Source organism: Acinetobacter zhairuonensis (assembly GCF_022601715.1).
Lineage (GTDB): Bacteria > Pseudomonadota > Gammaproteobacteria > Pseudomonadales > Moraxellaceae > Acinetobacter.
This window is the reverse complement of sequence record NZ_JAKVIM010000003.1, coordinates 57672-173014: the sequence shown is the minus strand read 5'-3', so window position 1 is coordinate 173014 and position 115343 is coordinate 57672. Positions and strand designations below refer to the sequence as shown.

The following is a 115343-nucleotide window of genomic DNA, read 5'->3' as shown; positions in this document are numbered from 1 at the left end:
CGGGTATTTTCTTCATAATGCTTAATATTGCCTAAAAACTCGACTAACCATGCATATTTGTGCACATCAAATGAAGGATTCAAGAGTAGCGGAGCATCTTTCCGTGTCATCCATTTAATGCCTTTCAATACAGTCGATTTTTGATTCCATACTTCTGCATTACATGCTGAGAGCTGACCACCATTGGCGAAAGAGGTTTCCATTGCAGGATAAAGATGTTTATCAATAACAGTTACATCATAGCCCAACTGAGAGAGTTCATAGGCTGAAGTTACCCCAGTAATTCCAGAACCAATAACAATAATATGTGGCATAAAGCACTCCTTGGAAATGCATGCATTCCTTGTGTTATGCCCCATCTGTCATTGGTACCTGAGAGCTTCGGTCGCATTGCTTATACAACCATCCCCTTCGGTGAGTGCCTATTTTTTGTTTATGCACTTCTCTCCAGATTTTGAAATTATTACAGTCCTTCTGCCTGAGAGTTTCCGGGGTCGTTGCTCCTTCGGCGAACACATTTAATGTGCTTCTCTCCTGCAATAATTGCTTCTTATAATATGAGCAATATATATACCATTTGCGAGTGCAAAATACACTAATTACATGCTGTATTATGCTAAAGCAGTATAATTACAGTTATTTAGCCTATAATTCAATCGCTTATCGAATTATTATCTTGTTTAAATTTTGATATAGTAAATGAAAAAAATTATTTCAAAATAGAAAAAAAGCCCCTTTCGGGGCCAATGTATCTTATCGGTGCGTATGAACTGACATCACAATGCCCATACCAGCAAGCAGTGCAATGACCGCAGTACCACCATAACTCATTAAAGGCAATGGATCACCTGTTACTGGTAAAATCCCACTAATCATGCCTGAATTTAAAAATACAAAGAAAAAGAAGGTTAGACCAATTGCACTTGCCAATAAACGACCGTAGTTATGGAACGAATTCAGACCAATCATCATACAGCGGAAAATAATCGCTGCATAAAGCGCAAATAGAAACATGACCCCTAAAAATCCAAACTCTTCAGAATAGGTCGATAAAATAAAGTCGGTATGATGTTCAGGCAAATAACCTAAATGCGATTGCGTCCCTTCCAAATATCCTTTACCCATTAATCCACCAGAACCAATCGCAATTTTCGACTGAATAATATTCCAACCCGCACCTAGCGCATCAGACTCTGGGTCAAATAACGTCAAGATACGTTTCTTTTGATAGGTTTGAAGCACATACATCCATAACACAGGTGCAGCAACAGCCAGTGCAACAAAAGCGCCCAGAATCAGCCGCCAAGACATACCACTTAAAAATAAGACAAAAATTCCCGGGATAATTAAGCCAATGGACAAATCGGGCTGCAAAGCCACCAACACAAACGGCACAAACATGATGACCAGTGCCCCCAAAATATGAATCAGTTTGGGTGGAAATGGCTTTCTGGCAAAATACCATGCCATCATGAGCGGCATAGCAAACTTCATGAATTCACTGGGTTGTACACTGCCAATACCAGGCACCGTCAACCAGCGTTTCGCCCCTAAGCGTGTGTCACCAATCACCAGTACCAAAACCAACAGCACAATCGAAATCAAATAGAAATATGGACTGGTGGCTTGATAAACCTTGGGTGGAATCTGTGCACAGATAAACAATAGAATAAAACCCACACCAAAACTGGTTGCTTGACGCAGCACCATACTCATATCTTCAGCCGTGGCACTATAAACCGCCATCAGACCAATAATCGAGTTAATGATCAACAATCCTAATAACCAAGGATCTAAATGTAAACGGTGCCATTTGGAGGAATCGTCCTTAATACTTCGACCATCACGCAGGGATTGGCGTAAGAAACGATACTGTTGAGAAGGTATCATCTTGAGAGGCAATACAGCTAAAAGAGCAGAGTATAAATTTAAAGTGCAGCAGAGTGAATGCTTAATTCCATGTTCAGAGCAATTATTTCGTAAACACGCTCTACTGCAGTATTAAAACCTAAACATCAAGCTTGCGAGCGTGTGATTAAACGCGCCAACTGCAAATCATCGGGATAGGTAATTTTGATATTATCTGAACGACCTTGCACGACAATTACAGGATGCCCGACATATTCAAGCGCACTGGCTTCATCTGTAATGACTTGATTGTCTTGTAGTGCCTGTTCAATTGCTTGCTTTAAAACACCGAGTTTCGCCATCTGTGGCGTTTGTGCTTGCCACAAAGATTCACGACTGACCGTATTACTGATCAGGTCTTCAGTTTGCACCAGCTTTAAGGTATCTCGCACAGGAATCGCAAGAATAGCAGCTTGATCTGTTTCAATCGCTTTATCCACCAACGCATGCAAGGCAGCTAAGGTGACACATGGACGCGCAGCATCATGCACCAATACCCAGTCATTTTCATCCGCGATTTGTGTGAGGTAATTTAAAGCATTGAGAACAGAGTCAACTCGCTCTTTACCACCAGCACAAAAATGGGCTTTTTCAGCGGCAGCTAAAGCTAAAGTTGAAACCACATCATCATCTGGCGCTACAGCAAGCACATAACCTGCCAAAGCCAGACCATTTAAGCGCTCCACCGTATGTTCAAGCACTGTTTTATGATCTAGCAATTGATATTGTTTTAATTCAGACTGAGAAAAACGACGTCCAGAACCTGCTGCAGGAATCACCACCCAAAGCTTATTGTGCATTGGCTGGCTCTTGTGGGATGACATCGTCATCTTCATTGGTACGTAAATCTGTTTTGGCGTTTGGATCAATATAAATCGGTTTGTATTGTGTACTGATGGTGCTCATTTGCACAAAGGTTTCACGCGGTTTAATTAAACCCAAATCTAAACGTGCATGTTCTTCTATGGCTTCAACACCATTTTTTAAATCATAAACTTCTGCGGCTAAAACACGATTGCGTTCTTTTAGCTCATCATTAATTTCTGTTTGTTGTTGGATTTTTTGGGTCAGTTGCTGATGATCGTGATAACCACCTTCACCAAACCAGAATAAATACTGAAACCCTGCGATCAGTATGATCGCAAGGCCCAATAGTAATTTACTCGCAACGGAGTCAAATACATTTAACATAGATAGCATTCAATCGCTTAGTTCAAACCTTTGAACTCAGCTTTACCGCGATAGATCGCGTTAGTCAACTCTTCAATACGAAGCAATTGGTTATATTTTGCAACACGGTCAGAACGGCAAAGTGAACCCGTCTTGATTTGACCAGCCGCTGTACCTACTGCAAGATCCGCAATTGTAGAATCTTCAGTTTCACCAGAACGGTGCGAGATTACAGTTGAGTAACCATTTGCTTTCGCAAGGTAGATTGCATCTAAAGTTTCAGTCAAAGTACCAATTTGGTTGTACTTGATCAGAATAGAGTTACCTACTTTCTGGTCAATACCACGTTGTAAAATCTTAGGATTCGTTACAAATAAATCGTCACCTACCAATTGGATTTTGTCACCAAGAATAGACGTCAAGTAAGACCAGCCTTCCCAGTCAGACTCATCTAAACCATCTTCAATTGAGATAATTGGATATTGGTTTACAAGACCTGCTAAATAGTCAGAGAACTGGTTGCTTGTGAATGCTTTATTGCCTTCACCTGCAAGGATATATTGACCATTTTTGTAGAATTCTGAAGATGCACAGTCAAGCGCAAGCATAATATCAGAACCAGCTTTGTAACCAGTTTGACCAATAGCTTCAAGAATAACCGTGATTGCTTCTTCGTTTGAACGCAAGTTCGGTGCAAAACCCCCTTCATCACCAACAGCAGTGTTTAAACCTTTTTTGTTTAAAACTGATTTTAGAGAATGGAAGATTTCAGCACCCGCACGTAATGCTTCAGAGAATGAAGTGAAACCAACTGGCTCAATCATGAACTCTTGAATATCAACATTGTTGTCTGCATGTGAACCACCATTGATGATGTTCATCATTGGTACAGGCATACTCAAAGTTGTTTGACCACGTAAGTCTGCGATGTATTGGAAAAGAGGAATTTTCTTTTCAGTAGCAGCCGCACGTGCAGCAGCCAAAGAAACAGCTAGAGTTGCGTTAGCACCTAGTTTTTCTTTATTTTCAGTACCATCAAGTGCGATCATCGTGTTATCGATGTCTTTTTGTTCAAATACTGATTTACCCACTAAAGCATCACGGATTAAAGTGTTTACGTTGTTAACCGCATTTTTAACACCTTTACCTAAATAGCGTGCTTTGTCGCCATCACGAAGTTCTAAAGCTTCACGAGAACCAGTTGAAGCACCAGAAGGTGCACATGCACGACCTACAACACCAGATTCTAGGATAACGTCTGCTTCGATGGTTGGGTTACCACGAGAGTCCAAAATTTCACGTGCACGAATGTCAACGATTTGGCTCATGAATAATTCCTCAGTTGATTAATAACGAGATGCTTTAGACAGCATCAATGAGTATCTAATTTTGCGAAACCTTTTACCAAGGTATCTAATTCTTTTAGCTGTGCTAAGAATGGCTCAAGCTGTGACATGCGCAATGCACAAGGACCATCACATTTGGCTTTTTCAGGATCTGGATGTGCTTCCAAGAACAAACCTGCTAAACCAGTTGCCATACCTGCACGTGCCAATGTCGTGATTTGCGCACGGCGACCACCCGCAGAGTCTGCACGACCACCTGGGGTTTGTAGTGCATGGGTCACATCAAAGAACACAGGAACATTCATTTCTTTCATGATGTCGAAGCCCAACATGTCTACAACTAGGTTGTTATAGCCAAATGCAGAACCACGTTCACATAGAATGAGTTTGTCATTTCCAGCTTCTAAGCACTTATGCAAAATATGACGCATTTCGTGCGGAGCAAGGAATTGTGCTTTTTTAATGTTGATAATGGCATCGGTTTTTGCCATTGCTTCAACCAAGTCAGTTTGACGGCTTAAAAATGCAGGTAACTGAATGATGTCCGCTACTTCAGCAACTGGAGCAGCTTGATACGGCTCATGTACATCGGTAATGATTGGCACATTAAAGTGCTTTTTAATGTCTGCCAACCATTCAATTCCCTTTTCCAAACCAGGACCACGGAATGAAGTTAAGCTCGAACGATTCGCTTTATCGAAACTTGCCTTAAACACATAAGGAATATCTAAGCGCTTGCAAATATCAACATAGGTTTCTGCAATTTCAAAAGCTAAATCTTTTGACTCTAATACGTTCATGCCGCCGAATAGTACAAATGGCAAGTGGTTTGCCATTTGTATATCGCCTAAACGTACAATTTCTTGTGGTTTTAATTGTGACATTTAAACTTTCCTAGTTTAGTCCTAGACATACTTTATTTAAGCTTTTTGATGTTTTGCTTTCGCTGCACCAATAAAACCTGCAAATAATGGATGTCCATCACGTGGAGAACTTGTAAATTCTGGGTGGAATTGTACAGCAATAAACCAAGGATGTTGAGGAATTTCAACAGTTTCAACTAAATGTTGCACTGGAGAATAACCTGAAACCTTCATACCCGCAGCTTCAATTGCAGGAATGAAACGGTTGTTCATTTCGTAACGGTGACGATGACGCTCTACAATTTCAGCCTTACCATACACTTCACGTGTTTTGGTGCCTTCAACCAATTCAGATTTTTGAGCACCTAAACGCATTGTACCGCCAAGGTCAGATTCTAGGCTACGCTGTTGTACTTCTCCACGCTCATCTAACCATTCTGTAATCAAACCAATTAATGGTGATTTAGTCGAACGGTTGAATTCTGTAGAAGTTGCGTCTGCAATACCTGCAACATTACGTGCAAATTCGATTACAGCCAACTGCATGCCTAAACAAATACCAAGGAATGGCACATTGTTTTCACGCGCATACTGAATTGCTTTCATTTTGCCTTCAGTACCACGCTCACCAAAACCACCTGGTACAAGAATCGCATCAGCATCTTTCAATGCAGTTGCTACATCTTGGCTTTCAAGGTCTTCAGCGTTCACATAGTCGATTTGAACTTTAACGCGGTTTTGAATACCTGCATGTAACAATGCTTCGTTTACAGATTTATACGCATCTGGAAGTTCAACATATTTACCCACCATCGCAACACGAACCGTGTATTCAGGATTTAACAATGCTTCTACTACATTGTCCCAATCTGTAAGATCCGCTTCTGGCAAATCATTAAAGCCAAAACGTTCACAGATTAAATCATCAACATCTTGTTCATAGAATGTGCGAGGAATTTGATAAATTGTTTTCGCATCTTTACATACCACAACTGCACGCGCTTCTACGTTCGTGAACAAGGCGATTTTACGTGTGGTATCTGCATCAACATCGTATTCAGTACGGCAGATTAGGATATCTGGTTGAATACCGATTGAAAGCAGCTCTTTTACAGAGTGTTGCGTTGGTTTGGTTTTTAACTCAGCCGCAGACTTGATATAAGGTAACAACGTCAAATGCATAAGCATGGTACGTTTATGACCTAATTCAACCATAAGCTGACGTACAGATTCCATGAATGGGAGAGATTCAATGTCACCTACTGTTCCACCGATTTCTACGATGGCAACGTCATAACCTTCGCCTGCGCGAAGAACACGTTCTTTAATATTATCTGTAATATGGGGAATTACTTGAACAGTACCGCCTAAGTAATCACCACGACGTTCTTTATTAAGTACGTCTTGATAAACACGACCAGAAGTAAAGTTGTTTAGCTTGGTCATTTTTGCACGACGCAAGAAACGTTCGTAATAACCCAAATCCAAGTCAGTCTCAGCACCATCTTCTGTGACAAAAACTTCACCGTGCTGGAATGGGCTCATCGTCCCTGGATCGACATTAATGTATGGATCCATTTTGACCATGGTCACTTTTAAACCACGGGCTTCTAAAAGTGCAGCAACTGAAGCAGCTGAAATACCTTTACCTAGTGATGAAACTACACCACCAGTAACGAAAATAAAATGGGTCATTAAGTTTCTCGTACAATGGAGCCTAAATCGGCCTACAATGTTGTGCGATTTTACTTTACTCTGTACCTAGAAAGCAAAGTCAATTAGCAGCAATTCATAGATCAATAAACAATTGGCTATTCTATCAGCATTTCCGATAAAAATTTAGTAGGGAATCTCAGGATTTTTCATCTGCTATTTTACTGCTATACTATGCGCACTCTATTTATGCTTTATTTTGTGCAATTATGAATAAGAAATTTTTAATTTGTGGCGCCCTTGCAATGGGTTTATTACTTACGGCATGTGTGAAAAAAGAAGAGCCGAAGGATGAGCAAACTGAAACTGCTCAAGCTGCATCTGAACCAACTGAACAAGTACAGTTCCAACCATTAGAAGCATCACAACCTGAAGCAGAAGTTGTTATTCCTGCTCAAGTTGAAGTAGAGCGTCAAGAAACCCCGAATACCACGACTGAAATCCGTCGTGAAGTGCGTGAAGAAGCACCTAAACCAGCTGCAACTGAAGTAACAGAAGCACCTAAAAAAGTCGAAGATAAACCAGCACAACAGCCGAAGCCAAATTATTCGACTCAGTCTGAGGATGATGCTGTTGCCGCTGCAATTGCTGCTGCTACACCTGCATTAGATAACAAATAATGTCAAGATGATGTGAAAAAACCAGTTCCAATGAACTGGTTTTTTTGTGAAATTAAAACATCAACATCTTAATCTATATGTAACTTCAGATAATCTGCCATTAATTTTGCCGCCCAAGAGCGGGTGTGGGTAACACCTTCATAAAAACCACAATGACTGCCCTTTTTGGTGGTCACAACAATAATATTGTCCATACGCTGGATCAGTGATTTATAGGGCTCAAAATTTTTGATATGACACACGGGATCATCTTCCGAATTTAAAACCATCAATGGAATTTTGATATTTTCAAATACGTGAATTGGGTTAATCGCTTGGGTATAACTGGCATAATCTTGAAATCCAGCCAATTCAAAATAACTTTTCTCAAATTCAGCAAGTGTTTTAACTGCCAACACCTTCGGCAGCGATGCCACAGGCTGCCACGTTTGCACATAGGGATGAATAAAAGTCTTAAACAACTTTTTGGTCATGACCTTACTATAAAACGGATGAATGTTATCAAAGCCAAGTTCGGTGTTATAGCCCGGACATAAGGCAAAAGCCGCTTTAAAAGGTGTATCAAGTCCTTGCTCACCCAAATAGCGCACCAATAAACCTGTACCCGCAGATGAGCCCACTGCATATAAAGATGTGTCTGAAAATTGTTGCTGGATATAAGCCACTTGTTCACGTAAATCTGAGGTTGAACCAAACAAACTCATTTTAGGTACAGGTAACGGCAAATCCGCATGACCACGGCGTAAACACAAGGCTATGCGCCAACCTGTATGTTGATGTAAATCTCTCACCAACTCGCGCATGCTGGCCAAATTCCCAGTGATGGTATGTAAAACCACAATGGTTGGAGTCTCTGCGGGTAAATCTAAGCCATACCAAGCGACTGCCGTAATTCCCCCATCTTGCATGGTCAGCTGATCAATACGGTCATATTCAAGCTGAATACGACGCTTTTTAACCACATCAAAATACAGCAAATGGGCATGGGTATTCGATAACCACGGCGTCGGACGATATTTCTGCTGGAGTTGCGGTAACCTCTCTAAAATGGTTTTACTTGTCCCTTGCGGGTCATAATACATTTTAGGTTGTTCCGCGCCCAAGAGTGTATCTAACCACTCTGAACTGATTTCTTTGATTTTTTTAAAAGTTGATCTGCTCATATTCATATATGACCTCTGACTATGAGTATAAAGATTGCCGTATCAATGCTGCGATTTGTTGCCCCCAAATAGTATAAATCTCTTTACTTGGGTGAAAACCATCACTTGCCATTGGCAAATTCATGGCTTGATAAGACTGGATATCAAATTGTAGAAACTCAAACTGTGCCTGAGGCGCTAACCAATGCTGTAACTGTTGATTCATCTGAGTGGCATACTGCCCAAACAGCCACGCCAATGGATGTGGCAATGCTTCAAAGTGCTGCATAGGTGGTACACCCGATACAATAATCAGCCGAGGATGAAACCGTTTTTGGATGTCCTGAAACAATATTTGCTGCTGTTTCAGCCATTTTTTAGCAGACATGAGTTTGGTGACATCATTGACGCCAATGGAAGTCACCACCACATCATACTGTTGATGTGCCAAAAGCTGCGTCGCAGCAATCACCTGTTGCGTGGTATCTCCAGTTTTCGCATGCAATTTCCAGCGTACCCGATATTCATCTTGCAAACAGGACAAGATCGAACCCGAAAGTGCCTCTTGCTGTGATTCAACACCCACACCTGCTGCCGCTGAATCACCTAAAATCAGCAAGGATAACGGTTGTCCCTGCCCACAAATCCCGTCACGATCACCACTGGCTTCTGCAAGCCGCGGTGTATTCTTCCTCACCCTGAGACCTTGAAATACAACCACAGGTAATAACGCCAAGGTTGAAAGTTTTAACCACATTTTCATAACCTCTAATGATCGCGTGATTACTAGACAAACTTAGCCAGGTTGAAACTGTTTGATCCGCTGCCCCATTTGAGCTGCCAAAGCTTCCAAACCACTTTTCGGGCGAATCATCACTTCAAAATCGACAATTTGACCTTGCGCATTGAATTGAATCATATCAATCCCCTTAAGTGTCTTATCACCGACATTGGCTGAAAACTCGAGTACCGCAGATTGTGCATTATCCGTCAAAAATTCACGATGATACGTAAAGTTCTCAAAGACTTGAATTACATTGGTCAAAATAAAGGTGACAACTGCTTTGCCTTCATAAGGATGAAAGGCAACAGGTGAGCGAAATACAACATTATCCGCTAAAAGTTCATTTAACAAACTCATGTCACGAGTCGCTAACATTTGATGCCATTGGTGTAATGCTTGTTGAGTTTGTTTTAATTGCATTGTTTTATTCTCTATCTAATCATGATCAAAATAGAAAAGAGGACCCGAAGGTCCCCCTGACTTTAAATGACTGCTGCAAGTTCAGCACCTTGACGAATCGCACGTTTCGCGTCCAACTCACCAGCTTCTTTTGCACCACCAATCAAGTGTACTGCTTTACCATCTGCTTTGAGTTGATCAAACATAGCTGTGAACGGCTCTTGTCCTGCACACACCACCACGTTATCCACTTCCAACAGCATTGGTTTTTCGTTCACAATAATGTGTAGACCTTGGTCATCCACTTTTTCATAGCTTGCACCTGCAATCATTTGCACATCACGGTTTTTCAAACCAGCACGGTGAATCCAGCCTGTGGTCTTACCTAAACCGGCACCTACAGTGGTAGGTTTACGTTGTAGCAAGAAGATTTCACGCTCTGAAACTTCAACTTCTGGCTGTTTTAAACCACCTACATTGCTATAGTCGGTATCAATACCCCATTCTGCATAGAATTTTTGCGGGTTTAAGCTACCACTTTCACCTTCATGGCTTAAGTATTCAGACGTATCGAAACCAATACCGCCCGCACCAATCACCGCAACACGCTTACCGACTGGCTTACGCTCTTTTAATACTTCGATGTAGCTCAATACTTTTGGATGATCAACCCCTTCAAAGCTCAATTCACGCGGTGTTACACCTGTCGCCACCACGATGTCATCAAAGTTGGCTTGGCTCAATTCTTCATAAGTCGCCTTATGATTCAATTGCAACTTAATTTTCGGTTGTAACAATTCAATTTTACGTTTGAAGTAACGTAAAGTTTCATAGAACTCTTCTTTACCCGGCACAGTTTTCGCAATATTGAACTGACCACCAATTTGGTTCGCTGCCTCAAAGATAGTCACGTTGTGGCCGCGCTCTGCTGCATACGTTGCAAAGCTTAAACCTGCTGGACCCGCACCAATCACCGCAATATTTTTCGCTTGACCAACTTCTTTGAAGATTAGTTCAGTTTCATAACATGCACGTGGATTGACTAAGCAAGTTGCAATCTTCATCGAGAAGATGTGATCTAAACATGCTTGGTTACAGCCGATACACGTGTTGATTTCATCGCTACGACCTTGTTCAGCTTTAAGCACAAACTCTGGATCTGCCAACATTGGACGCGCCATAGACACGATATCTGCATCACCAGAAGCCAATACATGCTCAGCCATTTCCGGCGTGTTAATACGGTTAGAAGTCACCAATGGAACTTTAACGCTGCCTTTTAACTTTTTGGTCACCCAAGTAAATGCAGCACGCGGTACTTTGGTTGCAATGGTCGGAATACGCGCTTCATGCCAACCAATACCGGTATTGATGATGGTCGCTCCCGCTTTTTCGATTTCTTTCGCAAGATGGATAACTTCGTCTAAGTTTGAACCACCTTCGACCAAGTCCAACATCGACAAACGGTAAATGATAATGAAGTTTTCACCCACTGCTTCACGAGTACGTTTAACAATTTCAATCGGAAAACGGATACGCTTTTCATAGCTACCACCCCACTCATCATCACGATGGTTGGTACGCGCAGCAATAAATTCATTGATCAAGTAACCTTCTGAACCCATGATTTCTACGCCATCATAACCTGCATATTGCGAGAGTTTGGCACAGTTCACGAAATCATCGATGGTTTGCTGAACTTCAGCAGAGGTTAATTCTTTAGGACGGCTTGGGTTAATCGGTGCTTGAATTGCCGATGGTGCCACGATCTCTTTTTGATATGAGTAGCGACCTGTATGCAAAATTTGCAAAGCAATTTTACCACCAGCATCATGTACCGCTTGAGTAATCACTTTATGGTGTTCAGCTTCTTCACGTGTATCGAGCTTAGAACCGCCTTTAAAGGTTAAGCCATGATCATTCGGTGAAATACCACCTGTCACAATCAGTCCCACACCGCCTTTGGCACGTTCAGCATAAAAAGCTGCCATACGGTCGTAACCACCGGGTGCTTCTTCAAGACCAACGTGCATAGAACCCATCAAGACACGGTTTTTAAGCGTGGTGAATCCCAAATCTAATGGGGCGAGTAAATGTGGAAAATTGGACATGAGACCTCCATGGCTTGCAATGTGCTGGCTAAATTTGCTTTTATGCAACTTGTTGCACTAATTTATAATCTAATTTTGAAATCTATGCAACATGTTGCATAATGCTTTTAACTTAAATCTGTTGAAAACCATTATGTCCTTAGCGCATGTTCTTCTGACCAGTCTGATTGAAAAACCAAGTACGGGGATTGAGCTGGCACGACGCTTTGACCGTTCTATGGGCTTCTTCTGGAATGCCACGCATCAGCAAATTTATCGTGAACTCAGTGCGATGCAGCAAAAAGGTTGGATTTCAACGATTGAAGATGAAAGTGCAACCAGTCGAAAAAAGACCTATCAAGTTGAACAAATGGGGCGTACCGAACTGGCTGACTGGATGGTCAAACAAAGCCCTCCCGCCCAACTGCGTGAAGAGCTGATGGTACGCTTAAGAGCTGAAGCACAAATTGGTGAAGCAACCGTGTTACCCGAATTAGAACGGCACCTTGTCTTGCATCAAGAAAAACTGAAAACCTACCAACTTATCTACAATAAAGATTTCTCTTCATCTGAAACTGAAAATCGGACTTTATATATTCATAAAATGATTCTACAGTTAGGAATAGATTCAGAAGTAGTCTGGATTCAATGGCTTGAAACCATGATTACCAGTTTAAAAAATTTCGATTCACATTAAAAAAGAGAAAATAAATATGCCTTACTACCGCATGCCTGATCAGGAACAATTGTATGTTCGTGAATTTGGTCAGGGTAAACCTGTACTAGTGTTATCAGGTTTAGGCATGCAAAGTTGGCAATGGATGCCCTTTTTACTTCAGAACAGTAAACAATTTAAGTTTATTATCCCCGATTGGCGTGGCTTTGGTCGCTCAAAAAACTGTCGTATACCCGAAATAGACGCGATTCCTAGTCATTGGCGTGATTTAGAAGCTTTAATCCAACAATTAAAGTATCAAGAATTTGCGGTGATTGCTTTTTCTATGGGAGCAACTACAGCCATGCATGGCATGAAATATGGCAATCTAAAACAGTACCTCAATCGTTATTTACATATCGATCAAGCGCCCAAAATTGGTGTCGATACACATTGGCCATATGGGCTACTGAGTCAACAGCATCTGGATTTTAAAAAGCTCTTGGCTGAAATTTCATTGTTCTTCTCAGCCCTACCTCCTGTTCGCAGTCTTGAGGACCTTGAACCAGCTTCACGTCAGGAATTTATTAAGATTTGGAGTAAATTCATTCTTTTACAGAACAACCATACTTTTAGCCCCGTGCTTTGGAACACGGCGCTAAAATACGACAAATTGCAAAAGCACTTGTTGCCGTTGCATCGCCTGGATTATCTGGCGTGGTATATCAATAACTACTTGTATCACGATGAAGATTATCGTGAAGCGATTGCCGAACTGAGCTGTCCAACCACCTTTTTTATTGGTGAAAAGTCGACGCTTTATCCAGCTCAAGGGCAAAAAATTATAGCCAACAGCGTAAAAAATGCCAATCAGGTCGTTTTTGAGCGTTCAGGCCATGCCATTCTGATTAATGAACCCTTCAAATTTAAGCGAGAAATCTCCCGCTTTCTTTCCAGTTACCATTAAAGACCAGACTCTTAAGGTATTAAAGCACCGCCCGATCATATTTAATCGCTTCAAGGTCATAGACCTGATAAATACAGTCAAATAAAGAGCGAATATCTTCACTTTCATCCATACTTCGGATGGCAAGAAAGATCGGGCTGACTGCGGCATCATCCAACAAAGGAATATAGTTCAAGTGCGGAAACTGAATACTACACGCACTTTCAGGCACAACGCAGATCCCTTCACCCGCAGCCACCAAGCCCAGTGCCAACTGAATTTCACGCACTTCACGCAAGCTTCTAGGCTCTAAGCCATATTCAGAAAATAAGCCCCGAACCTGTGTGGAAAAATTTGGTTTCGGATGGCTTGGATAGAGAAATAAACTCTCTTCCACCAAATCTGCAAGATATACCCCTTGTTTTTGCGATGCCAAAGGATGACTACTATGTGCTGCCACCATGAGCGGTTCTTCACGCAATAGCACACGGCGAATCGCTGGGTCAGAAATACGTAATCGCCCAAAACCAACATCAATTCGCCCTTCTTTCAGCGCCTGTATCTGGTCTTTGGTACTCATTTCGATCAATTCGATTTTAAGCTGCGGCTGTTGCTGACGAAATAAATACACAATTCGCGGCAATAAACCATATAACAAAGACCCGACAAAGCCCATGGTGACCGTCCGCTCCACCATACCCACCCGCTTGGTCATAGACTTCACTTCTTCGGCATTAGACAAAAGTTTAACCGCATGTTGGTAAAAAAATTGACCTGCTGGCGTAGTCTGTAAAGGTCGACTACCCCGCTCAAACAATTGAATTCCGAGCTCACCTTCAAGATTTTGAATCTGCCGACTTAAAGGCGGCTGGGCAATAAAAAGTTTTTCTGCCGCCTTGGTAAAGCTTTGTTCCTCTACAACCGCTACAAAATAGCGTAGGTGTCTAAGTTCCATAAGACTTCATACCTTTTAAATATAATAAAATGCCAAAATGATCTTCGACAGGTTTAATTCATTCTTTTAAGGTATACCACATGAATTAGACAAATCAAGATAGCGAAGCTGAAAGATGTATAAATCGATTGAAACGTTGCTTGTAGAAATACCAACGATCCGCCCTCACAAAATCCCTACATGAAGATTGAAGTGATGGCACTAAAAGGGCATCCCTCTTCTATTCGTGAAGATGACCGTTAAGTAAAAAGGATAAAGGGAAACCCGCTTCCTGAATTGTAAAAATTAATTGTTAAAAACACCTGTATTCACAAGGAATGTGGCCCGCCAAATGTATTGATGCAATCAAACATGCGCTAGCCACGCAAAGCATACTTAAGGAGCTATAGTATGAACCGTCAACAAATTGATGCCCTCGTAAAAGAAATGAACGTCGACACAGCGACTGGTCCTGTTGATGCTCGTGTACAACAAATCGTTGTTCGTTTACTGGGTGATTTTTTCCAAGCTATTGAAGATCTTGATATTTCACAATCAGAATTGTGGAAAGGTCTGGAATACTTTACTGACGCTGGTCAAGCCAATGAATTAGGGCTTCTTGCAGCAGGTTTAGGTTTGGAACACTATCTTGATTTACGTGCTGATGAAGCTGATGCTAAAGCTGGTATTTCGGGTGGCACACCACGTACCATCGAAGGTCCACTTTATGTTGCTGGCGCACCAGAATCTGTTGGTTTTGCCCGTATGGATGATGGTAGCGAAACAGACAAAATCCCAACTTTGTTTATTGAAGGTACAGTCACAGATACTGATGGCAACATCATTGAAGGTGCCAAAGTTGAAGTATGGCATGCCAACAGATTGGGGAACTATTCATTCTTTGACAAGTCACAATCTGATTTCAATTTACGTCGCACCATTTTGACTGACGCTAATGGTAAATACCTAGCACAAACCACGATGCCTGTTGGCTATGGCTGCCCACCAGAAGGTACAACTCAGTTTGTACTCGACAAACTTGGTCGTCATGGTAACCGCCCTTCTCACGTGCATTATTTCGTCTCTGCTCCTGGTTATCGCAAGCTGACAACACAGTTCAACATCGAAGGTGACAAATACCTTTGGGATGACTTCGCATTCGCAACACGTGATGGTCTAGTGGCAACCGCTGTCGATGTCACAGATGAAGCTGAAATTGCTCGTCGTGGTCTGAATCAGCCATTCAAACACATCACATTCAATATTGAGTTAGTGAAAGAACAGCAAGGCTCTCCTTCTACTGAAGTTGAACGTCGCCGCGCTAGCGCTTAACCCCACATTTTAGGAGCCGAAATGACAAGAAGATTGTCATTTCGGATAGTTCCCCTCATTTGGAACCTCGGAGAACGGACATGCCTCGTATTCCTGTAATTAACACCAGTCATCTTGACCGTATTGATGAATTGCTTGTCGATGACTTTGAAACTGGCGAATTTAAACTGCATCGCTCAGTCTTTACTGATCAAGCCTTATTTGACCTTGAAATGAAGTACATCTTTGAAGGCAATTGGGTGTACTTGGCACATGAAAGCCAAATTCCAAACAACAACGATTTCTACACCACCTATATGGGACGCCAGCCGATCATCATCGCGCGTAACCGTAATGGTGAATTGAATGCAATGATTAATGCCTGTTCACATCGCGGTGCACAGCTCTGCCGTCATAAACGTGGTAACAAGGCAACGTACACTTGCCCATTCCATGGTTGGACGTTTAACAACTCAGGTAAATTGCTAAAAGTAAAAGATCCAAGTGAAGCTGGTTATTCAGATTGCTTTAATCAAGAAGGTTCACATGACCTGAAAAAAGTAGCACGTTTTGAAAACTACAAAGGCTTCTTGTTTGGTAGCTTGAATCCTGATGTTCCTTCACTGGAAGAATTTTTAGGTGAAACCACCAAAATCATCGACATGATTGTGGATCAGTCGGAACAAGGTCTCGAAGTTTTACGTGGTGCATCAACTTACACTTACGAAGGCAACTGGAAATTGACCGCTGAAAATGGTGCCGATGGTTACCATGTCTCTGCGGTGCACTGGAACTATGCTGCAACTACTCAACATCGTAAAGAAAAGCAAGCGGGTGACAACATTCGTGCCATGAGCGCAGGTTCATGGGGCAAACAAGGCGGTGGTTCATATGGCTTTGACAATGGTCACATGTTGCTTTGGACACAATGGGCAAACCCAGAAGACCGTCCAAACTTCCCGAAAGCAAAAGAGTATACCGAGAAATTCGGTGCACCAATGTCGAAATGGATGATCGAGCGTTCACGTAACCTTTGCTTGTATCCAAATGTCTATTTGATGGATCAGTTCGGCTCACAAATTCGTGTCTTGCGTCCACTTGCAGTCAATAAAACTGAAGTGACGATTTACTGTATCGCACCAAAAGGTGAAGCGCCAGAAGCACGTTCACGCCGTATTCGCCAATATGAAGATTTCTTTAATGCTTCAGGTATGGCAACACCAGATGACTTAGAAGAATTCCGTGCATGCCAAGCGGGTTATGCAGGTATTGAACTGGAATGGAATGACATGTGTCGTGGTTCAAAACACTGGATTCAAGGACCTGATGATGCCGCGAATGAAATTGGTTTAAAACCAAAACTCAGTGGTATTAAAACCGAAGATGAAGGTCTGTATCTTGCCCAACATCAATATTGGTTAGAAAGCATGAAACACGCTATTGCCTCAGAAAAAGCACTTGTGAATGAACAAGGAGAGATCGCATGAATGCCACTGCAACATTAGACCACATCTCTCTGGAGCAAATTTCGCAGTTCCTCTATCAAGAAGCACGTTTTCTAGACGATGAGCAATGGGATGACTGGTTGAACTGTTATGCCCCAGCAGCATCATTCTGGATGCCCGCTTGGGATGATGATGATCGTTTAACTGAAGATCCACAATCCGAAATTTCGCTGATTTATTACCCAGACCGCCAAGGTTTAGAAGATCGCGTGTTCCGTATTAAAACTGAACGCTCTTCAGCAACCATGCCAGATACCCGCACCAGCCATAACATCAGCAATATTGAAGTCTTGGCACGTGAAGGCAGCAAAGTGACTGTGCGTTTTAACTGGAATACCTTAAGTTTCCGTTACAAAACCAACTATAGCTATTTCGGCATGTCACGTTATGAAATCGATTTTTCAGGCGCTCAACCACAAATTTTAAGCAAATACGTGGTTCTGAAAAACGACTATATCAATCAAGTGATTGACATTTATCACCTCTGATTCAAGCGTTATCCCTTCAGTCAAATGGAATGTTGACTGAAGGTCAAGTTTCAAAGTTTTTAGTAGGATTCTAGCCATGTCAAACCACAATATTGCACTTCAATTTGAAGATGGTGTTACCCGTTTTATTCGCGTCGCTCAGGGTGAAACTTTATCTGATGCCGCTTACCGTCAAAAAATTAATATTCCACTAGATTGCCGTGATGGTGCTTGTGGAACGTGCCGTGCTTTCTGTGAATCAGGAAGTTATGACATGCCTGAAGAAACCTATATTGAAGATGCGTTAACCCCTGAAGAAGCAGAACAAGGCTACATTCTGGCTTGCCAATGCCGCCCAACTTCTGATGCAGTGTTCCAAATTCAAGCATCTTCGGATGTGTGTAAAACTGAAATTCATCAGTTTGAAGGAACTTTATCTCGTGTCGACAACTTATCTGACTCCACCATCACTTTTGATATTCAACTAGATGAAGGTCAACCAGATATTCACTTTCTTGCTGGGCAATATGTCAACGTGGCGATTCCTGGCACGAGCGAAACCCGTTCATATTCTTTTAGCTCTAAACCAGGCAACCGCTTAACGGGTTTTGTGGTACGTAACGTGCCGAACGGCAAAATGAGTGGCTTTTTAAGTGCGACTGCCAAAGCAGGCGACAAAATGACTTTCACAGGTCCATTTGGCAGTTTCTACTTACGTAATGTGGTGCGCCCTGTGCTAATGCTTGCTGGTGGTACCGGTATCGCTCCTTTCATGTCAATGTTGCAAGTACTCGAAGAAAAAGGCTCGGAGCAACCTGTTCGCTTGGTCTTCGGTGTGACCAATGATTTTGATTTGGTTGCCCTAGAAAAACTGGATGAATTGGCACAAAAGTTCCCGTGGTTTGAATATCGTACTGTTGTTGCAAACCCTGAATCTCAACATGAACGTAAAGGTTATGTGACAGGTCATATTGAAAATGACTGGCTCAATGGTGGTGATGTCGATGTCTACCTATGTGGTCCTGTTCCTATGGTTGAAGCGGTTCGCAGTTGGTTAGATAGTGAAGGTATTAAACCTGCAAACTTCCTATTTGAAAAATTCTCTGCAAACTGATTGGGGGCTCTTATCATGTCGGATCGTCAAAGATTTTTAAACAAAGTCGTCATTGTGACTGGTGCCGCTCAAGGCATTGGTCGCGGTGTTGCACTCCAAGTCGCTGCCGAAGGCGCACAAGTTGTCTTAGCTGATTTATCTGACTATGTCGATGAAACATTAGCAGAAATTGAAGAACATCAAGGTGATGCTATAACAGTCAAAGCTAATCTTGAAACCTTCGTAGGTGCACAAACTATTGTAGTAAAAGCACTTGAAGTCTATGGACGTGTAGATGTACTGATCAATAATGTCGGTGGTGCAATTTGGATGAAACCCTTTGAGGAATTTTCTGAAGAAGAAATTATCAAAGAAGTGAATCGCTCCTTATTTCCAACGCTTTGGTGCTGCCGAGCAGTTTTACCTGAAATGATCAAAAATCAAAAAGGTACCATTGTGAATGTGTCGTCAATTGCGACACGTGGTATTAACCGTGTGCCTTACTCCGCCTCTAAAGGCGGAGTCAATGCACTGACTGCTTCGCTTGCCTTTGAACATGCGCATGATGGGATTCGAGTCAATGCCGTGGCCACGGGTGGCACTGAAGCTCCGCCACGCAAAGTTCCTCGTAATGCCAACCCGCTAACCGAAAATGAAAAAGCGTGGATGCAACAAGTGGTCGATCAAACCCTTGAGCGTAGCTTCTTCAACCGATACGGCACGATTCAAGAACAAGTGAATGCTATCTTGTTCCTCGCATCAGATGAATCTTCTTATATGACCGGTACTGTAGTACCTGTTGGCGGTGGTGATCAGGGCTAATCTGATCACTTTTATTTTTTGCAGGATCATTGAACACATCAGCATGGAGGCAATGCAATGAGATCCCTGTTACAGACTTTAAAACAAGATTGGTCCATATCAGCCACCGTTGCTGGTTTTTTAGCTGTCCTGATTTCATACGCAGGTCCATTGATTATTTTTTTTCAGGCGGCTCAACAAGCCAATGTACCCAATGACATGATGGCATCATGGATTTGGGGTGTATCCATTGGTGCAGCGCTGGCAGGCACCTTCCTATCGATTAAGTTCAAAGTTCCTGTAATTACGGCGTGGTCTGCGCCTGGTACAGCACTATTGGTGACGCTGTTTCCACATATTTCTTTGAATGAAGCTGTAGCAGCCTATATCACCTCAGCCGTTGTGATCTTTGCGATTGGTGCTTCAGGATATTTTGACAAATTACTGGCTTGGATTCCGCAAGATATTGCCGCTGCCATGATGGCAGGTATTCTATTCCAGTTTGGTTTAGGACTCTTTGTCGCCACCAATAGCATGCCAATGATTGTGTTTGGTATGCTGACTGTTTTTTTATTGGCGAAACGCTTGAGCCCTCGATATGCCATGCTTTGGGTACTCTGTACGGGCGTCGCTTTAAGTCTGCTTCTGGGTAAAATGAATCCTGTCAGCATGAACTTTTCACTCGCGATTCCTCACTTCATACAACCCGAATGGACATGGAATTCAACGTTAAATTTGGCACTTCCCCTGATTCTGGTCAGCCTGACAGGACAGTTTTTACCTGGCATGGCGATTATGAAACTCAGTGGGTATGACACCCCTGCCAAACCCATCATTATTACCACCAGTATTGCTTCTTTGGCAGTCGCTTGTGTAGGCGGAATCACGATTGTTCTTGCATCAATTACAGCGGCACTGTGCATGGGTAAAGATGCGCATGAACTGAAAGAAAAACGCTATATCGCAGGCATTGCCAACGGTATTTTCTACATTTTAGGTGGGCTGTTTGCTGGCAGTATTGTGATGCTGTTTAGTCTACTTCCTAAAGAGCTGGTTGCTGCTTTGGCAGGTTTAGCACTCTTGGGGGCGATCGCAACCAATATCACCGCTGCAATGAAAAATGAAGCGCAGCGTGATGCCGCACTGATTACCTTTCTCGCGACCTCATCTGGTATGCATTTTTTAGGACTCAGTTCTGTTTTTTGGGGCATTTGTATTGGTTTATTCGCGCATGTGATCTTAACCAAGCGCTCAACAGCAACTACAACCATTCGCTCAACCGAATCAAGTAGAAGTTAGTATGACCTTAAAAGATCTAGGAAATAATATTTAATAAAAGTAAAGCATCTCTGACCGAAGTGCTCCCCCAAATCACCGACGGCTCAACCATCATGATTGGTGGTTTTGGCACAGTAGGACAACCTGCTGAACTGATCGATGACTTAACTCGGCATTAAAGACCTCACTATCGTCAGCTACAACGGAGGTAATGGTGGCTATGGTTTGGCGAAACTGTTGAAAGCCAGTGCAGTCAAAAAAGTCATCCGTTCTTTCCCTCGTCAGTCGGACTCTTGGGGCGTCAATGAACTCTATCGTGCAGGAAAAATCGAATTGGAATTGCTACCACAAGGCAACCTCGCTTGCCGTATTCAAGTGGCAGGCGAGGCTATTGAGTAATGCGACAGAAGATGAGCTTTTGAAATCAATAGCCCCCCTAATCCCACCGTGGACAGGATAAAATTCGTTGATATGATCTACGGCTGTGCCAACCAAGCCAGTGAAAATAACCATAATATCTGGTGTATGTCTGCATTGTTAGCAAGCTTACCGGTTGAAGTTCCAGCGACCACCATCAAACCGTTTATGTGGTTCATCTGCGGGGCAACTAACCCTGTGAAGACGATAGCGGATGCGCAGTTTATGCAAGCACAGATTCCGAACAGTCGGCTAGTTCAAATTGATACTTTACATATTTCGAATGTAGAACAGCCAACAGCATTTAATCAAACCTTACTGCCATTCCCTGCATAAGATTTATCTATGCAAAATGTCTCACATTCCTTGAGGATTTTTTGAGTAATCCGCTTTAAATTGACTAGACCACTCGCAAAATTACGATATGAAGAAAAGTGAGTGAATCTTATCTCTTTTCTATTCGTGCTAAAGCTTTTAGCTTGAGAAAAATAGCCATTCAGCTTAGGCTATTTCCCCATCAATCACACCCATACTTTTTAACAGCTTTAATTCATGTTCCGCTTTAAATTGAGACAATACAGACATGGTATGTTCTCCCAATTGTGGCGGAGCATGATGGTATTCAACAGGTGTTTCCGACATTTTTATGGGAGACCCAATCACTTGAAACTCTGGATTCAATGCATGTGGAAGCTTAACCACCATCTCTCGATGCTGAATCTGAGGTTCTTGTAAAGCTTCAGCAACAGAATTGATTAAACCGACAGGTACTTTAAATGCATGAATCGCACTCACCCATGACTCTGCATTTTGCTGTAAAAAATGCGTGGATAATAATTCAATCAACGCTTCACGATGTCGCACACGATCCTGATTCCGATTAAACCGTCCATCCTCTAACAAAGAGGTATAACCAATAGCAATACAAAAATCTTTAAACTGCTTATCGTTACCACAAGCCACAATAAATTCTTTATCTTTTGCTTTAAACGTTTGATACGGCACGATATTTGGGTGGCTATTCCCCATACGTTGTGGAGATACGCCTGTCGTCAGATAATTCATGCCTTGATTGGCTAAACCTGCTACCTGAACATCTAGTAATGACAAATCAATATGTTGTCCTCGTCCAATTTGCTGTCGTGCCAATAGCGCAGCCTGAATCGCAATCGTGGCATATAATCCGGTTTGTATATCAACCACTGCGACACCGACTTTTTGTGCACCACGACCTAAGCTTTCATCTTCACCCGTAATACTCATCAATCCAGACATGCCTTGAATAATAAAATCATAGCCGGGTTCAGCCGCACGTGGTCCCGTTTGACCAAATCCTGTGATCGAGCAATACACTAGATTTGGGTTAAGCGCACTTAAAGTCTCATAATCCAGTCCATATTTTTGCAAAGACCCAGCTTTGTAGTTTTCAATGACCACATCTGCGGTCTTGACCATTTCATGCAGTAATTGCTGTCCTTCTTGACGTGTAATATTGATTGCGACCGAAAATTTATTTCTGTTCGCAGTCTGAAAATAACCCGACTCACGCGTGGCTACCCCTTGTACATTCAGCATCCACGGCGGTCCCCACATGCGCGTATCATCACCACATTGCGGACGTTCGATTTTAATCACTTCAGCACCCAAGTCTGCCAGCGTCTGTCCGCACCAAGGACCCGCCAAGACACGGCTCAGATCTAAAACACGAATTCCTTTTAATGCCCCCATCTTTAACTCCTGAGTATTTTTTGTCAATTTTGCTTTTTCTAAGACAGATGCTCCCGCAAGATGCTCTTTCGAGCATCCCGATGTTAAATAAATGCATACTTAATTTAGAATTAGAATGCAGCAATCCCAGTCTGTGCGCGACCAAGAATCAGTGCATGGACGTCATGAGTACCTTCATATGTATTCACGACTTCCAAATTGACCAAATGACGAGCAACACCAAACTCATCACTAATTCCATTACCACCCATCATGTCACGGGCTAAACGCGCAATATCGAGTGCCTTACCACAGTTATTACGCTTAATCAGCGAAGTTCCTTCAACCGAAGCAATCCCTTCATCTTTCATACGTCCAAAACGCAGTGCAACCTGCAAACCTAAGGCAATTTCAGTTTGCATATCGGCAAGTTTCTTTTGAATCAATTGATTCGCAGCCAAAGGACGCCCAAACTGTTTACGGTCCATCGTATATTGATGCGCAGTATGCCAGCAGAATTCGGCTGCCCCCATTGCTCCCCATGCAATCCCGTAACGGGCACTGTTCAAGCAGGTAAATGGACCTTTTAAACCGCGCACTTCTGGAAAAGCATTCTCTTCTGGCACAAATACGTTATCCATCACAATTTCACCTGTAATAGAAGCACGTAAACCAACTTTGCCATGGATCGCTGGTGCTGAAAGTCCTTCCCAGCCTTTTTCTAAAATAAAGCCACGAATGTCGCCAACATTGCCTTCTTCAGAGACTTCTTTTGCCCACACCACAAATACATCGGCAATTGGGCTATTGGTAATCCACATTTTGGCACCCGACAAGCGATAACCACCTGCAACTTTTTTAGCACGTGTGATCATACTGCCTGGGTCAGAACCATGATCGGGTTCCGTTAGACCAAAGCACCCAATGTATTCTCCAGATGCAAGCTTAGGTAGGTATTGCTGTTTTTGCTGCTCTGTACCAAATTCTTCAATGGGCACCATCACCAATGAACTTTGCACGCTCGCCATAGAGCGATAACCCGAGTCCACACGTTCAATTTCACGCGCAATTAAGCCATAACTGACATAATTTAAACCCGCACCACCATATTGTTCTGAAATGGTTGGACCCAATAAGCCAAGCTCACCCATCTCACGGAAAATATGAGGATCTGTGCGTTCATGACGAAACTGTTCCAACACTCGCGGCATCAATTTATCTTGACAATAGGCATGTGCAGCATCACGAATCATGCGTTCTTCTTCTGTCAATTGTTGCTCAATTAAAAAAGGATCTTTCCAATCGAATTGCACACGCGCCGCTTTTGTTTTCACCATCTGATTCATCGCATCCTCTGCTTTATGTATTTATCTAATGTAATGCTATGTGTGAACAGGAAATAATTCAAACGATGAATTTGCATGCAGATATGCTAAAAACGCATATCTTATTTCATGTTCACATCTTTATCAGCTCATAAAGTGGTAAAAAATATATTCCTGCGCTATTTTAAGATTATCTGAATGGCGTGTTTTATGCTGTTTTATAATATCCTAATGATCTAGTCATGAGCATGAGAAGAAAAATTCCATCCATGCAGAGTCTGCTCTGCTTCGAATCTGCGGCTAAACATGCCAGTTACACACATGCATCACAAGAACTGTCGATGACTCAAAGTGCTGTATCGCGTCAAATCCAGCAACTTGAAGAATTTTTAGATATTCAACTGTTTACCCGTACCCGACATGGTATGGAACTGACTGTCGCGGGTACGCAATACTATGAGTCGATAAAGCCCTATTTAATTGGCTTAGAAAAAATCACACAGGAAGTCATGTCACATAAAGGTTTGGGCGGTACGCTCAAGCTTGGTGTCGTACCGACCTTTGCCACACGTTGGTTACTCCCGAAATTACATACCTTTAATGCACGCTATCCCGAAATTACCATTCATTTAGAGACCAGTACCAAACCCTTTCTTTTTAATGAGCAGATGTTTGATGCAGCCATTTATGCAGGTACACAGCAACAAATTGAACACTGGCCAAGCATCCAAGCCCACTTTTTAATGCATGAAGATGTGGTTGCGGTATGTTCTCCTCACCTTATTTTTAAACATTTCCCCAATGCCAAAAAACTAAGTCCGCACAGTTATGATTTAACTCCAGAGCAAATTGCAGAACTGCCTTTATTACAGCAAACGACTCGCCCGACAATCTGGCAAGAATGGTTTGAGGCACATCAAATCCAGCATACTAATGCCGATGAGGGACAGCGCCATGAATTGTTTTCAATGCTTGCTGTTGCAGCATCACACTCCATGGGGGTTGCTTTAATTCCACAGATGTTGATTGAACAGGAACTCAATAACCAAGCGCTCGTTATTGCCAGCAATAGTCCATTACAGAGCAATCGTGCTTACTATTTGGTACATTCCATTCAGGAACCATCACCGATTTTGAATAAATTTGTCGATTGGATACAACATGAAGTAAAGTCAATCTGAGTCATGAATACTGTTGCTGCTCAAGCAACACAATAAGGGGATGCTATGCAAAACTTAGTGGTGTTTTCAGGTGCGGGGATGAGTGCAGAAAGTGGTATTCAAACCTTCCGTGATCATGATGGACTGTGGGAAAATTACAATATTGAAGATGTTGCCACACCTGAAGCATGGGCTAGAAACCCTCAATTGGTTCAAGACTTTTATAATCAACGTCGCAAGCATATTTTAGATGCCCAACCGAATCTGGCACATCAATTGATTGCTCAATTACAACAGTACTATCATGTCAATGTCATTACACAAAATATTGATGACTTACATGAACGTGCAGGTAATGACAACGTATTGCATTTACATGGCAATATTCTCCTTGCCAAAAGTTCTGGACCGAATGCTGAATATTCGACAGAATTTTATCCAATACAGGGCTGGGAACTCAATCTAGAAAAGGATCATTGCCCTGCGGGCTACCCATTGCGACCACATGTGGTGTGGTTTGGTGAAGCTGTACCCACTTATGTAGAAGCACAAGACACTGTGCAACACACCGATATTTTCATTGTGATCGGATCAAGCTTGGAGGTTTATCCCGTAGCAGGATTAATTCATGAAATTCCACAACACTGTCAGGCGTACTATATTGATCCTAAGGCGCATCAACAAAGCATGCCTGCACAGTATCAGTTAATCGCTAAAACGGCGACAGAAGGCATGCAGCAAGTCTTCAGCATGCTAACAACTTAAACAGTACCTTAGGCATACATCTAGATGATTCCAAGGCTATCGAGCTTAAAGGCTATGCACCGTATTGCTGTTTGAGATACTTCACAATTTTTGCCGACTCAAACATTTTTACTTGCGTATTTGGATCTACTAAATATGGCACTTGAATGTCACGCCCCATCAATTCGACCACTTTTTCACGCTTACCTTCTTTAATTGGAACATATTTGCCCGGTTTGAGTCGTAGTACTGCAGGTCCCATATCCTGCCAACGTTCTTTCGCAACATTATGAAAGACGAACGGCAGTTCGAGTTCAGTCAGTACACCACGCACCACACGTGTAAATGGGCTGGCTTCAAAGCCCCATAATTCAAGCAATTGTTCTGGCGCTGCGCGATGAATAATTCTTTTATCGACCCAAACACCTCTTGCCCCATTAATGACTGTTCCTGCAAAAGCAACCACAGGCAGCTTTGGATATTTCGCAAATTTTTTCGGGGTCTTTCCTGTACGACCATAATGTTTAAACAGATGATGGATAATCTGTTGTGACTCATACATGTGAGTGGATGTATTTTCATCTATCAAGAACGGAAACTGAGTTTTTCCACCATGTTGTTTTACGATTTGACGGTACTTGGTTCCACCTTTAGGACAAGGATAAACCTCATAATCCAAATTGAGTAAAGTTAAAACTTCACGCACACGGCGACAAAATGGGGAACCTTCAAATTCATAGAGTTTCAACGGTTTATCGGGCTGCTTTGGAAATGCTGTCCCTGAAATTCCTCTACCACCTTCAGCCAAAGAGGAAGCCAAGGCTTGAATGACTTTAATTTGATGGTTCGCCATAATTTGTCCTTATTTCTTAAAGTCTTATAATTCGACCAGTTGTTCTTTAGCCACCACAATACCATTATTGTCGGCATAAATATAATCACCAGATTGGATGGTCACGCCACCAAAATAGAGTGGAATATCGGTTTCGCCTATGCCTTTACGATTACTTTTTTGTGGAATTGCAGCCAATGCATGCACGCCTAAATCCAATTCCGCAATTGCATCCACGTCACGCACACATCCGTAAATAATTACGCCATTCCAATGATACTTCACGGCTGATTCAGCAATCAAATCCCCCATGAGTGCGCAGCGCATTGACGCTCCACCATCGACCACAAGCACCTTACCTGTACCATCAGTCGCCAATAACTCTTTCACACGTGAGTTATCTTCAAAACACTTGACCGTTACGACTTGACCGCCAAAGCTTTTACGTGCGCCATAGCTTTTAAAGAATTTACCATCCATTGATGGCGTCACCACCTGAAGTTCTTTTTCAGGGTTATCATCAAGCAAATCACAAGTTACAAAAGGAACAGTTGCCACTTCTCTCTCCATTATTTGGCTTTTTGTATGCGTAAATTATCATAAATTTCAAACTTTCCGGTTTGAGATTGGGCTGCCACGACCATAGTATGAGCCACTTGTTCTGCAGTCACTGGCTTATATTTGAAAGAATCGGGAACCAAATGCGACATTTTCTGATATAGACGTTGCGTTGCACCTTCTAACACCCGTTGTTCAGATCGCTCTCCCAGCAATAATGAAGGTTGCAAAATGGATGTCTTGTACAAAGCCAACTCCCGAATATGCTGTTCAAGCTCACCTTTCACCCGATTATAGAAAATTGGGGATTTCGGATTGGCTCCCAGCGCACTCACCAACAGATAATGTATTTCTTTTTCTTCCAATAAATCGGCAAAATGTGCATTAATTTCGTAATCAATATTATAAAACTGTGCTTTCGAACCTGCTTTTTTCAAAGTTGAACCTAAACAACTAAAAGCATGACTATGACCATGAATATCCTCATCATTGAGCATTAAAAAATCTTCCAGCACAAATTGATGAACTTTTTCCATCTGACTGAGTTGCACATCATAATGTCGCACTATTGCGGTAATTTGCTCGCAACTGGCTAATTCATTTAATTGTTTTATTAAGGTTCTACCAACTAAACCTGTTGCACCAATCACTATTGCCTTTTGAATCGGATTTATCATTTTTTGATCATTCTCCATGGTTTAGTAGTAATCTAACGTTTTCTTTAACATTTTTCTGCATCTAAAATGTTGTCAGAGTAAGTCAAGACTTGACTTCGTAGCCATGTTTAATCAAAATATGGCACTTGTTTACGGGCTGGTGATAGTTCTGCTGATGTTGGTTTTCAGTTTGAATTTCAGCCCGCCCAGACCAATCTAATTCAAGGAGTGCACGAGTGGCAAACTCTGCTCAAGCAAAAAAACGTGCTCGTCAAAACGTTAAAGCACGTAAACACAACGCAAGCTTGCGTTCTATGGTTCGTACTTACATCAAACGCACAGTAGCTGCTATTGCTGCTGGTGACTATGCTGTCGCTACAGAAGCTTACAAAAAAGCTGTTCCTGTAATCGACCGTATGGCTGATAAAGGTATCATCCATAAAAACAAAGCTGCTCGTCATAAGAGCCGTTTAAATACTCAAGTTAAAGCGTTAGCTAACTAATTTGATGTATTAAAAAAAGCCCATCCGGGCTTTTTTTACGTCCACTATATTTATAATTTCAACCATCTTTAATATTACAAAAGATAAAATAAGACCATTCTAGAACTACTAGATAGTATTAATACTACGTACCATCAAAAAAATCGTGTTAATGATGCTGTTTAAACTGTCGAATATTGAGTTCATGTAACTCACCGCGCCAAATCCATTTGAGTTTAGAGTCTAAAAATTCATCACCTTCAAACCAGACAAATAAACCTTCCATCATCTGCGGCCAGTCTTCTTGCGTAATCACATTTCTACCCGAAATCACTGCTAGAATCGCCGCAATAATTGTATCGTGACTCACAGCCAAACTTAGACCATTATGCTGCTGTGGATGGGTGTTATAAATTAGCTCCAGCACATCCACCACACCATGAATCGGATGCTTCATTCCAGGCAGTGCATTATTGACAAAGCTATTAATAAAGCCCAATGCGCCTTGCTCACGAAAATAAGGACCTGCCTGCTTAATATCCAAGACAAAACTACCAGGCTCAACCAATAAGCCTTGTTGCACAATCTCAATATGATGGGTATTACTTTGCTGACTCATAGAATCTGCACCCTGAATCATCAGCGCTGCGGTATCTACACAGCGTTGAATGGGACTGGAAATACAATGCTGAATAATACGATCCGTTTGACCAATTAGATGTGCTCCCCACGCCTGAGCCAAATCTCTGCCTTGAGATGTCAATTGCAAATCATAACCTGCTAAGCCCTGCCCACTGACAATCTCGCGTAAAGAGTGTCGCGTAAACAACGTGACAGGCGTACTGGTATCAGGCAATAAATCAATTGCTTTGAGCATACTGCGTGGAAGTCTTTCTAATGCCATGATATCTTCATATTTTTTTGGTATTTACACTGAACCATTTTAACCTGTTTGCTTAATGCTTGCTCAACATTCTTGCAAGTACATCTAAGGCTAATACTTGCATTTCTGCAGTTCGGTAGGCAATAAAACCCTTATTCAGCAAACTATCGCGCTGATTATATAAAAATGGGCGTCCTTTAAAGTCAACAAGTCCACCACCAATACGTTCGAGTAGACATTGCCCCGCACTGGTATCCCATTCACTGGTGGGGTGAAAACGCGGATAAATATCAATCTTATGTTCCAGCATCATACAGAACTTATAGGCACTTCCTGCCTTAAACACACTGTATTCTGTGATGCTTTCTAAAACTTGCAAATACTCATGGTAGTGACCTTTTTGCTGCGAACTTGGGCTAAGACCAACTTTTACTGTATCCGCTTGCTGCTGTTCAGGAGTATAGATAAACCATTGTTGAGTCTTAAAATCCAATTTCAACGGCATTCCTTCAAATGGGCAGATATACATAGACTGCTCACCTGGGATTGCTAAAATCGCAAATATCGTTTGCGCACCATCCACCAAGCTTAAATTAATGGTGAATTCAGGTCGCTGATGTAAAAACTCTTTAGTCCCATCCAGCGGATCAAGCAACCAGAAACGCTGCCACTGTTGACGTAGACTATAATCGCCTTCTTCCGACAACAGCGGAATATCAGGGCTGATGTTTGCCAAAGCCTGTGTAATAAATTGATTGGCTCTAAAGTCTGCTTGCGTAACCGGTGAATCATCATGCTTATGTTCAATATTAAAATGTTCACCCGAACAGTATTGCTGAAATTCCTGATTAAGGATTTCACATGCCTGAGTCATCATCGGAACAAGTTTCAAGATCATTTCATCTTGCGGTACATCAGTTTTTATAAACATAAATTGCCTTTAATAAGCATTATTGAACGATGCCGATTCATTGCAAGCCATAATGCGTATTCTTTACTGTGCTTTGTAAAATTATTGCATTCCTATATTCATCATACGCTTAGTAGCATTAAATTGCACAACAGGAAGGCTTCGTAGAATTTCGTCGGAGTTAAAAACTCTACCAGTCTAATTAAATATAGTATTCCCATGCATTCTGTTGCGCCAGAAGCTTGATGAAAGGTCCAATAGTTCTTGCCGTCAACAAAGTCGGATTAAATTCTTGAGCATACTGCAGTTGAAAGAATGCCCTGATACTCGGATTAATCGGTGCAAACTTCATTGCCCATTCAGAAAATATACGCTCGATCTGTTCTTCAAAATATAAAATCTGACACCCCTTATGGCGTGAATCTTTTAAAATACGATCAAAGTACAAATTACTGACTTTAGTTTTTTCACCCTCTAAACACTGAACAAAATATCCATTGCCATAACTCAACACCCCTGTAATCTCATGCAAAGCATTATGATCAACGGAGGTCATTAAAATGTTCATTAATTCAGTTTTAAAAACATCATCATTCTGAGTGAATTTACTGACATAAAGCAGCCGCACACATTCAACCATTATCAATATTGCCTAAATTTTTGATTTAAATTTATTTAATTACAAAATAATTAGATTTTTGTTTTTTGCACAAAGGTACGTCATTACTATGAAGTATTTCAGCGAGCAAGGCAATTCACCCCATCAACAGACATCATTTACTTATAAATCTCGACGCACTCAGCAACCCTTATTCTATTCATTACTTTGCTGCTATAGTAAAGCCTGATTCATTCAGCCTGACAGATTATAATGGGCTGCCACTTTTATTACTCCCAAACATAGCTAGGACTGTTCAATGGTTAAACCAATTGTGATATTCGACATGGATGGCACATTACTCGATCTCGCCTATGACGATCTAATCTGGAACCAATTACTGCCTATTCGTTATGCCGAAACTCATCAATGCACACTCGAACACAGTCAGGCAACTTTATTTCAGTTTTATCAGGAACATAGTCATACTTTGAACTGGTATTCATCCCGTTTCTGGTCGTCAAAAGTTGGAGTGGATGTCTTAGCTTTACAACAAGAGCATCAACATAAAGTCAGCCTTCATCATGGTTGCATCGAGCTACTCGAATATTTAAAAAGCAACCAGTATCCATGCTGGCTTGCCACCAATGCAGACTGCGCCAGTTTACAGTTTAAATTAGAACAAACGGGAATAGCTGCGTATTTCGATGTGATTGTCAGCAGTGAAACCATCGGTCATGCCAAAGAATTTCCTGCCTTTTGGGAAAAATTGCATCAACAACACCCATTTGATATTTCTCACGCCTATTTTATTGATGACACAGAGAAAGTTTTATTAGGTGCACAAAAATTCGGCTTACAGCATTTAATTAGTATTCAACAACCCTCATCTATAGGATTAGTCCGTGACGAATCCCCATTTCCAATGTTAAAACATTTAACAGATTTCATCCCTTTATTGGAACAAGCTGAGGAACAAAAGCAATATGCCTAAAGCAGAGCAACATTTACCTGCTGAAACCATGCGTATCGACAAATGGCTGTGGGCTGCACGTTTTTTTAAAACACGTAGCATCGCCAAATCTGCAATTGAAGGTGGCAAAGTCCATTTTGACGGTGAACGTGTCAAAGTATCGAAAGAAGTGCGTGTCGGAATGGAACTCACCATTCAACAAGGCTTTGAAAAGAAAACCGTGGTTATCAAAGCCATTTCAGGTGTGCGTGGTCCTGCACCTGTAGCACAACTCCTTTATGAAGAAACTGAAGTCAGTTTAGCAAAAAGAGAATTGCTTGCATCGCAAAGAAAATTGCATAATCTTGCTCGACCTGATCATCGCCCGTCTAAAAAAGATCGTCGGCAAATCAGTAAGTTTAAACAAGAAAATGATCAACAATTTGACCAACACTGGTCTTATAATGATGATTAAATTAGTCGCGTCATGTTGTGTCGCACCAGATACAACAGACATAGAATAACAGGAATAATTCTGTCACTATACTGAAGTGGAAAACGTTTGTAATGCAATACATCCACTTTAGTTAGAAATGAAGTGACATAGTTTTGAGGTTGAGAGATGGATGAGAATAAAAGCAAGGCACTAAATGCTGCCCTAAGCCAAATTGAAAAACAATTTGGTAAGAATACAGTCATGCGCCTTGGCGATAATACCGTGCAAGCCGTTGAAGCGGTTTCAACAGGTTCATTAACACTGGATATCGCACTCGGTATTGGTGGCTTACCTAAAGGTCGTATCGTTGAAATTTACGGTCCTGAATCTTCTGGTAAAACAACCATGACATTACAAGCAATTGCACAATGTCAAAAAGCTGGTGGTACTTGTGCCTTCATCGATGCTGAACATGCACTTGATCCACAATATGCACGTAAGCTTGGCGTCGACATTGACAATCTACTCGTCTCTCAACCAGACAATGGTGAACAAGCACTCGAAATTGCAGACATGCTGGTTCGCTCTGGTGCAATCGACCTTATCGTTGTCGACTCCGTGGCTGCTCTTACCCCTCGCGCCGAAATCGAAGGTGAAATGGGTGACTCACACATGGGCTTACAAGCTCGCCTAATGAGTCAGGCGCTGCGTAAAATTACAGGTAATGCGAAACGTTCGAACTGTATGGTAATCTTCATTAACCAAATCCGTATGAAGATTGGTGTAATGTTCGGTAGCCCAGAAACTACCACTGGTGGTAATGCCTTAAAATTCTATGCGTCAGTACGCTTAGATATTCGTCGTGTTGGTCAAGTGAAAGAAGGCGATGAAATTATTGGTTCAGAAACCAAAGTTAAAGTCGTTAAAAACAAAATGGCACCTCCTTTCAAAGAAGCGCTTTTCCAAATTCTTTACGGCAAAGGTGTGAATCAGTTAGGCGAATTAGTTGACCTTGCGGTACAACAAGACATCGTTCAAAAGGCTGGTGCTTGGTATTCGTATCAAGGCAACAAAATTGGTCAAGGCAAGAATAATGTAATTCGCCACCTTGAAGAGAATCCACAATTGGCGCAAGAAGTTGAACGTATTATCCGTGACCAGTTATTAACAACAGGTAATGTAACCGTAGAGGATAAAGAGGAAGAAGAACCTGATCTACTCCTTGATGCTTAAGCCATTAGGTACTCTACAAAATATGCCCGTTATACCAAAACGCCCTTCGGGGCGTTTTTCAATCCAAGATTCGAACTAATATGAGCCCATCTAAATTTCCTAAACTATTGAACTACGAGAGTCTTAAGCAAGAATTTGGCACATCAGATGCCAAACAGACACCACCTCAAGAATCACAAACAACTCAGTACAATCATGAAGAGATAGAAACTGAAGTTGTACAAAATACAGGACTCACTGGCTCACGTCTGCGCTCTTATGCGTTTGCCGTACTGACACGCAAGGAATACTCCAAAGCAGAGCTAATTGAGAAGCTAGCGACCTATGCAGTAAATCGAGAGGAAGTGGTCAATCTGGTTGAAGAACTATCAAACAATAATTATCAAAGTGACCAACGTGTAGCTGAAATTGTACTGTCGAGCCAAAAACGCAAAGGAAAAGGTCCTCAGCGCATTAAACTGGCATTAAAAAACAAAAAAATAAACAGTGAATTAATTCAAGAAGAATTAAAGGAAATTGATTGGGCAGAACAGGCTTATCAACTCAAACTCAAGAAATTCGGCTCGACCGTAGAAAAAGACCCAAAACTAAAAGCAAAGCAAATTCGTTTTTTACAGTACAGAGGATTTGATATGGATGCAATTATGAAAGCAATTAACAGAAAGGAATTTGAAGAATAAATAAAAGAGAAAAATTAAATATTATAAGAATAAAATGGTGGCAACCCTACCAGCAAAACTTCGGCACATCACAATTCTACTACCGTTGCTACCTTCCGGTCCTGGCGGGGTTCGCAGAGTGCAATTGCGAAGTAACCGGCAGGGCTACCATTGCAAGAACAGAGTATAGAGATTTTTACCCAAGTTGCAAGCACTTATTCTTGGTTTATTCACCTAAGCTATTCATTTGTCTATTTAAAATACAAATATATGCATTTATTGCAATTTCTATCCATATTCCATTTTGAGTTTACCTTAAACATACGACAAGATTGAAAACACTTATTGCATTTCAGTGCTTGAGCATTTTAAATGTGTTCAATATGAAATGAATAAAGCCATACAAACTCAAGGCTTTAAGCAAGTAATACAAAATGGATATGTTTTATGATGCAATTTAAGCATGCAATTTATGCACTCACCTTACTCAGCACCACTTCTATTTTCGCCAATATCCCTATTGAAAATCGCGGATTAAGCCAAACTGATTCTGGTTCAAATTCAAGCTCAAATTATAATACAACAACAAACACACCCGTTGCTGAAGCCAATGTACCCACCAATATAAACTGGCAAATCATGCAAAAAAATCAACAACTTGAGAATGACATTCGAAGCTTACGTGGTCGAATTGAAGAACAAGAAAATACGATTGAACAGCTTAAAAATGAACTCAACAATCGCTATACTGACTTAGATCAACGCTTAGAACTCTTACAACAAAAGGTTGATCCTGAGAGTGTGACTCAAACGGAGGATAAACAACAGGATAGTTCACCCAGCATCAGCGCAACCGCCACAGCAGCCGTAAATTCAGCCAATAGTCCAGCTGCTGCAACTCCTGAAACACCTAGCACGTCAAGCACCAATGTGCCTGTTACGACAAATCAGCAAGCAACGGAGCTAGAGAAAGCCGCCTATACCGTTGCATTAGACGCTTACAAACAAGGTGGTGCTAAAAAAGCCATTGCACCGATGCAAAACTTTATTAAAAATCACCCCAACAGTATCTACATCAGCAATGCGTATTTTTGGCTCGCAGAATTCAATCTAGCAATTGAACCAACCAACTACACCGAAGCTAAAAAGAATTACAACATTGTTGTCAATCAATATCCACAATCATCCAAAGCTTCTCGTGCCCTATATCAACTCTATAGCATCGCAAAAGATGTTGACCGCAATACAGCATTAGCTAATCAATATAAAGCTAAACTATTAAAACAATATCCTAAAAGCGAAGAAGCTAGCTATTTCAAGAAATAAAAAAAGACACCATATGGTGTCTTTTTTATAATGCGAAACTTAACGAACGATGCCGCGTTCAGACTGCTCTAGAGAGTCAATTAACAATTGAGCTTCAGCAACCGTCGGTAAAATTTCCTGACGGATTCGCTCAACTGCCTCAACCGTCGTCAAACCTTCTTTATAAATGAGTTTGAATGCTGTACGTAGACCTTGAATTACTTCTTTAGACCAACCTTTGCGACGCATACCCTCAACATTCATAGCAAATGCATGTGCAGGATTACCAGAAGCCATGACATATGCTGGAACATCTTTCACGATTAAAGACGCCCCACCCACCATACTGTATGAAGCAAGCTTACAGAACTGATGAATACCAGAGTTTCCACCAACAATAACGTAATCACCAATATGAACGTGTCCAGCAACACCTACATTATTGGCAAAAATATTATGATCACCCACCATACAGTCATGCGCAATATGCGTGTTCACCATTAATAGATTATGACTACCAATTTTGGTTAAAGACTGATCTTGCACAGTGCCGCGATGTAAGCTGCAATGCTCACGAATCGTATTGTGATCGCCAATTTCCAACCAAGTTTCTTCACCTCGGTATTTCAAATCTTGGCATACTTCACCAATACTTGCGAACTGGAAAATTTCATTATTTTTTCCAATACGCGTGTACCCCCCAACCACAACATGTGAATGAAGTTTTGTGCCTGCTCCAATTGTGACCTGAGGACCAATAATACAATACGGTCCAATTTGCACATCTGGAGCAATTACTGCTGATGAGTCAATAATAGCGGTTGGATGAATTAATTCGTTATTGCTCATGCCTACTCTATACTTTCTGATGATAAACCATGATTTCTGCGGTTGTTGCAACAACACCATCAACAGTAGCAATACAGTTATATTTGTAAATACCACGTTTTTGCATAATCAATTCTGATTTTAATACAAGTTGGTCGCCTGCAACCACCTGTTTTTTAAATCTTACCTTCTCTGCACCCGCAAAAAGGAACAAAGAACCTTCACTCGGCTTCTCATTGTTCATAATAAAGCCAAGAATACCAGACACTTGAGCCAAAGCTTCCACAATTAGCACACCTGGCATAATTGGGTAGTTTGGGAAATGTCCTTGTAGGAACTCTTCGTTGATTGAAACGTTTTTATAACCAACAATACCATTATCAGTTACATCTACAATGCGATCAACCAACAAGAATGGATAACGGTGTGGTAAATATTCACGAATTTGTTGAATATGCATTGGCAATTCTGGTTTCGTAAATGGTAGTAAAGTAGACTCAGTCATCATAATTCTATTTACGCAATTTAAAAGTTGATTCAAGGGACTCAATTTGAGTCTGCATATGATCAAGTCGTTTGACTAATTGGGTCAATGGCACATCTGCTAATTGTCTGAACCGTACAACTGTCCGCTTCCACTGTGGTGTTGCAAATAATCCTGTCCCACCAGAATAACTTCCAGCTTCGTAAATATTATTTGTGACCATTGACATTGCCGTAATCGTTACATTATCAGCAATGCTAATGTGCCCTACGACACCACAAGCACCTGCAAGGATACAGTTTTTGCCAATTGTTGTACTGCCCGCAATACCACACTTAGCCGCAATCGCAGTGTTTTCACCAATCTTAACGTTATGGGCGATTTGCACAAGGTTATCAATCTTAACACCATGTTCCAAAATAGTATCGTCTAAAGCACCACGATCAATACTACAATTTGAGCCAATTCGCACATCATGACCAATGATCACTGATCCCAATTGCGCAATACGGTGCCATTTTCCTTGATATGGCGCAAAACCAAATCCTTCGCTACCAATCACAGTATTGGCATGAATACGCACTCGATCACCAATTTTACATGCACCCGTTAAAGTGACATGCGAATCAATGAAACCATCTTTACCAATCTCGACATCATCATCAATACGAACATGTGCTTGAATTATAGTGTTATCACCAACCACACAATTTTCACCGATGACAGCATAATGACCAATATAAGCAGTATCAGACACAATTGCAGAGGGATGAATTTTTGCTGTGCTTTCAATCCCGAATTCAGTATGCTTTTTCTCAAACACATGAGTCAAAATTGCAAAAGCAAGATAAGGGTTAGGAACCAAAATGAAATTTTGATGGCTATGCAGTTTTTCTTGTAGAGCTTTAGTGACAATCAGAGCACCAGCTCGGGACGCTAACGCCTTATCCAGATATTTCTCATCTGAGACAAAGGAGATATGTTGTTGAGAGGCAGTATCCAGACTCGCTAAGCCTTGAATAACAAGGTCGGATTGACCGAGACACTCACCTTGAACAAGGTGAGCGAGGTCTTTTAAACATTTTTTGTTAAGATTCATTGATTACTTAATTGCATTAACCTTTTGAATCATTTTATCAGTTAAATCGTACTTAGCGTCATAGGCAAGCGCAGAGTTTTTATTCAAAACTACATCTAAGCTATTTTCTTTACGCAATTGTTCAGCAACTTGCTTGATTCGAGCATCTAACGTCTTATTCATCACTTGCAAAGAGGCTTGTACTTTAGTTTGCAAACCTTGTTGAATGCCATTTAATTCATTCAACTTAGTTTGGTATTCAGCGCTCATTTTCTTCATTTCTGCTTCAGACAATTTGGAAGCTTGTGCCTTTTGCTTCATGGCATCCAACTCTTTGCCCAATTGCTCTAAGCGAGTCGTCTGCGGCTTAATGGACTGTTGCAGCGTTGTATTCTGAGCTTTGAGGTAAGTACTGTTTTCTACCACTTGCTCTAAATCGACCACACCATAGCCCGCAGCATGAACCATTGAACTGAGTGAAATACTAGCAAATGCTAATACCTTGATTATTTTACGCATTTTTAGACCTTATTCTATATTCTGTTCTATTAGAAAAGATCGTACTTAGAAAGTACGACCAATTTCAAATTGAAGCTCTTTAGTTTCATCACCAGGCTTATCATTTAATGGGAATGCATAACTTAATGATAATGGACCAATCATGGTAATCCAGGTAAAGCCTACACCCACGCTATAACGCATGTTACCTAAATCGAAACCATATTTATCTTTACATGTCTGTTTCGCAGCATCAGTCGCAAATACATCACATTGTGTATCAAAGACCTGAGCACCTTCTGCAAACAATACTGGACGAACTTGACGAGTCCAATCCCCTTTAAATGGTAAAGGTAGTGCCAGCTCAGTACCAAATTGAACTAAAGCATTACCACCCACTTCTTCTGGTGAAGGGTCCGTTTGACCAGTTTCACTATAATAAACACCATCATATCTTGGACCTAGGGTACTGTTGTCATAACCACGTACCGACCCATAACCACCTGCATAGAAGTTTTTATAGAATGGTAAATCGTTACCATAACCTAACTTACCATAGCCACGTAATACAAAGTCCTTACCTAGAGGTAAAAAGGCTTGCGCATCGTAGGTAATTTTTTGATATTCCACATCACTACCAGGTAGTGCAATTTCAGCATTCACACGATGCGATTGACCTGAAGTTGGGAATTGCGGGCGGTTTAAAGTGTTATACGACCAACCTAAAGTAAAGTTGTAGGTTAAGAAGTCACCAGAAAATTCAGAATTATACGGATTTGAGACACTATCCTCTGGACAGGTATAATTGTTAGCTTCTGTTAGATCTACTAAGCAATATGTTGATGTGTCTTTAACTTTACCACCATGTGCCATTAAATAATCACGCACATAGGTCGACACATAAGGACCTGTTGTCACTTCAGTTTGGTCAATATTTAAGCCCGCACTGATACTTTGGTTTTCATCAATTGGATAACCAAAGTTAATACCACCACCCAAACTATCCGTTACATAGTTATTGACGTTATAGTCATCATCTAGCTTGGTCTTACGGTAGTACATATTGTAACCACGACGCACACCATCAATTGTGAAGTACGGATCGGTTACACTCAAGTTGTAGTAATCTTGGGTTTCAGAGCGTGACAGGTCAATTGCAACACTATTACCCGTACCCATAAAGTTGGTTTGACTGAGTCCCGCTTGGAATGTCACACCACCACTTTGCGAGTAACCGACAGCCAAAGTACTTGTACCTGAATGCTGTTCTTCAACATTTACATTCAAATCGACCTGATCTGGCGTATTTGGAATACGTGTCGGTTTAATATCTACCGTTTTAAAGTATCCCGTACGCTCTAAACGTACTTTAGACAAGTCAATTTTTTCATTACTTGCTAAAGCACCTTCCATTTGGCGCATTTCACGACGTAATACTTCATCTGAAGTTTTAGTATTACCCGTAAAGTTAATCCGTCGTACTGTAACTTGCTGACCTGGATTAATATAGTAATTTAGGTCAACCACACGCGTTTCATTATTAATTTGCGGAACCACATTCACTTCCGCATAGTAATAACCCGCATTACCATATTTACGTAATAATAACTGCTTAACCGCATTTACTTTTTCTTGAGAATACGTCGATCCATCTTTATAAATTTGCATCGCCTTAAGTTCTTCAGGCTTATACAATGCATCGCCTAAAAACTTGGTTTCACCAAATTTAAATTGCTGACCCTCATTCACAGAAACTTCAATGAAAATACGTTTTTTATCTTCACTTAAATTCAGACTTGAGTTCGTGATATCGAAGTTGATATAACCTGCATTCAAATACAAAGCGCGTAATGCTTCCAAGCTTGCCGCCATTTTTTCACGTGCATAACGGTCATTACGTGAAACAATTGAACTCCAGCTACTTTCTTTAACAGCAAAAGCCTGTTGAATATCGCTATCGCTAAATACAGTATTACCAATAACATTAATATCAACAACTTTAGCAGCTTGACCTTCGTTAAATTCAAGCAATAAATCTACACGGTTATTCGGCTTAGCTGTGGTTGTAACTTTGACATCTGCATCGTAACGACCTTGTTGAACATACTGTTGTTCAAGTTCGGACTCAACGGTTTGAAGTGTCGATTTTTTTAACACCTCACCTTCAGCTAAGCCCATTTTTTTCAAACCTTCTTCCAACGCTTCTTTAGGAATGAGTTTGTTGCCTTTTAGCTCAATTTTAGAAATTAGTGGACGCTCAACCACTTTGAAAACAAGTGTATCACCCTCTTGAGATGCCTTGATGTCATCAAACATACCCGATGCATACAATGCACGAATTGAATTTGAAATAGCTTGATCATCAACACGATCACCACTACGCACTGGCAACATGGTGTACACATTGGCAGGAGTTAAACGAACGAGTCCATCAATTTTTATATCACGAACAATAAATTCATCCGCTGCATATACTTGTTGTACTGCTGCCATAGCACTAACCAGTGCCAAAGGCATAAATAAATGTGTGTGCTGCATGCCAGTCTTTTCCGATGTTAATTTCAAAGCAACGTTGTTATAAACGCATAAAGTCATTAAATAATGCAAGGAGCATCATGCTACCCAGCAGTACCATACCAATTTTTAAACCAACCAATTGTATTTGTTCAGAAACAGGTTTACCACGAATCAATTCTATAAAGTAGTAAACCAAATGCCCACCATCCAACATAGGAATCGGCAACAAGTTCAATATCCCCAAACTCACACTCATGAGTGCCATGAATGAAATGAAAGTTTGCCACCCCATTTCAGCACTTTGTCCAGCGACTTTAGCAATCGTGATCGGACCTGATAAGTTTTCCAACCCAATTAAACCTCGTACCATTTTCACTATAGAATTCAGGATCATGGTACTGATTTGTCCAGTCTTGTCGAAGGCTTTGCCAAAAGCCTCAACAGGACCATATTGAATGGTTTGCTTGTATTCTTGAGGAATAACCACCTTGCCTGGGTTATTTTGCACACCAAGCACGCCAGACACATTACCCATGTTATCTCGCTTGCCTTGTGGCATAACTTCCAAATGCACCAACTGATTTTGACGCAAGACATCAATCTTGAGCAGTTTCTCAGGCGATGCTTGCACCACCTCAACCACATCAAACCAGTCCTTCATCTTGACCCCATCAATTGCAACAATGCGGTCACCCTCCTTCATCCCTTGACGAATTGCCGCACCATCTTCACTCAATTTCATCACAGTTGCAGGAATATGTGGACGATAAGGGATAAATCCAAGACTATCTAAAGGCGATTGATTTTGATCTTTCAAGAAGTTTTGAATTGGCAATTCAAAGGATTTGAGTTGTCCATTTCGATCAGCATCGATATGAATCACACCTGTTTCACCCGCACGATCAACCAGAGCAAAATTAAGTTGCTCCCACGTCGTAGTCTTTGCACCATCAACAGCGGTGATCTTATCACCAACTTGCATTTGTACTGTTGCCGCAGGCGAATTTATTAAAACCTTACCAACACGCGTGTTTAATTGTTCTTGAGCGGGTAAAAACAACACCCAAAATAATAAAACTGCAAAAATAAGATTAATTAAAGGTCCAGCAGCGACAATGGCAATACGTTTCCACGGATGCTGACGATTGAAGGCATACGGCAAATCAGCTTCTGCAACATTGCCTTCACGCTCATCCAGCATTTTGACATAACCACCCAAAGGTAAAGCTGACAATTGATATTGAATGCCTGACTTTTTAGATGTCCACTTCAGAACAGTTGGACCAAAGCCAATCGAATAAACTAAAACTTTAACGCCGAGTTTACGTGCAACAAAATAATGTCCGAACTCATGAATTGCAATGAGCGGCCCGAGCAATAAAATTGCCGCAACAATAATAAACAAGGCATTCATGTTAGCTTCCTTTACCGCTTACAAACTGCTGAGCAATTGATCTGGCAGTTGAATCGACTTGTAAGATTAAATCAATCGAATCAGCAGAACCATTTTCAACCTGATTCAATGTATGTTCTACCACAACAGGTATATCTGTAAAACGAATCTGATTTTGCAAGAAAGATGCCACCGCAACTTCATTTGCCGCATTTAAAATCGCAGGTGCCAAACCACCCGCTTGCATCGATTGGCGAGCCAAACTTAATGCAGGAAAACGAGTCGTATCTGGTTCCTGAAAATCAAGACGATGATTTACAAATAAATCCAAAGCTGGAACATGAGTATCAATACGCTTCGGCCAAGCTAAAGCATGTGCAATAGGAGTACACATATCTGGATTCCCCATTTGCGCCAATGTTGAACCATCAACATATTGCACCATGGAGTGAATAATACTCTGCGGATGAACTACAATTGTTACAAAATGTTCTGAAATTGCAAATAGATGGCACGCTTCAATTAACTCAAGCCCTTTATTCATTAAAGTTGCTGAATCCACCGAGATTTTTTGCCCCATAGACCAATTCGGGTGCTTACAAGCTTGGGCTGGCGTAACACCATGCAGCTGATCTAATGAATGGTTTAAAAATGGACCTCCCGATGCAGTCAACAGAATACGCGACACACCTAATTTCGGCTGCCCATTACGCTCTGCATTTAAATATTGTTCTGGAAGGCATTGGAAAATAGCATTGTGTTCGGAGTCTACAGGCAATAATAAAGCTTGATGATCGCGTGCAGCTTGCATCATCAAGTCGCCCGACATCACAAGTGCCTCTTTATTGGCAAGCAACACCCTTTTACCTGACTTAACTGCTGCCAAGGTCGGCAATAGTCCTGCAGCTCCAACAATCGCAGCCATAACCACATCCACTTCTGGATGACTGGCCACAGCCTCTAAGCCCACCTCATCAAACAAAACTTCAATATCTTGAAGATCTTCCTGTAAAAAAAGTTGTCGTAATTCCTGTTCTTTCACCGAGGGAATCACCACAACTTTAGGTCGGAACTGCTTACAAATTTGTACCAGCTCCTGAATTCGACTAAATGCCGTAATCGCAAAGACAGAATAGTCTTCAGGATGCTGTTGCAGTATTTTTAAGGTACTTTGACCAATAGAACCCGTTACACCTAAGATACAAACAGCTTGTGACATTTACAAATCTACGCCAATAAGTTTTAACACATACATACCCGCAGCAAAGATTGGCGCTGCGGCTAATAATGAATCGATACGATCTAAAACCCCACCATGCCCAGGTAAGATGCGACCAGAATCTTTAATTCCAGCGCGACGCTTGATCATTGACTCAAACAAGTCACCCAATACCGAACTAAACACTGTGACTATAGAGAGAATCAAAAATAAAATATGTTGTGCTAAAGTTAAATCCAGATACAGAATCTCAACCGCAATCACAATAATCATTGAAGTTAAAATTCCACCGTACAAACCCTCTACAGATTTATTCGGACTAACATCAGGTGCAAGCTTCTTGTTACCAAACTTTCGTCCGACAAAATAAGCTCCACTGTCTGCGCCCCAAACCAGCAAGAACAAATACATTAACCACCATGGAGAACTAAACCATAGCGCGAAAATAGCGGTAACGGCTGCAGCAATCAGCACAAAACCCAAGAAATAGAGGCTATTGTTATACCAACCATCATATTCTGGGTAATTTTTCACCCAATAAACACTGACTAACCAAGATAAAATAGAAGCACACCACAATAAAAGTGCAATGTCTTTAAAATATAACGCCAAAGTTGCTAATGCTGCAGTGACAAGCCCGTAGCACCAGGCAAAAGGCTTGATGATTTGATTTGTTTTTCTAGGCATGAGCTTATACCACTCATAGCCAGCAACCCCAGCGGCAACAATCATCAGAATCAACATCGGATACTGTGATTGAGTAGCAAACATACAACTTAGTACAACTGCCACCAATACCAATGCGGTAATAATCCGCTCTAACATTTATTAATTCTCAAATTTATCTTGTTGAATTTGCTCAGACGTTTTACCAAAACGACGCTCACGCCCTGCAAAGACTTCAAGTGCATAATCAAACTCTTGCACACCAAATTCAGGCCATAAAGTTTCAGTAAAATACAACTCTGCATAGGCTGCTTGCCAAAGCAAGAAATTCGACAGTCGATAATCTCCACCTGTACGAATCAGCAAATCTACAGCAGGCAAATCAGACAAACTAATATACTGCCCCATAAGTTCAGCATTAATCTGTTCAACCTCAAGCTTTCCAGCTTTTACTTCTTGAGCAATTTGCTGAGCTGCTTGCGCCATGTCCCACATACCACCATAACTGACTGCTATGGTTAAAGTCATTTGAGTGAACTTAGCAGTCCTTTGCTCGGCATGCAACATTAACTCGCGTAAATGCGGAGACAAGCGAGAACGATCACCAATAAATCGCAAAGCAATTTCAAATCTTTCCATGCGCGGGATTTGCTCATGAATTGTTTCTTCCAACAAATTCATCAGCAAATCCACCTCAAACTGAGGTCTATTCCAGTTCTCACTTGAAAATGCGAAAACAGTTAAGGCTTGAATATTTCTTTTTCGACAATGCTCAACAATCGGATCAAGGACATTTTTACCTTCACGGTGTCCCGCCCCCTTTTGCATTTGCATTTTTTTGGCAAAACGGTTGTTGCCATCCATAATGATGGCAACATGTTTTGGAAGATGTGTAGCGTCTTCAGATGAGGTCATTAATTTAGACCTTCATCAATTCAGCTTCTTTAGCAGCCAAACGTTTTTCAACTTCAGCAACGTATTTATCAGTGATTTTTTGGATATCATCACCTGCACGGCGCTCATCATCTTCAGAAATTTCCTTTTCTTTCAACAATGCCTTGAGATCACCCAATACATCACGACGAATGTTACGAATCGCAACTTTCGCATTTTCAGCTTCGTTACGCGCAACTTTCTGCATGTCACGACGCGTTTCTTCAGTCAGTGCAGCCATTGGTACACGAATCGCATCCGCAGTAATTGGATTGAGACCCAAATCTGATTCACGAATCGCTTTATCAATTGCAGCAACCATTGTGCGTTCAAATGGTTGAATGATTAAAGTGCGTGAATCTTCAACGCCGACGTTTGCCACCTGATTTAAAGGAACATCAGAGCCATAGTAAGGAACCATTACACCGTTCAGAATGGATGGATGCGCTCGTCCAGTACGAACCTTTGCAAAACCATGTTCCAACGAGTCAAGCGACTTGTTCATACGGTCTTCTGCGTCTTTTTTAAGATCGTTAATCATATGATCTTCCTTACTTAATTCTTAAAGATGTAATTACTAAAATAGCGAGTAGTATAAAGAGCTTTCGGGCTCACGTACATTAATTCGTAACGTGAGTCCCTTCTTTTTCACCCATAACCACAGAAAGCAATGCGCCAGACTTGTTCATATCAAACACTTGAAGTGGAACATTATGGTCACGGCACAAGCAAATTGCAGTTAAATCCATCACACCCAATTTCTCATCCAACACTTGATCGAATGTTAAGTGATCATATTTAACCGCATCATCAAATTTGCTTGGGTCTTTATTATAAACACCATCAACTTTTGTTGCTTTTAAGATGAGGCTCGCTTCAATTTCAATACCACGTAAACAAGCAGCAGTATCGGTGGTAAAGAATGGATTACCTGTACCTGCAACGAATACGCACACCTCACCTTGTGTAAGGTGACGAATGGCATCACGGCTAGAATATGATTCCACCACAGTACCAATTGGTAAGGCTGACATTAAACGCGTTTTAATGTTACGACGCACCAATGCATCACGCATTGCTAAACCGTTCATCACCGTTGCCAACATACCCATTTGATCACCCGTTACACGACCAACCAAACCATCTTTTTGCAACTGGCTACCACGGTATAAGTTACCACCACCAACAACAATACCAACCTGTACACCTAAACCAACCAAATGCGCAATTGATAGTGACATTTGATCGAGCACTTGTGCATCGATACCCATGTCTTTATTGCCCGCAAGCGCTTCACCCGAAAGTTTTAGCAAGATGCGTGAATAGCGTGGATTCTTTGAATCTGACATTCCAAACTCCAAATTAACTTAATTTCTATTTTTCTATATATGGATTTACTTAAGCCGATTTCACTCGAATCAACTTCGCAAACAAGTCGTATTCATCTGCATCGGTAATTTCAACTTCAAGCAAATCACCAGCTTTAATCAGATTCTTGTCGATATCTTCGACAAAGACATTTCCATCAATTTCTGGCGCATCCGCATAAGAACGCGCAACTGCAACAGGAAACTCTTCTTCAAGATCATCTACCAATACTGTCATGACTTGACCGATACGCTTTTGGAGTTTTGCAGCAGAAATTTCTTGCTGAACCTCCATAAAACGCTCATAACGCTGTTGTTTAATTTCTTCAGGCACATGATCAGGTAAATCATTCGCTGTAGCACCTTCAACTGGTGAATAGGTAAAGCAGCCTACGCGATCCAGCTGTGCTTCTTTCAACCAATCCAACAACAATTGAAAATCTTCTTCAGTTTCGCCGGGGAAACCGACCACAAATGTTGAACGAATTACCAATTCAGGGCACTTTTCACGCCATAATTTAAGACGCTCTAAAGTATTTTCACTATGGGCTGGTCGCTTCATCAATTTCAAGATGCGCGGACTGGCGTGCTGAAAAGGAATATCTAAATATGGCAAGATTTTACCTTGCGCCATTAAATCAATAACAGCATCAACGTGCGGGTACGGATAGACATAGTGCAGTCGAACCCAGATCCCTAATTGACCCAAGGCTTCACACATGTCGTAAAATTTGGTTTTGACTGGCTGACCATTCCAGAAATCCAGTTTATATTTGGTATCTACACCATAAGCCGAAGTATCTTGAGAAATCACCAAGACTTCTTTAACACCTGCACGTTTTAATGCAGCTGCCTCATCAAGTACTAAACCTACAGGACGTGAGACCAAATCGCCACGCATACTCGGAATAATGCAGAAGGTACAACGATGGTTACATCCTTCCGATATTTTTAAATATGCATAGTGTTTTGGTGTCAGACGAATGCCTTGCTCAGGGACCAAATCAATAAATGGATTGTGCTTTGGTGGCGCAGGTACATATTCATGCACTGCTTCCATGACATCCTGATAAGCTGCCGCACCTGTGACTTTAAGGACATTAGGGTGCATTTCACGAATTTTATCTTCGTCTTTACCCAAACAACCTGTCACAATAACTTTACCATTGGCGCTCATTGCTTCGCCAATCGCATCTAATGATTCTTGTACTGCAGATTCAATAAAACCACAGGTATTAACAACAACCAAATCAGCACCATCATAATCTGATGCCACATCATAACCTTCAGTCTTTAACTGAGTTAAAATTCGTTCTGAATCTACCAATGCCTTAGGACAACCTAAAGAAACAAAACCGACTTTGGGGGACTTCATGAATCTGCACTCCACTAGAATCCGCGTATTGTAAGACTTTTCGATTCATAAAAATAGGTGGTAACTCTACTCTTTCTGTAATGCACCAAAATTAATCCACCGTTTGATTCATATATTTACAATTGCACCAATTTAATGCATTTTAAAAGTTATCTACCCACTATCTTCAGCTTATAATTTTAATAAAGTCCAATTTCAGCGCATTTTTTTAATAAAGGTTCAACTTTGACACGCCAGACTCAAAGTTGGCGTACATTTTGCTTAAATTGCATCAATTACGTTCCAAGATTGGACTATTAATTGTTTTTTGAAGATGCCATTGCGCCATTTTAATACAGGATACCTTCGCTAATGGATCAGCCACATGCTATCGACTATCGTGTTTTGGTGGATAATCTAACTACCGCCATTATGCTTGTCGACAGTAAACTTAATATTTTTTATTTAAACTCATCATGCGAGTCATTGTTTGATATGAGTTTATTACGAGCAAATGGACAGCCTGCCTTAAATTTGCTGCATATGCCAAATGATGAATTTAATACAGAAGAAGCATTATTTAATACTTTAGCTACTGGTCAGCCTTATACTCGTCGTGAAGCTACAATTAATGTCAACTTTAAAGACATTCATGTTGACTACACCGTATCTCAACTCAATGCTGGCAAACCTTATCACCCTTTACTGTTAATTGAGCTAAATCCAATTGATCGGATGCTAAAAATATCCAAAGAAGAAAACCTGATTCAGCAACATCAAGTCGCACGACAACTAATTCGCGGAGTTGCCCATGAAATTAAAAACCCTTTAGGGGGAATTCGAGGTGCAACGCAACTGTTAGCTCGCAGTTTAAACAACCCAGAATATTCAGAATTCACCGACATTATTATCAGTGAAGTTGATCGCCTACGTAATCTTGCCGACACCATGCTCGGCTCACGTCAATTACCAAGCTATGAACCAGTCAATGTGCACGAACCTCTAGAACGTGTGCGCTCACTGATTGCCAATCAAACCAAGAAAAAAATCAAGATCACACGCGATTACGACTTATCTTTACCAGAAGTCAAAGCCGATCGAGATCAACTGATTCAGGTAATGCTCAACATCAGTGTTAATGCCGTTCAAGCCATGATGGAAAACAAAGATTTCTTTACAGAACATCAACCTGAACTGGTTTTAAGAACACGCATTCAACGCTTGGTCACTATTAATGGTGTGTTAAACCGCTCCGCGGTTCGCGTTGACATTGAGGATAACGGACCTGGGGTTCCTGAGGAAATCTTGGAATCCGTGTTCTATCCACTTGTGACTGGCCGTGCCAAAGGCACAGGACTCGGTCTGAGTATTGCACAAAACATTATGCATCAACACAACGGAATGATTGAATGCCAATCCATTCCGGGAAAAACAGTATTTAGCTTATATTTACCTTGGGAGTCTAACCATGTCGCGAAATAAAATATGGGTAATTGATGACGATCGCGCCATGCGATGGGTGCTTGAAAAAACGTTTAAAGAAGAAGGTTTTGATGTCACCAGCTTTGAAGAAGCACAATCTGCTTTAGATCAGCTTGCGGCTGATGCGCCTGATGTCATTCTGACTGACATCCGCATGCCGGGTATTGATGGTCTCACTTTTTTAGCCAAAGTCAAAAGCAATTACCCAGATCTTCCTGTCATTATTATGACAGCGCACTCTGATTTAGAATCAGCAGTGTCAAGCTACCAAACTGGTGCTTTTGAATATCTACCAAAGCCATTCGATATTGATGAAGCCTTAGCACTGGTAAATCGTGCAATATTGCACATTACCAAGCTACAACAACAAGAGTCTGCAAAAACTGCCTCACCAATTCAATCTACAGAAATTATTGGGGAATCTCCTGCCATGCAGGAAGTCTTCCGTGCGATCGGTCGTCTCTCTCAATCTCACATTACTGTGCTGATTAATGGTGAATCTGGCACTGGTAAAGAATTGGTTGCACATGCTCTGCATCGCCATTCACCACGTAGCAGCAAGCCGTTTATTGCCTTGAACATGGCAGCCATTCCTAAAGATTTGATCGAAACCGAATTATTTGGTCATGAAAAAGGTGCATTTACGGGTGCAAATACGCAGCGCCAAGGTCGTTTTGAACAAGCCAACGGCGGTACGCTATTCCTCGATGAAATTGGGGATATGCCGTTTGAAACGCAAACACGGTTATTACGCGTCTTGGCAGATGGCGAGTTCTATCGCGTTGGTGGTCACATTCCAGTTAAGGTTGATGTACGTATTGTGGCAGCAACCCATCAGGATCTTGAGAAACTGGTCAATGAAGGACGTTTCCGTGAAGACTTGTATCACCGTCTTAACGTCATTCGTATTCACATTCCAAAACTTGCGCATCGAAGCGAAGATATTCCAATGCTCGCTCAGCATTTCTTAGCGCGTGCAGGTAAGGAGCTTGGTGTAAGCCCAAAAATCTTGCGCCATGAAACACAAGAATACATGCAACAACTTCCTTGGCCCGGCAACGTGCGTCAACTGGAAAATACGTGCCGCTGGCTTACTGTCATGATTACTGGTCGTGAAGTATATCCAGAAGATCTTCCATCCGAACTCAAACAAATTCCGATTGAGAAATCATCCGAACAAAGCGCAACTTCAAGTTTTGATCGTATCTCTCTACATCATTGGGACGAGTTACTGGGTCAATGGGCAATTCAAAAGCTCAAAAATGGCGAAATGAAAATTCTTGATATTGCGACACCAATGTTTGAACGTACACTGATTAATGCCGCACTCCAACAGACTCGTGGTCGTAAACGTCATGCTGCGGAACTGTTAGGTTGGGGGCGTAACACGCTAACTCGCAAACTCAAAGAACTTGGCATGGATACAGCCGACGACGATATTGAAGAAGAAATCGAAGGCTAAGCCTTAATGCAAAAACAGCTCCTTTTATGGAGCTGTTTTGTATGACTAGACAGCAAAACCTGTATAGCGATACATATTTTCCACACCTAATTCTGAACGAACCAAAATAGCTTGATCAAAATCAACCTTCTGAATTTCATCATAGACACTGGCAGATTCATCATCATGAATTTCATCGACTGAACGCCACATTTTCTGTTCAAAGCGGTCTGATACAAACTCAAAGCCCAAATCCATTGCAATAAATAAAGTATGCTCACAAGGCTGAATATATTGTTCTTCCGACCAATCCACAACGGCGTGCTGGCAAATTGGACAACAGATATTGCTTTCGGCTGAATCAATTTCAATGATTTGTTGGTACATCTTTTTTCAACTGTAATCTCTTAATTGTAGTCTAAAGGATAGCATCAAGAAATTACATGAAATACATACGTTTTTAAAATTGACAATATGCAACATTAGCACTAAATTTTAAAAATCGTTGCATAAATGGAATTATAGATGCTCTCTGACTTAGATGATTTTTATTGCTTTGCTTTAGTCGTAGAACATGGTGGCTTTAGCGCTGCAGAACGGGCGACCGACATCCCCAAATCCAAACTGAGCCGTCGCGTTTATAATTTAGAAGAACGTCTTGGCGTGCGACTCATTCAACGCAGCTCACGACATTTTGCAGTCACTGAAGTTGGCATGAATGTTTATCGCCATGCTCAAGTCATGATGAATGCCGCACAGGCTGCTCATGATTTAGTCGATCATTTAAGTGTTGAACCACGAGGCGTCATTAAAGTCAGCTTGCCCGTTTCTATTGCACAAAATGAAATGACAAAAATTCTGCCTAGCTTCTTAAAAAAATATCCAGAAATTAAAGTACAGCTCTTGGTTAGCAATCGTCGTGTGGATGTCATCAATGAAGGCATAGATTTAGCCTTGCGCGTTCGGTCCAATCTAGATGATGATCCAAGCTTAATCTTAAGAAAATTTGGACTCATTGAGCAGCATCTATTCGCCAGCCAAGCCTATCTAAATGAATTTGGCGAGTTGAAACAACCTGAAGACTTAGCACAGCACCATATACTCAGTATGGTTGATGAACACCTTGATCAGCAAATTATTGTGCACGACAATCAAAATCATCAAAAGAAAATTAAAGTAAATCCTGTGGTCATGGGTTCTGATTTAATGATGTTGGCGCAACTGGCGAGACAGAATTGCGGTATTGCCCTATTACCTGATTCTATTGCGCAAGACTATATTAAAACAGGTGAATTAGTTCGTGTCTTGCCCGACTGGAAAGCACCGCACGGTATATTCCATGCTGTCTATCCATCACGTCGAGGGCAACTTCCTGCAGTACGGGTATTTATCGACTATTTGATAGAACACCTGAGTCATAAGTAAAATATATTCAAAAAAAAAGCTTATCCGAGAAGGATAAGCTTGAAACTTAAAATAAGAAACTACAGCTAGAATCTTGGAGTGCATTATATAGATCGCACAAAATTTCATCAAATATAAAAAAACGATTAGTTCAACTGACTAATATTCACTCAAGCTAGAGAATAGTAACTTCAACCCTAAATATTATAGAAATTAGCTATTAATCCCCGCAATAAGACAGAAGTTAAGACTTAAGTCTAAATTCAACCTTCATTCAGTTGTCACTTGATTTCAGGATAATCACCTGTTCCTTCTGGCCACGGGGTCAACAATTCAAATCCTGTATCCGTAACTGCAACCATATGCTCCCATTGCGCAGAAAGCGACTTATCCACGGTCACTACAGTCCAACCGTCTTTTAACTCTTTCACCGTTCCGCGACCTATATTCACCATCGGCTCAATGGTGAACACCATGCCTTTCTTGAGTTTTAAACCTTGCCCTGGCTGACCATAATGCAAAACACTTGGTTGTTCATGATAAACCTTACCAATCCCATGCCCACAGTAGTCCTTGACAATACTAAAGCCCTCACGTTGCGCCACAGACTGTATCGCAAAACCAATATCACCCAAAGTTGCATCAGGTTTAACAGCTTGAATTCCTGCTAGCATGGCTTCATAGGTTGTATCCACCAGTTTTTTGGCTTCCGGTTTCACACTTCCCACATAGTACATTCGGCTGGTATCACCAAAATACCCATCTTTAATGATCGCAACATCAATATTAATAATGTCTCCATCTTCTAAAATACGGGTTGCAGATGGAATTCCGTGACAAACCACTTCATTCGGAGAAATACAGGTGGTTTTGGTATAGCCATAATAACCAATATTTGCAGGAGTCACGTTTAAGGTATTCACAATATAATCATGGCAAATATCATCAAGATATTCTGTACTTACACCAGGTTTAACATGCTCGCCAATCATTGCCAAAACTTGTGCAGCCAGACGTCCAGACACACGCAGTTTTTCAATATCTTGCTCAGTTTTAATCACTACTGAAGAAGCCAGCATATCCTCACCCTCTTAAATGATGCAGGCATTATAATCCTTTTCATTTAAAAATGTTGCTTAACACACTCACTCTGCCTAATCACTAGAGTTCGCAGCCAACCCCAAAATGCAAAACAACAGCAAGATTAACCCCATACACGATGATTTTTTTAACAAATTTCTAAACATATTGTTTAGCATTTTTTCATCCATTTTCAGCAATATAATTCGACCATTGAATAAATCACAGAAAAGACTGTATAAAAAAAATTCATATTACATATAAAAAATTTTCCCAAGTCCTTATTTTTCTACTAGAATCGCCTGTTTTTAGTCAATGCATCTCCTGATATGACGAATCTTCGTACTCGAGATATTATTGCCTTGGGTTTTATGACCTTTGCTCTGTTCATTGGAGCAGGCAATATTATCTTTCCACCTATTGTTGCCCAACAAGCAGGTGAACACGTTTGGCTTGCAGCTGCAGGCTTCCTTGTCACTGCCGTGGGTTTACCTGTAATCACGATTATTGCCCTTTCACGTGTAGAAGGCTCAATTCAACTATTGAGTTCCCCACTTGGTAAAGTAGCAAGTTTAATCTTGACCGTTGTCTGTTATTTGGCTGTAGGACCGCTCTTTGCTACGCCACGTACAGCAACAGTTTCTTATGAGATTGGTTTTTCATCTTATTTTGGCACTTCAGCAAATAGCTTATTTATTTATAGCGTTATTTATTTTGCTATTGTGACACTTGTTTCACTCTATCCAAACAAACTCTTGGATACGGTTGGACATTTCCTTGCACCAATTAAGATCATTTCTCTTGCTGTGCTCGGTATTGCTGCATTTTTAATCCCAGCAGGTTACATCCCGCCTGCAATTAATAATTATGTCGCCAGCCCTGTCTCTGAAGGTTTTGTGAATGGCTATCTCACCATGGATACGCTAGGCGCACTGGTTTTTGGTATTGTGATTATTCATGCGATCCATTCACGTGGTGTAACGGATAAGAAGTTAGTTACCAAGTATGCTGTAATTGCTGGCTTAATTTCAGGTGTAGGTTTAACGCTGGTTTATCTCAGCCTATTTAAACTCGGTCTTGGAAGCCACGAAGTTGCTCCAAATGCAGCCAATGGCGCAATCATTTTACATGCTTACGTACAACATGCATTCGGCGACCTAGGTTCAATCTTCCTAACTGGTATGATTTTCCTTGCCTGTATGGTCACTGCAATTGGTCTGACTTGCGCTTGTGCAGAATACTTCTCAGAATTAACTAAAATCCCATATAAAATTTTAGTCTTTGTTTTAATTGGATTTTCTCTACTCATCTCCAACTTAGGTTTAACTAAACTGATTGCAGTTTCAGTACCTGTATTGTGTGCGATCTATCCGCCTGCAATTGTTGTGATTATGCTGAGCTTCTTTGCAAAATTCTGTAAAAATCCACCAGCAGTTATTGCACCAGTCACAGCAGTATCTTTTCTCTTTGGTATATTAGAAGGTCTTAAAGCAGCAGAACTGAATGCTTTTTTACCTGAATTTGTTCAACATTTACCTCTGAATGAACAAAATCTTGCATGGCTAATCCCATCTTTGCTGGTCTTAGTTATTGCAATCATCTGCGACAAATTTAGAAAATAATCTTTCGATTTGTTATTAAAATCCAATTTTACCCAAATTAGATTTTATATGTGACCAATAAAAGTCGGTTTTACCCAAATCTACCTTTATTGTTTACTTTTCGCAGAAATGCAATAACATGCCCTGCATGTATCACACCAGCGATACGTCTCGTTTTATATTCCCTCAATCTGGTCTGTTTCTTGCTTTATTCGACTTAAGCACTATTAAGTTTTTTCGTATATCGAATTAGGCTAAGTGTCAGGCGATGAAGCTCATATTGATGACATTTGCCCCCATACAAATGTACAAGGTAGCATTACCTAATAAAATATGAACTATTCATAAAATAAACAATTTCCCATATAAATTTTTATATTAGTAATAGTTTTTCGACAAAATAAAGGTATTAACTATTGAAATACCCCTAAATTCGAAGTACAACATTACTAACCAATCCGACTAAAACACTTAGGTTTCAGTCAAATTCATAGGAGGGATGGAGATGTTATCATTACATTTCAATAAGCAAGTCTTCATTAACGCTCTGAAGGCAAATAAAAACATGGTCACCTATTTAAGCACTACCGTGGCCCTGATGCTTACTTTGCTATTTCATGGATTAATTCAAGGGCACCTTAAAGCGGAATATTTTGCCTACGCGCTTTTTGTCTCTGCCGCCTTTTATGGTTGGGCCGCCATTGACCAGAGGTTCCGTGCTCAAAAGAAATCCAAGTCCACCGATTAAACAGATGGATGATTATTCATCCATCTTTAAAACCAAATTATAATTATTAAAAAAGATATAGCCCTGCTCCCAAGATCAACATTCCTGTCGCAAATAACTCACTCAACACCAATAAGCACATACAAAAGGTCATCACACTTTTTGGCAGAATTCGTTTTCCTAGCCGATGTGGTTGTTTAAATTGATTATACGTATCTTTTAAAAAGCCATGCAAAACATAACTTAAAATCGAAGCACTAAAAAAGAATACATTCAGTAAAACAAAGACCAAATTCCACAACTCTGACCAGACTGAAAATGCAGCCAAGACTGCTAAAATTAAACTTGCAGGTGCATATAACAAGCTACTTCGGTGCGCAATATCCACATAATAATGCGCTCGTGCTTGTGACGATTTCCTGATCTGCCAGTATTTCCAAACCCCTGTGAACATGCCCACCCATAAAAATAACCCACTAAAAATAATCGCCAGCTTCACAGCAACAGAAAAATATACAACCATTTAACAACCCTATTTAAGAATTTCATACGCTTATCAGACTTATAAGTCATACTTTTTACAAGTTTCTTTTTGGAACTTAGCTAAAGTATTGAGAGACAGCTCTTGAAACTTTACTCATGGACACTCAAGTTAAATCCTTATACATACATTGTGCGGATGGCTATAAATTAAGTGCAAAGCTTTACCCAAGCCAAGTGAATTCCGACAAAGCCCTACCCATCTTAATCTGCCCTGCTACAGGTATTGTTAAGGAATTCTATCACTCCTACGCCGAGTGGCTGAGTAGCATGGGCTATAGCGTCATGAGCTTTGACTTTAGAGGCATTGGTGCCTCGTTACATGGTCCATTACACCTATCTGAAGCCAGTATTGTCGATTGGGGACAACTCGATATCACTGCTGCAATAGATTGCCTATTGGAACAAACTCAAGCTTCTCAAGTCATTTTACTGGGTCATAGTGCAGGTGGTCAGCTACTTGGCATCTCCCCCAATTACCCGAAGGTTGCCAAAGTGATTGCAGTATCAGGTTCTACAGGGCATATACATGGCTTGAAAGGCAAGACCAAATTACTCGCCCCAATCATGTTCAATTTACTTTTCCCAATCTCCAGCAAGCTAAAAGGATTTGGTGCTACCAAAATAATTGGTATGGGGGAAAACCTGCCTAAAAAAGTTGCCAAACAATGGGCTGAGTTTTGTGGGACACAAGGTTATGTCATGCATGCTGTTAAAAAGGAACAACTACCGAACTATCACGATCAAATCACTTGCCCAATTACAGCAATTTGGGCCTCTGATGATGAAATTGCCACCCAATCCAATGTACAAGCGCTACTCAAACTTTACCCGAATGCTGAAACATCCATGATTGAGCTAATACCTCAACAGTTTCAATATAAAAGTATTGGACACATGCAGATGTTCCGAAAATCACATTGCAACCTTTGGGATGTGATTGAACAACAGCTACGCAACTAGTTTTTCCATCAAGCTGCACAACACTCCAATCTGACTTGATGGACTTTTTATTCAATAAAAAAGCCCGAACTTTCGGGCTTTTTTTAACAAACTTAATTAATGGCGATACATAATCGTGACATATTTAATGCGATTATCTTCCAGTTCCGTCACTTCGAAGTGAACACCTTGATAATCCAACTTCGTTCCGACTTGAACATCGCCTTGGGTTTTATCTAAAAGTAAACCCGCAACACTCATATAACCTGCATCATCTTCAACTAAATCCAGCATACCCAGTTCTAGTTCCAACTGATACAAATCTAGCATTCCAGAAGCTTTCCAAGTTTCATCGTTAATTTTAACCAGATCTAACTGTTCATCTGCGTCCGGGAATTCACCCGCAATCGCTTCAAAAACATCGAGTGGTGAAATTAAGCCTTTCACATTGGCAAATTCATCTGTTACAAGAACCAATGAACCCTTAGACGTTCTTAAGGTATTAATCGCATCAATCACTTTCATCTTCTCAAAAATGAAAATTGGACGTTGACGCTTAATTAATGCCTTGAGTTCTTCTTCACCATCATCTAGCACATCTAATAATTCTTTAGCACGCACTACACTAATGACTTTATCCAAGCTGCCACGGCAAACTGGAAATAAACTGTGCGGCACTGCAAGCACCTGCTCACGGATTTTTTCAGGCGTATCGTTTAAATCAATCCAAGAAATTAGATTACGCGGTGTCATAATCGATGCAACTGAACGCTCTGCCAAAGTCAAAACACCACCAATCATGTAGCGCTCTTCTGCCGCAAATGCCTCATGTGCTTCAATTTGCTGAGCACCCAATTGCGATGACTCAACTTTGCCACCCATGAGCTTTAAAATAGAGTCTGCAGTACGATGGCGCAAAGGAATCTTAGATTCATGTTTAGCTACATTACGTTTTGAGTACTGATTAAAAGCTTCAATCAGAATTGCTACACCAATACCCGAATAGATATAACCCTTCGGAATATGGAATCCGAAACCTTCAGCTATCAGGCTAATCCCGATTAATAATAGGAAGCTTAAACACAGAATGACCACCGTTGGATGACGGTTTACAAAGCTGGTTAATGGCTTGGATGCAAATAGCATCACAATAACTGCAATGGTCACCGCAGCCATCATCACATAAATATTATCAACCATACCAATTGCGGTAATGACTGAATCTAGTGAGAAAACTGCATCCAGAACAATAATCTGCGCAACAACAGCCCAAAAGCCCGCATATACAACAGATGAAGTGGATTTAATTTCTGGCTTACCTTCCATTTTTTCGTGCAATTCGGTAACAGCCTTATACACAAGGAACAGTCCACCAAAGAGCAGAATCAAATCACGCCCCGAAAAGGATAAATCGGCAATTTGGATAAGCGGTTTGGTCAAAGTAACCAACCAAGAGATCACGGACAATAGTCCTAAGCGCATAATTAATGCGAGAGAAAGACCAATAACACGTGCTTTATCACGTTGTTCTGGTGGAAGTTTATCTGCCAAAATGGCAATAAATACTAGGTTATCAATACCTAAAACAATTTCTAATACAATTAAGGTAAGTAATCCTACCCAAATTCCAGGATCTAATAAGAATTCCATTATTTACCCACCTCAAATAACTCAAGGCGTAATTTCAATAAGCTAGACCTGCACGGCGACGGATCCATGTAAAACCTCTTTTCGACAATAGATTGTTTTATTATGCATACTCTCTCCATTTTGTAATTACTTTTTTTAATTTTTTTACAAATCATAAATTTACATTTGATTTTAAGAAGAGATTAAAATATCATCAATGGATACAATTCAAGTACATTGACCAAATTGATTGTAACAAAACTAAAAAACCGAGCAGTCACAATTTTTTTTGATTATTTTAAATAGGAACTACATCACAATAAAGCTTTGTTATACATAAATATTTAAATGATTAATGTGTCAATTTTTATTTCTGATGGTAGTCGCATCAGTTAAGTTTAGTTAACAAAGAGAGTTTTCAAATGATTTTTTTTCACTAAAATGAACACTCAAATGGATTTGCAGATCATTTTTTAAACATATTTAAATTAATTGAATTGCTTATCCTAACTAATTTCACGTGTAGGATTTGATGCTGCGAGCAATATAACCCCATTAAACTTCAGCTCAATCCACACAAAACAATGACCTAAATCATAGCAGTGCTTATTGAAATTAACATCTTTAAATCAGCACTTTAAGGAACACGATTTAGTCATATTTAAATAGAAATACACATCTTGTTGATTTCTAATTGACTATTTCATCACAGTTATATTGCCTATTGCGAGATATTTCTCATAAAATTAAGCAATATAAAAATAAATGACGGGAATCACATATGACTAAAAAGTATGCGAAATTTTTACCTACAACTGATGACTTCAGCCTAGACAACTTTCCTTTTTTCTGGGTAACACAGGTTTATTCGCAGCATGTACAAAAGGTCGATCAGGTCCTCAAAAAGTATGGCTTGGATAATTCTCGTCGTCGCATCTTAATTGCATTAAAATCTAAACCAAATGCTAGCGTCTCTGATCTTTCAGACATGGTTGTGTCCAAAATGTCTACAACCACCAAAATTGTTTATCGCCTAAAAGATGAAGGCTTAGTCAACACCTACTCATGTGAAGATGATGCACGTATCACGCGCGTGGTACTTACAGATAAAGGACATGAGATGGCGCATAAGATTAATGACTTAACCAGTGCTGTGTTGGAGCAATCCTTTGAAGGCTTAACTCCACTTCAAATTGAAAAAATGATGGATAGCCTAAAACATATTTTCAATAACTTAAATCGATAAAATTTAAGTTTTCTTAAAAACAGGTCTTTTATATCAAAAGTCCTGTTTTTTTATTTCCATACCCACCAATTTTTTCATTTAAATTTCAACTTTTAATTTCTATCTTTAAAAACTTTCTCAAAACTCTCATACAAATTCACAAATAAAAAAGCCCCCAAAAGGAGGCTTTTTTATTAACAAAGACGGCTAACTTAGTCGCCTGTATAACCTTTTAATTTTAAACGCGCAGCGTGCAATAATGGCTCTGTATAACCAGAAGGCTGTACACCCCCTTTAAAAATAAGGTCAGATGCAGCTTGGAAAGCAATATTGTTATCAAAGTCTGTTGCCATTGGTGTATACAATGGATCATCAGCATTTTGACCATCAACAATCTTCGCCATACGCTTCAACACTTCTTCTACCTGTTCACGCGATACGATACCGTGACGCAACCAGTTCGCCACGTGTTGAGAAGAAATACGTAATGTTGCACGGTCTTCCATTAAACCAACATTGTTGATATCTGGAACTTTAGAACAACCAACACCTAAATCAACCCAACGAACCACATAACCCAGGATCCCTTGACAGTTATTTTCAAGCTCATTGTTAATTTCTTCAGCTGACCAGTTAGTATTTGGTGCAAAAGGAGGCGTTAACAAGTCATCCAATGAAAGCATTTCTTCAGTTTTCAACTGATCTTGACGTGTTTTCACATTTACTTGATGGTAATGCATTGCATGAAGTGCAGCACCTGTTGGAGATGGTACCCAAGCACATGAAGCACCAGCATTTGGATGTGCAGCTTTAGTCGCCAACATATCTTTCATGCTGTCTGGCTTCGGCCACATGCCTTTACCAATTTGTGCCTTGCCCTGCAAACCACACTCTAAACCAATTGCGACGTTACGGTTTTCGTATGCTGCAATCCATTTCTGTGTTTTAACAGCTTCTTTACGAACAACTGGTGCAGCTTCCATAGAAGTATGGATTTCATCACCAGTACGGTCCATAAAGCCCGTGTTAATAAAGATAGTACGGTCTTTAGCAGCTGCAATACAGTTTTTCAAGTTCACTGATGTGCGACGCTCTTCGTCCATAATACCAATTTTTACAGACTTCGCTGGCAGACCAAGCGCTTGTTCTGCACGCTCAAAAAGTTCAACAGCAAATGCAACTTCTTCTGGACCATGCATCTTCGGCTTAACGATATACATCGAGCCTTTACGAGAGTTTTTGTTCTCGTTTTGACCACGAATATCAGCAATTGTAAGCAATGGTGTTACCAGTGCATCCATGATGCCTTCAAAAATTTCTTCACCATCTACAAGTACCGCAGGGTTCGTCATTAAATGACCAACGTTACGAAGAAGCATGAGTGAACGACCATGTAATGTCGTAGTACCACCAATTAAGTTCTTAATGGTACGGTCTTTATTCAATGTACGCGTAACGGTTTTACCATTTTTCTCGATAGACTCTTGCAAATCACCCTTCATTAAGCCTAACCAGTTACGGTAGCCTTCAACTTTCTCTTCTGCATCAACCGCTGCAACAGAGTCTTCTAAATCCTGAATGGTTGTGATTGCAGCCTCAAGCACTAAGTCTTTAACACCAGCAGCATCAGTTTTACCCACTGGGCTGGTTGCATCAACTTCAATAATGGCATGCAAACCATTGTTCAAGAGAACAACTTCTGATGGATTAGTTTCTTCACCATTGAAGCCAACAAATTGTGCTTCATGAGCCAAACCAGTTGTAGAACCATCTTTAAGGGTTACAACCAATTTGTTATTTTCCACTGCATAACGTGTTGCATCAGCATGCGAACCTTGTGCAAGCGGGAAAGTTTCATTTAAGAAATTCTTAGCAAATGCAATAACTTTGTCGCCACGTACTGGGTTGTAGCCTTTACCTTTTTCTGCGCCACCTTCTTCAGAGATCACATCAAAACCGTAAAGTGCATCGTAGAGTGAACCCCAACGTGCGTTTGCCGCATTTAAGCAATAACGTGCATTACGTACAGGTACAACCAATTGTGGTCCTGCCAATAATGCAATTTCTTCATCAACATTTTCTGTGCTGATCTGGAAATCTTCTACTTCTGGTACCAAGTAGCCAATTTCTTTTAGGAAAGCTTTGTAAGCTTCTAATTCAAATGTGTTGTTGCGGTGCCATTCATCAATTTTAGCCTGAAGATCGTCACGCTTTGCCAAAAGCGCTTTATTTTTTGGGCTAAGATCGACAACAACTTGCTCAAAGTTTTTCCAGTATGTTTCGCTGTCCAAACCAGAACCTGGTAAAGCTTCATTCTCGATGAAATCGTAAAGTTCTTTAGCAATCGCTAACTTACCTTTTTGAATACGTACAGTCATTGTCTTTCCTGATATTGCTACTTTTTATAACAAGAGATTCTAGTATACCGATTTATACTTTGCTGAATAGTAATATCACATTCCTAAATAGTAAGCATTTTCTTGAAAATAAATATTGACATCATCAAATAAAATGCTGATTAGTGTGTATTATTACTTCCATGAATACTCTATTTACAGTGTATTAAGTTTTTAAAATGTCGAAATTAGACTTAAGTTCAGAACATTTATCAAACTCATCCCAATTACTTATTTTCATTTCTTGTTTGAACTGACGCATTTTCCATATACAAGCAAAAATGTTGATTTAACATACAATACTTTCGCCCATAAAAAAACGCCATTTGATGGCGTTTCTTTGCTTATTCGTTAAAATCTTTGGCAGATTTCTCAATCAGTCGGTGTTCAGAATGCAAATAATCATCAGATTGCATTTCCAGTAAGCGTGAACGCGTCCGTTCAATTTCAAATGCCAACTTTTCACCTTGATAAATATCAATGATCGTATCTTCCGAAGTCAGCAATAATTTGACTCCGCGGTCATAAAACTCATCCACCAAATAGATAAATCGACGTGTTCCTTCAGAAAGGTAATCAGTCAAATGCGGAACATTACTCACCAATACTGTATTATAGATATTTGCGATTTCAATAAAATCCGCAGGACTTCGTGGCTTCAAGCACAACTCAGAGAATTCACACCACAATACATCTTCAGTATGACCAATAGTTTCAACGAGACGACTGTTGATTACTATCGGCTCTTGTGACTGATGCTGTGTTTGTGTCAATGCAGTAAAACGCTGTGCAATCCAAACTTTATGGTCATGCGTCAAAGGATGTTTAAACAATTGTGCCTGCTTTAATACACGCAACCGGTAATCTACACCTGCATCCACATTCAAAATGACACAGTTTTTCTTCACCATCTCAATGGTCGGGATAAAACGGTCACGGTGAATACCATTCTTATATAAACCATCTGGAGCAATGTTTGAAGTCGCCACTAGCGTTACACCACGACTAAACAATTTCTGGAATAAATCACTCAGAATCATTGCATCGGTAACATTGGTCACAAAGAACTCATCGAAACAGATAATCACTGACTCTTTATAAATTTGGTCCGCAACCGCATCCAAAGGATTACGCTGACCAGACAATTTATTCAGTTCACGATGCACATATTGCATAAAGTGATGAAAATGCATACGCGTTTTACGACGAAATGGAATCGAATCATAAAACTGGTCCATCAACCAAGTTTTACCGCGACCAACACCACCCCACATATACACACCTTGCGGAGAAGTCTGACGACGAAAACGACGAAAGGCTTTTTTCGACGCCTTATAACGCTGAATCAGTTCCTGCCAGACCCGATCTAATTCATGCACAGCTTGTGCTTGCGCTTCATCAGGCATAAATTGCCCAGAAGCCAAGGCTTGCGCATAACGTTCAGCTGGTGATAAAGGTGCAAAGGCAGTGCTGTGAAGATTTAAATCCGACATATCTTGATTACTATTTTGGTCTGACGAAAGTATAACGAAAATTAGGGAACAATAAATAAAACTTTGGCATGAGTATCCGCACTACTTGGAATATTGCCGAGGACTACGTCCAAACCAGCGTTTAAAAGCATGATTAAATGCTGCTGGTTCAGAATAACCCAATAATTCAGCAATCATTTCAATGGTATACTCCTGATATTCAATCAACCTCAACGCCTTTTCTTTAATCAACTGCTCTCTAATCTGCTTATAACTGCTATTTAACTGTTGCAACTGATGCCTCAATGTACGCTCAGGAATATGCAAGGCTTGTGCTGTTTCTGCCATGGTCGGTATTGCACCCTGTTGTAAATCTAGATAATCATGAACACGTTCAACCAAATCGGGTACGCTAGACTGCTGCGCCAAACGTTTCATTTCAGCCTGACACTTATAATCATAAATCCGAAACGTCATTTGATCCGCCGATGGGATATGAATATCCAGCACAGACTCATCAAACCAAAACGCTGCATAAGGCTGTGAAAACACAATATCCGAACCATAGTACGCCTGATACATTGCCAGAATGCCAGAATCTTCAGGTAGATCAAATGGTAGCTCTACCTTAAGCTGAGGCACACTCAACCCCATCTTTTTATACAGCTCTTGAATAAATTTATAAGTCCCTGCCAATTCCGATTGTGCACGAAACATATTCAATTCATCTACCAGATCATCTGCGTGATAACACAACGCGACTTGATAATTTTGAAACTTAAGACTGAGTTTTGCTGTCAAATGGGTTAAGGGCTGATATGCAATCACTCGCTCTAAAGCAATTCGTATCGTGTCACTCGTGACCAGCAACATCAACAATGGACCATATCCCGCTAAAGCATAATGCTGCCCAATATATAAACCTTGCTCAGCAGAAACTTGCTCGGACAATACTTTTAAAACATCACGCTCTAATCGCGGATGAATAATTGCAGCAGGGTCCAACGCATCCACACTCAAGCCAATTCCTTGTAACTGCTGATCAACATCAATCCCAGCTTTACGCATCGCTTGTATTAAATACATAAGGCTGAGAATAGATCTTTTCATATTTGTGACAATATTGGTGTGAATCCATTTTTTAACCCAATTTGGTGCATTTGAAAATTGCCGAATCTATCAAACTACAATCGTATAAAAATATGCATCTAACCCCGTTAATCTTCCCGCAACAAAAATGCAATCTAACACACAAGTCGCTGCAACGATTACACAGTTAAGTTATGATGCTGCAACAGCAAATTAATATTCTTACCATGCAAGCCCTGATCCTGATTTCACAACTCCTGCTCTGCCTCGCTGCAGGATATCTATTCGCAAAAAAACTACCCATTCGCTTAGTTCAATTTTGCTTTAAAGTTTTACCTTATTTTTCCTACTTACTTTTGATCGGCATTAGCATGGAGTTCACCCATGCATTACAAGATATTCATGGCTCTTCTCAGATTTTAACCAGCGCAACCACGCTGGCTTTTCTGACCACCATGGGTTCATTTTTATGCTGTTTCGCACTGTATAAATTTATTGGGATTCAACCCACTTCAGGTAAAATTTCACTCGAGCTTTTACTTAGATCTTTCATCAGTATTTCCTATGCATGCTTAGCCTTAGCAGTCGGTTTCGTACTTGCCAAATTATTCGAAAACTATGGCTTACCCATCCAAGTTAACACATGGTATCTGTTACTGGCTTTTATGTTCTTAATTGGGCTTGATCTTGCCTTTAGCCCCTTAGATCACTCTTGGTTAAACTTGAAAATCCTGCTCGTCCCGATTGGTTGTATTATCGGTTCGATTATCGGTGCTTTAATTGCTAGCATGTTCCTTCAACATCTTCAACTCAAAGACCTGATTATGCTCTCGCAAGGGTACGGGTTCTATTCCATGAGTGGCATTGTAGTTTCAGAGCTAAAAAGCCCTGCGCTAGGTAGCATTGCGTTAATTAATGATTTATTCCGCGAGATTATTGCGATTATTCTGATGTATTGTATTGGCTGGCGTTACCCCCGCTCTGCGATCGCCTCAGCCGCAGCAACAGCTATGGATGTATCATTACCTATGGTTAAACAGGCTTGTGGCAATGACTTCATTCCACATGCAATGGTGAGTGGTTTTATTCTCTCTATTCTAGCACCCATCGCTGTAAGTGTACTTGCTGCACTTTAAGTACAAGACAACCTCCCTTGGTATTGATGTTAATAAGTTAACACCAAGGGAAATAAATGAAATTGAGCCAGACATACTAAAAATCTATATCAATATGGCCAACAAGATCTACTACTGCATCAATGACAACTGATCCAATATCCAACAAATCAATTCCAGATGACCAATCAGCAGAAGACTCCTCTTTCTTTTCTTCAATTAACTGCGTTTCCCCTAAAGTGTTCTGCAACCCAGCAACCTGCTCTTCATCACTAGCCCCATCAAGCTCAAATAATTTTTTATTTATCATCTATCCACCTTCTTAATATTCAATTCATAAAAAAGCCCTTCATTCGAAAGGCTTTCAATCAATTATTCATCATCCTAAAGCGTAGCCAAAATATCTTTTAACGTTTGGCGTGGATTGTCAGATTTCGTGATTGGGCGCCCAATAACCAAGTGTGTAGAGCCATCTAACATCGCCTGTTTTGGTGTCACAATACGTTTTTGATCATCTGCATTTGCACCTTCTGGACGTATGCCAGGGGTTACCAATGCAAAATCTTGCCCTAATAACTCACGCAACATCTTGGCTTCTTGTGCAGAACACACTACACCATCCAAACCTGACTCTTGCGTTAATTGTGCCAAACGTTTTACTTGCTCAAATGGCTCGATATCCAAACCAATATCACGCAAGTCTTCACGACCCATTGAGGTTAAAACTGTAACAGCGATCAGTTGAGTTGCATAATTGCCTGCTTTTAAACGCTCTACACAGGTTTCCATCATTTTACGACCACCCGATGCATGCACGTTAACCATCCACACACCTAAATCAGCGGCTGCGCAAACTGCTTGGGCTGTAGTATTTGGAATGTCATGAAATTTTAAATCCAAGAAAACTTCAAACCCCTCCGCATGCAAAGCTTTAACAACAGATGGACCCTCATGGGTAAATAACTCTTTACCAACTTTTACTCGACATAATGCAGGATCTAACTGCTCTGCAATGTGCAACGCATCAATTTGGCTTTTAGCATCTAATGCAACAATGATACTCAAGAGAATTTACCTTTAATCAGACAAAAAGAAAGCCCATTATAATGGGCTTTTATCATCGTTTGTTACATCAAATACAGTTTTTTCATGCCTTACATTCGCAGCTGCCTCAGCTGCAGCCAATTGTGCAGCTTGAATTTGTTCTTTGCGCAGGTGATCAATATCTTTACGTAAACGCTTAATCTCCCAACTTGTTTGAAACACACGGAATACTTGCACGCCAAGTAATAATCCAACCACCACACCCAATGCCAAAGTCAACAATAAAACTAAACCTAAGCGCATTGCAGGGACTTGTGTAAACAACAAATCGACCGTGACTTCAGTACCGTTCTGCAAAACCAAAGCCAACGAGTAACCAAATAGAATGATTAATATGGCGACCAATACATAACGCATATACACCCCACTTTTATTATTATTGATTTATAGCTTCATTCACTGCATCACGTAAAGCTTTACCAGGTTTGAAATGTGGAACTGCCTTTGCAGCAACTTCAACAGATTTTCCTGTTTTTGGGTTGCGACCAATGCGTGGTTCACGATGATGCAAGGCAAAACTTCCAAACCCGCGAATTTCTATACGACTATCAGACGAGAGCGCTGCAATCATTTGATCAATCATAATCTTAACGGCCTCTTCAACTAAAGGTTCCGCTAAGTGCGGGTTTTTTAGAGAAATACGCTCAATTAAGTCAGACTTATTAAGTGCTTCAGTAGTCATCTGCGACCTCTTTAATTATCAAGCTACTTGTACCTAAACTGATAATAACCTGTTTAAATACAAAACGGTAGCGCAATAATTAAATACTACGCTACCGTTTACAGTATTTGTGTAAAAAGTATTAGTTAAATTACATTAACAATACAATTTATACGACCTACTTAGTGGTTCATTTGAGCTTTGATCAAGTCACCAATAGTCTTAGGACCATTGTCTTGAGAAGTAGCTGCAGTCTTCAAGTTAGCAACTGCTTCTTTCTCTTCAGCTTCGTCTTTCGCTTTGATAGACAAGTTGATAGAGCGAGATTTACGATCTACGTTGATGATTTTCGCTTCAACTTCTTGACCAACTTCTAAGAATTTAGTTGCATCTTCAACGCGATCACGGTTGATTTCAGAAGCTTTTAATTGAGCTTCTACTTCGTCAGCCAACTTAACAGTAGCGCCTTTAGCGTCAACTGCAGTTACAGTACCTTTAACCAAAGCACCACGTTCGTTAGCAGCTAAGAAATCGTTGAACGGATCGCTGTTCATTTGCTTGATGCCAAGGCTGATACGGTTGCCTTCAGCGTCTACAGACAAGATAACCGCTTCAACAGTGTCACCTTTCTTGTAACGACGGATAGCTTCTTCGCCTTGTTCGTTCCAAGAAATATCAGACAAGTGAACTAGACCGTCGATACCACCTGGTAAACCGATGAAGATACCGAAGTCAGTGATAGATTTGATCGTACCAGAAACTTTCTCGCCTTTGTCATGGTTCTTAGCAAACTCTTCCCATGGGTTAGCACGAGTTTGTTTGATACCAAGAGAAATACGACGACGTTCTTCGTCAACTTCAAGAACCATAACGTCAACTTCGTCACCAATCTGAACAACTTTAGATGGGTGGATGTTTTTGTTAGTGTGGTCCATTTCTGAAACGTGTACTAAACCTTCAACGCCTTCAGCGATTTCAGCAAAGCAACCGTAGTCAGTTAAGTTAGTAACGCGAGCTTTAACGATAGAACCTTTAGGGTAACGGCTCATGATCGCTAACCATGGATCTTCGCCTAATTGCTTAAGACCTAAAGATACGCGGTTACGCTCTTTGTCAAATTTAAGTACTTTAACAGTAACTTCTTGACCAACTTCAACAACTTCTGATGGGTGCTTGATACGCTTCCAAGCCATGTCAGTGATGTGAAGAAGACCATCGATACCGCCAAGGTCAACGAACGCGCCGTAGTCAGTAAGATTCTTAATAGTACCTGTAACTGTTTGACCTTCTTCAAGCTGAGCAAGAAGAGCTTCACGGTCAGCTGAAGATTCAGCTTCCATAACAGCACGACGAGATACAACAACGTTGTTACGTTTTGCATCAAGTTTGATTACTTTGAATTCTAACTCTTTACCTTCAAGGTGAGTCGTGTCACGGATAGGACGAGTATCTACCAAAGAACCTGGTAAGAACGCACGAACTGGACCGATGTCAACAGTGAAACCGCCTTTAACCTTACCAGAAATAACACCAGTAACGATTTCGCCATCTTCAAAGATTTTTTCGAGTTTAGTCCAAGTTTCAGCACGCTTCGCTTTTTCACGTGATAAAACAGTTTGGCCCATACCGTTGTCAAGAGCTTCAACAACAACATCAACTGTATCGCCAACTTGAACTTCAAGTTCACGTTGTTCGTTTAAGAATTCAGCACGGTCAACAACACCTTCAGATTTAAGGCCAGTGTCAACAGTTACCCAATCAGAGTCGATGCTTACTACAACGCCTTGGATGACAGCACCCTTTTCAACGTTGAGGTTTAATTCGCTTTCTTCAAAGAGGGCTGCAAAAGATTCGGTCATGATATACCCGATAAAGTATGCGGTCTTGGATCAGACAAGGCCGGTTTAGTTATACGTCCACATAGTCCATAATAGACTGATCAAGCTATGCTTTCGCTATAAAATTCTTTACTTCGCTAATTGCTTATCGATATATTGAGTCATCAAATTAAACACTTCATCAATGTTTAATTCCGAGCTATCAATAATAAAAGCATCTGCTGCGGGTTTGAGCGGAGCGACTTCGCGCTCCATATCTCGTTTGTCGCGAGCTTCAATATTAGCTAAAATGTCGTTTATTTTAACATCCAGCCCCATACCCTGCAACTGTTTTACCCGACGCTCTGCTCGGGATTGTGCTGAAGCAGTTAAATAAATCTTCGCTTGCGCTTCTGGAAAGATCGCCGTTGCCATATCTCGACCATCAGCAACTAGACCCGGTGCCTGTGCAAATGCACGTTGGCGCTCAAACAATGCTGTTCTAAGCACAGGAATTGCTGCAACTTTAGATGCAAACTCTCCTACACGCTCTGTTCGAATGGTTTGAGTGACATCCTCACCCTCTAAAAAAATTTGCGTTTCATTTGGAGTTGTCACAAATTTTATGTCTAAATTTGTAGCAATTTCAGCACAACGATCTAATTGCTGATCCAGTACTTCTAATAAGTTCTGCTTATGCAACGACAAACCCAATAAACGATATAAAGCACCTGAGTCCAATAAATGGAACTGGTAATGTCCTGCCAGCTTTGCAGCTAGAGTGCCCTTACCTGAACCACTAGGCCCATCAATGGTAATAATATTTACTGTCATTGCTATTCCGTTTTTACCTTATACAGATTTTGCGAGTTTAGAAAAGCCTAGTTTAATCGCTGATTTAAGCTGTGCAAGGATTAATTTATTGACAAAAGGAACACGCGCCTGCAATTCAATTGTATAAGTCACCAATGTTGACTCAGGATTTAATGCCTCAAATTCAATTATGCCAAGATGGTGTTTAATCAATGGATTTTGAATAATTTTATATTCAATTCTTTGATTTTCCTGCATTAGCGTAATTTGTTCCTTTAATGGCTTTACAGGTCCTAAGCCTAATCGTCTAACTGAACCTAAACCATCTGGACGCTGCGGATCTGCTGAATCAACAACTCTCTCCACCTGAATGGGTGCAAAAGCCACATTATAGGTTGCATGCTTTGCTAATAAATCAAAGACTTGCTGCACAGGTGCATTAAATTTCTTTTGTACTTGAATCGAATTCATATATTCATCTCAATTTGACAATTATTATTGTCATCAAATTCTACATGAAATTTGATCAATTTTATGAACCATCCAGTTTTTGTTGCATTTTCTGTTCTTTCTTTTGCTGGCGTCGCATTCTAAAGAAATCACTCAATTGCTGAGAACACTGTACTTCTAGACACCCACCAAGCACTTCAAATTGATGATTGTAGTAACCTGTTTCTAATAGCTTTCGAGCACTGACCAACGAACCCGCCTTAGGCTCAGTCGCTGCAAAAACCACACGTGCAATACGTGCATGAATTAAAGCACCCACACACATAGTGCAAGGTTCTAATGTGACATATAAAACAGCATCAGCAGGAAGCCGATAATTTTGAAGGTTTTGACAGGCTTGACGGATCGCTTGAATTTCAGCATGTGCTGTCGGATCCATCAATGAAATGGGCGCATTATGCCCAACACCCAAAATTTGATTTTGACTCACCAATACCGCACCGACAGGAATTTCCTGTTCAGCGGCAGCCAATGCAGCCTGCTCAAAAGCAAGCTGCATCCAATATTCATCTGAATAAATTTCAAATTCGGACATTGCTTTAGGCAATCACACCATACTGCTTAAGAAGCTGATTCCAACTTTCAATGGTTGTTACAGGTGGGTTAGCGGATAAAATACCTTTTAAAGACATATCCGTTCCTGTACTCCATTCTGGTGCCAAATCTTTATCTACCAGACGTGCACGCACACCTTCAACAAAATCAGCATGGCGAATTTTCCAGTCAGAAATTTGTGTTTCCAACTCAAACACTTCATTCCAAGAATGGATTTGCTTGCCCCATTGCCACAACAGCCAAGTTAATGCAGCAGTTGCTGGAGAGCCTTTTTGCAAGTTTTCGCTGGCTTGACGTAACCAATCACTACGCGCATCACGTAAGCCAATAATCGACTCATAGTCATGCTCGAAATTCACACCACGGCAAACACTTTGAATGACATCCAACGAGTTTTGTAATGGGCCAGGTCCCACAGGACGATGCAGACTATTCAAAGTATCATCAATCGCGCGGAAATCCCCTGCTGGGTAATGCCCCCAATCAATATTAATGAGTTTATCCAACACTTTATCACGATGTGCATCACAGATATGCGTTGCCCAACCAATACTATAAGCACCCGCTGCAGTCATGATTGAACCAGTTAAACCTGTAAACAAACCAATCGCACCACGATCCGCTAAGAAACGGGTCGCACCTACATCTGGATATAAACCGATATTGATTTCTGGCATTGCCAAACGTGAATACGGTGTCACCATACGGAATGGTGCCGCCATAAACAAACCTAAACCACCACCCATCACATAACCTTCCCCCCAAACCAATACTGGTTTAGCGTAGTTATGTAAAAGCAGGTCTAATGCATACTCTTGCTCAAAGAATTTATTTGCTGCATCAACCTCAGAATTAATCACCAACTGACGTAATTTACGAACATCACCACCCGCACAAAATGCTTTCGGTGTGGTTGAATCCAGCCAAATTGCCTTGACGCGATCATCATGGTGAAAGTCCTGAAATACTTCCAATAATGCTGTAACAATTGATTCATCTAAAGCGTGCAACGACTTAGGGCGATTTAAACGGACAATACGCCAGCCATTAATCGCTTCTTCTACAAGAACGTCTGGATGATAATTTTTTAATACGGGAGAGTTTGTCATGCGTCCAGCTGCCAATCTATCGGCTCAATGCCATTATGTTTGAGATAATTATTTGTTTTAGAAAAAACCTTACATCCAAAAAAACCACCACGATTCGCAGCCAAAGGAGATGGATGTGCTGCTTTTAAGATGAGGTGTTTGTTTGGATCTATTCTTTGTCCTTTACGTTGAGCATAGGCGCCCCAAAGAATAAATACAATGTGTTCTCGCTGTTCATTCAATACATCAATCACATGATCGGTAAAATTTTCCCAACCACGTTTTTGATGCGAAGTCGGTTGCCCCGCTTCTACAGTCAACACACTGTTTAATAACAACACACCTTGTTCAGCCCAATGGGTCAAGTCACCATGTCGAGGAATTTCTACACCTACATCCGCATGTAATTCATGAAAAATATTACGTAACGATGGGGGTAAAGCTATCCCTTTTTGCACAGAGAAACTCAAACCATGCGCCTGATTGGGTCCGTGATACGGGTCTTGACCCAAAATCACAACCTTTACTTGCTCTAAAGGTGTCGTATTAAACGCATTAAAAATCAGACTGCTCGGTGGATAGATTTCTTTCTGCGCTTGTTTTTCCGACACCAAAAAATCTCTTAACTCATCCATTTGCGGGCTGAGCAAGAAATCACTGAGTCCATATTTCCAACTGGCATCAAGCTGAACTTTATCCAACTTGTGTAGTTGTTGATCGGTATAAGACATGCTTATTTCCTAATCCCTTAAAATTCTTTCTTAATTTGCAAATTAAATTTTTACTTGTAAATCCACACTTGGATTTTGGAATTTAAAACCTTGTTTCAGCTTTAGATACATCTGAGGATCTGTCCATTCCGACTGTACTTGCTCTGAAAATACAATCTCATCCAAAGACAAAATACCCATCTGCTCATTTTCAATATCTTCTAAAAAGCTTTGTGCATAACCTGTGTCTGTTTCATGCACGATCACAGAATAGACCTCTACATCACCTTCACCATTTTGTGTTTCGGTCGATGCAAGAATTTGCTGAGCCAAGAAGAAAAAGATTCGCGAGAATTGTTCTGCAGAAGGTGAAACAGGTAATGCCACCCAACGTGCACTGAATTTTTGACACGCTTGAATATATTCAGGATCATCATGCTGCCAAAAACAAATGGCATGATCAAAACTGTCAAAAATATCTTTGATAAGCCCTTTAAGCAAACCAAAGTCATATACCATTTGACCATGATCCAACTTCGAAGCTTTAAGTAATAATTCAACTTTATAACTATGCCCATGAATCGAACGCTTACAGCGATCCGATGTGCAGTTTCGCACAATATGCGCATTTTCGAACTTAAACAACTTACGAATTAACATGTGTCTGAATGGTATGAATCATCAATAAAATAATGCTAATTATAGAACAAAAGTGAACTAAAGCGCATTAATTTTACCATTTATCACGATCGGTCTTTTCTGATTGCATTATTCAGGTGCAAGCGAACGATAAAGCACATGTACTTTTTTATCTTCTCTGAGCAAATAAGTCTGAAATTGACGCTTTCTTTCACTTAACATGACCTCAATTTTGGCCTGAAAGTAACTAGATTTCACACCAAGCAATGCATTTAAAGCGGCTTGATTCTCATTTTTAGCTTGGGAGAATGGCTCTAGACTCCACAATTCATCGACATTGGAAAAATGTTCCATATTCCGCTGTCTTTGTTCCAATACAGCCTCTACTGTTTTGACATCCAAACTTTCAACCAAGCTCGCCAATACAATTGCAGGTGCTGTGTTGATATTCGCTTTAGCATCTTGAACTGCAATCGCACTCACATAAGGCGCGATCTGCAAATACTTTTCACCTTCAAAGCCGCGTACCATTTTAAGCTCTTCAACCGCATGAAATTTGCTATTTGCAGGCAAATAAGCATTCCTCAAGCCTCGATAATAACTCTCTTCTGCACCCATTGGACCTATGGTTTCGTTGTCTGCATCCTGCCAATCAATCACTGCTTCACTCAGCTGTGCATTTAATCCGACATTCGTCAGTAATCGTTCAAACCACTCCTTTGCAGCGACATTTACTTGCCCTGAGTCATCCACAAGACTATATAGATTGAACTTACCTGACTCATCATAGAGTTGCCCAGTAACATAACCATCTTCAACAGGGAATGCAGGCATGGGCTTCGCCCAGTTTTCCTGTAGATAATCGACATCGCCTGCATTATCTGCATCTTCAACCAATAACTCGGAAAAAAAAGTTTCAGCACTTTTGGCATACCATAACGACTGGTTCTGGCGCATCAAATATGCAGTATTTTCTGCAGTAAACTTTTGTCGCTGTGCAATCGTCGCAGCAAGAATGGTTGCCAAAGCCACCATCACCAAAATTGTAATGAGTGCGATACCCTTTTGTTTATTCATTTAGCATCTCATCATGAACTGCAACCTACACCCTAAATGCTTAACTATTTTGTTTTTTATCTAAATAATCTGTATTCAGCAAGCTAAAAATCCACTCATACGCTACACCATTCACCGTTAAATTGATTTTTATCCCCCGAGGTAAGCGCTTCTTGATCAAAGCATCATCAGATTGTCCTGATATTTCAGGCCAAGCGGAAACTTCGTTTGGATTCAACACGACCACCTGAAATTGTTCAACATTTTCCAGTAGAACACTGGATTCCGGCTGCGTCTGTGATTGAGCATTTAAACCACGAGTACGTAAACGATTTAAGGTTTGAGTATCCGCTTGATATTGATATTCAACGCGCTCTTCAGGAGGAATACCTTGTAATAAAGGATCCGTCACCCCCACCTTACTAAAAGTAAAACGACCATTTTGTAAGATTAAAGCAGGCTGAATTTCACTATTCAGATTTGAGGTTAATGGGGCAATCTGAATGGTATCTTTTAATATCTGTTGATAGGCTTGCTGCAAACTTGCCAATTTCTGTTCATGTTGTGCATTTCGCTCTTTAACTTTGATCAGGTAATCGAAAACTTTCCAGCCTAAAGCAGACAATACTGCAAAAATTGCAATTGCCACCAAAAGCTCAACCAAAGTAAAACCTGCACGTTTAGGCATAATCATGTTCTATTATTAAAAAAGACCAAATGTGTAACACCTGATTCAGCCTTACCCGTTTCTGTATTAAATAAACGTACCTGTATTTCGACCCGTTGTACATTTGGACTAATGGTCGATTGCGCACTTTTTTCTACCTGCCAGTGCTCACCTTGTTGCGACAACTGTTCAGATTGCGTTCCTTCCAGCCATTCACCTTTAATTTGCATTTTGGCGATTTCATTTTGTGCCAGAAATTGTGCTTTGGTTCGTAAAATTGCCTGTGCAGTTGCCTGTGTATATTGCATCGCCACTTTGGTTAAAGCCATTGCAGCAGTTGCAAATATTGCCAGCGCAACCATGACTTCCAATAATGTAAACCCTTTAGATTTCATTTATTTTACCTAAATGGTCAATTTGGATTTCAGGTCCAAGCTGCTGCTGGGAGAAATAAAACTGAACTCGTACTGGCTTTACTTCACCATTGCCCAACCAAATTAATTGCGGAGCTTGACTATTCAATAAAGCTGAATTTTGGGCATTATCATATTGATAATCGGTCGACTGAATTTGAAAACTCACATCATCGGGTAAAGGCTGGACTTTAAAGGCTGGATACTCAGCCCATGTAGATTGATTCGTTGAAGGAGTTCGCTCGGTACCAATCTGTTGATTTGAATGATTTTGTTGATATTCTACAACTGCATATCGAAAAGGACTTACATCGGTTGCCGGCTGTACATTTAAAGCCAAAACACGCGATTGATCGTTTGCTTCATGAGCGATGCGCTGTAGATTCATTAAAAATATTTCACGAGCTTGCATTGCTTTACGCTGATCAATCCCACCAAAGTTCATCATAATTAATGAGGTCACAATCGCAATGACCACAATGACTACCATGACTTCAATCAGTGTAAAACCGCGAATTGAAGCTTGATGATGAACAGTCATAACTTGTTCTTTATTTTAAGCGGTTACTTGCTTAGGCAAAGCAAGTGCTTGGTCAATATACGCCACACGCAAGGTGTCACGCGAACCTAAATAACGCTGATAGAAACTTGAATTTAAGATTGCCGCTGCACCATGGGTTAGCGACCAAATCGAAGCCAAATAATCACGTACCGACATTGAGCTATGAATTGAAGCCAGATAATTTTCAGTCATATTAATAATAAGTCGTAAGCGGTGACGTCTGACTTTATACAACTCACTAAATAAATGCTGAATGCCCTGACCAGTAATGGACAGACGCTCCTCAATTTGATGGAACAATACTGTACGCTCAGGATGATGCAGATGATGCAACATAAAGAAAGCCAAATGTTCAGGAAAAGCCTTCTCTGAATCCATAATCATTTCAAGCAACATACGCTCATTACGAATTATCAGCAGCATGTAGAGTTCATCTTTACTTTGAAAGTGCTTATAGAGCGTACCCTTCGCCAAATCCAGCTCTGCCGCCAGAGCATCGAGTGTCATACCTGATTCGCCATTTTCCAGCAACAATTGCTCAGCCACTTGAAAAATTAGGGTTTCTCTTGCTCGAAACTGAGCTTGACGATCCATCTTCACTCTATACTCTCTTCAATTCTTATATTCAGTCTAAAACTACACAGGCGATTACTTTAATTGCAGCAAATTTTCAAAATTCTGTGTCGTGATTAATGCCATTTCTTCCAGCGACTTATCATATACATCGGCCAAGGCTTTGGCTACATACGGCACATATTTTGGCTCATTTGTTTTACCACGATATGGCACCGGGGCAAGATATGGACTATCAGTTTCAATTAATACCCGATCGAGTGGCACTTGCTTGGCCACATCTCTTAAATCTTGTGCATTTTTAAACGACACGATCCCTGAGAACGATACATAGTAACCACAATCTAATACTGCTTTGGCTGTTTCCCAGTCTTCAGTAAAACAATGCAAAATCCCATGCGTCGATTTCTCTGCACGAATGATATCCACCGTGTCATGCTTGGCGGAACGAGTATGCACCACAACAGGCTTTTTCACCATTTGCGAGGCGTGAATGTGACGGGCAAAACATTCTTTTTGCTCCTGAATAAAATCAGTGCTGTGAAAGTAATCCAGACCAGTTTCACCAAGTGCCCAAACCTTATCTGCCTGAGCCAGTTCAACCAAATACTCGGTTGTTGCTCTTGCCATGGTAGCGGCATCTTCACAAGGATGCACTCCGACGGTATACCCCACATCAGCATGGCGCGCAGCAATCTCCGCCAAAGCGATATGATCATCCAGATCGACCGAGATACTCATGAATTTTGTAACGCCAGCCTCTCGCGCTTGCGCCAAAGCCTGATCTAAATCTCCACCATAAGGAGTTAGATCCAGCATGGTTAAATGACAATGAGTATCTACAAACACAATTTTTTCCTATTTCCAACCAAATTACATGGTGTAACTATAACGACCTTCGGCTTTAAAGCCTGCGAGAAGTTTTTCTGCCTCAGATTTAAAGTAAAGCCCTTTTTCACCCGACAACTGCATACCAAAACCTTGTGGCTTAATGCCATTCTGCTTTTGTGAAATCCAGATCACTTTACCAGTTAAGGGAATTTTTTGAGACTGATCAGGCAATGTGGTCAATACGAAAACCTCATCACCTAACTTAACTGCTTGCTTTGAAGGAATAAATAAACCACCACCTGCAACATAAGGCATGTACGATTTGTACAGTGTTTCCTTATCTGAGATATTTGCATGAATAATACCGCCCATACGTGGTTGCATTGTATTTCCCCTTTAAACATTCATTAGTTTTATACAAAGTTGATCGAGTACTAGATTTGTTTGTACGTTTTGCTCGATAAACTGTTTGGACTGTTGTAAATCTGAATATAAATTAAAAAGCGTTTCTAAAGAATATTGCTCCGCCAGCTGAGCCAACTGTAAATCAATATTTTTGATTGGCTGATTTAGCTTGACACAAATCAGATCAGCCAACAAGTACTCATACATACGACTAAAAGCGTCGAATGGCAAAGCCTTCTGCCATTTGGTCGCAATTGCGATCGGCATATTTTTATCTGCGACTAATTTTTGCCAATCATTTAAAAAGTCCTGACGTAAATTCAGCCATTCACTCTGAGCTAGTTCAAGTGCTTGAAGGGGCATATCATTGGATAGATTCAACAACAATTGAAGTTGTGTTTGATTAAGTTCCGAAGCTAGATGTTCTGATAAATAATTCTGTGTTTGCTCAGTACTGATTCGATCTAACGCAAAATGTTGTAATCGACTGCGTATGGTGGCTGGCAATTTAAGATAGTGCTCTGCCAATAAAATAATGACTACACGATCACCAGGCTCTTCCAGCGTCTTCAACAGCGCATTTGCTGAAGCCGTATTCAATGCTTCTGCGGGCTCAATCACAATCACTCGCCAACCATCTACGGTTTGCTGTACAAAAGGCAATAAATCACGAATTTTTTCAATTTTGATTTTGGCATTTTGCTTTTTATTGTCTTCATCCGTCGAGATATAGACATAATTCGGATGCGTATCAGATTTTAACCACTGACAGCTACCACATTCGCCACAAGGTGCATTACGTAAATGGCGTTGTTGGCACAGAATCCACGCCAAAAAATACTGGGTAAAGGCTTCTTTGCCACAACCTTGCTTGCCATAAAACAATAAGCCGTGCCCTAACTGTGGGAAACGCCCTGTTAAGGTGTCCCATACATTTTGCTGCCATGGAAAAATTTGCGGTTGTAGTTCTGTCTGCATCATCAATCTGTCTTATTCAAAATGCGCAACTTCCATGGCATTTAAGCGATCAAGATCTTCTTGTGTGTCTACCCCAGGTGGTAGATTGGCTTCAGCAACTGCAATCGCAATACGATGTCCATTTTCTAGCACACGCAATTGCTCTAGACTTTCGAGCTTTTCCAATACACCCATTTCCCAAGTCACATATTCTTGCAATAAGCTAACACGATAAGCATATAGACCTAAATGACGAAAGGCTTGATTGTGTGGTGCTGGATTGACTAGTTTTGCACCATCACGATCATAAGGAATGGTTGCACGGCTAAAATAAAGCGCTTGGTTAAACTTCGACTTCACCACCTTTACGATGCTGTCACGTTGGAATTCTTCCATGCTATGAATCGGTTCGCACAGTGTCGACATTGAACAATCAGGCTGCGCGACCAAAAGCTCAGCGACCTGTTTCACCAAAGTTGCTGGCAATAAAGGCTCATCACCCTGCACATTAACAATAATATCGTCTTTATCCCAACCTTTTAAGCGAGCAACCTCACTTAAGCGGTCCGTACCTGATGGATGATCTGCACTGGTGAGCACCACGTCCACACCTTCTGCACGACAAACTTCAGCAATGCGCGCATCATCAGTCGCCACACATAAGTCATCAAACCCTTGCACTTTTTTTGCCTGATCTACTACACGTAAAATCATTGGACGACCATGAATTTCCAATAATGGCTTACCTGGTAATCTTGAGCTGGCAAAACGCGCAGGAATGACGATATGTTTCATAATTCACTCTTATTCAATATGAATGCCTAAATCAGCCAACTGCTGATTGAGCACTCGATAACATGCACTTGAAAGTACAGCTTCAACTGGGACCACCCAAATTTCACGATTAAAATCTGGATGCTGTTTTAAAATTGGCAGAAGTTTGACGGCATCTTTTTCCGTGGTAATTATTGAATTACTGTCTTCAAACTGCAAATCTGTTAATTCATAATCATGATGATCTGGAAATTCATGACACTGAAATTGCTTAACCCCTAAAGATTCAAGCGTACGGTAAAATCGTTGTGGAAATCCAATCCCGACGACTGCATAAAAGTCCTGATCAGGATTAAAAGGACTCGCCTCTAAAACATTGAGTAAATACGGTTCAGCCACTTCTAAATGCATATTTAGTTCTGATTCAGGTTGAGCCGCATGTTCAATAACCGTGCCAGAGTTTAAACGGCTTTTTGGTTCACGCAGATAGCCTTCTGGTAATAGTTTCTCATTCCCCAATCCACGATTACGGTCTAATACAATCCACTCCAGTTGTCTTGCAAGCGCATGATGTTGCAAACCATCATCACTAATAATGAGATCTAACTCATGCTTTGCTAAAAGCAATTCAATGCTGTGTTGTCGATTAGAGCCAACAACCATTGGAGCACCTGTAGACTGTACGATCAAACATGGTTCATCACCAACTTGGACAGGCGTTGCCTCTAGTCCCACATAAGCAGGAAATGGACCCTTACCCCCATACCCACGGCTTATAATACCTACACGCACATTATTAGCTTGTAGATAATTCACCAGATGTATGAGTAATGGCGTCTTACCACTTCCACCAACCGTAATATTACCGATAATCATCACGGGCACTGGCGCGGTATAAATGGTTTTCAAACCTTTTTCATAGAACTTTTTATTAAGCCAAAATCCAAAATGATATAAGCATGACATAGGACGCAGCACAATTAACCACTTTGCCTGTCGATTCCACGCATTTTGAATAAATTGTGCGACTGACATTGCTTAGTTTTCCTCAAAATTACGTTGATGTAACTGGAAATAGGCACCACGTTTTTCAATCAATTCAGCATGAGAACCATGCTCAACAATATGCCCTTGATCCATCACCACAATACGATCTGCATTTTCAATGGTGGATAAGCGATGTGCAATTACTATTGTTGTCCGATCCTGCATTGCTGAATCAAATGCACGCTGAATAAAGTATTCTGACTCATTATCTAAAGCACTGGTTGCTTCATCTAAAATTAAAATCGACGCATTTTTTAAGATTGCACGTGCAATCGCGATACGTTGGCGCTGACCACCCGATAGATTCAAGCCTTGTGCACCGAGTTGCGTATCATAGCCTTGCGGAAGTGCCATAATAAAATCATGTGCATAAGCAGCTTTAGCAGCAGCAATCACCTCATCATCGGTTGCATCTTGCAACAAACCATAAGCAATATTTTCACGCACTGTGCGGTTAAATAGCACCACCTGCTGATTCACCATGGCTATTTGAGAACGCAAACAATTGACTTCAATCTCATCAATTGGATATTGATCTATCAGCAACTGACCCGAACTGAATTCATGGAAGCGCGGCAACAAGTTAACTAAAGAAGTTTTACCCGCGCCTGAACGACCAACCAAAGCGACCGTTTCGCCAGCTTTGACCTGTAAATTAAAATCTTGGATAGCACGATGTCCATCTGCATAAATTAAATTCACATCTTTAAACTGGATATCACCTTTTAACACAGGGGTCAAAGTACCTGTATTTTTCTCTTCAGGCAGATCAATCAATTCAAATACAGAATGCGCTGCTGCCATACCGCGTTGTAATTTTTCATTCACATCGGTAAGGGTTTTGATTGGCTTGCTCAGCATCCCTGCCGCAGTAATATAGGCAACAAATTCACCTGCAGTTGTGTCACGCAAAATTTCAGGACGCAAAGCAATCCACATGATAATACTCATAGCAATGGACATGATGAACTGCACAATAGGGCTGTTCATCTGTTGTACCACGACCATTTTCAAACCACGTTTGAGGTTTTCAAGGGAAGTCGCTTTAAAACGCTCTTGCTCATAAGCCTGCCCACCAAAACCCTTTACCACAACATTACCATTGACTGTTTCTTGCACCACATGGTTCACATCGCCCATGGTGTCCTGCACTTGTAATGACAATTTACGCATGCGTTTAGATGCTTTACGAATCAATAAACCAATGAGTGGCGCAAAAATCAGAATAATCAGGGTTAAACGCCAGTTGGTATACACCAAATAACCCAACAAGCCCAAGGTGATTAAACCCTGCTGAACGATGGTTTTTAAGGACTCAGATGAAGCAGCCGTTAACTGCTCCACGTTATACATAATCTTAGCGGTGATATGTCCACTGGTATTGTCTAAATAATACTGCGAAGGTAGACGCATTAACTTTGCAAATACCTCCTGACGGATATCAAACACCAAATTACGGGAAATCACTGCAGTAAAATAACCACCAATAAATGACCCTAGACCACGAAAGAAAAACAACAATATAACCAAAAATGGAATCAGGTTGGTAAAACTCTGATCCCGATGTTGAATAGCTGTAATAATTTTTTCCAGCAACTTAGCAATAGATACTTCGGTTGCTGCGTTAATAGCAAAACCAATGACAATTAAAATCGCTACGCCCCAAAATCGCTTTAGATAGCTTAAAAGACGTAGATAGACCTTGAAATCCTGATTCACTAATAACCTCGAGATGGTACTTTGGTACTAATATTAATATTTACAAAACCGAGCTGCCCCGCAACATCCATCACACGAATAACATCTTGGTGAGTGGCTTTGGCATCTGCTGCAATCACAAACATTAAATCACGTCGCTCATTCGAAATCTGTTTAATTGCAGTACTTAAATCAGCAACTTCTTTACTCGATAAAGCCTGTCCATTCACAGCATAGTGACCTGAAGAATCTACAATCACTTCAATTTTTTGATTGTATTGCTTCGGAGGCACCCCTTGTGCATCAGGCAAGGTCAAGTTCATGCGACTAAATTGATTAAATGTTGTCGATAACAGCAAAAACACCAAGATAAACAATAAGCAGTCAATCATTGGTGTCAAATTAATATGAATATCTTCAACATGCCTACGTTTGAATTTCATCTTCTACCTTAGCCTGCTTTACGGAGTTCTTGTTCTTCAACAGCAGAATTTTGGTAAAAAAGTGCTGCATGAAATAATGTAGCTTGTTGTTCTAATTCAGCCACATATTCCTGCACCAAACGCTGAAAATAGCGATAAGCAAATAAAGCAGGAATGGCAATCAGCATACCTGCTGCTGTAGTGATTAGGGCTTTTGAAATCCCCGGAATCATCATGGTTGGGTTGCTATTGCTACCCATATCAATCACTAAGAAAGACTCAATAATCCCAACTACAGTACCCAACAACCCCAACAATGGTGCTACAGCACTTAAAGTACCTAAGAAATTGATATTTTTTTCCAAATAGCCAATTTCTTGAGATGCAGTCGCTTCCATCTGCGCACGTGCATATTGCTCGGAGTGTGTTTTGCTTTGCAGACCTGAGACTAAAATACGCCCAAGACTGCTCGTCTGCAGGCTCTGACTATTTTGTAATTGTTGTACGACCTGCTGTACATCCGCCCCACCACTTAACAGTAGTTCTTTTGGCAACACAATTGAACGTTTTAAACGAATAAAACGTTCAATCGCAATTGCAACTGTAAAGATAGAGCATAAAACCAGTGGAATCATTAACCATCCACCAGCTTTTACTAATTCCCACATTATTCTTCCCCAAGAATTTTAAAAAATTAATCAGCTAAACAAATATTCAAAATACCATCCAGCTCATCGAGTGAATGATAATGAATGACCAGTTTGCCTTTACCCTGCTTATTATGATCAATTTTTACATCAGCACTAAAACGCTCAGCCAAACGCTGCGTTAATTGATGTAAATCTGGTGCAACTTCCGTTTTTGCTTTTTCAGTTTTCGGTGTAGTCAGTTCACGCACCAACTGTTCTGTTTGACGTACTGACAAACTTTTCGCAATAACTAACTCAGCGACTTTTATTTGTTCTTTTGCTTTCAGAGTCAGAATGGCACGCGCATGCCCCATGTCGAGCTCGCCTTGCTGCATCATGTCTTTCACAGGTTCCACCAAGGTAAGTAAGCGCAGTAAATTACTTACCGTCGTCCTTGCTTTCCCCACTGTGTCAGCAATTTCTTGATGGCTTAAACCAAACTCATCATGGAAACGTTGCAGCGCAAGTGCTTGGTCAATTGGGTTTAGATCTTGACGTTGAATGTTTTCAATCAAGGCCAATGCAATTGCGACCTGATCATTCAACTCACGCACAAGTGCTGGAATTTCAATCAATCCCGCCAATTGAGCCGCACGCCAGCGACGTTCACCCGCAATAATTTCATAAGGATATACTTCGTCTGCAATCGGACGAATTACGATAGGCTGCATCACCCCGTGTTTTTTAATGGATGCCGCTAATTCCTGCAAATCATTTTCATGTATAAAACGACGTGGTTGATATTCACCACGTTTAAGCAAATTAACATCAATTTGCTTCAGCTGACCATAATCTAATGCTTGCACTTCAAGTTGTAATTTTTCTTTTTGGATTGAACCAAGCAAGGCATCCAGACCACGACCTTTGGCAAGTCCGCGTTTTTTTATGGTCATGCTTTACTTCCTTTCTTCACTTTGCTTTTCTTTAAAATCTCAGCTGCTAAATTTAAATAAGCAACTGCACCCTTTGAACTTTTTTCAAAATAAATAATTGGTAACCCGTGCGCTGGTGCTTCAGCTAAGCGAACATTACGCGGAATCACGCAGTCATAGAGTTTTTTACCAAAGTACTGTTCTAATTCAGCAGATACATCACGCGTTAAGGCATTACGGCCGTCATACATGGTGCGCAGTACACCTACAACTTCAAGCTCAGGATTTAATGCCTGTTGAATACGATCAATGGTTTGCGTTAAATCAGCCAAACCTTCAAGCGCATAATATTCACATTGCATTGGAATAATCACACCTTGAACCGCAGCTAAGGCATTCACAGTAATCAAACTCAAACTTGGCGCACAGTCCACAATAATATAATCAAAGGCATGATCTATACTTTGCAAAGCATCACGCAAAATAAACTCACGACCGTCTTGTTCTGCGATCGCAAGTTCAACACCCGCTAAGTCACGGTTTGCACCAAGAACTTTATAACCGACTTCCGCTTTAGTAATTGCCGTTTCAATTGGCACTTCACCCAAGAGTACATCTGTGACTGAATATAGCAGGTCATTCTTTTGAATACCGGACCCCATCGTCGCATTACCTTGTGAATCCATATCCACAAGTAAAACTCTTTTTTTCAGCACGGCTAATGATGCTGCCAAATTAACTGCGGTTGTGGTCTTCCCTACGCCACCTTTTTGGTTTGCAATCGCAATAATTTGAGCCATGACCCCAGTCCTTCGAAATAATTAAATCTGTTTCAATAATAATAAATGGCGTTGTTCATCTAATCGAGGTACTTTCAACTCGATAGTTTCACAACTGTATTCATCTTTTAATGCGATAATTTCGTCTTCAGGAATCAAGCCTTTCATAGAGGCAATAATGCTATTGTCATGCATATAAGGCTTAGACGCAGCTACAAAGTCTGTCAGAGAAGCAAATGCCCGACTGGTTATGACGTCAAACTGTCCTAAATCACGAATACTATCTTCATCTTCAACACGTGTTTGTACAGCAATCACATTTTTTAATTTTAAGTCTGCAATAAACTGCTTTAAGAAACGAATTTTTTTACCATTAGAATCTAACAGCACGCAATTACGTTCAGGCTGACATAATGCAATGATCATGCCTGGCATACCGCCACCTGTGCCAATATCGAGCAAACGACCTTCTGGCAAATCCTTTAAAATGCTTAGGCTATCAAGCAAATGCTTAACCAGCATTTCTTTCGGATCACGAATTGCAGTTAAGTTATACGCCTTGTTCCAAAGAACCAAAGCATCTTGGTATTTGAGTAATAAATTTAAAGTCTCGTCGTTGAGCTCTAAACCTAAAGCTTGACTACCCTGCTTTAGTTCTTGAAAAAACGTGTGCATATACAATTAACGTCTCGAAAATGTTAGGTGAAGTATACCGATTTATACATGAAGTCATAGTGGGTTATGCTTAGTGAATATGCACTTAAGCGTACATGCCTTGCCGAATCTGCAAATCTAGAGCAGATAAACGCTCTGGCGTACCTACATCTACCCAAGACGCCTGCATTTTTTCTGCTGCAACACGACCATCCAGCATTGCCTGTTTTAGTAATGGTGCTAATGGACGCTTGCCATTTTCCAAGCCCGCAAACATTTGCGGATGTAGTACTGCAACACCACTATAAGTTAAATCTTCGCCTTGTTGCTCTTGCTCAAAGGTAAATGCACGACCATTTACCAGCGTAAAATCACCTTGTAAATGTTGTGGCGGATTCTTGACGAAGACCAAATGTGCCAAATCTTGATTGAGTTCAACATCGAGTAATGATGCAAAATCAAAAGTCGTCCACACATCACCATTCACCAAAATGAATGGCTCTGTTCCCAACAGTGGTAAAGCATTAATAATGCCACCTGCGGTTTCTAAACCTTCTTCTTCACGCGTCCACAAAATATTGACACCAAATTGCGAACCATCACCTAAAGCACCGATGAGTACATCTGCCAACCATGCAGAGTTAATTACGATTTCGGTCACACCAATTTCTTTGAGTTTCTCGATGTGCCAAACAATCAGTGGCTTACCTCCCACCTCAAGTAATGGTTTTGGCTTATACAGCGTTAAAGGACGCATACGATTCCCTAAACCCGCAGCTAAAATCATGGCTTTCATGCAGCAACAACCTCGTATTTGCCATATTTTTGTTCAAATTTCGGCATTACTTTAACTTGAATAAATTGCATAAATGGTTGTAATTCTGCATATGGTTTGCTTTCTTCCAACAAATACCACATCACACGTGGTAAGTCTTTGAGATAACCCGATTTACCATCACGCTCAAACAAGCGCACAAAAATGCCTAAAATCTTAATATGGCGTTGAATTGCCATTAAATCTGCATCTTGCTTAAACTGTTCAAAGTCACGCCCTTCTTTTGCTGAAGCAGGCAACAAGTCATAAAACACTTTAAACCAACCATACACACGCACAGGATCCCACTGCACGTAGGCATCACGGGTAATGGAAATCAGATCATAAGTATCTGCACCAATCACCGCATCCTGAAAGTCAATTACACCCTGCTCTTGCTCATCGGTCAAAAGCATTAAATTACGACTATGAAAATCACGATGTACAATTACCTGAGGTTGAGCAAGCGCAGCATTGGCTAAAATCGCAAATGTACGTTTAATCAGTGCAGATTCTTCAGCAGTTGGCTGAATCTGTAGACTTGGTAACAACCAATCAGTCAGCAATGTCATTTCAGTGAGCAACTTTTCATAAGAATAAGCAGGGAAATGACCTTCGCCATTGATCGATTGCAATTGAATTAATTGTTTGAAACTTTGCTCATAATGCGCATCAACCGTTTTGTCATCTAGCTGAGTTGATAACAACACATCACCAAAATCCTCGAGTAATAACAGACCCTGCTCTAAATCCTTCGCCACAATATGTGGAACGCGTACACCGTTCGCATCAAAAAATTCATCAATCGACACAAAAGGTACACAATCTTCTTTCTCAGGAGGTGCATCCATCAACATAAATGTTTTATTATTCAAGTTAATTCGTGCATAACGACGGAAGCTTGCATCGCCTGCTAAAAAATTAATTTCAAATTGATCTGAACCAAGTACAGATGTAATCCATGTTTGTATCAATTGTTCACGTTGTGTATTCATTTGCGATAAATTCTAATACAGGCTGAGTTTTTAAAGTCCTAAGTGTAGCCACTTATGAACTTTTTCTCTATGATGCGACAATAATTAATTGCGATTAAGCATACTTGGTTAATGATACAAATGAAGCATCAGTTTAAATTCAATCCTTTAGCGACTGCTATTTTCAGCCTCTTATGCGGAAGCTCGATTACGGCATACGCAGATACATCTAATACTGTTTCATCCCTAACCAACGAACAACTTAAAGCAAGCATAAAAGAAGCCTATGCGGGCCAACATTTTTTTGAACAATATTATGTAGATAAATCTGCTCCTGAAGCTCAACAACGTCAAGGCAAATCACTGAGTGCAGCATATTGCCAAGGTGCTTGGTTAACACCGATTGCATCAAGTGAAACCGCTGTTGATCCAAGTAAAGCGACCTCAGTTGTCACAGCTGATTATGGTCATTACGATCCAAATGGTGACTCTGTACTTGAAGGTAATGTTCTGATTGACCAACAAGGTCGACAAATTCGTGCAGATAAAATCACCATTGATAAAACACAGACTTATGCTAATGCGCAAGGTCGTGTACAAATGGCTCAAGCTGGGCTCTTGGCACAAAGCGATCAAATCAATTACAACCTAAAAACCCAGCAAGGCGATTTAAACAATAGTTACTATATTGCTGAAGAGCAACACGCGCATGGGCGTGCGGAAAAAATTGCACGCACCTCAGAAAATGTGGTGATGTTAAGCAATGCGACCTACAGTACTTGCCCTCCAGAGCAAAAACCAACTTGGAAGATTCAGGCTGACAGCATTGAACTAAATCAAGAAACAGGACGCGGTGTTACCAAAGGCACTAAATTGTATGTTAAAGACGTACCTGTTTTGGCTGTACCCTACTTTAACTTCCCGATTGATGACCGAAGAACCACAGGGATTTTAACCCCAGGTTTCGGTTATACCAATGACGGTGGTATTGAGTTTGCCGTACCTGTTTATTTAAATCTTGCACCCAACTATGATGCCACTGTCACGCCTCGCTATATGAGTGACCGTGGTGCCATGATCGATGCTGAGTTTCGCTACCTCACCGAAAACTTTGGCGAAGGGAAAATCTGGGGCGGCTACCTACCTTCAGATGAAAGTTATGAAAATCAAGATCGTAAAGAATTACACCTTTTACATAAATGGCAAATCAACGATAGTTTTTCTACCAACCTAGATTACAACTATGCATCGGATAAAGATTACTTTACCGACTTAAGCAACAACCCCAACTCTAAAACAGACTTAAACTTACGTCGTGCTTGGGAATTAAATTATAAAAATGGCGTAACAGGGCTTAGCGCACAGTTAAAGGTCGAAGACTTCCAAACTTTAGATAAAACTATTTCAGATGAAGACCGTCCGTATGCACGTTTGCCACAATTTTTACTGACCTATAAAGGCGGAAATCCGCAAGGCTTCCAGTACGAGTTTAATAACGATACGGCATATTTCAAAAAGAATATTAGCAATACAACTTCAGCAACATCAGAACCTAGTGGTACACGGTTTTATAATGATTTTGCTGTACGCTATAACTATCGCAATCCTTGGTCATTCGTCATTCCAGAAGTATCGGTACGTAGCATTAACACTTTCTATGACCAAGATACGATTACTGCACAGCAAAATCAGACCACAAGTGTCAGCAATTCCGACCAAAATAAATCCGTGGTTGTGCCTCAATTTAGCTTAGACACAGGCTTAACTTTTGAAAAAGATGGCAAATACCTACAAACCATCACGCCACGCGCTTTTTATGCGTATGCACCATATGAAAATCAATCTGATTATCCAAACTTTGATTCGATTAGTGCTTCAATCAACTATGACCAACTCTTCAGCTCAAAACGCTTCTATGGTCATGACCGTTTAGAAGATAATAATTTCTTATCTTTAGGGGTAAGTTATAGCCTGTTTGATGATATTGGTTTAGAACGCTTAAAAGCCAGCGTAGGTCAAAGCTTCTATTTTGATGATCGCCGCGTCACTTTAGATGGCACAACAGATGAGTTGAATACTGAATCACATACTGGTCCAATTGTTAGCCTCTCTAGCCAACTATCTGAACATTATCGCCTAAGCGCCAACTCTGCTTGGATGGCGAATGGAGATAATGCGCAACGCGACGTCCAGCTTTACTACATGGGCGATCAAGGCAATATCTATAGTGCTGGATATTTCTATCGAAAAGAAATTACCAACCGCCAAGATAAGTACGACCAATTTGTTGCATCATTTATACAACCGGTACATAACAACTGGCGTATTATGGGGCACGCTCAATATGACATGGATAACAACGTTGCGCGCGAATACTTGCTTGGCGTAAATTACGAATCGTGCTGCTGGGGAATTTCCCTATACGGACGTTCTTATTACAACGACTTGGATGATGTAAGTGATTCTAGCGTTAAACCTAAAAAAGCTTTCATGGCTGAAATCAACCTGAAGGGCTTAGCAGGTTTTAACAACAAACTGGCATCCATGCTTGAAAATCGAATTTTAGGTTACGATCGTATTAATTAATTTGGACACGATGTTAATGAAGACAAAACAGTTAAAACAATTCTTTAAGGCAACTGCGCTTGCAATAGCCCTTTCTTCATCAATGCCGACATTTGCTCAGACTTCAGATGAAGTCATCGCAGTTGTCGACAACAGTGTCATTTTACGAAGTGATTTAGAACAAAGCGTAGCTGAAACCAAACGTCAATTAGAAGCTCAAAAGCGTCAAGTTCCACCAGACCAATATCTTGAGCAACAAGCACTAGAGCAGCTTATTCTACGTCAAACTCAATTAGAGCAAGTAAAACGCTACAATATTAAAGCAGATGAAAAAAGCTTGAATGAAGCGGTATTAAAAGTTGCCAACCAATCTGGAAGCAATTCTCTAGAAGCTTTCCAACAGAAATTGGATAAAATGGCTCCTGGCACATACGAATCATTACGCAAACGTATAGCTGAAGATTTAGCTATTAACCGTTTACGCCAACAGATTGTGATGTCACGTATTAAAATTAGCGACCAAGATGTTGCGAATTTCCTCAAAACACCACAAGGACAAGCTGCTTTAGGCAGTCAGGTTCATGTGATTCATGCACGCGTGTCAGGCGATAACAATGCAGAAGCTGTAGCTAAGCAAGTCCGTACTGCCTTAAGCAACAGCAATGATATTGCAGCCATTAGCAAGCAATACAGCACCAATGAGGTAAAAGTTGAAGGCGCTGACATGGGCTTTCGAAATCTTTCAGAAATTCCAACAGAACTTGCTGCCCGCGTTACCCCATTACAAGCAGGTCAAACCAGCGAGCTGATTGTTGCTCGTGATGGCATTCATATTATTAAGCTCTTGGAACGCAAAGGGTCTGAGCAAAAAGCCATTATTCCACAATACAAAACGCGACACATTCTGATTCAACCCTCAGAAGTTGTTAGCCCTGAAAATGCCAAGCAAATGATTGACAGTATTTACAATCGATTGAAAGCAGGCGAAGATTTTGCCGTACTTGCAGCAACATTCTCGAATGATTCAGGCTCTGCTCGTGATGGCGGTAGCTTAGGCTGGGTTAGCCCTGGGGTGATGGTTCCGCAATTTGAAGAAAAGATGAAAAGCACACCTGTAGGGCAATTCAGTGAACCATTCCAAACCCAATTTGGTTGGCATGTACTTCAAGTTACTGAGACCCGCCAACAAGATATGACACAGGAATATCAAGAGCGTATGGCGCGTCAAATCTTGGGCGAGCGCCAATTTGATACAGAGCTCGATAGCTGGTTACGTGAAATTCGCAACAATGCCTTTGTTGAGATTAAAGATCCAAGCTTAGATCGTAAAAACAATAAAACATCTTAAGCTATTTCGGAAAAAAGCCAGTCTCAAATGACTGGCTTTTTTTGTGAATCATTCATTACACCCATACACTATAAACATATACCCTCATCTCAACTACTATCAGCAATCAAGCTTAAAACTCCAGATTATACTTCCGTGTTTTTAGGCAAAAAAAAGCCTCTCAAAAGAGAGGCTTTCATGATGAATATCAATTAACGATTGTTGTCGTCTTCTTGAGAATCATCAAATTTAGTTTCGCCATCAAAGCCACCTTGACCACCGAAGCCGCCACCTTGACCACCGAAGCCGCCACCTTGACCACCGAAGCCACCTTGACCACCGAAGCCACCACCTTGACCGCCGAAGCCACCTTGACCGCCGAAGCCGCCACCTTGACCACCGAAGCCACCTTGACCGCCGAAGCCGCTACCTTGACCGCCGCCAAAGCCACCGCCTTGACCACCACCAAAGCCACCACCTTGACCACCGCCAAAGCCTGCACCTTGCGCACCAGCTGGGGCACCAGCAGGACGAGGGTTACGTGCAGGAACAACCGTAGAAATAGCGTGTTTATAAACCATTTGGCTTACAGTATTTTTTAATAAAACAACATATTGGTCAAAAGATTCAATATGACCTTGTAACTTAATACCATTAACAAGGAAGATAGATACAGGAATACGTTCTTTACGGAGAGAATTCAAGAACGGATCTTGCAAAGTTTGACCTTTAGACATGTTATACAACTCCAAAAATATTAAAAATCAGCGCAAAAAAACTATCTTTATTTTTCAATTAAAAATTATAAAAAAGACAGTGTGTAAATTTTGCTTTATCCGTAACAGTTTCGCAAGTCTTCTTGAGCCTGCTTTATTGTTAAATATGTTTTAAATTTATGCGACTGTTGCAATGATCTTAACCATGTATATTGACGTTTGGCAAGTTGTCGTGTCGCAAAAAGGGCTTTATCCTCCATTTCTTTCTTATTTTCGAGACTTTTGTCGCTTTTTAATAAAAAATCTAAGGCTTGTCGGTAACCTACTGATCTCATTGAAGGCAAATCATCAGATAGATCGTATTTTTCAATCAGTGACTCCACCTCATTTAAAAAACCGATTCCCCACATAATTTCCAAGCGTTTTTCAATTCGCTTATGCAATTCTAACCGATCCGGCAACAAAGCATAATTATGAAAAGTGTAGCGATATGGTATATTTTTAGGCTGTTCAGCCTGTAGTTTAGTAATTGGTTGCCCCGTAATCCGAAACACCTCTAGCGCGCGGATTATACGCTGCTTGTCACTGACCTTGAACTTTTCTCCTGCCAATGGATCCACTGCACATAGAGACGCGTATACAGCCTCCCAGCCCTCACGTTCACCTTGTGCTTCAATTTCAGCTCGGATGGCATAATCAGCACTCGGTAAGTTGCTCGACAATCCTTCAAGCAAAGCTTTGAAATAAAGCATGGTACCACCGACCAAAATAGGGGTTTTACCCTTTGCATGAGTTTCATCAATTAGTCGAGAAGCATCTTCTACGAATTGCGCAGCAGAATAAACCTCCAATGGACTAATAATGTCGATAAGATGATGCGGATACTGCTCCTGCTCGGCTTTACTCGGCTTTGCAGTCCCAATATCCATATCTAGATAAACCAATGCCGAGTCTACAGAAATCAATTCAAAATTGCCCTGTTCATATAACTCACATGCTAAAGCCGTTTTACCGCTGGCTGTAGGTCCCATCAAATTAATGACAGGCAATTGATTCGACATTTAGGTTTACTCTCCTCGAGCAAAAAGTTTATCCAGCTGAGCCAAAGGAAATGCACGCCATGTTGGACGTCCATGATTACATTGACTCGCAAATTCGGTCTGCTCCATTTGACGAAGCAAAGCATTCATTTCTGAAAGGCTTAATAAGCGATGTGCACGTACAGCACCATGACAAGCCATACCCGCCAAGATTTGATCACGCTTCTGCAAGAGTCCACGCACCTCATCAGTTGGATCCAAATCATTCAGCAATTCAGGAATGAGTGCAGAAAAATCAGCTTTATGTAAAATTGCAGGTACACCACGAACAATCACTTGTTCATCGCCATACTGGTCGATTTCCAAACCTAGTCGTGCTAATGGATTTTTTAAATCCTCCACCCGTAGTGCTTGCATACGATTCACACTAACCACTTTAGGAATCAATAACTGCTGAGAGATCCAAAACTCTGGGGTTTCCCAAGCGGATTTCATCTGTTGCAGTAAAATTCGCTCATGTGCTGCATGCATATCCACAATAATTAAGCCTTCAGTATTTTGCGCCAAGATATAAATCCCGTGTAACTGCGCAATTGCGATCCCAAGTGGATGCTCATCTACTTTAGTGGCTATAAAATCCTCAACTGCATCAGCAGCAACCTGACTCTGCACTCTTAATGGCGCCAAATAACTTTGTAAAGCAGCATTTGTCTGTTGAGCTGAATTAACCTGATAATTTCGCGTTTCTTGTGCGACATATTGCACGGTTTGCGGCTGTGATGATTCAAAATCAGTAAGCACTGCTTGTGGTTCAGTAACAGCCATCTGCTCTACAGCACGATGTAATTGAAACTGCTCTTGATAGCGCGGTTGCTGTACAATATTTGGGCTTGCATGCTCAACTTTCAAGGCTTGAGCTAAATCTGCACTCGCAGTTTGAAACTGCGCCAAAGTATCTTTGGCAAAATGACGCACAAACTCATGCACTTCACGTTGATTTAAGAAGCGAATTTCATGCTTGGTTGGATGAACATTGACATCAATATTTTCAGGATCGACTTCTAAAAACAACAAATATGCCGAATGCTGATGTCCATGCAAAATACCATCATAAGCCATGCGTAAGGCATGCGAAATCGTTTTATCTTTGACAATACGTCCATTCACATACACATACTGCAAATCGGCTTGCGCTCTTGCATCTGAAGGATGTCCTAGCCAGCCACTCAAACGCATATTGACGCTATCCGCATCAATCCAATAGGCATTCTCTGTAAATTGTCGCCCCAGCAATTGTTGCACGCGTTGGAAACGTAATGCACCACTGTCTGCAACAGGTAAATTCAAGCGAATATTGTTGTTATGTTCTAGTACAAAACGAATATCAAAATGTGTTAAGGCTAAACGACGGACAATTTCTTCGATATGACCAAATTCTGTGCCTGGTTTTTTCAGGAATTTACGACGTGCAGGTACATTAAAAAATAAATCCTGTACCCGAATATGTGTACCGCGTGCTGCGGCAATAGCTTGAATTTCTTGGTGCTGAAATGCAGTACCATTCACTTCAACCTGATAACCCACACCATCATCAACTTGACTACTGGTTAAAGTAAGACGAGAAACAGCTGCAATAGATGCTAGTGCTTCACCACGAAAACCCAAACTCACAATTGCATGTAAATCTTCAGCTGTTTGGATTTTACTGGTGGCATGCCGCATGACCGCCAAGGACAAATCATCAGGATGAATCCCGCGACCATTGTCAATAATTTCAATCAGGGTGCTGCCACCTTGCTCTACACGAATAATCAGTTCTGTTGCACCAGCATCAATTGAGTTCTCCAGCAACTCCTTCACTACAGATGCTGGGCGCTCAATCACCTCACCCGCTGCAATCTGGTTGGCGAGTGCTGGGTCTAGAGTATGAATACGACGTGTAGAAAAGTCCTCATGCATGTTGAAATGCCTGCTCAAGTGCTTTTAACAACACTTCAGATTGAAAACTCAAGGTCGCTTGACGCGATAACTCATCTTCAGATTTTAAAATTTCAATGGTCAAATCAGCAGTTGGAATTTCATCACCACCTTTGCTTGGCCATTCAAACAAGAATAATGCATTGGGGGTGTCCAAGTAATCACGGATTCCCATCAACTCAAGCTCATAGGGATCATTCAGTCGATACAGGTCAAAATGAAAGACTGATTTATCTTGAATGTTATACGGTTCCACCAAGGTATAGGTCGGACTTTTCACCGAACCCTGATGCCCCAGCTGTTGAATTAAAAAGCGGGTAAATGTCGTTTTCCCCGCACCCAAATCTCCAATTAAATAAATGACACCCTCAGTAAAATATTGAGCAATCACTTGCGCAAGTTGCTGGGTATCTGCTTCAGAGTTTAGGGGCAAATGAAATGAATACGACATATGACTCACAACATGATTCAAAAGTAGAATTATGATAGCATCGCAACGCTTTTAATACCTATGCCACGCATACGAAATGTGCATTTTTAATACAGCACCTGTGTTCTGCTCATCTGTTGTAATGGATCTCTTATGACTACGAATAATTTTGTCCCACCGATGATTCGTGGTGTTAGCGCCAGCAAACTGTTCTTACCTACTTTACAGCCTGCACCACAGAGTTTATATGATTACCTGTGTCAGCAATTTGACCACATTTCAACACAAGAGTGGCAACAGCGTTTTCAAGACCAACTCATTTATGCAGCCGATGGTACGATTTTAAGTTTAGAAAGTGCTTATCTTGCCAATCACCATATATATTACTACCGTTTTTTAGCACAAGAAATTCATGTGCCATTTCAACATCAAATTCTGCACGAAACAGACGATTTATACATTGTTGATAAACCACATTTTCTGACCATGAGTCCGACGGGTCAGTATGTTCAAGAAACGCTTTTGGTTCGATTAAAGAACCAAACAGGCAATGCTGATTTGACCCCAATTCATCGTTTAGACCGTGAAACAGCAGGTTTGGTTTTATTTTCCAAGCGCCCAGAAACACGTGGCATTTACCAGCAAATGTTTGCCAAACGTGAAGTTCAAAAAACCTATCACGCAATAGCAGCTTACCAACCGTCACTTCAACTCCCGCTTACACTTCAGTTGCGGATGGATAAAGGACAGCCGTTCTACACCATGCAAATTATTGAGGGTGAACCAAACAGCGAAACACTCATTGATATTTTGGAACACAATTCAAATTGGGCTAAATATCTGCTAAAACCAGAAACAGGTAAACAACATCAATTACGCGTGCACCTGAATCACTTAGGAATTGCGATCAAAAATGACCCATTCTATCCAAGTGTGCAACATAAACCTGATGATGATTTTTCCAACCCATTACAGCTATTAGCGAAGCGGATTCAATTCAAGGATCCAGTGACAGGAGAGTACATGGACTTTTCATCTAATTTTGAATTGACACTGTAATACTTTTGTCATTACAAAAAACTTAAGTTTTCAGCTAAACAATATTGAAATTACAATGAAATTGTTTAGAATGAAGACTAAAAGTTTAATCTTCACATTTATAAAAATCATGAGAAAAACCGAAGTTTATCAAATTCGTCTTGATTCACAGGAAAAGAAACAGGCTTTTGCTGTTTTTAAACAATTGGGGATTACACCAGCCCAAGCTGTACGCCTTTTTTTCAAACAAGTTGTACTCACTAAATCCATCCCCTTTTCTATCGAAAATCAAAATATCAATTTAGAACAATTGATTAAATTAAGACGGCTGAAACAAGAGCAAAAAACTGCTATAGCTACGCTAGAAAGTAATGACACTGCAACAGGTACTCAGCGTAATGATGAGTTTCTCATGGATGATGATCATCTAGATTTATTTGAAGAACTAAACGCGATTCTCGGTGAAAGCGATAAAAATTAGCCATGTTGCATTTTTATACATAATTTAAATTTTTTCATTTAAAAACTTAGGTATGCTTCATGCAAGAAGCATAAAAATGCATGGAGCAATCGATGATTGTAAGAAAAGCCACACTTGACGACCTGAATCAACTTGCAGTTTTATTTGATGAATACCGTCAGTTTTATGGTGCTTCTTCTAATTTAAGTCTATCTCAACAATTCTTAAAACAACGCTTTGAAAACCAAGAAAGTGTCATTTTTATTCATATCAAAGATGATGTATTGACTGGATTTATTTTACTTTATTTAGGTTTCTCTTCTGTCGCTTGTTCAACTTATTATATTTTGGACGATGTCTATGTCACTCCGCAATTTCGCAGGCAAGGTTCGGCCAAGCAACTGATTGATACTGCAATTTTATTTGCTCGGCATGAAAATGCACTGCGGATTAGCCTTGAAACGCAAAAAACCAATCGTGAATCACATCGACTCTATGAAACGATGGGCTTTATTGCAGATAGTGAGTTTAGAACTTATCACTGTTTTCTTAAATAGACTCTCGAGTTCGCGCCAGAACTATTTGCTCGGGTGTTAAGTAGCCCCATTCACCTTCTTTTAAGTCTGGACATTGTAAAGCCCCAATTTGAACGCGATGTAATTGCTCAACTTTATTGCCCACCGCAGCCAACATTCTTTTTACTTGATGATAAACACCCTGATGAATGGTCATTTGCAATTCATATTCTGCCAACTGTTGAACATCCGATGCTGCAAATATGCCTTGTTCATTGCGTAATTCAACTCCTGTTTCAAGCTGTTGAATCTGCTCAGAAGAAATAGGGTCAGCGGTTTGCATACGATAAACTTTAGCCACATGCTTTTTCGGATGAGTCAAAGCTTGTAAAAATTGACCATCATCAGTAAGTAATAATAAGCCCGTAGTATCTTGGTCTAAGCGACCAACGCATTGTAAGCCACGATTCAGTAGCACATCATCAAACAAATCAAACACACTAAAATGATGGGTTGCCTGATGGGAACATTCATATCCAGCAGGCTTATTTAAAGCAATATAGATGTTTTCGCGATATTGATAACTTTGTCTATACACTTCAAAAACCAAGTTTTCTAAGTTTAATTTCTGCTTTGGATTTTGCATAATTTCTTGGTCGATACTCACAGCGCCAGATTTAATTAATTGCTGGCAATGCTTACGCGAACCAAAACCTTGAGATTGCAACATTTTTTCCAAAAACATAATTCGTGACCCAAATCAGACTGCTGCATTTTAAACAATTTTCCAATTACACGCTGATTTTCTATGAGCAATATGTCAAAAATCGCTACAATAGTTGCATTTTCACACATTCTCCTGACTACTCATGTCTAATCTAGATCTAAATCTGATTGTCCTACTGGTTTTATTGGCTTGCGGTATTTTCAGTCACAATTCTGCCGTCACCATTGCCGCTGGCGTGCTGATTGTTTTTAAAATTACACCTTTAAGTGAGTTTTTCCCGTTATTACAACAACATGGCTTAAATGTGGGTATCGTGATTTTAACCATCGGAGTACTCACCCCCATTGCCAGTGGCAAAATTCCTGGGGAAGCCATCCTTAAATCCTTTTTAAGCTGGAAATCATTACTTGCGATTGCAATTGGTCTTTTTGTCGCGTGGTTAGGTGGTCGCGGAGTTAAGCTTATGACACATCAACCGAATGTGGTTGCTGGATTACTGATTGGAACCGTTGCTGGCGTTGCACTCTTACGTGGCGTACCAGTCGGTCCACTGATTGCTGCAGGAATATTGTCATTATTAATTGGACAATCGTGATCAAAATAAACATTTCCTGTGAGAGTGCAGTAAACAAACTGCACTCTCACTATATCTATCTTAAATCACATTAAGACAAATAATACTGATTACGCTTTTGTGAGAATTTTTCTAACTGTTTTAAGAAACCTTCAAAATAGTTTTTCTCTTTTTCTTCAGTCCGATATCCCGCATACAAAGTACGACGTAAGCCTTTCTCAGATACACAATCTAAACGGCGTGAAGTGACCCAGCCCTTTTGTTCATATTCATTCACCACCCAATCTGGTAAAGCAGCAATACCACGACCACTTGCCACCAGCTGAATCAGCATTTGAGTTAGATCCGTTGTTCGGATTTGCTTGGGTTGAATATTCGCAGGAATAAACAACTTCGACATAATATCTAAACGGTGTTTATCGACTGGATAAGTAATTAAGGTTTCTTCAGCCAATTCTTGTACGGTAATACGCTCAGCACGCACTAACGGATGTGTATTTGACAATACTAAACGGGATTCATATTCAAAAATTGGGAAGTAATCAATACCTTTTAAAGCAATAGGATCTGCCGTAATCAGTAAATCAAACTCACCATTTTGCAATAATTCATGTGGATTAGACTCAAAACCTGAAGCAAAGTCTAAATCGACATCAGGATATTGCTGACGGTACTGATTCAAAAGTGGCATCAACCAATCAAAGCAACTATGACATTCAGAAGAAAAAATAATTCTCCCCGTTTGACCATGCACAATCCGGGTAATATCTGTTTGCGCAATTTGAATTTGTGGCAGCACATCATCTGCAAGTTTAAGTAAGCGTTGCCCTACATTTGAAAATGTCACTGGACGGCTACGGCGATTCACCACCTCCACCCCATACCAATGATCTAATTCCTTTAACTGATGTGAAATCGCTGAAGGGGTTAAACATAAGTCATTGGCTGCTGCAACTAAAGAGCCATGTTCACGTAGCGCAAGTAATGTTTTTAAGTGTCGAATTTCAAGCATATTTATTATGAGTCCGCAAAGGTCAAAACTTAAAGCCAGCCAGTGTTTAATATCTTCAAGCTACTGCGTGCTTAACAAGAGATCCGGAGAAAATCTCAAATATCTTAAAATCTGGATGGGCAATATCAAAGAGTATTCATGTGAATTGATTTTAATCCACAAAATGAAATTATCTCATTATAACATTTAATTAATTAGTTTGTTTCACTTTTTCTTTAATTCAACTTATTCACAATAAAAAAACATATTCGAATAAAAGTTAGAATTAAAACAGAAGTACAACCAAATACACATTGTCAATTACACGCGAATTTCAATCAAACCTGAGCTTTAATTTATTGAAAAAAATAAATTTATTATCTCTAGCTTATTCAGCTTCTGATATTTTTCACTGATTATTGTTTTAAATACTGATTGAGTTGAAAAACATTCATCTGAGTAAGGAGCAAGGATGCTGAACATTAGTAGCTTTTTAGGATCAATTACTAAGAATTTATATAAAGTTAGAAGAATTATGGACTATTTTCACTACATGTTTATGATTCGATCCAAAGGTGGTCAAAACACATCACTTGATCGAAACAGAAACAACACTGATAGAATTAGTGAAATATAAAAACAAGTATGTGAAGAATTCATTCAGAGAATTTAGCAGCTTTATCCAAATATAAATTTAGCCAACAACCGTTTCACACTTTGGTCGAATTTGCGTTGCTAGATTATGACTACATCACTAGCGATTTCGTAAAAAAATAATTTTTTAGCCATAAACCCACTCTAAACCATTAATTTTATTTCACTAAAACCTGTACAAAATCCCAATTCAAATTAATGTCAATCTTTCAGCTATTATTCCATCGCAGATAAATATTGTATTCCTAGAATGACTTCATTTTATGCTCAGACCATCAAACTGGACTTTGAGTGTAAACATGCCCGTTAAATTAATTTGTGTTTCACACACCCCACTCTTGAATTTTGCCTCCCCACCACCAGAAATTGAAGCTTCTGCCCGCGCAGCTTTTGCTAACCTTGCAGAACAAGTCAAAGCATATAACCCGACTCTGATTATCTCCTTTGGTCCTGACCACTTTAATGGTTTTTTTTATGACCTGATGCCGAGCTTTTGTGTGGGTCTCCGCGCAACCGCCGCAGGTGACTGGAACTATGGACCTGCACCGCTTAACGTGCCTGAAGATAAAGCACTGGGACTCATTGAGTATTGCTTAAAGCATGATATCGATCTTTCTTACTCGTATCGTATGCAAGCCGACCATGGGATTACCCAACCGCTCGATTTATTCTGCGAGGGGCAGTTAGACCGTTATCCTGTAATCCCAATTTTCATCAATAGCGCTGCAAACCCAATGCCTCACCCCAAACGAGTAATTCAGATGGGTAGAGTCATTGGTGAATATCTCAAAACTTTGGACGAACGTATTCTGATTATTGGTTCTGGGGGATTATCACATGATCCTCCAACTCCGCAAATTCAAACAGCGCCAACCGAAGTGCAAGAATTCTTGATTGCAGGACGTAATCCTACAGTTGATGTGCGAAATAGCCGTCAGTCTAAAGTGATTGAGGTTGGTCAACGACTTGCCAATGGTGATATGAGTGCGGCATTACCCTTAAACCCTGAATGGGACAAAGACTTACTCCAGCGCTTTAAACATGCAGATTTTGATTATTTAGCCGCAATGAGCAGTGAAGAAATTCGTCGTGATGGAGGACGTGGCGGTCAGGAAATTCGTTCATGGATGGCGGCTTTTGCTTCACTTTCTACTTTTGGCGAATATGATGCAGAAATTCAATATTACGAACCGATTCAAGAATGGATTGCTGGTATGGGCATGATGACTGCATCTCCTCTTTAACAGTCTCCTCTACTGTGGAGTTGGTGCAGAATCTCACTAACTTCACATTCTTATTTTGGTCAAATAATTCACCTTGATGATGAAGTATTCTTGTTAGTCATAAATTATGTGATTATTCCGATATTAATTTACAAAAAAATCCAATCCATAGTCTTTTACTCTGCTTATTTTTTAAATCTTTCACTTATAATATCAAGCTCTCCCACACCTACTCGCATTTATTAAAATGACATCTATGAATTCCAATGATTCTATCGATGCTAAGCCCGCTTATTCCTTATTTTGGGTGATTTTAGCCCTTGCTGTTGGAGGCTTTTGTATTGGTACGACTGAATTTGTCGCCATGGGCCTGATTCAGGAAATTTCTCATAATCTACATGTCAGTATTCCTGTGGCTGGGCATTTCATTAGTGCCTACGCATTAGGTGTCACCATAGGTGCGCCGATTATTGCCATCCTTGCAGCAAAGACACCCCGTAAAATCCTGCTGATTGGGCTAATGCTTTTTTATGGCTTAGCGAATGGTATGACTGCGCTGGCCAATAACTATGAAAGCATGTTGATTTCGCGTTTTATAGCCGGATTGCCTCATGGTGCATATTTTGGTATTGCAGCTTTGGTAGTTGCAGAATTTGCAGGCAAGCAAAAACGGGCTTCAGCGGTTGCAAAACTGATGATGGGCTTAAATGTCGCGACTGTAATTGGAGTCCCTTTTGCAACATGGCTGGGGCAAAATTATGGTTGGCGAGCAGGCTTTGAGTTTTCTGCATCTATCGCCTTTTTAACTGTTATCGCAATTTGCTTTTTCGTTCCGCCAATGCAGCAAAAACCTACTGCCAGTATTCAAAATGAATTACGAGGTCTAAAAAACACCCAAATGTGGCTGACCCTGGCGGTTGGTGCGATTGGTTTTGGTGGGCTGTTCTCAGTCTATAGTTACGTTTCCCCTATTCTAACCGAATACACCCATGCCAGTATTCAAATCGTGCCTTTTGCGCTTGCCAGTATTGGTCTTGGGCTGGTCGTTGGCGGCTTAGTTGCGGGTCATTTTGCCGATAAAAATCTCAATAAAGCGATTGTTTGGGTATTACTTTCCAATGCCTGTTCCTACATGATTTGTGCATTATTTATTGGCAATTTATATACGGCTTTTGCGGCATTATTCTTAGTCAGTTTTAGTATTGCAGGTTTAGGACCATTACTACAAACGCGACTTATGGATGTTGCAGGCGATGCTCAAAGTTTAGCAGCCTCACTCAATCACTCAGCCTTTAATATTGCCAATGCCTTTGGTGCTTTTCTGGGTGGCTGGCTCATCAGTCATGGCATGGGCTGGTTAGCGCCAATTTGGGTAGGTGTAATCTTAAGTCTCGGTGGTTTAGTCATTCTTTTAGTCGCTTTTCAGAATGAAAAGAATCAGCAATTGGATACTCCAACCTATCAGGAAACAAGTTAAGTATTTTTATCCATTTCGTATAAAAGCCCTAAAAGTTCGAGACTTTTAGGGCTTTTGCTTAATGTTTTTTTAATCTTTATTCAGGTAACTTTTTACCACAATGTGGACAATAGGCATATTGATCTCGTTCCTGCTTCAAAGATTCTTCTTTTTGCTCTCGAATCAATTGCAGAATAATATCTTGGGTTTGTTCACTAGTCAGCCCAACTTCTTTTCGAATTTCCTCGATCTTCTCTTTTTCTAGAATAAAGTCGATTTCGCTATTTTGAATCAATTCACGAAATCTGAGTTCAAGCTCTTGCTTACGTAATTCAAGCTCATTCGCCAAACCATTTGCCAAAATACCCGCGGGTAATGCTGCTAAACCGACCCCCAAAATGGTAATCAACGCACCAAGGAAACGCCCCAACGGCGTTACAGGCGTGACATCACCATAACCCACCGTGGTCAGCGTCACTACCGCCCACCACATGGACGCAGGAATTGAACTAAACACCTCAGGTTGTACCCGACTTTCAATCAAATACACCCCAGCAGCGGCCAAAATAATCATAATGACCAAAATAAAAATAACAGCTTGGAATGAACCTTTTTCACGCTCAATCACGCGTAATAGAATTTGTAGTGAAACAAAATATCGCGTGAGTTTTAATAATCGGAGTAATCGAAGAATTCTAAGGAAACGCAGGTCGAAATGCACAAAGAAATTCAAATAAGCAGGTAAGATCGCAAGCAAATCAATAATTGCTCCGCCACTGGTGACCCATTTCATGCGGTTTTTCCATGGCGACTCGAAACTATTCGCCTCAGCAATCGACCAAAACCTCAGAATATATTCGAGTGAGAAAACAACGATAGAAAACAATTCAAAATAGTAAAAATAATGATGATACAGCTCATAGTATTTCTGAATAGACTCAATTAACACTGCCGCAGCATTCGTCATAATTAATGCAATAAGAAAAATATTCAGTCCACGACTAAAACGTGTCTCATAATCATCATTGTGCAAAATATTGTAGACAAATTTTCGAAGCATGTACCAAGCTGTAAATTTCATTACTTTTCTAATTTATTCTTATCCGATGAATCGCAGTGTAGCGTAAGTTTTATTGAAAGTAAGCAATAATTGCACTTGCCTACTCTTTTCTTTTATAACAGTTTTATTCGATATAAAGCAAAGCTAAACGCACTTGATCATAGCCCATTCTTGGATTGGTTGCCTCGACAATTGGACGTAACTTTATAGAACCATCATCTGCGAAATGATCAGCACTCTGGCGCTTCTGTAAACGTTTATAAATTTTGCGGACTTCTTCGACCACCTCCTCTCCAGGATGCGCGATCGAAATATCCAAACCTTGCTCTTTATGCAAACGCCCTAAATGATTAATAATGGTTGCAGGCGTCAAGCCACGCTCCTGCGCAATATCTTCAATCTCATAGCCTGATTCAAATAACTCACGCGTTTCATCTAATGTCGCTGAAGCGTAGTTTTGCTTGCCCGCATTACGTGCAATTTTCTTTTCATTGCGTTCAATTTCAACGTCATTTAACGTTCCGCCACAATGACGAATAAAGGCTTTGTGTTGAACCGTTAAATCCTGATCTTCAAAATTGGTCTCGGCTTCTTGCGATAACTCTTGGAAGCGTCGATCTGCCTTAATGGCTAAACTATCCAGCTCCAAAGCTTGCATGTTAAAACCTAACAGCTTTAAGCCCTGTAACGATTTTAACCGTGACAAGGCAACATAACCTTGCCCTTTTTCAAAGGTATGGCTTAAGTTAATTTCAGCCGCAGCCAAAGTCATGCCTTGTGATTTATGAATGGTGATTGCCCACGCCAGACGTAAAGGAATCTGCTGCAAACTGGCAATACTTTTACCTGCCTCATTATCAACCGACCAAGTTTCTGGCTCCACCAACAACACCGAACCATCGGTCAGTTTTACTTTTGGCAAAATGCCGTGATCATCATCTTCTTCAAAACCAATGACTTCACCCAAGCTGCCATTGATATAGCCCATATCAAAGTTATTTTTGACAAACATGACTTTGGCATTTTTCTTGAGGGTTAAAGCCTCAGGCGCACGTACCGAAGATTTCAAGGTTTCAATTAATTTTTCATTGCCATCACAAACTGCCATAAATTCATGACCTTGCTGCTCAATGGCATTTAAATGTTGATAGTTAATCGAATCGACGTCCATATTATGTGTATATAAACGGGTGAAAGTCTCACCAATATCTTGTGTACGGGTCTGTTCTAAGGCCTGTAAATGTTGCTGGGTAATGCTCTGGCTACGAATCGCATTTAAAATATCATTCAGGTAATCATTGCCCTGACGATGCTGCTCGGTGAGATAGCAAACACGGAACTTGGCTTCGACCCATGCCTCAGACATAAAGCAGAATTTATCCCGATTCAGTTCTTCTTTTTTCCCGACTGGCGGTAACTGAAAGAAGTCTCCTGCCACGATCACCTGAATACCACCAAATGCATCATCACTTTCTTTAAAGTATTTCAGCACCTGATTGACCAGATTCAACTGTTTGGCATGTAACATCGAAATTTCATCAATGATCAATACCTGCGCATTTTCCAAATGCTCTTTCAGGTATTTACGCTCTTTCATGCGTTTCAGATCATCATCGCTGAGGCTATCTTTAATGCCAATGCCCGCCCAAGTATGGATGGTCATCCCATTCATATGGGTTGCAGCAATTCCTGTGGAAGCGGTAATTGCCACAGGAACTTTACGGGCTTTCAAGTAATTGATGTATTGATTTAACGTATAGGTTTTCCCTGCACCAGCCGAACCTGTTAGGAATACATTTTCGCCCGCTTTGAGTAGCTTGAGTGCAGTTTCTTGTTTCATAAGACCGATAACCATTAAATAACGGCTATAGCCTAACGATTTTTGCCTTAAAAGTTAAGCTTAGACAAAAACTGTTATCGGTTTAATTCAACCCAACTTAAATATAAATCTATATATATCAACACTCTATTTCAGTTGAATCTTAAGAATTTAAAACTCAAAAAAAATAATAGCGCTCCAAATTTTATCAGCTGAATAGGTCAAGTAAAAAAGCGTAGTCTGTTTTCAATTATGGTGAATACTTTCCATTAAACCATTGAATAAATTGCTCGGCTATCGTGACCAGTAGCTGTTCAGCTTTTTGATTATTCGGATATTCCAGTTGGTCAAACAAAAGCTTGCCCGCCTGAATATGACATCCTAAAGTCAGTGACTGGGTAAAATGAGGAGATGACATATGAAACGCGACATATTCACCTTGCATAATTCGCTCTGCATAACTGACCGCAAGGCAATGATGGAAAATATTCGATTCTTCTATGATACGTTCGATATGGTGCAACTCTTCAAACGTCCAGCCCGAATATTGCAAAATAGTCTCTGGTGAAACGGCATTCCAAGTATTGACTGTAAAATTCTGTTTCAGCCGTGCCAGAATTTCATCTTTATGTAACTGACGATGCCATTCAACCGCATGATGAAATAAGCCCAGCCATGTGATATTTTTGGCAATATCACGATTTTCATTAAAACAATAAATTAAGTAGTCGCGCACATAAGCATCAAATACCGACACCCTTAAATTCTGATATCGCAGATAAAACATGGCACGAAATTCATTCACAGGCACATGATGACGGCGTAAGGTTCGATAAAAGCCTCGATTTTGATGCGTACTCGGATGGACATAACTTAAGAGCTCTTGCGGCAAGTCTTGCACAATATGATGCAAATGCAGCATATATGCCTGCATCACCCGACTGATCTTTTTATACACCTGCTTTACTGTTGCTTCGTTCTTACTGGATACGTTACGCAGTAAATTCATCCATTCATCCAAATATAAAATGGAAGGACTGATTGCAATCCGTTGATCTTCCGCAGTCTGCTGTTGACCTTTGAGTACGACAGTTTGATTATTTTGATGTTCAAACCATTGTTCTGCTGTAGCATGGATATCACAGCTCTGAATAAACATGCGCGCACAGGTATGCTGAAAATACTGCAAGGTCAGTAAAATGAGACTGGGGTGAATTTGACTGGTATCAACAAAACTTAGTGCAGTCACCGCCACACGCACATGGCTATGTTGAATATGGCTACTCAACCAATCCAGCACCATCGCATCCTGTTTAAATAGCCAATTTACCGTTCTGGAATAATCAAATATCGGCAGTCGGGCAACTTTTTTTTGCCAGATTTGACTGTGCGCTTGTAAAAAGTTTTGCTTAGCCAATAAATCATCTTTATGCCACAGCTCGCGGTTCATCAACCTGACAAAGGATAAGACATGGCTCTGCTGTATGGCATAGGGCTGTAACAAAGCAAAATCTGTTTGATGATCCAACAGTTCATCTAAATTAAACTTTTGCTCAAAGGTTAAGGTCGCGATGCGATATAAAGCGGTCGGTAAAAATTGCGCTGCGCTATGGCAAAGCTCGTCATAGCTATCCATCAGCCCTTGTAAGGGTAAAAAGTCTTCTCCATTCACAATATGTAAGGCACAGAGCTGACTAAAATGTTGCTTTAATGCGGGATCTAAGACTCCCCCCGTTTGTTTCGCCTCTACAAAACGAGCATATTTCTGCATACCGAGTGCAATTAAACGTCGATCTAATAATTCTGCTTGCGCCAAAGTCATTTGATTTAAAAAATCCAACACACGGGCTGGTCCTGCAACCCATTGATAAACTTGCTTGGCAATAATTTCACGTAATTGTTGAGCTTTATTTTTTAAAAATAGTGAGTGCTGTTCATTCAAATGATCAGTCAGAAAGCCAACATCATGTAAAAAGAAATCTTCTAGTAACTCGGCATGTTGCCCTTGATAGCTAAAATCATGCTGTAAAACGGGTGTATTGTTGTTTTCAACCAAATGAAAGCTGAGATAAAACATCTCATTCATAATAAAAATCGTATGTTTTTCTTGGTCGATGCGAAACATATTTTGCGCATTTAGATTCCCCAAAATCTGCCATTGTTGCTGTTGCATCTGTGTCAGATCGGAAGAAAAACTCAACATCAGTTGAGCAATTTGACGATGTTGCGGTATTAAACGTTCTTGTTCCATACGCGCCCTCATTCTACTTTTGTATAATGCTACTCATTATTTTAATCAAATTTTTAAAAAAATCACCTTTTAAGGTTTGCTCTATTTTATTTTTATTTTTCTGATAGATACAAAAAATTGTAACCGCTGTAATGCAATCAAAAGTCTTAAAAAAAATATGGATTCGATTCTATGGTAGGTATTTGGTAGGTAGGCTTAAATTTATCTTCATTGAATACTTCAATTACGGTGAACATCACCGCAAACAACATAACAATGGTAGAAGGAATCGCACCATGGCTTTTAAAAATATTGCGGATCAAACAAACGGTTTTTATATTCCATGTGTTTCACTTTTTGGACCAGGCTGTGCCAAAGAAATTGGAACCAAAGCTCAAAATTTAGGTGCTAAAAAAGCGCTGATTGTGACCGATGCAGGTTTATTTAAATTTGGCGTAGCAGACACGATTGCAAGTTATCTTAAAGATGCAGGTGTTGATAGCCACATCTTCCCAGGTGCAGAACCAAACCCAACAGATATTAACGTACATAATGGCGTACAAGCTTACAACGATGAAGGCTGTGATTTTATTGTATCGCTCGGTGGCGGTTCATCTCATGACTGTGCCAAAGGGATTGGTCTAGTCACTGCAGGCGGTGGTCATATTCGTGATTACGAAGGTATCGACAAAAGCACTGTACCAATGACACCACTGATTGCAGTCAACACCACTGCGGGTACTGCCTCTGAAATGACACGCTTCTGTATTATTACCAATACAGACACGCATGTAAAAATGGCTATTGTAGACTGGCGTTGTACTCCTCTTATTGCAATTGACGATCCTAAACTGATGATTGCTAAGCCTGCGAGCTTAACTGCTGCAACAGGTATGGATGCATTAACGCATGCGGTTGAAGCTTATGTGTCTACAGCAGCGAATCCAATCACAGATGCGTGTGCTGAAAAAGCGATTTCGATGATTAGCCAATGGTTAAGCCCTGCGGTAGCAAACGGTGAGAACCTAGAAGCGCGTGATGCTATGAGCTACGCACAGTACCTGGCTGGTATGGCATTCAACAATGCATCTTTAGGTTATGTACATGCAATGGCACATCAACTTGGCGGTTTCTACAACCTCCCACATGGTGTATGTAATGCCGTATTGCTGCCACACGTGTGTGAATTCAACTTAATTGCATGCCCAGACCGCTATGCTCGCATTGCAGAATTAATGGGTGTGAACACCAACGGTTTAACCGTCACTGAAGCTGCATATGCTGCCATTGATGCGATTCGCGAATTATCATCTTCAATTGGTATTCCATCTAGCCTCGCAGAATTGGGTGTGAAGGAACAAGACCTTGGTATTATGTCCGAGAATGCACAAAAAGATGCCTGCATGTTAACCAACCCACGTAAAGCGACGCACGCTCAAGTGGTCGACATTTTCAAAGCAGCGTTAAAAAGCGGTGCCTCAGTTGTAGATTTTAAAGCAGCGGTGTAAGTCTCTCCAATCTCTTACTTTTTGCTTTTGGCAACCCAGTTCTGGCTGAATCAGGCATGGAGTGCAGTCACTGTTGACTAACCAGTGATTGCACACTAGATTCTCTACAGAAGAAGGCACTGGGTTGCATTTTTTTCGCCTGATTTTTAATTCAATTTGACAAATGCAACAACATCATCAAGGATTAAACCGATAATAAATCTTGATGAGTATAACAATGACATCTCTTAAAATTCCAAGCACCTATCAAGCCGATGTATTGGGTCCAGATTATCAGCAACTTGTACTCGAATTTCCTGACGACTATGAAGGTAAGGTCATTGCCACTTTAGTCCGTAAAAAAGCGGCTCAAACGAGCACCAAAGCTGTTTTATATATCCATGGTTTTATTGATTATTTCTTTCAAACTGAAATGGCAGATCAGTTCAATCAGCATGGTTTCGACTTTTATGCACTGGATTTACGCAAATACGGACGTTCCCGACTAGGTCATCAGCAACTGTATAACGTACGTGACTTACGCGAATATGATGCAGAGATTAGTAAAGCATTAGAGGTCATTCAAGCGGAAGGACATGAAGCTGTATTGCTGAGTGGTCATTCAACGGGTGGACTGATTTGCACCCTATACGCTGCGCATTACCCGCAGCATCCCCTCATTAAGGGGTTATGGCTGAATAGTCCTTTTTACGATTTCAACATGAGTGAATTTGAGAAAAATAAAGCGCTACCACAACTGAGTAAGCTCGGACGACTGTTGCCCAATCTTCCAATTCCGAGTGGTCTCAACCCATGGTATGTGCCGAGTATTCACTGTCACTACTCTGGCGAATGGAATTTCAATCTTGAATGGAAATTGCCTAAATACTCGATGGTAAAACTAAGTTTTATACGGGCAATTCATGAAGCACAAAAAGAAATTCACGCAGGTGTAACAGTTACTGTGCCTACGCTGGTCATGCATTCACATCAAACGACTAACCCGAAAAAATGGGGCGTTGAGGCACAGACCAGTGATGTCATTTTAAACGTGGACGATATTCAAAAAAATGCTGAAAAAATCTTAGGTGATGTCCGTATTCGAAGTTTTGAAAATGGTTTACATGATCTGGTCTTATCCAACAAAAAAACTCGCGAACAGGTCTACCACGCCCTATTTGCTTGGATTAAGGAAAAAGGGATCTAATCAAAGATCCTCTCTATCCTTCAGTTTCAGTAGCGTTTGATGTACAGGATGTGATTTCGGCATCAGTTCAATCAAACGCTCAACAGCATCTATAGCTTCAGGGAAATGCGCCACGTGCTTGAGCAATACATCGGTTTCATTGGCTTTAAAAATCGCATCACTCAGGCGAGATTCCAAGCAGTCTCGCCATGCACACAAGAACGGACTTTCGCTCTTGGCAAGGAACACGCCTGTATATAATTTCAACGCAGTTGCCAGATAACCTGCATCCAATGCCTGTTCAGCTTGCAAGAAATCGGCATCTACATTCACCAATAAACGATATGGTCGTGAACCCAGCATGCCGCCTAGAATATCGCGCAACTGAGACATTTCAGCTTTTAGAGTGCCAATGCTGACTTTACGCTCACCATATAAGGCTTGATGCAAGGTATCCAAGGTCAGACCTTGCGGGCAGAGTGCCAATATCGCCAAAATTTCGATTTGTCGTGGTGTGAGCACCAAAACTTTGCCATTAAACAAAATTTGGGGGATCGCGAAAGCTCGAATAAACAATTGCTGTTTCTGATGCTCTGATAAAGCAGTTTGAATAATGGAAGAACAGCGCTCAGCAGCCAATAAACCCAAACTGTTGTGATTTTTCCACGTAGTAGAGAGATCAATCACCCCTAAGACTTGTTTTGAATATGGGTCAATAATCGGAGCCGCATAGCAGACCCAATCCTGAATCGAGGTCATGTAGTGCTCATTGGAGAACACACAACTAGATTGCTGGGTCTTTAAGGACAATGCCAGCGCATTAGTACCGACCAATTCTTCACGCCATTGCCCACCTTCCACAAAATGCACACTTTCCGCTGCACTTTGCATTTGATGACTAGATGCCGACCAGACAATGGTACTACCGATATCACCAACGGCAACCACCATAGACGATTGCTGGGCAATGTGTTTAAGATCTTCCGTGCAGAGCTGTAAGGCATGCTCTAATGCACTGTTTTGACCACGGCGATGCTGATGATTGATGGGTGCTGCCATACGGTCTTTAGGAATGGCTGCCGAAGCTGAACGTTGCCATGAGCTTGCAATACTTTGCCCGAGTTGTTCTGCATGTAAAGGCGAAAGACTACTACTTTGGCGGAACTGATCAATCCTTTGTCTTTTTTCTAATAATGCCTGCTTATTCATCATTGCTTTCTCTCAAAACTAATGATCTGACGTCCTGTACTTAACTGTTTTTGTAAGCATTTGTCGTCCTGTTGTAAACCTTCTACATTCCAACCTTTCTCCAACCTTATGCTAGCTATGCTAAACAAATAATGTACTCATGTACCTTATACCAAAGCTGTAGATGCTTAGATAAACAACAAGCAAAGGAAATTATATATGCGTTACGTCGATCCTAATCAACCTGGTTCTAAGGTTCAATTTAAAGCTCAATACGAAAACTTTATCGGTGGCCAATGGGTAGCACCTGTTAAAGGAGAATACTTCGAAAACCTATCGCCTGTCGATGGCAAAGTATTCACTAAAGTTCCTCGCTCAACGGTTGAAGATATCGAACTTGCGCTTGATGCAGCGCACAAAGCTAAAGCTCAATGGAACAAATCCTCTCCTACTACGCGTTCAAACCTATTACTTAAAATTGCAGATCGTTTAGAACAAAATCTTGAATTACTCGCAGTTGCAGAAACTTGGGACAACGGTAAACCTGTCCGTGAAACACTTGCAGCGGATATTCCTCTTGCAATTGATCATTTCCGTTATTTCGCGGGCTGTATCCGCGCTCAAGAAGGTGGTATTTCTGAGATTGACGAAGATACCATTGCTTACCATTTCCATGAGCCACTGGGTGTTGTGGGTCAAATTATCCCATGGAACTTCCCAATTTTGATGGCGGCATGGAAACTTGCTCCAGCATTAGCTGCGGGTAACTGTATCGTGCTTAAACCAGCAGAACAAACGCCTGTCGGTATTTTATTGGTTGCTGAATTAATTCAAGACCTGTTACCTGAAGGTGTTTTGAACATTGTGAACGGTTTTGGTGCTGAAGTGGGTCGTCCACTTGCAACTAGCCCACGTATTGCGAAAATTGCATTTACGGGTTCTACGCAAGTAGGTCAGTTGATTATGCAATATGCTACTGAAAACATTATTCCTGTAACGCTAGAACTTGGTGGTAAGTCTCCAAACATTTTCTTCGAAGATGTTATGGATCAAGATGATGGCTACTTAGACAAAGCACTCGAAGGTTTTGCGATGTTCGCCTTAAACCAAGGGGAAGTATGTACTTGCCCATCGCGCGCCCTGATTCAAGAAAGCATTGCAGATCAATTCCTAGAAAAAGCGATTGAGCGTGTAAAACGCATTAAAACTGGTCACCCATTAGATACTGACACCATGGTGGGCGCACAGGCGTCTCAAGAGCAACAAGATAAAATCTTGGGCTGTATTGCCACAGGTCGTGGAGAAGGTGCTGAAGTGCTTATGGGCGGTGGTGCTCGTCAAGAAGTAGGTAGCGGTTTCTATATTGAACCAACTGTATTCAAAGGCAACAACAGCATGAAGATTTTCCAAGAAGAAATTTTTGGACCAGTATTGTCTGTAACCACGTTCAAAGACTTTGATGAAGCCATTAAAATTGCCAATGACACGATTTATGGTTTAGGTGCTGGTGTTTGGTCACGTTCGGCGCATACTTCATACCGTGCTGGTCGCGCAATTGAAGCTGGTCGTGTATGGACTAACTGTTACCACATCTATCCTGCGCATGCTGCGTTCGGTGGCTATAAGAAATCAGGTATCGGACGTGAAAACCACAAAATGATGCTTGATCATTATCAACAAACTAAAAACTTGTTAGTGAGCTACTCCAACAAAGCTTTAGGATTCTTCTAATTCCCTCTCTTGAAACTTGTTTCCTTTGCAAGAAAACTGAAAACAGCGAACCTCGGTTCGCTGTTTTCCTTTTCATCTATTTATTTAGACGATGTATTTTGCAATCTACGTTTTAAGTTTCAGTGCTTGGAAGCATTACAGGTTTCATCTCTGTTTGCTCTTCAACTTTAAACAGAATCACCAAACACACAAAAATAAGCCCCATACCCAGCCAACCTAATCCATCCAATTGCTCTCCAACAATCAGCATGGCAAATACAGCAGCCATAAACGGCTCAAACAAGGTTAAAGTCACTGCACGACTCGCAGGTACAGTTTTAAGTCCATAACCAAACAATAAATAGCCCAAAAACATGGGAATGAGCATCATATAACCCACCACATAAACATGGATGGTTTCATCAAAAAGATTGCTACCCGTATACAAGGCAGTCGGTAACAATAACATTGCCCCAAATCCAAAAATAAGACCAATCGAGGCTTTGGCATCTACACCGCGATCA

At 40.7% G+C, this 115343-nt stretch carries 116 protein-coding genes, 1 other RNA gene, 1 pseudogene and 1 riboswitch (2 of these 119 cut by a window edge); of the genes and pseudogenes, 38 read left to right on the top strand and 80 right to left on the bottom strand.

What is annotated here, in order from left to right; all coding sequences use genetic code 11:
* The 7 genes from MKI85_RS03930 to MKI85_RS03900 all read right to left on the bottom strand — a co-directional run.
* Positions 1 to 314, bottom strand: the 5' end (the start) of a protein-coding gene (locus MKI85_RS03930; RefSeq protein ID WP_241625185.1) for a D-amino acid dehydrogenase. Its footprint begins 931 nt before the window's first position; the window shows 314 of its 1245 coding nt (coding positions 1–314); it begins with the start codon at positions 312 to 314; its stop codon lies off the left edge, out of view.
* Positions 315 to 456: 142 nt separating this feature from the next.
* Positions 457 to 547: riboswitch (glycine riboswitch) on the bottom strand.
* 206 nt (positions 548 to 753) lie between these two features.
* The gene (gene rodA / locus MKI85_RS03925) at positions 754 to 1890 is read right to left on the bottom strand and encodes a rod shape-determining protein RodA (RefSeq protein ID WP_241625183.1); all 1137 of its coding nucleotides are present in this window, start codon (positions 1888 to 1890) and stop codon (positions 754 to 756) included.
* Positions 1891 to 2015: 125 nt separating this feature from the next.
* The gene (gene ispD, locus MKI85_RS03920; protein WP_241625181.1) at positions 2016 to 2732 is read right to left on the bottom strand and encodes a 2-C-methyl-D-erythritol 4-phosphate cytidylyltransferase; all 717 of its coding nucleotides are present in this window, start codon (positions 2730 to 2732) and stop codon (positions 2016 to 2018) included.
* Entirely contained in the window at positions 2698 to 3099 is a 402-nt protein-coding gene (ftsB, locus tag MKI85_RS03915) for a cell division protein FtsB (RefSeq protein WP_241625179.1), read from the bottom strand. Before ftsB ends, ispD begins: the two co-directional genes overlap by 35 nt.
* Positions 3100 to 3116: 17 nt before the next feature.
* Complete coding sequence (eno, locus tag MKI85_RS03910) at positions 3117 to 4406, bottom strand: phosphopyruvate hydratase (RefSeq protein WP_241625177.1); 1290 nt, start codon at positions 4404 to 4406, stop codon at positions 3117 to 3119.
* A 44-nt stretch (positions 4407 to 4450) separates the two neighbouring features.
* Positions 4451 to 5308: a 3-deoxy-8-phosphooctulonate synthase gene (kdsA, locus tag MKI85_RS03905; RefSeq protein WP_241625175.1), complete on the bottom strand. Its 858-nt coding sequence runs from the start codon at positions 5306 to 5308 to the stop codon at positions 4451 to 4453.
* 36 nt (positions 5309 to 5344) lie between these two features.
* Positions 5345 to 6982, bottom strand: coding sequence for a CTP synthase (locus MKI85_RS03900; protein WP_241625172.1), 1638 nt, complete (start codon positions 6980 to 6982; stop codon positions 5345 to 5347).
* 227 nt (positions 6983 to 7209) lie between these two features.
* Between MKI85_RS03900 and MKI85_RS03895 the strand changes: the two genes are divergently transcribed.
* Positions 7210 to 7620 carry an internalin gene (locus MKI85_RS03895; protein ID WP_241625170.1) on the top strand — a complete coding sequence of 137 codons (411 nt, stop codon included), beginning with the start codon at positions 7210 to 7212 and terminating at the stop codon, positions 7618 to 7620.
* A gap of 68 nt (positions 7621 to 7688) precedes the next feature.
* On the opposite strand, the gene MKI85_RS03890 is transcribed toward MKI85_RS03895, so the two are convergent.
* The 4 genes from MKI85_RS03890 to MKI85_RS03875 form a co-directional block, all read right to left on the bottom strand.
* Complete coding sequence (locus MKI85_RS03890; protein WP_241625168.1) at positions 7689 to 8783, bottom strand: YheT family hydrolase; 1095 nt, start codon at positions 8781 to 8783, stop codon at positions 7689 to 7691.
* A 19-nt stretch (positions 8784 to 8802) separates the two neighbouring features.
* The gene (locus MKI85_RS03885; protein ID WP_241625166.1) at positions 8803 to 9519 is read right to left on the bottom strand and encodes an SGNH/GDSL hydrolase family protein; all 717 of its coding nucleotides are present in this window, start codon (positions 9517 to 9519) and stop codon (positions 8803 to 8805) included.
* Between the two features lie 39 nt (positions 9520 to 9558).
* The gene (locus MKI85_RS03880) at positions 9559 to 9966 is read right to left on the bottom strand and encodes a nuclear transport factor 2 family protein (protein ID WP_241625164.1); all 408 of its coding nucleotides are present in this window, start codon (positions 9964 to 9966) and stop codon (positions 9559 to 9561) included.
* A gap of 62 nt (positions 9967 to 10028) precedes the next feature.
* On the bottom strand, positions 10029 to 12056 hold the full coding sequence (locus tag MKI85_RS03875; protein WP_241625162.1) for an NADPH-dependent 2,4-dienoyl-CoA reductase: 2028 nt from the start codon (positions 12054 to 12056) through the stop codon (positions 10029 to 10031).
* Between the two features lie 133 nt (positions 12057 to 12189).
* On the opposite strand from MKI85_RS03875, the gene MKI85_RS03870 reads away from it, so the two are divergent.
* Positions 12190 to 12732 carry a PadR family transcriptional regulator gene (locus MKI85_RS03870; protein WP_241625328.1) on the top strand — a complete coding sequence of 181 codons (543 nt, stop codon included), beginning with the start codon at positions 12190 to 12192 and terminating at the stop codon, positions 12730 to 12732.
* Positions 12733 to 12748: 16 nt separating this feature from the next.
* Positions 12749 to 13657 (top strand): alpha/beta fold hydrolase, encoded by a 909-nt coding sequence (locus MKI85_RS03865; protein ID WP_241625151.1) that lies wholly within the window; start codon positions 12749 to 12751, stop codon positions 13655 to 13657.
* Positions 13658 to 13676: 19 nt separating this feature from the next.
* On the opposite strand, the gene MKI85_RS03860 is transcribed toward MKI85_RS03865, so the two are convergent.
* A complete protein-coding gene (locus tag MKI85_RS03860) occupies positions 13677 to 14591 on the bottom strand; it encodes a LysR family transcriptional regulator (RefSeq protein WP_241625149.1) in 915 nt (304 codons plus the stop codon).
* Positions 14592 to 14981: 390 nt separating this feature from the next.
* Between MKI85_RS03860 and catA the strand changes: the two genes are divergently transcribed.
* The 8 genes and pseudogenes from catA (at position 14982) to MKI85_RS16945 (ending at position 21778) form a co-directional block, all read left to right on the top strand.
* On the top strand, positions 14982 to 15902 hold the full coding sequence (gene catA / locus MKI85_RS03855) for a catechol 1,2-dioxygenase (RefSeq protein WP_241625146.1): 921 nt from the start codon (positions 14982 to 14984) through the stop codon (positions 15900 to 15902).
* Between the two features lie 80 nt (positions 15903 to 15982).
* Positions 15983 to 17368, top strand: a complete 1386-nt coding sequence (gene benA / locus MKI85_RS03850; RefSeq protein WP_241625144.1) for a benzoate 1,2-dioxygenase large subunit — start codon at positions 15983 to 15985, stop codon at positions 17366 to 17368.
* The gene (benB, locus tag MKI85_RS03845; RefSeq protein ID WP_241625142.1) at positions 17365 to 17874 is read left to right on the top strand and encodes a benzoate 1,2-dioxygenase small subunit; all 510 of its coding nucleotides are present in this window, start codon (positions 17365 to 17367) and stop codon (positions 17872 to 17874) included. The genes benA and benB overlap by 4 nt, the downstream gene beginning before the upstream one ends.
* Before the next feature lie 76 nt (positions 17875 to 17950).
* On the top strand, positions 17951 to 18967 hold the full coding sequence (gene benC / locus MKI85_RS03840) for a benzoate 1,2-dioxygenase electron transfer component BenC (protein WP_241625140.1): 1017 nt from the start codon (positions 17951 to 17953) through the stop codon (positions 18965 to 18967).
* 15 nt (positions 18968 to 18982) lie between these two features.
* Positions 18983 to 19768, top strand: coding sequence for a benzoate diol dehydrogenase BenD (gene benD, locus MKI85_RS03835; protein WP_241625138.1), 786 nt, complete (start codon positions 18983 to 18985; stop codon positions 19766 to 19768).
* Positions 19769 to 19825: 57 nt separating this feature from the next.
* A complete protein-coding gene (gene benE / locus MKI85_RS03830) occupies positions 19826 to 21046 on the top strand; it encodes a benzoate/H(+) symporter BenE (RefSeq protein WP_241625136.1) in 1221 nt (406 codons plus the stop codon).
* A 26-nt stretch (positions 21047 to 21072) separates the two neighbouring features.
* Positions 21073 to 21409: pseudogene (locus MKI85_RS03825) on the top strand (3-oxoacid CoA-transferase subunit A); the annotation flags it as partial.
* A 141-nt stretch (positions 21410 to 21550) separates the two neighbouring features.
* On the top strand, positions 21551 to 21778 hold the full coding sequence (locus MKI85_RS16945; protein WP_413351019.1) for an alpha/beta fold hydrolase: 228 nt from the start codon (positions 21551 to 21553) through the stop codon (positions 21776 to 21778).
* A 165-nt stretch (positions 21779 to 21943) separates the two neighbouring features.
* Here the strand turns inward: MKI85_RS16945 and MKI85_RS03810 are convergent, their stop codons facing one another.
* Together MKI85_RS03810 and MKI85_RS03805 are read right to left on the bottom strand one after the other, a co-directional pair.
* Positions 21944 to 23170 (bottom strand): CaiB/BaiF CoA transferase family protein, encoded by a 1227-nt coding sequence (locus MKI85_RS03810; RefSeq protein ID WP_241625135.1) that lies wholly within the window; start codon positions 23168 to 23170, stop codon positions 21944 to 21946.
* Positions 23171 to 23280: 110 nt separating this feature from the next.
* Positions 23281 to 24495: an acyl-CoA dehydrogenase gene (locus tag MKI85_RS03805; RefSeq protein ID WP_241625132.1), complete on the bottom strand. Its 1215-nt coding sequence runs from the start codon at positions 24493 to 24495 to the stop codon at positions 23281 to 23283.
* A 227-nt stretch (positions 24496 to 24722) separates the two neighbouring features.
* On the opposite strand from MKI85_RS03805, the gene MKI85_RS03800 reads away from it, so the two are divergent.
* Positions 24723 to 25655, top strand: coding sequence for a LysR family transcriptional regulator (locus tag MKI85_RS03800; protein ID WP_241625327.1), 933 nt, complete (start codon positions 24723 to 24725; stop codon positions 25653 to 25655).
* A gap of 45 nt (positions 25656 to 25700) precedes the next feature.
* Positions 25701 to 26399: an SIR2 family NAD-dependent protein deacylase gene (locus MKI85_RS03795; RefSeq protein ID WP_241625130.1), complete on the top strand. Its 699-nt coding sequence runs from the start codon at positions 25701 to 25703 to the stop codon at positions 26397 to 26399.
* Between the two features lie 52 nt (positions 26400 to 26451).
* On the opposite strand, the gene MKI85_RS03790 is transcribed toward MKI85_RS03795, so the two are convergent.
* The 3 genes from MKI85_RS03790 to MKI85_RS03780 are packed head-to-tail and all read right to left on the bottom strand — an operon-like array spanning position 26452 to position 28445.
* The gene (locus tag MKI85_RS03790) at positions 26452 to 27231 is read right to left on the bottom strand and encodes a glutathione S-transferase N-terminal domain-containing protein (RefSeq protein ID WP_241625128.1); all 780 of its coding nucleotides are present in this window, start codon (positions 27229 to 27231) and stop codon (positions 26452 to 26454) included.
* Between the two features lie 24 nt (positions 27232 to 27255).
* The gene (gene rraA / locus MKI85_RS03785; protein ID WP_241625126.1) at positions 27256 to 27768 is read right to left on the bottom strand and encodes a ribonuclease E activity regulator RraA; all 513 of its coding nucleotides are present in this window, start codon (positions 27766 to 27768) and stop codon (positions 27256 to 27258) included.
* An 11-nt stretch (positions 27769 to 27779) separates the two neighbouring features.
* Positions 27780 to 28445 (bottom strand): Rossmann-fold NAD(P)-binding domain-containing protein, encoded by a 666-nt coding sequence (locus MKI85_RS03780; RefSeq protein ID WP_241625124.1) that lies wholly within the window; start codon positions 28443 to 28445, stop codon positions 27780 to 27782.
* 215 nt (positions 28446 to 28660) lie between these two features.
* On the opposite strand from MKI85_RS03780, the gene rpsT reads away from it, so the two are divergent.
* Complete coding sequence (rpsT, locus tag MKI85_RS03775; RefSeq protein WP_131323587.1) at positions 28661 to 28927, top strand: 30S ribosomal protein S20; 267 nt, start codon at positions 28661 to 28663, stop codon at positions 28925 to 28927.
* A gap of 148 nt (positions 28928 to 29075) precedes the next feature.
* On the opposite strand, the gene MKI85_RS03770 is transcribed toward rpsT, so the two are convergent.
* The 3 genes from MKI85_RS03770 to MKI85_RS03760 form a co-directional block, all read right to left on the bottom strand.
* Entirely contained in the window at positions 29076 to 29810 is a 735-nt protein-coding gene (locus MKI85_RS03770) for a histidine phosphatase family protein (protein ID WP_241625122.1), read from the bottom strand.
* A gap of 52 nt (positions 29811 to 29862) precedes the next feature.
* On the bottom strand, positions 29863 to 30720 hold the full coding sequence (locus tag MKI85_RS03765; RefSeq protein WP_241625120.1) for a 3'(2'),5'-bisphosphate nucleotidase CysQ family protein: 858 nt from the start codon (positions 30718 to 30720) through the stop codon (positions 29863 to 29865).
* Positions 30721 to 30901: 181 nt separating this feature from the next.
* Positions 30902 to 31339: a BLUF domain-containing protein gene (locus MKI85_RS03760; protein WP_241625118.1), complete on the bottom strand. Its 438-nt coding sequence runs from the start codon at positions 31337 to 31339 to the stop codon at positions 30902 to 30904.
* Between the two features lie 277 nt (positions 31340 to 31616).
* Here MKI85_RS03760 and MKI85_RS03755 point away from each other — a divergent pair, with 277 nt between their 5' ends.
* The 4 genes from MKI85_RS03755 to MKI85_RS03740 all read left to right on the top strand — a co-directional run bounded on the left by MKI85_RS03755 (position 31617) and on the right by MKI85_RS03740 (position 34598).
* Entirely contained in the window at positions 31617 to 32291 is a 675-nt protein-coding gene (locus MKI85_RS03755; protein ID WP_241625117.1) for an HAD-IA family hydrolase, read from the top strand.
* Positions 32284 to 32724, top strand: a complete 441-nt coding sequence (locus MKI85_RS03750) for an RNA-binding S4 domain-containing protein (protein ID WP_241625116.1) — start codon at positions 32284 to 32286, stop codon at positions 32722 to 32724. The genes MKI85_RS03755 and MKI85_RS03750 overlap by 8 nt, the downstream gene beginning before the upstream one ends.
* A gap of 147 nt (positions 32725 to 32871) precedes the next feature.
* The gene (gene recA / locus MKI85_RS03745) at positions 32872 to 33918 is read left to right on the top strand and encodes a recombinase RecA (RefSeq protein WP_241625114.1); all 1047 of its coding nucleotides are present in this window, start codon (positions 32872 to 32874) and stop codon (positions 33916 to 33918) included.
* A gap of 80 nt (positions 33919 to 33998) precedes the next feature.
* Positions 33999 to 34598 (top strand): regulatory protein RecX, encoded by a 600-nt coding sequence (locus MKI85_RS03740; protein WP_241625112.1) that lies wholly within the window; start codon positions 33999 to 34001, stop codon positions 34596 to 34598.
* 44 nt (positions 34599 to 34642) lie between these two features.
* On the opposite strand, the gene ffs is transcribed toward MKI85_RS03740, so the two are convergent.
* Positions 34643 to 34739, bottom strand: an RNA gene (gene ffs / locus MKI85_RS03735) — signal recognition particle sRNA small type.
* 285 nt (positions 34740 to 35024) lie between these two features.
* Between ffs and MKI85_RS03730 the strand changes: the two genes are divergently transcribed.
* Positions 35025 to 35903 (top strand): YbgF trimerization domain-containing protein, encoded by an 879-nt coding sequence (locus MKI85_RS03730; RefSeq protein ID WP_241625110.1) that lies wholly within the window; start codon positions 35025 to 35027, stop codon positions 35901 to 35903.
* A gap of 39 nt (positions 35904 to 35942) precedes the next feature.
* Here the strand turns inward: MKI85_RS03730 and lpxA are convergent, their stop codons facing one another.
* From lpxA to rimO, 12 genes are all read right to left on the bottom strand, one after another.
* Complete coding sequence (gene lpxA, locus MKI85_RS03725) at positions 35943 to 36731, bottom strand: acyl-ACP--UDP-N-acetylglucosamine O-acyltransferase (protein ID WP_241625108.1); 789 nt, start codon at positions 36729 to 36731, stop codon at positions 35943 to 35945.
* Positions 36732 to 36738: 7 nt separating this feature from the next.
* Entirely contained in the window at positions 36739 to 37215 is a 477-nt protein-coding gene (gene fabZ / locus MKI85_RS03720) for a 3-hydroxyacyl-ACP dehydratase FabZ (protein WP_241625106.1), read from the bottom strand.
* Positions 37216 to 37222: 7 nt separating this feature from the next.
* Positions 37223 to 38293: a UDP-3-O-(3-hydroxymyristoyl)glucosamine N-acyltransferase gene (lpxD, locus tag MKI85_RS03715; RefSeq protein ID WP_241625104.1), complete on the bottom strand. Its 1071-nt coding sequence runs from the start codon at positions 38291 to 38293 to the stop codon at positions 37223 to 37225.
* A 3-nt stretch (positions 38294 to 38296) separates the two neighbouring features.
* Entirely contained in the window at positions 38297 to 38791 is a 495-nt protein-coding gene (locus MKI85_RS03710; protein ID WP_241625102.1) for an OmpH family outer membrane protein, read from the bottom strand.
* Between the two features lie 45 nt (positions 38792 to 38836).
* A complete protein-coding gene (gene bamA / locus MKI85_RS03705; protein ID WP_241625100.1) occupies positions 38837 to 41308 on the bottom strand; it encodes an outer membrane protein assembly factor BamA in 2472 nt (823 codons plus the stop codon).
* Between the two features lie 37 nt (positions 41309 to 41345).
* Positions 41346 to 42701 carry an RIP metalloprotease RseP gene (gene rseP, locus MKI85_RS03700; RefSeq protein ID WP_241625098.1) on the bottom strand — a complete coding sequence of 452 codons (1356 nt, stop codon included), beginning with the start codon at positions 42699 to 42701 and terminating at the stop codon, positions 41346 to 41348.
* 1 nt (position 42702) lies between these two features.
* Entirely contained in the window at positions 42703 to 43899 is a 1197-nt protein-coding gene (gene ispC, locus MKI85_RS03695; protein ID WP_241625096.1) for a 1-deoxy-D-xylulose-5-phosphate reductoisomerase, read from the bottom strand.
* Positions 43900 to 44724: a phosphatidate cytidylyltransferase gene (locus tag MKI85_RS03690; protein WP_241625093.1), complete on the bottom strand. Its 825-nt coding sequence runs from the start codon at positions 44722 to 44724 to the stop codon at positions 43900 to 43902.
* A 3-nt stretch (positions 44725 to 44727) separates the two neighbouring features.
* On the bottom strand, positions 44728 to 45480 hold the full coding sequence (gene uppS / locus MKI85_RS03685; RefSeq protein WP_241625091.1) for a polyprenyl diphosphate synthase: 753 nt from the start codon (positions 45478 to 45480) through the stop codon (positions 44728 to 44730).
* Between the two features lie 4 nt (positions 45481 to 45484).
* The gene (gene frr / locus MKI85_RS03680) at positions 45485 to 46039 is read right to left on the bottom strand and encodes a ribosome recycling factor (protein ID WP_241625088.1); all 555 of its coding nucleotides are present in this window, start codon (positions 46037 to 46039) and stop codon (positions 45485 to 45487) included.
* A gap of 79 nt (positions 46040 to 46118) precedes the next feature.
* Positions 46119 to 46847, bottom strand: coding sequence for a UMP kinase (gene pyrH, locus MKI85_RS03675; RefSeq protein WP_100242445.1), 729 nt, complete (start codon positions 46845 to 46847; stop codon positions 46119 to 46121).
* Between the two features lie 49 nt (positions 46848 to 46896).
* Entirely contained in the window at positions 46897 to 48240 is a 1344-nt protein-coding gene (gene rimO / locus MKI85_RS03670; RefSeq protein WP_241625086.1) for a 30S ribosomal protein S12 methylthiotransferase RimO, read from the bottom strand.
* Between the two features lie 351 nt (positions 48241 to 48591).
* On the opposite strand from rimO, the gene glnL reads away from it, so the two are divergent.
* Both glnL and glnG read left to right on the top strand, forming a co-directional pair.
* Entirely contained in the window at positions 48592 to 49701 is a 1110-nt protein-coding gene (gene glnL / locus MKI85_RS03665; RefSeq protein ID WP_241625084.1) for a nitrogen regulation protein NR(II), read from the top strand.
* Entirely contained in the window at positions 49688 to 51163 is a 1476-nt protein-coding gene (gene glnG / locus MKI85_RS03660) for a nitrogen regulation protein NR(I) (RefSeq protein WP_241625081.1), read from the top strand. Before glnL ends, glnG begins: the two co-directional genes overlap by 14 nt.
* A gap of 45 nt (positions 51164 to 51208) precedes the next feature.
* Here the strand turns inward: glnG and MKI85_RS03655 are convergent, their stop codons facing one another.
* Entirely contained in the window at positions 51209 to 51529 is a 321-nt protein-coding gene (locus MKI85_RS03655) for a hypothetical protein (RefSeq protein ID WP_241625079.1), read from the bottom strand.
* 138 nt (positions 51530 to 51667) lie between these two features.
* Between MKI85_RS03655 and MKI85_RS03650 the strand changes: the two genes are divergently transcribed.
* Complete coding sequence (locus MKI85_RS03650; protein ID WP_241625077.1) at positions 51668 to 52567, top strand: LysR family transcriptional regulator; 900 nt, start codon at positions 51668 to 51670, stop codon at positions 52565 to 52567.
* Positions 52568 to 52827: 260 nt separating this feature from the next.
* On the opposite strand, the gene map is transcribed toward MKI85_RS03650, so the two are convergent.
* Positions 52828 to 53625 (bottom strand): type I methionyl aminopeptidase, encoded by a 798-nt coding sequence (gene map, locus MKI85_RS03645; RefSeq protein WP_241625075.1) that lies wholly within the window; start codon positions 53623 to 53625, stop codon positions 52828 to 52830.
* A gap of 330 nt (positions 53626 to 53955) precedes the next feature.
* Between map and brnQ the strand changes: the two genes are divergently transcribed.
* Together brnQ and MKI85_RS03635 are read left to right on the top strand one after the other, a co-directional pair.
* The gene (brnQ, locus tag MKI85_RS03640) at positions 53956 to 55248 is read left to right on the top strand and encodes a branched-chain amino acid transport system II carrier protein (RefSeq protein WP_241625073.1); all 1293 of its coding nucleotides are present in this window, start codon (positions 53956 to 53958) and stop codon (positions 55246 to 55248) included.
* 484 nt (positions 55249 to 55732) lie between these two features.
* The gene (locus MKI85_RS03635; RefSeq protein ID WP_241625072.1) at positions 55733 to 55975 is read left to right on the top strand and encodes a hypothetical protein; all 243 of its coding nucleotides are present in this window, start codon (positions 55733 to 55735) and stop codon (positions 55973 to 55975) included.
* A gap of 46 nt (positions 55976 to 56021) precedes the next feature.
* On the opposite strand, the gene MKI85_RS03630 is transcribed toward MKI85_RS03635, so the two are convergent.
* Positions 56022 to 56477, bottom strand: a complete 456-nt coding sequence (locus MKI85_RS03630; RefSeq protein WP_241625070.1) for a hypothetical protein — start codon at positions 56475 to 56477, stop codon at positions 56022 to 56024.
* 116 nt (positions 56478 to 56593) lie between these two features.
* Between MKI85_RS03630 and MKI85_RS03625 the strand changes: the two genes are divergently transcribed.
* Positions 56594 to 57457 carry an alpha/beta hydrolase family protein gene (locus MKI85_RS03625; RefSeq protein ID WP_241625068.1) on the top strand — a complete coding sequence of 288 codons (864 nt, stop codon included), beginning with the start codon at positions 56594 to 56596 and terminating at the stop codon, positions 57455 to 57457.
* 96 nt (positions 57458 to 57553) lie between these two features.
* Here MKI85_RS03625 and MKI85_RS03620 read toward each other — a convergent pair whose 3' ends face one another.
* Positions 57554 to 59086 (bottom strand): TerC family protein, encoded by a 1533-nt coding sequence (locus MKI85_RS03620; protein ID WP_241625066.1) that lies wholly within the window; start codon positions 59084 to 59086, stop codon positions 57554 to 57556.
* 760 nt (positions 59087 to 59846) lie between these two features.
* On the opposite strand from MKI85_RS03620, the gene MKI85_RS03615 reads away from it, so the two are divergent.
* On the top strand, positions 59847 to 60311 hold the full coding sequence (locus MKI85_RS03615; RefSeq protein WP_241625064.1) for a MarR family winged helix-turn-helix transcriptional regulator: 465 nt from the start codon (positions 59847 to 59849) through the stop codon (positions 60309 to 60311).
* Between the two features lie 191 nt (positions 60312 to 60502).
* On the opposite strand, the gene MKI85_RS03610 is transcribed toward MKI85_RS03615, so the two are convergent.
* From MKI85_RS03610 to MKI85_RS03600, 3 genes are all read right to left on the bottom strand, one after another.
* Positions 60503 to 62668: a malate synthase G gene (locus MKI85_RS03610; RefSeq protein ID WP_241625061.1), complete on the bottom strand. Its 2166-nt coding sequence runs from the start codon at positions 62666 to 62668 to the stop codon at positions 60503 to 60505.
* Positions 62669 to 63030: 362 nt separating this feature from the next.
* Entirely contained in the window at positions 63031 to 64179 is a 1149-nt protein-coding gene (gene zapE, locus MKI85_RS03605) for a cell division protein ZapE (protein ID WP_142768914.1), read from the bottom strand.
* An 81-nt stretch (positions 64180 to 64260) separates the two neighbouring features.
* Complete coding sequence (locus MKI85_RS03600) at positions 64261 to 65268, bottom strand: AraC family transcriptional regulator (RefSeq protein WP_241625059.1); 1008 nt, start codon at positions 65266 to 65268, stop codon at positions 64261 to 64263.
* 206 nt (positions 65269 to 65474) lie between these two features.
* On the opposite strand from MKI85_RS03600, the gene MKI85_RS03595 reads away from it, so the two are divergent.
* Positions 65475 to 66383, top strand: a complete 909-nt coding sequence (locus MKI85_RS03595) for a lysine exporter LysO family protein (protein ID WP_241625325.1) — start codon at positions 65475 to 65477, stop codon at positions 66381 to 66383.
* Positions 66384 to 66459: 76 nt separating this feature from the next.
* Here the strand turns inward: MKI85_RS03595 and MKI85_RS03590 are convergent, their stop codons facing one another.
* From MKI85_RS03590 to MKI85_RS03450, 29 genes are all read right to left on the bottom strand, one after another.
* Entirely contained in the window at positions 66460 to 66672 is a 213-nt protein-coding gene (locus MKI85_RS03590; protein ID WP_241625057.1) for a hypothetical protein, read from the bottom strand.
* A gap of 74 nt (positions 66673 to 66746) precedes the next feature.
* Entirely contained in the window at positions 66747 to 67427 is a 681-nt protein-coding gene (gene pyrF, locus MKI85_RS03585; protein ID WP_241625055.1) for an orotidine-5'-phosphate decarboxylase, read from the bottom strand.
* Between the two features lie 36 nt (positions 67428 to 67463).
* A complete protein-coding gene (locus tag MKI85_RS03580; protein WP_241625054.1) occupies positions 67464 to 67823 on the bottom strand; it encodes a lipopolysaccharide assembly protein LapA domain-containing protein in 360 nt (119 codons plus the stop codon).
* Positions 67824 to 67842: 19 nt separating this feature from the next.
* Positions 67843 to 68148, bottom strand: a complete 306-nt coding sequence (locus MKI85_RS03575) for an integration host factor subunit beta (RefSeq protein ID WP_100242426.1) — start codon at positions 68146 to 68148, stop codon at positions 67843 to 67845.
* A 161-nt stretch (positions 68149 to 68309) separates the two neighbouring features.
* Positions 68310 to 69986, bottom strand: a complete 1677-nt coding sequence (gene rpsA, locus MKI85_RS03570; protein ID WP_241625052.1) for a 30S ribosomal protein S1 — start codon at positions 69984 to 69986, stop codon at positions 68310 to 68312.
* 108 nt (positions 69987 to 70094) lie between these two features.
* Positions 70095 to 70778, bottom strand: coding sequence for a (d)CMP kinase (cmk, locus tag MKI85_RS03565; protein WP_241625051.1), 684 nt, complete (start codon positions 70776 to 70778; stop codon positions 70095 to 70097).
* Between the two features lie 18 nt (positions 70779 to 70796).
* Entirely contained in the window at positions 70797 to 71228 is a 432-nt protein-coding gene (locus MKI85_RS03560) for an SRPBCC family protein (RefSeq protein WP_241625050.1), read from the bottom strand.
* A 61-nt stretch (positions 71229 to 71289) separates the two neighbouring features.
* Positions 71290 to 71802, bottom strand: a complete 513-nt coding sequence (gene tadA, locus MKI85_RS03555) for a tRNA adenosine(34) deaminase TadA (protein WP_241625048.1) — start codon at positions 71800 to 71802, stop codon at positions 71290 to 71292.
* A 4-nt stretch (positions 71803 to 71806) separates the two neighbouring features.
* Complete coding sequence (locus MKI85_RS03550) at positions 71807 to 72931, bottom strand: enoyl-CoA hydratase/isomerase family protein (RefSeq protein ID WP_100242423.1); 1125 nt, start codon at positions 72929 to 72931, stop codon at positions 71807 to 71809.
* On the bottom strand, positions 72928 to 73641 hold the full coding sequence (gene ung / locus MKI85_RS03545) for a uracil-DNA glycosylase (RefSeq protein ID WP_241625046.1): 714 nt from the start codon (positions 73639 to 73641) through the stop codon (positions 72928 to 72930). The genes MKI85_RS03550 and ung overlap by 4 nt, the downstream gene beginning before the upstream one ends.
* Positions 73642 to 73683: 42 nt before the next feature.
* Positions 73684 to 74280, bottom strand: a complete 597-nt coding sequence (locus MKI85_RS03540) for a 6-pyruvoyl trahydropterin synthase family protein (RefSeq protein ID WP_241625043.1) — start codon at positions 74278 to 74280, stop codon at positions 73684 to 73686.
* Between the two features lie 108 nt (positions 74281 to 74388).
* Positions 74389 to 75336 (bottom strand): type II secretion system minor pseudopilin GspK, encoded by a 948-nt coding sequence (gene gspK / locus MKI85_RS03535; RefSeq protein WP_241625041.1) that lies wholly within the window; start codon positions 75334 to 75336, stop codon positions 74389 to 74391.
* Between the two features lie 40 nt (positions 75337 to 75376).
* The gene (locus MKI85_RS03530) at positions 75377 to 76003 is read right to left on the bottom strand and encodes a type II secretion system protein GspJ (RefSeq protein WP_281070017.1); all 627 of its coding nucleotides are present in this window, start codon (positions 76001 to 76003) and stop codon (positions 75377 to 75379) included.
* Between the two features lie 2 nt (positions 76004 to 76005).
* A complete protein-coding gene (gene gspI, locus MKI85_RS03525; RefSeq protein ID WP_241625035.1) occupies positions 76006 to 76377 on the bottom strand; it encodes a type II secretion system minor pseudopilin GspI in 372 nt (123 codons plus the stop codon).
* Positions 76367 to 76936, bottom strand: a complete 570-nt coding sequence (locus MKI85_RS03520; RefSeq protein ID WP_241625032.1) for a prepilin-type N-terminal cleavage/methylation domain-containing protein — start codon at positions 76934 to 76936, stop codon at positions 76367 to 76369. Before MKI85_RS03520 ends, gspI begins: the two co-directional genes overlap by 11 nt.
* A gap of 15 nt (positions 76937 to 76951) precedes the next feature.
* Positions 76952 to 77551 carry a TetR/AcrR family transcriptional regulator gene (locus MKI85_RS03515; protein ID WP_241625030.1) on the bottom strand — a complete coding sequence of 200 codons (600 nt, stop codon included), beginning with the start codon at positions 77549 to 77551 and terminating at the stop codon, positions 76952 to 76954.
* A 54-nt stretch (positions 77552 to 77605) separates the two neighbouring features.
* Entirely contained in the window at positions 77606 to 78379 is a 774-nt protein-coding gene (locus MKI85_RS03510; RefSeq protein WP_241625028.1) for a TatD family hydrolase, read from the bottom strand.
* A 24-nt stretch (positions 78380 to 78403) separates the two neighbouring features.
* A complete protein-coding gene (locus MKI85_RS03505) occupies positions 78404 to 78745 on the bottom strand; it encodes a PilZ domain-containing protein (protein WP_241625026.1) in 342 nt (113 codons plus the stop codon).
* A 12-nt stretch (positions 78746 to 78757) separates the two neighbouring features.
* Positions 78758 to 79744 (bottom strand): DNA polymerase III subunit delta', encoded by a 987-nt coding sequence (locus tag MKI85_RS03500; protein WP_241625323.1) that lies wholly within the window; start codon positions 79742 to 79744, stop codon positions 78758 to 78760.
* Positions 79745 to 79756: 12 nt separating this feature from the next.
* Entirely contained in the window at positions 79757 to 80518 is a 762-nt protein-coding gene (gene kdsB, locus MKI85_RS03495) for a 3-deoxy-manno-octulosonate cytidylyltransferase (protein WP_241625023.1), read from the bottom strand.
* A gap of 9 nt (positions 80519 to 80527) precedes the next feature.
* Complete coding sequence (gene lpxK, locus MKI85_RS03490) at positions 80528 to 81532, bottom strand: tetraacyldisaccharide 4'-kinase (RefSeq protein ID WP_241625022.1); 1005 nt, start codon at positions 81530 to 81532, stop codon at positions 80528 to 80530.
* A 3-nt stretch (positions 81533 to 81535) separates the two neighbouring features.
* The gene (gene msbA / locus MKI85_RS03485; protein WP_241625020.1) at positions 81536 to 83263 is read right to left on the bottom strand and encodes a lipid A export permease/ATP-binding protein MsbA; all 1728 of its coding nucleotides are present in this window, start codon (positions 83261 to 83263) and stop codon (positions 81536 to 81538) included.
* On the bottom strand, positions 83263 to 83685 hold the full coding sequence (locus tag MKI85_RS03480; RefSeq protein WP_241625018.1) for an ExbD/TolR family protein: 423 nt from the start codon (positions 83683 to 83685) through the stop codon (positions 83263 to 83265). The genes msbA and MKI85_RS03480 overlap by 1 nt, the downstream gene beginning before the upstream one ends.
* A gap of 8 nt (positions 83686 to 83693) precedes the next feature.
* Positions 83694 to 84332: a MotA/TolQ/ExbB proton channel family protein gene (locus MKI85_RS03475; protein ID WP_241625016.1), complete on the bottom strand. Its 639-nt coding sequence runs from the start codon at positions 84330 to 84332 to the stop codon at positions 83694 to 83696.
* A 26-nt stretch (positions 84333 to 84358) separates the two neighbouring features.
* Positions 84359 to 85246: a ParB/RepB/Spo0J family partition protein gene (locus MKI85_RS03470; protein ID WP_241625014.1), complete on the bottom strand. Its 888-nt coding sequence runs from the start codon at positions 85244 to 85246 to the stop codon at positions 84359 to 84361.
* The gene (locus MKI85_RS03465) at positions 85243 to 86025 is read right to left on the bottom strand and encodes a ParA family protein (protein ID WP_241625012.1); all 783 of its coding nucleotides are present in this window, start codon (positions 86023 to 86025) and stop codon (positions 85243 to 85245) included. Before MKI85_RS03465 ends, MKI85_RS03470 begins: the two co-directional genes overlap by 4 nt.
* Positions 86026 to 86046: 21 nt before the next feature.
* Positions 86047 to 86679, bottom strand: coding sequence for a 16S rRNA (guanine(527)-N(7))-methyltransferase RsmG (gene rsmG / locus MKI85_RS03460; protein WP_241625011.1), 633 nt, complete (start codon positions 86677 to 86679; stop codon positions 86047 to 86049).
* Positions 86680 to 86764: 85 nt separating this feature from the next.
* Positions 86765 to 87454, bottom strand: a complete 690-nt coding sequence (murU, locus tag MKI85_RS03455; RefSeq protein ID WP_241625009.1) for an N-acetylmuramate alpha-1-phosphate uridylyltransferase MurU — start codon at positions 87452 to 87454, stop codon at positions 86765 to 86767.
* A complete protein-coding gene (locus MKI85_RS03450) occupies positions 87451 to 88467 on the bottom strand; it encodes an aminoglycoside phosphotransferase family protein (protein WP_241625007.1) in 1017 nt (338 codons plus the stop codon). The genes murU and MKI85_RS03450 overlap by 4 nt, the downstream gene beginning before the upstream one ends.
* Positions 88468 to 88587: 120 nt before the next feature.
* Between MKI85_RS03450 and MKI85_RS03445 the strand changes: the two genes are divergently transcribed.
* Complete coding sequence (locus tag MKI85_RS03445) at positions 88588 to 91032, top strand: LPS-assembly protein LptD (protein WP_241625005.1); 2445 nt, start codon at positions 88588 to 88590, stop codon at positions 91030 to 91032.
* 16 nt (positions 91033 to 91048) lie between these two features.
* Complete coding sequence (locus tag MKI85_RS03440) at positions 91049 to 92359, top strand: peptidylprolyl isomerase (protein ID WP_241625003.1); 1311 nt, start codon at positions 91049 to 91051, stop codon at positions 92357 to 92359.
* 191 nt (positions 92360 to 92550) lie between these two features.
* Here the strand turns inward: MKI85_RS03440 and hfq are convergent, their stop codons facing one another.
* The 4 genes from hfq to tsaE all read right to left on the bottom strand — a co-directional run bounded on the left by hfq (position 92551) and on the right by tsaE (position 96522).
* Positions 92551 to 93075, bottom strand: a complete 525-nt coding sequence (gene hfq / locus MKI85_RS03435; protein WP_241625001.1) for an RNA chaperone Hfq — start codon at positions 93073 to 93075, stop codon at positions 92551 to 92553.
* A 95-nt stretch (positions 93076 to 93170) separates the two neighbouring features.
* The gene (gene miaA, locus MKI85_RS03430; RefSeq protein ID WP_241624999.1) at positions 93171 to 94115 is read right to left on the bottom strand and encodes a tRNA (adenosine(37)-N6)-dimethylallyltransferase MiaA; all 945 of its coding nucleotides are present in this window, start codon (positions 94113 to 94115) and stop codon (positions 93171 to 93173) included.
* A 6-nt stretch (positions 94116 to 94121) separates the two neighbouring features.
* On the bottom strand, positions 94122 to 96053 hold the full coding sequence (mutL, locus tag MKI85_RS03425) for a DNA mismatch repair endonuclease MutL (protein ID WP_241624997.1): 1932 nt from the start codon (positions 96051 to 96053) through the stop codon (positions 94122 to 94124).
* On the bottom strand, positions 96046 to 96522 hold the full coding sequence (gene tsaE / locus MKI85_RS03420) for a tRNA (adenosine(37)-N6)-threonylcarbamoyltransferase complex ATPase subunit type 1 TsaE (RefSeq protein ID WP_241624995.1): 477 nt from the start codon (positions 96520 to 96522) through the stop codon (positions 96046 to 96048). Before tsaE ends, mutL begins: the two co-directional genes overlap by 8 nt.
* Positions 96523 to 96654: 132 nt before the next feature.
* On the opposite strand from tsaE, the gene MKI85_RS03415 reads away from it, so the two are divergent.
* The 3 genes from MKI85_RS03415 (at position 96655) to MKI85_RS03405 (ending at position 98556) form a co-directional block, all read left to right on the top strand.
* Positions 96655 to 97560, top strand: a complete 906-nt coding sequence (locus MKI85_RS03415) for a pseudouridine synthase (protein WP_241624994.1) — start codon at positions 96655 to 96657, stop codon at positions 97558 to 97560.
* A 109-nt stretch (positions 97561 to 97669) separates the two neighbouring features.
* Positions 97670 to 98020, top strand: a complete 351-nt coding sequence (locus MKI85_RS03410; RefSeq protein WP_241625321.1) for a type II toxin-antitoxin system RelB/DinJ family antitoxin — start codon at positions 97670 to 97672, stop codon at positions 98018 to 98020.
* A 92-nt stretch (positions 98021 to 98112) separates the two neighbouring features.
* Positions 98113 to 98556, top strand: a complete 444-nt coding sequence (locus MKI85_RS03405) for a GNAT family N-acetyltransferase (RefSeq protein ID WP_241624992.1) — start codon at positions 98113 to 98115, stop codon at positions 98554 to 98556.
* On the opposite strand, the gene MKI85_RS03400 is transcribed toward MKI85_RS03405, so the two are convergent.
* A complete protein-coding gene (locus MKI85_RS03400) occupies positions 98549 to 99259 on the bottom strand; it encodes a pseudouridine synthase (protein WP_241624990.1) in 711 nt (236 codons plus the stop codon). The two genes, MKI85_RS03405 and MKI85_RS03400, sit on opposite strands and share 8 nt — an antisense overlap.
* Before the next feature lie 124 nt (positions 99260 to 99383).
* On the opposite strand from MKI85_RS03400, the gene MKI85_RS03395 reads away from it, so the two are divergent.
* Positions 99384 to 99836 carry a DUF441 domain-containing protein gene (locus tag MKI85_RS03395; protein WP_241624988.1) on the top strand — a complete coding sequence of 151 codons (453 nt, stop codon included), beginning with the start codon at positions 99384 to 99386 and terminating at the stop codon, positions 99834 to 99836.
* Positions 99837 to 99906: 70 nt separating this feature from the next.
* Here MKI85_RS03395 and MKI85_RS03390 read toward each other — a convergent pair whose 3' ends face one another.
* The gene (locus MKI85_RS03390) at positions 99907 to 100827 is read right to left on the bottom strand and encodes a LysR family transcriptional regulator (protein WP_241624986.1); all 921 of its coding nucleotides are present in this window, start codon (positions 100825 to 100827) and stop codon (positions 99907 to 99909) included.
* Between the two features lie 932 nt (positions 100828 to 101759).
* Here MKI85_RS03390 and MKI85_RS03385 point away from each other — a divergent pair.
* Both MKI85_RS03385 and MKI85_RS03380 read left to right on the top strand, forming a co-directional pair.
* Positions 101760 to 102704 carry a 3-carboxyethylcatechol 2,3-dioxygenase gene (locus tag MKI85_RS03385; RefSeq protein WP_241624984.1) on the top strand — a complete coding sequence of 315 codons (945 nt, stop codon included), beginning with the start codon at positions 101760 to 101762 and terminating at the stop codon, positions 102702 to 102704.
* 235 nt (positions 102705 to 102939) lie between these two features.
* Positions 102940 to 104160, top strand: coding sequence for an MFS transporter (locus MKI85_RS03380; RefSeq protein ID WP_241624982.1), 1221 nt, complete (start codon positions 102940 to 102942; stop codon positions 104158 to 104160).
* A 76-nt stretch (positions 104161 to 104236) separates the two neighbouring features.
* On the opposite strand, the gene MKI85_RS03375 is transcribed toward MKI85_RS03380, so the two are convergent.
* The 3 genes from MKI85_RS03375 to MKI85_RS03365 all read right to left on the bottom strand — a co-directional run bounded on the left by MKI85_RS03375 (position 104237) and on the right by MKI85_RS03365 (position 109269).
* Entirely contained in the window at positions 104237 to 105220 is a 984-nt protein-coding gene (locus MKI85_RS03375; RefSeq protein ID WP_241624981.1) for an ion transporter, read from the bottom strand.
* Between the two features lie 103 nt (positions 105221 to 105323).
* Complete coding sequence (locus tag MKI85_RS03370; protein WP_241624980.1) at positions 105324 to 107039, bottom strand: AAA family ATPase; 1716 nt, start codon at positions 107037 to 107039, stop codon at positions 105324 to 105326.
* Between the two features lie 229 nt (positions 107040 to 107268).
* Entirely contained in the window at positions 107269 to 109269 is a 2001-nt protein-coding gene (locus MKI85_RS03365; protein WP_241624979.1) for a hypothetical protein, read from the bottom strand.
* Positions 109270 to 109544: 275 nt separating this feature from the next.
* Between MKI85_RS03365 and mdh the strand changes: the two genes are divergently transcribed.
* Both mdh and MKI85_RS03355 read left to right on the top strand, forming a co-directional pair.
* Positions 109545 to 110756 carry an iron-dependent methanol dehydrogenase gene (gene mdh, locus MKI85_RS03360; protein WP_241624977.1) on the top strand — a complete coding sequence of 404 codons (1212 nt, stop codon included), beginning with the start codon at positions 109545 to 109547 and terminating at the stop codon, positions 110754 to 110756.
* A gap of 217 nt (positions 110757 to 110973) precedes the next feature.
* Complete coding sequence (locus tag MKI85_RS03355) at positions 110974 to 111942, top strand: alpha/beta hydrolase (protein ID WP_241624975.1); 969 nt, start codon at positions 110974 to 110976, stop codon at positions 111940 to 111942.
* Here the strand turns inward: MKI85_RS03355 and MKI85_RS03350 are convergent, their stop codons facing one another.
* On the bottom strand, positions 111943 to 113133 hold the full coding sequence (locus tag MKI85_RS03350; protein WP_241624973.1) for a transcriptional regulator: 1191 nt from the start codon (positions 113131 to 113133) through the stop codon (positions 111943 to 111945).
* Between the two features lie 195 nt (positions 113134 to 113328).
* Between MKI85_RS03350 and exaC the strand changes: the two genes are divergently transcribed.
* Positions 113329 to 114840, top strand: a complete 1512-nt coding sequence (gene exaC, locus MKI85_RS03345; RefSeq protein ID WP_241624971.1) for an acetaldehyde dehydrogenase ExaC — start codon at positions 113329 to 113331, stop codon at positions 114838 to 114840.
* Positions 114841 to 114952: 112 nt separating this feature from the next.
* Here the strand turns inward: exaC and MKI85_RS03340 are convergent, their stop codons facing one another.
* Positions 114953 to 115343 carry the end of a DMT family transporter gene (locus MKI85_RS03340; protein WP_241624969.1) on the bottom strand. 560 nt of this gene lie beyond the right edge of the window, so the window shows 391 of its 951 coding nt (coding positions 561–951); the start codon falls outside the window, past its right edge; it ends in the stop codon at positions 114953 to 114955.

Bases quoted from the DNA above. Each gene is read 5' to 3' on its own strand.
- miaA (WP_241624999.1), bottom strand. From the start codon at position 94,115: ATGTCGAATCAATTGCCTGTCATTAATTTGATGGGACCTACAGCCAGC.
- MKI85_RS03440 (WP_241625003.1), top strand. From the start codon at position 91,049: ATGAAGACAAAACAGTTAAAACAATTCTTTAAGGCAACTGCGCTTGCA.
- MKI85_RS03690 (WP_241625093.1), bottom strand. From the start codon at position 44,724: ATGTTAGAGCGGATTATTACCGCATTGGTATTGGTGGCAGTTGTACTA.
- MKI85_RS03810 (WP_241625135.1), bottom strand. From the start codon at position 23,170: ATGGGGGCATTAAAAGGAATTCGTGTTTTAGATCTGAGCCGTGTCTTG.
- MKI85_RS03780 (WP_241625124.1), bottom strand. From the start codon at position 28,445: ATGATAAATCCGATTCAAAAGGCAATAGTGATTGGTGCAACAGGTTTA.
- MKI85_RS03450 (WP_241625007.1), bottom strand. From the start codon at position 88,467: ATGAATACACAACGTGAACAATTGATACAAACATGGATTACATCTGTA.
- frr (WP_241625088.1), bottom strand. From the start codon at position 46,039: ATGATTAACGATCTTAAAAAAGACGCAGAAGACCGTATGAACAAGTCG.
- cmk (WP_241625051.1), bottom strand. From the start codon at position 70,778: ATGACAGTAAATATTATTACCATTGATGGGCCTAGTGGTTCAGGTAAG.
- MKI85_RS03590 (WP_241625057.1), bottom strand. From the start codon at position 66,672: ATGATAAATAAAAAATTATTTGAGCTTGATGGGGCTAGTGATGAAGAG.
- MKI85_RS03875 (WP_241625162.1), bottom strand. From the start codon at position 12,056: ATGTCCAATTTTCCACATTTACTCGCCCCATTAGATTTGGGATTCACC.
- MKI85_RS03635 (WP_241625072.1), top strand. From the start codon at position 55,733: ATGTTATCATTACATTTCAATAAGCAAGTCTTCATTAACGCTCTGAAG.
- MKI85_RS03615 (WP_241625064.1), top strand. From the start codon at position 59,847: ATGACTAAAAAGTATGCGAAATTTTTACCTACAACTGATGACTTCAGC.
- MKI85_RS03860 (WP_241625149.1), bottom strand. From the start codon at position 14,591: ATGGAACTTAGACACCTACGCTATTTTGTAGCGGTTGTAGAGGAACAA.
- MKI85_RS03520 (WP_241625032.1), bottom strand. From the start codon at position 76,936: ATGACTGTTCATCATCAAGCTTCAATTCGCGGTTTTACACTGATTGAA.
- recA (WP_241625114.1), top strand. From the start codon at position 32,872: ATGGATGAGAATAAAAGCAAGGCACTAAATGCTGCCCTAAGCCAAATT.
- lpxD (WP_241625104.1), bottom strand. From the start codon at position 38,293: ATGAATCTTAACAAAAAATGTTTAAAAGACCTCGCTCACCTTGTTCAA.
- MKI85_RS03410 (WP_241625321.1), top strand. From the start codon at position 97,670: ATGAGAAAAACCGAAGTTTATCAAATTCGTCTTGATTCACAGGAAAAG.
- MKI85_RS03530 (WP_281070017.1), bottom strand. From the start codon at position 76,003: ATGCCTAAACGTGCAGGTTTTACTTTGGTTGAGCTTTTGGTGGCAATT.
- tsaE (WP_241624995.1), bottom strand. From the start codon at position 96,522: ATGTCGTATTCATTTCATTTGCCCCTAAACTCTGAAGCAGATACCCAG.
- rseP (WP_241625098.1), bottom strand. From the start codon at position 42,701: ATGAATGCCTTGTTTATTATTGTTGCGGCAATTTTATTGCTCGGGCCG.
- MKI85_RS03765 (WP_241625120.1), bottom strand. From the start codon at position 30,720: ATGTTTATAAAAACTGATGTACCGCAAGATGAAATGATCTTGAAACTT.
- MKI85_RS03375 (WP_241624981.1), bottom strand. From the start codon at position 105,220: ATGAAATTTACAGCTTGGTACATGCTTCGAAAATTTGTCTACAATATT.
- exaC (WP_241624971.1), top strand. From the start codon at position 113,329: ATGCGTTACGTCGATCCTAATCAACCTGGTTCTAAGGTTCAATTTAAA.
- MKI85_RS03380 (WP_241624982.1), top strand. From the start codon at position 102,940: ATGAATTCCAATGATTCTATCGATGCTAAGCCCGCTTATTCCTTATTT.
- MKI85_RS03385 (WP_241624984.1), top strand. From the start codon at position 101,760: ATGCCCGTTAAATTAATTTGTGTTTCACACACCCCACTCTTGAATTTT.
- MKI85_RS03770 (WP_241625122.1), bottom strand. From the start codon at position 29,810: ATGGCATTAGAAAGACTTCCACGCAGTATGCTCAAAGCAATTGATTTA.
- MKI85_RS03900 (WP_241625172.1), bottom strand. From the start codon at position 6,982: ATGACCCATTTTATTTTCGTTACTGGTGGTGTAGTTTCATCACTAGGT.
- eno (WP_241625177.1), bottom strand. From the start codon at position 4,406: ATGAGCCAAATCGTTGACATTCGTGCACGTGAAATTTTGGACTCTCGT.
- MKI85_RS03600 (WP_241625059.1), bottom strand. From the start codon at position 65,268: ATGAAAAGATCTATTCTCAGCCTTATGTATTTAATACAAGCGATGCGT.
- MKI85_RS03655 (WP_241625079.1), bottom strand. From the start codon at position 51,529: ATGTACCAACAAATCATTGAAATTGATTCAGCCGAAAGCAATATCTGT.
- MKI85_RS03730 (WP_241625110.1), top strand. From the start codon at position 35,025: ATGATGCAATTTAAGCATGCAATTTATGCACTCACCTTACTCAGCACC.
- rpsA (WP_241625052.1), bottom strand. From the start codon at position 69,986: ATGACCGAATCTTTTGCAGCCCTCTTTGAAGAAAGCGAATTAAACCTC.
- benD (WP_241625138.1), top strand. From the start codon at position 18,983: ATGTCGGATCGTCAAAGATTTTTAAACAAAGTCGTCATTGTGACTGGT.
- MKI85_RS03445 (WP_241625005.1), top strand. From the start codon at position 88,588: ATGAAGCATCAGTTTAAATTCAATCCTTTAGCGACTGCTATTTTCAGC.
- murU (WP_241625009.1), bottom strand. From the start codon at position 87,454: ATGAAAGCCATGATTTTAGCTGCGGGTTTAGGGAATCGTATGCGTCCT.
- MKI85_RS03500 (WP_241625323.1), bottom strand. From the start codon at position 79,744: ATGCAGACAGAACTACAACCGCAAATTTTTCCATGGCAGCAAAATGTA.
- glnL (WP_241625084.1), top strand. From the start codon at position 48,592: ATGGATCAGCCACATGCTATCGACTATCGTGTTTTGGTGGATAATCTA.
- rimO (WP_241625086.1), bottom strand. From the start codon at position 48,240: ATGAAGTCCCCCAAAGTCGGTTTTGTTTCTTTAGGTTGTCCTAAGGCA.
- MKI85_RS03650 (WP_241625077.1), top strand. From the start codon at position 51,668: ATGCTCTCTGACTTAGATGATTTTTATTGCTTTGCTTTAGTCGTAGAA.
- MKI85_RS03400 (WP_241624990.1), bottom strand. From the start codon at position 99,259: ATGTTTTTGGAAAAAATGTTGCAATCTCAAGGTTTTGGTTCGCGTAAG.
- MKI85_RS03355 (WP_241624975.1), top strand. From the start codon at position 110,974: ATGACATCTCTTAAAATTCCAAGCACCTATCAAGCCGATGTATTGGGT.
- MKI85_RS03365 (WP_241624979.1), bottom strand. From the start codon at position 109,269: ATGGAACAAGAACGTTTAATACCGCAACATCGTCAAATTGCTCAACTG.
- MKI85_RS03390 (WP_241624986.1), bottom strand. From the start codon at position 100,827: ATGCTTGAAATTCGACACTTAAAAACATTACTTGCGCTACGTGAACAT.
- gspK (WP_241625041.1), bottom strand. From the start codon at position 75,336: ATGAATAAACAAAAGGGTATCGCACTCATTACAATTTTGGTGATGGTG.
- bamA (WP_241625100.1), bottom strand. From the start codon at position 41,308: ATGCAGCACACACATTTATTTATGCCTTTGGCACTGGTTAGTGCTATG.
- MKI85_RS03595 (WP_241625325.1), top strand. From the start codon at position 65,475: ATGCAAGCCCTGATCCTGATTTCACAACTCCTGCTCTGCCTCGCTGCA.
- MKI85_RS03625 (WP_241625068.1), top strand. From the start codon at position 56,594: ATGGACACTCAAGTTAAATCCTTATACATACATTGTGCGGATGGCTAT.
- benA (WP_241625144.1), top strand. From the start codon at position 15,983: ATGCCTCGTATTCCTGTAATTAACACCAGTCATCTTGACCGTATTGAT.
- MKI85_RS03870 (WP_241625328.1), top strand. From the start codon at position 12,190: ATGTCCTTAGCGCATGTTCTTCTGACCAGTCTGATTGAAAAACCAAGT.
- MKI85_RS03710 (WP_241625102.1), bottom strand. From the start codon at position 38,791: ATGCGTAAAATAATCAAGGTATTAGCATTTGCTAGTATTTCACTCAGT.
- benC (WP_241625140.1), top strand. From the start codon at position 17,951: ATGTCAAACCACAATATTGCACTTCAATTTGAAGATGGTGTTACCCGT.
- glnG (WP_241625081.1), top strand. From the start codon at position 49,688: ATGTCGCGAAATAAAATATGGGTAATTGATGACGATCGCGCCATGCGA.
- kdsA (WP_241625175.1), bottom strand. From the start codon at position 5,308: ATGTCACAATTAAAACCACAAGAAATTGTACGTTTAGGCGATATACAA.
- MKI85_RS03515 (WP_241625030.1), bottom strand. From the start codon at position 77,551: ATGGATCGTCAAGCTCAGTTTCGAGCAAGAGAAACCCTAATTTTTCAA.
- MKI85_RS03795 (WP_241625130.1), top strand. From the start codon at position 25,701: ATGCAAAACTTAGTGGTGTTTTCAGGTGCGGGGATGAGTGCAGAAAGT.
- MKI85_RS03405 (WP_241624992.1), top strand. From the start codon at position 98,113: ATGATTGTAAGAAAAGCCACACTTGACGACCTGAATCAACTTGCAGTT.
- benE (WP_241625136.1), top strand. From the start codon at position 19,826: ATGAGATCCCTGTTACAGACTTTAAAACAAGATTGGTCCATATCAGCC.
- rodA (WP_241625183.1), bottom strand. From the start codon at position 1,890: ATGATACCTTCTCAACAGTATCGTTTCTTACGCCAATCCCTGCGTGAT.
- MKI85_RS03370 (WP_241624980.1), bottom strand. From the start codon at position 107,039: ATGAAACAAGAAACTGCACTCAAGCTACTCAAAGCGGGCGAAAATGTA.
- MKI85_RS03395 (WP_241624988.1), top strand. From the start codon at position 99,384: ATGTCTAATCTAGATCTAAATCTGATTGTCCTACTGGTTTTATTGGCT.
- MKI85_RS03560 (WP_241625050.1), bottom strand. From the start codon at position 71,228: ATGAATTCGATTCAAGTACAAAAGAAATTTAATGCACCTGTGCAGCAA.
- MKI85_RS03890 (WP_241625168.1), bottom strand. From the start codon at position 8,783: ATGAGCAGATCAACTTTTAAAAAAATCAAAGAAATCAGTTCAGAGTGG.
- rsmG (WP_241625011.1), bottom strand. From the start codon at position 86,679: ATGCACACGTTTTTTCAAGAACTAAAGCAGGGTAGTCAAGCTTTAGGT.
- MKI85_RS03800 (WP_241625327.1), top strand. From the start codon at position 24,723: ATGAGAAGAAAAATTCCATCCATGCAGAGTCTGCTCTGCTTCGAATCT.
- tadA (WP_241625048.1), bottom strand. From the start codon at position 71,802: ATGTCCGAATTTGAAATTTATTCAGATGAATATTGGATGCAGCTTGCT.
- MKI85_RS03760 (WP_241625118.1), bottom strand. From the start codon at position 31,339: ATGGTTGAATGTGTGCGGCTGCTTTATGTCAGTAAATTCACTCAGAAT.
- gspI (WP_241625035.1), bottom strand. From the start codon at position 76,377: ATGAAATCTAAAGGGTTTACATTATTGGAAGTCATGGTTGCGCTGGCA.
- MKI85_RS03790 (WP_241625128.1), bottom strand. From the start codon at position 27,231: ATGGCGAACCATCAAATTAAAGTCATTCAAGCCTTGGCTTCCTCTTTG.
- MKI85_RS16945 (WP_413351019.1), top strand. From the start codon at position 21,551: ATGTCTGCATTGTTAGCAAGCTTACCGGTTGAAGTTCCAGCGACCACC.
- MKI85_RS03350 (WP_241624973.1), bottom strand. From the start codon at position 113,133: ATGATGAATAAGCAGGCATTATTAGAAAAAAGACAAAGGATTGATCAG.
- fabZ (WP_241625106.1), bottom strand. From the start codon at position 37,215: ATGACTGAGTCTACTTTACTACCATTTACGAAACCAGAATTGCCAATG.
- MKI85_RS03480 (WP_241625018.1), bottom strand. From the start codon at position 83,685: ATGAAATTCAAACGTAGGCATGTTGAAGATATTCATATTAATTTGACA.
- MKI85_RS03540 (WP_241625043.1), bottom strand. From the start codon at position 74,280: ATGTTAATTCGTAAGTTGTTTAAGTTCGAAAATGCGCATATTGTGCGA.
- MKI85_RS03580 (WP_241625054.1), bottom strand. From the start codon at position 67,823: ATGCGTTATGTATTGGTCGCCATATTAATCATTCTATTTGGTTACTCG.
- ung (WP_241625046.1), bottom strand. From the start codon at position 73,641: ATGTCTTATACCGATCAACAACTACACAAGTTGGATAAAGTTCAGCTT.
- MKI85_RS03755 (WP_241625117.1), top strand. From the start codon at position 31,617: ATGGTTAAACCAATTGTGATATTCGACATGGATGGCACATTACTCGAT.
- MKI85_RS03620 (WP_241625066.1), bottom strand. From the start codon at position 59,086: ATGGAATTCTTATTAGATCCTGGAATTTGGGTAGGATTACTTACCTTA.
- MKI85_RS03740 (WP_241625112.1), top strand. From the start codon at position 33,999: ATGAGCCCATCTAAATTTCCTAAACTATTGAACTACGAGAGTCTTAAG.
- MKI85_RS03415 (WP_241624994.1), top strand. From the start codon at position 96,655: ATGACTACGAATAATTTTGTCCCACCGATGATTCGTGGTGTTAGCGCC.
- MKI85_RS03895 (WP_241625170.1), top strand. From the start codon at position 7,210: ATGAATAAGAAATTTTTAATTTGTGGCGCCCTTGCAATGGGTTTATTA.
- uppS (WP_241625091.1), bottom strand. From the start codon at position 45,480: ATGACCTCATCTGAAGACGCTACACATCTTCCAAAACATGTTGCCATC.
- MKI85_RS03575 (WP_100242426.1), bottom strand. From the start codon at position 68,148: ATGACTACTGAAGCACTTAATAAGTCTGACTTAATTGAGCGTATTTCT.
- ispD (WP_241625181.1), bottom strand. From the start codon at position 2,732: ATGTCATCCCACAAGAGCCAGCCAATGCACAATAAGCTTTGGGTGGTG.
- MKI85_RS03505 (WP_241625026.1), bottom strand. From the start codon at position 78,745: ATGCAACCACGTATGGGCGGTATTATTCATGCAAATATCTCAGATAAG.
- ispC (WP_241625096.1), bottom strand. From the start codon at position 43,899: ATGTCACAAGCTGTTTGTATCTTAGGTGTAACGGGTTCTATTGGTCAA.
- MKI85_RS03475 (WP_241625016.1), bottom strand. From the start codon at position 84,332: ATGTGGGAATTAGTAAAAGCTGGTGGATGGTTAATGATTCCACTGGTT.
- MKI85_RS03470 (WP_241625014.1), bottom strand. From the start codon at position 85,246: ATGACCATAAAAAAACGCGGACTTGCCAAAGGTCGTGGTCTGGATGCC.
- MKI85_RS03550 (WP_100242423.1), bottom strand. From the start codon at position 72,931: ATGACAAACTCTCCCGTATTAAAAAATTATCATCCAGACGTTCTTGTA.
- mdh (WP_241624977.1), top strand. From the start codon at position 109,545: ATGGCTTTTAAAAATATTGCGGATCAAACAAACGGTTTTTATATTCCA.
- map (WP_241625075.1), bottom strand. From the start codon at position 53,625: ATGCTGGCTTCTTCAGTAGTGATTAAAACTGAGCAAGATATTGAAAAA.
- kdsB (WP_241625023.1), bottom strand. From the start codon at position 80,518: ATGAAACATATCGTCATTCCTGCGCGTTTTGCCAGCTCAAGATTACCA.
- mutL (WP_241624997.1), bottom strand. From the start codon at position 96,053: ATGCATGAGGACTTTTCTACACGTCGTATTCATACTCTAGACCCAGCA.
- MKI85_RS03465 (WP_241625012.1), bottom strand. From the start codon at position 86,025: ATGGCTCAAATTATTGCGATTGCAAACCAAAAAGGTGGCGTAGGGAAG.
- MKI85_RS03880 (WP_241625164.1), bottom strand. From the start codon at position 9,966: ATGCAATTAAAACAAACTCAACAAGCATTACACCAATGGCATCAAATG.
- MKI85_RS03630 (WP_241625070.1), bottom strand. From the start codon at position 56,477: ATGGTTGTATATTTTTCTGTTGCTGTGAAGCTGGCGATTATTTTTAGT.
- MKI85_RS03610 (WP_241625061.1), bottom strand. From the start codon at position 62,668: ATGACTGTACGTATTCAAAAAGGTAAGTTAGCGATTGCTAAAGAACTT.
- catA (WP_241625146.1), top strand. From the start codon at position 14,982: ATGAACCGTCAACAAATTGATGCCCTCGTAAAAGAAATGAACGTCGAC.
- MKI85_RS03865 (WP_241625151.1), top strand. From the start codon at position 12,749: ATGCCTTACTACCGCATGCCTGATCAGGAACAATTGTATGTTCGTGAA.
- ftsB (WP_241625179.1), bottom strand. From the start codon at position 3,099: ATGTTAAATGTATTTGACTCCGTTGCGAGTAAATTACTATTGGGCCTT.
- MKI85_RS03805 (WP_241625132.1), bottom strand. From the start codon at position 24,495: ATGAATCAGATGGTGAAAACAAAAGCGGCGCGTGTGCAATTCGATTGG.
- benB (WP_241625142.1), top strand. From the start codon at position 17,365: ATGAATGCCACTGCAACATTAGACCACATCTCTCTGGAGCAAATTTCG.
- hfq (WP_241625001.1), bottom strand. From the start codon at position 93,075: ATGTCTAAAGGTCAAACTTTGCAAGATCCGTTCTTGAATTCTCTCCGT.
- zapE (WP_142768914.1), bottom strand. From the start codon at position 64,179: ATGTCGGATTTAAATCTTCACAGCACTGCCTTTGCACCTTTATCACCA.
- brnQ (WP_241625073.1), top strand. From the start codon at position 53,956: ATGACGAATCTTCGTACTCGAGATATTATTGCCTTGGGTTTTATGACC.
- MKI85_RS03885 (WP_241625166.1), bottom strand. From the start codon at position 9,519: ATGTGGTTAAAACTTTCAACCTTGGCGTTATTACCTGTGGTTGTATTT.
- MKI85_RS03750 (WP_241625116.1), top strand. From the start codon at position 32,284: ATGCCTAAAGCAGAGCAACATTTACCTGCTGAAACCATGCGTATCGAC.
- lpxA (WP_241625108.1), bottom strand. From the start codon at position 36,731: ATGAGCAATAACGAATTAATTCATCCAACCGCTATTATTGACTCATCA.
- lpxK (WP_241625022.1), bottom strand. From the start codon at position 81,532: ATGTCAGTCGCACAATTTATTCAAAATGCGTGGAATCGACAGGCAAAG.
- pyrH (WP_100242445.1), bottom strand. From the start codon at position 46,847: ATGTCAGATTCAAAGAATCCACGCTATTCACGCATCTTGCTAAAACTT.